The sequence below is a fragment of the Williamsia muralis genome, assembly GCF_002735905.1.
In the GTDB taxonomy this organism is placed as follows: Bacteria; Actinomycetota; Actinomycetes; order Mycobacteriales; family Mycobacteriaceae; genus Williamsia; species Williamsia muralis_A.
The window spans coordinates 512936-625626 of the sequence record NZ_PEBD01000008.1 but is presented as its reverse complement, the minus strand read 5'-3'; the positions used below and the strand labels follow the sequence as shown (position 1 = coordinate 625626).

Sequence of the window (112691 nt, the reverse complement as noted above, 5' to 3'; positions counted from 1 at the left end):
CGTCGTCACGTCGGAACGGCGGTAGTTCACTGCCCCACCGCAGGCACGTCCATCCGTCTTCGGCCCGCGTCAGTTCGATGGATCCGGTGTTCCCCAGGTGGTGGGCGAGCGCGAACTCGGTCGGCATGTTCACCAGGCGGGCTGCGACCAGCCGGATGGCCGCACCGTGACTCACCAGATGCACATCGGGACCGGAGCCGTCGGCCTGCAGGTACCGGTCGGCTATGTCCTCGATGACGGGCAGAAAACGCTCGTAGACATCGTTCAGCGATTCCCCACCGGGCAACCGGGCACCGAGCTCGCCGGCGAACCAGCTGCGGACCGTGGTGGAGAACACCTTGTGCGCGTCTTCCGACGTCTGGTCTTCGAGATCGCCGACCTGCACCTCGTGCAAGCCGTCGAGTACCTGGTTCTCCACTTCCCACACCGAACCGATCAGATCGGCCGTCTGACGAGCTCGTAGTGCCCGCGACGAGAACAGCACCGGGTCCGCGACGTCAGGTCGTTCGAGCGCATACCTGGCGGCCTGGCGTGCGCCGAAGTCGGTGAGACCCGCGCCTGGCAATGCGGTGTCGAGTCGTTGCAGCACATTCGAGGTGGTCTCGCCGTGCCGGACGAGATGCAATGAGCTCATCGGTCCAGACCCTGCCTGATCGATTCGAGCCACTGATCGCTCTGTTGATGGCTGGGTGGCGGAGTGCCGTTGGGCCGGGCCGACGGCCACGAGCCGAGAAAGTGCATCGCCGTGGCCCGTCGGTGGAGGGCACCGAGCGCTTCGGCGATGGGCGGATCGTCGAGATGCCCCACCACATCGAGATTGAAGAAGAAGCCGCCCGGCTCCCGCCTGGGTCGTGACTCGATACGCGTCAGGTCGATGCCGCGCGTCGCGAACTCATACATGGCAGCCATCAGCGAACCCGGGACGTTGGGCAGGTCCAGGGTCACCGACGTGCGGTCGCGGCCGGTGCGAGGGGGGACGGGACCGGGCCGGCCCACCAGCACGAAGCGGGTGTTGGCCTCGTCCGAATCGGCGACGCCCGTCGCCAGCGCGTGAAGCCCGTAGAGCCGGACCGACAGCGGCGTGGTGATCGCGGCATCCGCCCGGCCTTCCACCACGTCCTGCGCAGCCGCCGAATTGGACCCGCTGGTGACGAGTTGCGCCCCCGGGTAGTCGCGCTCGAGCGTCTCGCGAACCTGTGCCGAGGCCACCGGGTAGGCGGCGATCGTCGTGATGTCCGAGGAGGCCATCGGCCCACGGGTGGCCAACGTGAAGGCGATGTCCAGGACTGTTTCGGCAAAGATCTGCACCCTGGAACCCTTGATCAGCGCGTCCAGGGTCGCCGGCACCGACCCTTCCACCGAGCTCTCGATCGGGACGCATCCGTAGGCGACCTCACCTTGACGGACGAGCTCGATCACTCGGCCCGGGCTCGTGGCACTGACTCGCGCGACATCGCCGTCGTCCCCGAACGACGGATTCTCGGTGAGCAGTTGCTCCAGAGCCATCTCGGTGAACGTTCCGGAGGGTCCGAAGTAGGCGATCGCAGGCACGATTTGAAGATTACGGCAGTGAACGGGAGTCGCCGGAAAGCTTGCGGGACGAGACAACCCGTGATTAGGTTAGGGTTACCTACACCGAGCAGACAGGGTGACACCCTTCCGCCGACCATCGAGGACAGCAGATGTCGAAAATCGCCACCGCACGACCATCAGACGCCGAGCTGATCCGTACCGCGTGCATGCGCGTCACCGACGCCATGCTCGCGATCGAGGGCAGCGAACCCTCGCCGGTGACGATGGTGCACCTGTACGACTCGCAGGCCTTTGTCCTCGTACCCTCCGACTCCGCCGCGTGCGCTCTGGCCTGGCAGGCCGGTTCGGCCGGACTGCCTGCGATGGTCGAGGTGACCGACCTCGCCCCCATCGAGCTACGGGAACAGGTCCGTTCCCTGATCTGGCTCAACGGGGCGCTGCACTCGGTGCCCTCGGATCTCGAACGGGATCTGGCCTGCGAGATCGCCACCGACCACCCGTCGGCGGGCCTGCTCGACATCGGTCACGGCTACTCGCTGCTCCGCCTGAACCTGACCTCCGCGGTTCTTGCCAATTCATCCGGGGCCGCCTCGGTGTCCACGCCGGAGCTGGCTGTAGCCGCGCCGGACCCCTTCTGGGAGCTGGAGGCCGATTGGGTCGCCCACCTCGACGAGGATCACGCCGATCTGGTCGCCGCGCTGAGCGGCCGGCTGCCGGCAGAACTGCGCGAAGGCCAGGTGCGTCCGTTGGGCATCGACCGTTTCGGCGTCCGGCTTCGTATCGAGGGAACCGAGAGCGATTCCGATGTTCGTCTGTCGTTCCCGCGACCGGTTCACGATGTCTTCGAGTTGTCGCGTGCCCTACGCGCCTTGGCCGGCTGCCCTTACATCAACAGCCTGCCCGGCCAGAGCTGACGCCGCTGCGCAGAGAGCGCCAGTAACCTCGACCGGGTGAACCTGCGCCCGTGGCTGCAACCGACACGACCGGCGCAGCCGGAGGTGATCACCGATCCCCGTCAGCGACGCGCGATCGGTATCGAGATCACGATCGTGCTCGTCCTCACCTTCGGGTTGTCGGGAGCAAGATCTCTGCTCTCGATCATCGAGACCGCCATGTCCCAGCGCGGGGTGGGCGGCAGCGCCGTCGCCCTGAACAACAGCGCATCCGATCTCGGTCTCATCGACTTCTTCTACCAACTGCTCGATGCCTGCAGATTGTTCGGCATCGCCGCACTGGCGGTGTACCTGATCTGGCGTGCCGGGGTTCCCTTGGCACGCATCGGCTTTCCGCGCATCAAGGCGCGGTTCGATCTTCCTCTAGGGATCGGACTGGCTGCACTGATCGGGATACCCGGCCTCGGTCTCTACGTTGTCGCAAGGGCTTTGGATCTCAACGTCCAGGTTCTCCCGTCGAATCTCGACGAGACATTCTGGAGATTGCCGATGTTGGTGTTCGCGGCGATCGGCAACGCGGCAGCAGAAGAGTTCCTCGTGGTGGCCTACATCATCACCAGGCTTCGACAACTCGGATGGAGCGAGAACCGCAGCCTCCTGTTCTCTGCCGTGCTGCGCGGTAGCTATCACCTCTACCAAGGTGTCGGCGGCGGACTCGGGAACGTCGTCATGGGCCTCGTCTACGGCCGCGTTTTCCAGCGGACCAATCGAGTGTGGCCGCTGGTCATCGGGCATGCACTCATCGATACCGTCGCCTTTGTCGGCTACGCGCTGTTGAAGGACCACCTCGGGTGGCTGGAAGCGAGTTGAGTCCATTCCGGCCCTGAAATCTGTCGAATACGACTGCGCCGAGGGGATGGTTCCCTCGGCGTCAGCACAACCGACAGCCTTCAGGGACTACAAACAGGCGAGCTGACGACTGGACGTTCTTCAGTAGAGTCTGTGCAATGACTGACCAGGACGAGCCGTTCATCCGCCGCCCAGGCGGCGCGGGACGTCCCCGTCAGGGACAACCGCCCCAGCCCGGGGGGCCGACCCGGCGGATGGTCCCAGGCCCCGGTGGTGGCCAACCCGACGGAAGGCCGGGACCGGTCCCCGGGCGCGCACCACATCAGGACCCATTCCGCGGACGTGTGCCCGGGCAGGGTCCGCCGCGCCAGGCGCCACCTCCCGCCGGACCACCGCGTTCACCTCAGGGTCCGCCACCCCAACGCCCGCAGGACAACTATCAACCCGCCCGCGCATGGTCGGAGTCCGGCGCCCCCGAGACCCGAACGTCGAGACCTGCTCAGGGACCACCCCCGGTGGTCGCCTACAACCGGCCACGGCAACCTCCGCGCGATCCGGGGCATCGCCGTCCCGACCGTGCGGCCCCGCCACCACCGCCGCGCCGCCGCAGACGGCTGCCGATCGTGCGCACCGTCTTGATCCTGCTGCTGGTGATGGTGCTCGGCACCATCGGCCTGCTCGTCTACTTCGACACCAAACTCAATCGCGTCGACGCCCTGTCCAACTACGAGGGTCGGGTCGCGAGCAGCGCCGGCACCAACTGGCTGCTGGTCGGCTCTGATTCCCGCGCCGACCTCAGTGAGGTCGAGCGTCAGGCCCTCTCGACAGGTGACAGCGAAGGCTCTCGCACAGACACGATCATGCTGGTCCATTTCGGCTCCGGCGGTAAGCCGATGATCATCTCCATCCCGCGAGACCTCTACGTCGACATCCCCGGTCAGGGTTCGCACAAGGTGAACGCCGCCTTCAGCCTGGGCGGCCCGAAGTTGTTGGTACAGACCATCGAGACCAACACCGGTCTGCGGATCGACCACTATGCAGAGATCGGCTTCGGCGGATTCGACAAGATGGTCGACGCGGTCGGGGGTATCGAGATGTGTCTTGACGCCCCGATCAACGACCCTCTCGCCGGAATCGACCTCAAGGCCGGTTGCCAGACCCTGAACGGCCGCGAGGCCCTGGGGTTCGTCCGCACCCGCGCATTCGCGAACGCCGACCTCGAGCGTGTGGTGAACCAGCGAAAGTTCATGGCGGCGCTGATGAAGAAGGCAACCAGCGCCTCGACGATCCTGAACCCGTTCCGCTTCTGGCCCTTGGTGAACGGGACGGTGAGCTCCCTGACGGTCGACAACGGCGACCACATATGGCATCTCGCGCGCCTCGCGTGGGCGCTGCGCAGCGACCCGGTCACGGTGACCACTCCCAACGGTGGGTCGATCTTCACCGATGACGGTGACTCACTTGCCTGGGGCGACAACACCACGGCGTTCTTTGCGGCCATCGCAGACGGCAAAGAAGTTCCGCCAGAACTGATCCAAACAGGTTGATCGAGAAGTGGATCAACCCGATCATCGAAAGGGCCCTTCTGCCATGACATCGACATCGGGCGGGCCGGCCGCCCCCACGGGACGTCCGAGCCGTATGTCGCATGACCGGGTCAGGGAGTTGATCGGCGAGCCCGCCGGCCTGGCGGTGACAAAAGTGCAGCGCACCATCGACCCCAACTTCCGCCGGTTCATCGCGCGTTCGCCGTTCCTGTGCATGGCCACCTCCAACGACGACGGATCCGCCGACTGCTCTCCACGCGGCGACCAGCCAGGATTTGTGAAGGTTCTCGACGACACCACCATCGCCATCCCCGACCGCATCGGCAACAAGCGGATCGATTCGTTCGAGAACATCTTGTCGCGCCCCGGCATCGGTCTCATCTTCCTGGTGCCCGGCCATCGCGAGACCCTGCGTATCAACGGGAATGGCTACCTGACCGAGGATCCCGACCTCCTGCCCCAACTCACGGCCAGAGACAAAACTCCTGAACTCGCTCTCATCGTCGAGGTCGACGAGGCATATCTGCACTGTGGCAGGGCCATTCTACGATCCAAGTTGTGGGACCCCGCGAGTCTTGCGTCACCGGGAGAGGTACCGACCACCGGCGAGATCATGGCCGCTCAGTTGCAGCGCGATGAGGCCACCGCGCACCGCATCGACGAGGACATCGAGGTCGCCTACCAAACCCTGTACTGACCTCCAGCCTTGTCACCGATGAGTTCCGACCAGTTGCCGGGTCCACACTTCGACGACCAAACACTTCATCGGGAGTACACCATGGGCAAGATCTACCTGGAACTGTTCGCAACCCTCGATCTCGTCGGACAGGCGCCCGGAGCACCTGACGAGGACCCGATCGGGTTCCCGTTCGGTGGCTGGCAGGCGCCCCTGTTCGACGAGGTCGCCGGGGGTCAGGTCGGCGCCGCTTACGAAGGCACCGACGCCCTTCTGCTGGGCAGGCGAACCTACGACATCTTCGCCGCACATTGGCCTCATCAGGAGGAAGGCCCCGACAACGAGATCGCCGCGTTGTTCAACCACATTCCCAAGTACGTCGCCTCACGCGGCAAGCCGGACCTCTCATGGGCAGGCTCTTCCCAACTCGGGCCCAATCTGTCCGATGCGGTGAACGAGATCCGGGAGCGGCACGAGAACATCAAGGTCGTCGGAAGTCTGAACCTGGTACAGACGCTGTTGCGCGACAGGCTGTTCGACCGGATCGATCTGTGGGTTCATCCCATCATGCTCGGAGTCGGCAAGAAGATTTTCGACGGCGGAGCTGTTCCCACCAATCTCACCCTCGTCGAACCACCGGCAGCGGGTCCGCAGGGCACCGTCTACCTGCGCTATGCGCTCGCCGACGGAGTTCCCGGAACCGGCGACATGGCAGGCGGTGACCGGGGCGCCCAGCACCAGGGGTGACCCGTGTTGCGGCGTGATGCCGTGAACACAACCAGCGCCGACACATATCGTCGGCGTATCGATTTCCTCATACGCCCTGGCAACACCCGCCTGTCTTGACTGTGGGCATGCCCTACAGCACATCAGTACACCAGGCGGCCCAGCGGCCGATGCCTGTCGGTTCGTCCCCGACGCCGGCACCTTTCGTGGGAATCACCGTGTATGGCTGCGAGCCCGACGAGGCCCGCCTCTTCGAAGAGATGGCGCTCGAATTGGGCGTGGCGGTCACCGTCACGGCAGCAACGGTTTCCGCCACCAATGCGGCGTTAGCAGAGGGGAATCGCTGCATCAGCATCGGGCACAAGACACCGGTGTCGAACCCCACCTTGGTGGCACTCAGCCGGGCCGGTGTGGAGTACATCTCCACCAGGAGCATCGGTTACAACCATCTGGACATCGAATATGCTCGGCGGCTGGGCATCTCGGTCGGGAATGTCAGCTACTCCCCTGACAGCGTCGCGGACTACGCCGTGATGCTGATGTTGATGTGCGTGCGAGATGCGAAGTCAGTCATCAGACGCACTGCCGTCAGCGACTACCGGTTGAGTGAGGTGCGCGGGCGCGAGCTACGCGACATGACCGTCGGAGTGATCGGCACCGGCCGCATCGGCGCCGCCGTCATGGATCGACTGCGAGGCTTTGGTAGCCGCATCCTGGCCTACGACATCCGGCCCACGGTTTGCGTCGATTACGTGGACCTCGACGAACTGGTGCAGCACAGCGACATCATCACTCTGCACACACCGCTCGACGCGGGAACACACCACCTCCTCGATCGCGAACGACTCAGCCAGATGAAGCGCGGCGCGTACATCGTGAACACCGGCCGAGGTTCGCTCATCGACACCGAGGCGCTCGTTGGTGCGCTGGAGAGGGGCGACCTTGGCGGCGCGGCCCTCGATGTGGTGGAGGGTGAGGAGGGGATCTTCTACGCGGACTGCAGGACTCGACCGCTCGGGCGCACCATGCTGTCGCGTCTGCAGAGGATGCCGAACGTGATCGTCAGTCCGCACACCGCCTACTACACCGACCACGCACTGCGCGACACGGTCGAGAACTCCATCGTCAACTGCTTGAGATTCGAGAGGGAACATCGTGGCTAGGTTGCGCATCGGAATCATCTTCGGCGGATGTTCCGAGGAACACCCCGTCTCGGTCAAGTCCGCGCAGGAGGTGGCCAAGCACGTGGACCTCGCGAAGTACGAGCCCTTCTACATCGGAATCACCAGAAGTGGCACCTGGCGAGTGTGCGACAACCCTCAATACGGTTGGGAAACCAGAGATTGCCGACCGGCGTTGCTTTCTCCCGACCGGAGCGTCCACGGCTTGCTGGTTCTGGACCACGGACGCTACGAGATCGAGCGTCTGGATCTGGTGCTTCCCGTTCTGCACGGCACCCTCGGCGAGGACGGGGCAATCCAGGGACTGCTGGAACTATCCGGCATTCCCTATTCTGGCTGCGACATCCAGAGCTCAGCCCTCTGCATGGACAAGTCACTCGCGTACACCGTCGCCAGAAGCGCGGGGATCGCCACGCCGAACTTCTGGGTTGTCGGTGCGCAGGGAGACGTCGACGCCGATCAACTCCCCTACCCGGTCTTCGTCAAACCGGCACGCTCCGGGTCGTCGTTCGGCGTCAGCAAGGTGCGGGTTCCGTACGAGCTCGCCGATGCCATAGCCGCCGCACGCCAGTATGATTCGAAGACTCTCATCGAAGAGGCTGTTCTCGGCAGCGAAGTCGGCTGCGCCATGCTCGGCACCGGCAGCGACGTGATCGTCGGTGAGGTCGACCAGATCATGTTGTCCGACGGCTTCTTTCGAATTCACCAAGAGGCGAATCCGGAAACCGGTTCGGAGAACTCGACGGTCACCGTTCCCGCGGATATATCCGCCGAGTCGCGAGCACATGTGCAAGAGACAGCGAAGTCCATCTACCGAGCTTTGGGCTGCCGTGGGCTGTCCCGCGTCGACATGTTCCTCACCGAGAACGGGCAGGTGATCCTCAACGAGGTCAACACCCTGCCAGGACTCACCTCATACAGCCGCTACCCGAGGATGATGGTCGCTGCCGGGATGCCGTTGTCCCACGTGATCGACCACATGGTCTCCATGACGATGGAGGGTGCGTCCTCATGAACGCCGATTTCGTCCACGTCGACGAGTTCGTGCCCGGCATACGTTGGGACGCCAAATATGCAACGTGGGACAACTTCACCGGCAAACCCGTGGACGGGTACCTCGCCAATCGGATAGTCGGCACGCGAGCCCTGTGCTCAGCCCTCGAGCAGGTGAGGGACAAGGCCGCATCACTCGGGTTCGGCCTGCTGCTCTGGGACGGCTACCGCCCCCAGTGCGCCGTCGACTGCTTCGTCCGCTGGGCACAGCAGCCCGATGACGCGGGGACGAAGTCGCGGTACCACCCGAACATCAGTAGAACCGAGATGTTCGAAAGGGGCTATGTGGCCTACAAATCGGGCCACAGCCGCGGGAGCACGACCGACCTGACGCTGTACCACCTGGACACCGGCGAACTGGCCGTGATGGGTGGCGGGCATGACCTGATGGATCCCATCTCGCATCATGGCGCGTCCGGGACCACAGCGGCCGCGGCCAGGAATCGCGAATGTTTGCGCTCCCTCATGGAGGCATGCGACTTCGCCTCCTACGACAGTGAGTGGTGGCACTACACACTGAGGGACGAGCCCTACCCAGACACCTACTTCGACTTCCCGATCACGTGACGGCCGGCCCGGTACCGGCGCCGCGTCTGGCTGTGGCCGGGGGACATTCAGCCGGCCACATCGAGCCCATGTTGAACTTCGCCGATGCACTCCGTCGCCTGGAACCCACTGCGGTTGTCACGCCGCTCGGTACCACTCGCGGACTCGACACCACCCTGATCCCGGCGCGCGGATACCCGCTTGAACTGATCTCGCCGGTTCCGCTGCCCCGCCGAGTGAACCGTGCGCTGCTGACCCTGCCGGCCAGACTGCGCGCTTCGGTACGGTCTGCGGGTGCGGTCCTCGACAGGACCCATGCGGAGATTCTGGTGGGTTTCGGCGGATATGTCTCCGCCCCGGCGTATCTGGCCGCACGCATGCGTGGTCTCGGGATCGTCGTGCACGAGGCAAACGCCCAGCCCGGCATGGCGAACCGACTCGGTGCCCGACTCACGACACATGTGTTCACCGCCGCGCCCGGTGTTCGCCTGCCACACGCCACGGTCATCGGAATACCGCTGCGCCCGGCCATATCTCAGCTCGATCGTCTCAGTCTGCGCGACACGGCCCGACGTCGACTCGGCCTTCGAACCGACCTGCCGGTCCTGTTGGTGACCGGCGGGTCTCAAGGTGCCGGAGCCATCAACGCGGCGGTCTCCCGGGCGGCCCCGTCACTCCGGTCACACGGTGTGCAGGTACTGCACATCACGGGCCCTCAGCGCCGGGTCCATGTTCCCGGTGGCGACTTCGAGGGTGCACCCTACGTCGTGGTCCCGTATGTCGACGACATGCATTATGCCTACGCTGCAGCAGATTTCGTGATCTGCCGTGCAGGCGCCATGACGTGCGCAGAACTCGGGGCCGTCGGCCTACCGGCAGCGTATGTACCGCTGCCGTTGCGCGGGGGCGAGCAGCGGTTGAACGCCGCGCCGGGTGTGGCGGCCGGCGGCGCGATCGAGGTCGACGACGCGGCCCTCGACGCGACCTGGATCGAGACCACGCTGATACCGCTGCTCACGAATCACCGGCAACTCAAGGCGATGTCGGCACGGGCGTCGGCCTCCGGTGTGGCGGATGCCGACGTGATGCTCGCCCGTCATGTACTCAATGTTGTCGCCGACCGACGCACATCGAAGACGTAAGGGCCGACTTCACTTGACGATGCGCTCACCTGCCACGGGCAATCGGACGATGACGCGCAGGCCTCCGGTCGGCCGCGGCGTGAGGGTCAGCGTTCCGTCGTGTGCGTGGGCGATGCTCTTGACGATGGCCAGACCGAGGCCCACACCCGCGTGACCGTCCCGAACACGGGCGGTACCCCGCTGGAATGGCTCGGTGATCGTGGAAACCGTTTGAGCGGTAAGTGTGTCGCCGGTGTTGTCCACCGTGAGAACCACGGCGTCGGGCCCGACACTCGTGCTGATCCACACCATGCCCGATTCGGACAGGTTGTGAACGATCGCGTTGTGAACCAGGTTGGTCACCATCTGTAGCAGCAGTGCGTGTGAACCGGTGGTGGGAGCGATGTCGCCGACTGTCTCGATGGTCAAATTTCGTTCTTCCGCAAGTGGGAGAAGGGTTTCGACGGCTTCCTCGGCGATGAGGGACAAGTCGACGTGGTCCCGGCTGAACACGCGCTGGTCGGCGCGGCTGAGCAGAAGGAGCGCTTCGGTGAGATCGATCGCCCTCGAGTTGACGAAATAGAGGCGGTCGATCAGTTCTGCGGTGTCGCGGTTCGGGTCGCTGCGTGCCACATCGAGAAGGGTCTGTGTGATCGCCAGTGGAGTGCGCAACTCATGAGAAGCGTTGGCGGCGAACCGTTGTTGTTCCGCGACATGCGCTTCGAGCCGGGCGAGCATTGCGTCGAAGCTGTCGGCGAGTTCGCGGAACTCATCGTTGCGGCCCTCGAGCGCAACCCGGTGGGACAGTGACCCACCCGCAGCCAGCCGGGTGGCGGTGGTGATCCGCGTCAGCGGGGCCAACATGTGTCCGGCGAGGATCCAACCTCCCACGAGGCCGAACACAAGCAGGAACGCCATCGCGGCCGCCGCCTTGGGTATGAAAGCGTCCTCCAGGTCGGATCGGTCGGGGCCGGACCCAGGCATCCTCGGCATGCCGCCTGGATTCACATCGGTCACCTCCGGTACGTAGCGCAGCAGGAACACCCGCACTGCACCGAGCAGCAGAACTCCCGCGAGCATGAGGAACCCGGCGTAGCTGAGAGTGAGTTTGAGTCGGACACTCAACCCGGGCTTCCTATCCACGTCCTTCTCCTACGTCGTCCGTGCCGTCCGCCGTGTCTATCCGATACCCGACTCCCGGCACAGTGGCGACGAGCCAGGGCTCACCGAGCCGCTTCCGTAATCCCGAGACCGTGATCCGCACGGCATTGGTGAAGGGGTCGGCGTTCTCGTCCCATGCCCGCTCCAGGAGTTCTTCGGCACTGACCACACCTCCTTCGGCGGTTACGAGGACTTCGAGCACAGCAAACTGCTTGCGGGTCAACGCCACATACCGGCCGTCCCGGTAGACCTCGCGGCGAAATGCGTCCACGCGCAACCCCGCTATCTCCCGTACGGGCGGCCTGTTGCGTGTCCTCCTGCGGTCGAGCGCGCGGAGCCGGAGCACAAGCTCTTTCAGTTCGAACGGCTTGGTGAGGTAGTCGTCGGCGCCCAGCTCGAACCCGGTTGTCTTGTCATCGAGCCGGTCAGCCGCCGTCAGCATCAAGATCGGCATCCCGCTGCCGGAAGCGACGATGCTCTCGGCGATCTCATCGCCGGACGGCCCGGGGATGTCGCGGTCGAGCACAGCGATGTCATAGGCGTTGATGCTCAACAGTTCGAGAGCGGTGTCGCCATCACCGGCGGTATCGGCGGCAATCGCCTCCAGGCGCAGCCCATCCCGGATGGCATCGGCCATCAACGGTTCGTCCTCGACCACCAAAACACGCATTCATCGATGCTACGAGCCGCCGCATATCGTAGACATACCGAAAAGCACATACACGCTGGCAACGCGGCAGTTCCTTCACTGGGATCATGACCCGCACCGCACCCGTAGCCAGCAGCGCGACCGGCCACCGTGTCCTGTCCGAGGATGACGGAGTCCTTCCCTCAGGCACCTCCGTGTTCGACGACCACCTCCCGGGCGTGGCCAACGTCCACCGCGACCTCCTCCGTGCCGTTCGCCGAGCGGCCGTTGACGCCTCAGCCGAGGGCGTCGATTTCCAGGTCAACAGCGGATGGCGTTCTCCGGCCTATCAGGCGCAGCTCCTCCGGGACGCGGTCTCGAAGTTCGGCTCGCGCGCGAAGGCAGCACGGTGGGTCGCCACGCCGGAGAGGTCGGCACATGTCTTTGGAGACGCCATCGACATCGGACCCCCGCGGGCAGCCGCGTGGCTGTCCACACACGGTGCGCGGTACGGGCTGTGCAGGATTTACCAGAACGAGCCGTGGCACTTCGAATTGCGCCTCGACGCGATTGAGAACGGCTCCCCCGCAATGTATCCGGACCCCACTTACGACCCGCGGTTGAACGCTTGACATCCCTAATATGGACCCGTCGGTTTGATCTGAAATTACATGGGTACTAGAGGACTGACCGGTTGCTCCGAATGCGGTGGGCGAATACAAAGACGCCGTTGCCGCCCGCTTCGACTCGGTGAACAAATGCATTCCGTCTCTGATTTCCGGTCGTTTCACCGAAAAGATCTTGAGGAGAAATCGTGTACTTGCACACACAACAGTTGATCAATGAGATCGCCATCGACGAGCCTGATCCCGCAGCCGCGAATGCGCTGCAAGAGGGTCTGGGCGGTCAGTTCGGCGAGATGCGCACGATGATGCAGTACCTGTTCCAGTCCATGAACTTCCGCGGCGATGCGTCGTCCAAGGCATACAAGGACCTGCTCCAGGGCGTGGGGACCGAGGAGATCAGCCACGTGGAGCTGATCGGAACCACCATTTCTCGTCTTCTGGACGGGTCGCCTGAGTACAACGGCAAGAAGACCGACCCGGTCGACAAGCCCGGTGCCAAAGGCGCGACGCCATTGAAGATCGCACTCGACACCAGCAATATCCACCATTACCTGGTGGGCGCACAGGGAGCGCTGCCTGTGGACGCTGCCGGCAACCCGTGGTTGGGATCGTATGTCTACAACAGTGGAAATCTGGTCCTCGACCTGCTGTACAACCTGATGTTGGAGTCGACCGGTCGGCTGCAGAAATGCCGCATCTATGAGATGACCGACAACAAAGCGGCACGGTCGACGATTTCTTATCTGATCGTTCGCGATCAGGCTCACGAGAACGCTTTCGCAAAAGCGCTTGAAAGTCTCGGCGTGAACTGGGGCAAGGTGCTGCCGATCCCGAAGACGAACGCCGAATCGTTCCCGGAGGTCAAGAAGCTCATCGACAAGGGTTTGCAGAGCATCCAGTACACGTTCAGCGCTGACGACCAGAGTGAAGCTGCGAAGCTCTACCGCGGTGCGTCACCGTCCAACGACGGAACCGAACTGTCGACTGCCGTGATGCCCGAGGGCTTCCCCATGACCATCGCGCCGGAACGCAAGGAAGAGTTCGCACCCGGCCTCGACAAGGAACTGCTGGCGCTGATCCAGGCCACAGCCGAGGTCGAGATCGCTGCAGCGGATTCGCCCAAGATCAAGTAACCAGCACGACAAGACAGAAGGCGACGCGGTGTTCACCGCGTCGCCTTTTTGTCGTTGGGTGGGGAGTGCTCGCGGTACTGGTCGACGCTCGGTCTACAGACGCCGCGAGAGCGAGTTTCGCGAGCCGGCCTCGAGCTTCGCTCGCGGTACCGGCCGACGCTCGGCCTGCAGACCGAGCGCGGGCGAGTTTCGCGAGCGGGCCATAAGCTCCGCTCGCCAAACCGGCACAAGCTCGGTCTCCAGACGACGCAACGCCCAGTCCCTAAGCGGCGTTACCGGCCCCCGATTGGCCCCGTTTCCCGTGCATCGTTGAAGGCGCGCTCACGGCACTGACCCAGCCTCGCCTTCAAACAAACAGCGTGCAGTTTGCCAATCCAGCAAGATTACTTGCCGAAATCCCAATTCTGAGTCACCCTCGAGCCGTGCCCATCGATAGGCGATGAGCACCTCAAGGAGGATTCATGAACTCGACCGACAACTTCTACGACGTGGTCATCATCGGCGGCGGACCGGCTGGGCTCGGCGCAGCGACGACGCTGGCGCGGTCGCTCCGCACAGTTCTGGTCATCGACGGTGGCGAACCGCGTAACGCCAAGGCCGAGGGTGCGCACAATCTGCTCGGCAACGAGGGCATCTCACCACTCGAGTTGCTGGCCAAGGGGCGACGCGAAGCAGAGCACTACGGTGCGCAGATCACAACAGGCAGCGTCGCAGCGGTCCGACGCGACACCGACGGTTTCGAGGTCGACTTCACCGATGGCCACGCCGTCAAGTGCCGCCGGCTCCTGCTGGCGACGGGCCTCATCGACGAACTCCCCGACATTCCCGGCGTGGCCGAGCTGTGGGGATCGAGTGTGCTGCACTGCCCGTACTGCCACGGATGGGAGGTGCGCGGACGCAAGCTCGGAGTGCTCGGCACCGGCGCCATGAGCGTGCACCAGACGCTGTTGTTCCGCCAGCTCAGCGACAACGTCACCTTGTTCTTGCACGAGATGCCCGAGCCGAGCGAGAGTGAATGGTTGCAGCTCGCTGCACTGAATGTGTCTGTGGTGCAAGGGAGAGTCACGCAGCTTGTCATCGAAGGCGGCGCGCTGCGCGGAGTGGAGGTGGTCGGCGGCCGACGTTTTGATGTCGAGGCCGTCACGGTCATGCCGCGGATGGTTGCACGAGCCGACGTCTACGAGTTGCTCGGCGGCACGCTGTCCGACCACATGTCCGGCGGCTTGTACGTGGCCAGCGACGAAATGGGTCGCACCGACATCGAAGGTGTCTGGGCTGCAGGCAATGTTACCGACCTCTCGGCAACGGTCGGATCGTCGGCCGCCGGTGGGATGAGGGCCGCCGCCGCCATCAACTTCGACCTCATCTCCAGCGATGCGCAGGCAGCGGTCAAAGCCAGGGCGGCGTCGTTCTCACGGGAGATCGAGGCAGCGGTGACCACCAGGATTCTCGGCGATCGGCGTCATGGTGTGCGCTGAAGTCCCGGGTGGGAGTCGTGCATACTCGCGAGGTGGCAGGCATTGAGGAGAGCACCAGCTCCACACCGGTGAGCGACATCGGGCCGCTGGCGGACCCAGTCGGTGAATCACTGCGGCATCGTCACGCCCATCTCGCGCGCAGATTCGGCCGGGCCGGCGCATACCGTTCCGGCGTCGCCACTTTCGCGGCCGTCGACAGTGACCAAGACCCGCGTAGATGGGACGATCTCGCACGGCTTCTCGGCCCAGGTGAGCTCGCCGACATGTTCAGTTCCACCGCAGAGCCACCGACCGATTGGGAACCGGTGTTCGATCTCGACGGCTTTCAGATGATCTACGACAAAGACGAACCGAGGGGGCAGACAGACGTCGACGTGGTCGAGTTGGGTTCGGCCGAGGTGCCCGACATGCTCCACCTCGTCGCGCTGACCCGCCCCGGACCGTTCTTCTCGCAGACCCCAGACATGGGCACCTACATCGGAATACGAGAGAACGGAGCTTTGGTGGCAATGGCCGGCGAACGGCTGCGGCCACCGGGTTGGACTGAGATCAGTGCGGTCTGCACCGCCCCTGGGGCTCGAGGACGCGGCTACGCTTCTCAACTGGTCACCGCGCTTGTCACCAGAATCATGGCCCGCGGTGATCGGCCGTTCCTGCACGTGATCAAATCGAATACCGCTGCGGTCTCACTCTATGAACGACTCGGTTTCCGCATACGCGAACAGGTCACATTCCGGGGCTTCCGGATACCGCCCGAACCGCACACTGAAGAACAGTGACGCTCGGGAGTCCACCACCGCTGCGCAGCGGATCAGAACTTCTTCAGGCCGAGGCTCGCATACGAATGTGCCCGATCACGGTCACCAGGACCGACAACCCCGCGGCGACGGCCAGCGCGACACCCACGGCGCTCACCGCCAGTAGCACAGCACCGATCACAGCTCCGACGAAAATCGTTGCGATGGCGCCGAATCGACGGTTCCAAAGGGCAGTTCGTCCACCACGCGTCCATGTCTCGGCGGCCAGGGATGTCAGGGTGGAAGTCACCACCACCGTCGTCATGTCGGCGATGGCAACCTTGCGGGCCACGCACGCCTGGATGCCCATTGCGGCGGCCGTTGCCGCGGCAACGCAGATCTGAGCCGACACGGAGTGTTCGGTGTCGGTAAGGGCGGCAGCTGTCGCCGCGGCGGCGAGAATCACCGAACCTGCGGCGAGACAACCTGTCACGGCCGTCGTCCAGCCCTTCGGTCTGCGCCGCAACACCATTCCCGCGGCGAAAGCCCCGATCACGAATGTGCCGAGCGCGATCGCGGGTCCGAGGACGGGCAGGTCGTCGGCGCCGGCGACACCCATTCCGAGGATGACGATGTTGCCCGTCATGTTCCCCACGAAGACGCGGTCCAGACCCAGGTAGCCGACCGCATCGACCACCCCTGTGACAAACGTCAGTACCAACATCAGGACCAGGCCCCGCCTTTCGACGCGGTCGAGAAGTGCCGGCTCTTTTGGGGATGTCATCGGGTGCTCCAACTGGTCGGGGCGGGCTGAGTTCGGTCACGGGCGGTGTGGGCTCAGCCGGCAGTGAAACCCATTCGCTCGCTGTGGACGTCGAATGCCGGGTCGTACGACATCGTAGGTCGCCTGACAGCGGAGTCGGCGATGACACCTTGCCGTCGCCAATGCTCCTTCCGGATCGCAATGCTCGTGCCCGGTTGGGTCTCGTAGGAAATCAGCGACGCCACGGAGTCGATCATTCGCTGTGCACCCACGAGGTCGCCCAACTCGATGCGCCTGACTGCCTGCACCAGTACCTCGGGGCGCGAGACCCCAGCAGCAGCCCACCGGGCTCCGGCAAGGAAGTCATCGACCACGCCGATCCCACCGTTGCCGGAAACAACCACGGTGCCGACGTCTTCCCGAAGTCTGCGGATTCTCGAAAATGTCGGAGGTGCTTCGGCTTTGACCGCCATCAACGACGATCCCAGACCGGCGAGTGCACCGACCAGGTCGTCGATGTCGATGCGGACACCGGTGGCCGACGGTAGATCCTGCACCATCACCGGCAGATTACTGAGGCCGTGGGTATCAACAATCGAACGTCTGACGACATCGGCGTCGTTTGATCGAACAGGGATCATCACTCCTGCCAGCGACGTCCCGAACCGTGTGCCGAGCGCTGTCGCCTCGTCCGCCGCGACCGCCGGGTCCAGTGACATGACCGTGGCGATGACGGGAGCGCCTTCCGATGCGCTGATCACGACGTCGAGCACCCTCATCTTCTCGTCGAGCGAGAGCGAGGCCGGTTCGGCGATGACCCCGAGCGCGATCGATCCCGTACATCCTCGCCCGAGCATTTCGCGGGTCAGCGCGCGGAGGGACTGCTCGCAGATCCGTTCGCCGCCTGGCGTGAAGGGCGTGGGTAGCATTGCCCACACTGCACGGGCGGAGTCAGTAGCATTCATCTGGATCCAATCTTCGAGACGTCTGCGGAAGGACATCGATGGCACAGAACGGCGGCGGTGAGCCTGCCGGAGCCACCTCGCCGCTGGTCCAGCAGCTCGTGGACACGATCGCGGAGCGAATCAGCCGCGGTGAGTACAACTTCGGGACCTGGATTCGCCAGGAGTCGCTTGCCAGAGAACTCGGGGTGAGCCGAATGCCGATCCGCGAAGCGCTCGGCCAACTGCAGGCTCTGGGCGTCGTCGAGATCGTCCCCAACCGCGGAGCCCGGCCCCGTCAGCCGTCGCTGCGCGAGTTGACCGAGGTATTCGAGGTCAGGGCGTTGCTCGAGGGGCACGCTGCCCACGAGGCGGCCCGGTTGATCACCCACTCTCAACTGAAGGTTCTCTACGCGGCCGTCGACGATTTCCGTGCCGTCGTGCAGGCTGCCCTCGACGGGGAGTCCACGCCTGCAGAGCTTCGCAAGCGCTGGGTCAAGGCCAACTCCACCTTTCACGACACGATCCTGGACGCGGGCGGAAACACCCAGCTCACCGCGACGGTGTCGTCGCTGCATCACCGGATCCCCCGCAACCTCACATGGACGGCTCTGGATGCCGACCCACGCTTGCTGGCCGAGAACGCCGACGCGCACGCGCGCATCGTCGAGGCCATCGACCGCCGCGATGGCGACGCTGCCCGGGACCTGATGATCGAACACTCCCGCCGGGCACGCGAACTCATCACCAGCCGTTCACAAGAGACCTTCACACCCTGACCGTCACAGATCCCATCGTCCGCGCCGGTCATCGTCCGACTGCGTAACCCTGTGCCCCACGGGGATTGGCAGCCGACCCGAGTACGCCGGAAGACTGGTCGCGGGTGACCACACTCAGCCGGCCCAGTGACCAGTCACCGGCGCGGGTGATGTGGTGTCCACGAGCGACGAGTTCCCCGATCACCGCCTCCCCCAGTCGATCCTCGACCACTGCTCCTCCCGGCTCCCAGGTGCGTGGCCAGAACGAGCCCGGCATCGACGTGGTGTGCAGGGTCGGGGCATCGATCGCCTGCTGAGGTGTGTAACCGCCGATGAGTGTTCGCAAGAGGTAACTGAGTTGCCACTGGTCTTGCTGATCGCCACCGGGCGTGCCCAGCGCCGCAACCGCCCATCCATCGCGGATCACCATGGTGGGGGTCAGCGTGGTCCGCGGCCTCTTCCCAGGGCGAAGGGCAGACGGGCTGGCCGGGTCGAGCCACGTCATCTGAAGTCGTGTTCCCAGAGCAAAACCCAACGAGGGAATGGTCGGCGACGACTGCAGCCACCCGCCCGAGGGAGTGGCCGAGATCGCGTTGCCCCACCGGTCGATGACGTCGATGTGGCAGGTGTCGCCGCGCGTCTCGCCGGTGACGGTGACGGTCGGTTCGCCGGTCGCACCTCCCGACGCCTGGCCGGCCGCTTCCACCAGCGGGGGCACGTAGGGATCGATGCCGCACAGCCCGGGGCGGAACTCGGTGGACGCATGCCACGCAATCTCTTTGCGGCGAACGGCGGCGTACTCCCGTGACAGCAACACCTCGAGCTGCGACCGGTCGAGGCCGTCGCCGTAGTACGCCTCTCGATCGGCCATGGCCAGCTTGAGCGCCTCGAGGACATTGTGTGCGCCGACTGCGGTCGACGGATCGACATCCTCGTCGGGCAGTTCGTCGAGGATGGCCAGCGCCTGCAGCAACACCGGCCCCTGCCCCCAGGCATCGGACTTCAGGATGGTCGATCCACGGAAGTCGAAGGCCACCGGACGCTCCCAGCAGGCGCTGAACGCCGCCATGTCAGCGAGCGCCAGCACCCCTCGATGGTCCCGTCCAGAAGAATGCCGATGCGGTTGTCGCACAAACGCATCGATCTCAGCCGCAATCGACCCCGAGCCCCACTCCGTACGCGCGGCTTCTATCCGCTCCGGTCGTGAACGTCGGTCCCGGCCGGCGGCGATCAGCCGTCGAAGAGTCGCAGCGTACGCGGAATTCTTGAACAACTGGTCGGCGAGTGGAACGCGGCCGTCGGGCATCCACAGCGCCGCCGATGTCGGCCAGTGTTCGAAGAAGAGGTCGGCGACGGTGCCGATCACCGCGCACGCTCGTCCTGACAGGCAGTGGCCGTTGTCGGCGTAGCCGATCGCGTAGTCGAGGATGTCGCTCAGCTCCCAGGTGCCATGGTCACGCAGAAGCAGCAACCACGCATCCACCGCACCCGGCACCGCGGCGGCGAGGGCACCAGACGCCGGCACCATGTCCAGACCGAGTCGACGCATGTGAGCGATGGAGGCTGCGGCCGGCGCCGGGCCCTGGCCCATCAGCACCTGCGGCGGTTTGCCCACCGGGGAGACGATGCCGACCATGTCGCCACCCGGGCCGTTCAGATGCGGTTCGACGACGTGCAACACAAACGCGGCAGCCGTGGCTGCGTCGAAGGCGTTACCACCGCGTTCCAGCACCGACTGTGCCGCACCCGACGCCAGCCAGTGCGTCGAGGCCGACATCCCGAACGTTCCCTTGAGGTCTGGGCGGGTGAGGAACTCTCTCGGGGGCGTGAAGGGCATTGGTCAAACCTCGCTGGCGCTCGTTATTGGATCCTATTTGTACGAATAGTAACCATAGGGCGCCTGGCCATGCCCCACTGTGTGGGCAACCCGCGACAGTCATCGCCCCATCGCACACCGCGTATCAACCGCTGTAACGCCGATGAAACATCTTCTACCTGCGTGAACAATCCACGTTCCTATTGACGGACTGTTCGCGAAGTGGCAAGGTCGCGGTTGCATCCCGTTTCAATTTTTTGGATCCAGCTGCGAACTGCGCTCAGATCAGCAACACTTGATACAGCACTTCACCACCCGCTAGGAGCAACTCACATGGCCGACATCCCGACCAGTCCCGGCACCGCGATTCCGCCGACGCCCGGTGACACCCTCATCTTCGAAAACGATCGAGTGCGCGTGTGGTCGATGACGCTCGAACCCGGGGGATTGTTCGATTTTCATCAGCACCACCATGACCACGTCGTCATCTGGCCTGCAGCCGGCAACGCACAGGGGCAGGAACTCGGTGACGACGAGTGGGGCATCACGCAGCAAGCGGAGCCCGGCTTTGTCCTCTACAAGACCGTGGGATCGGCGAAGCCGCTCAATCCTCACCGCATCCGCAACCTTGGCGACGAGACCGTCACCCACTACGTCGTGGAACTGCTCGAAACCTCACCCAGCGAGACCGAATTGCCCTGGCAGCACAACGATCGCGGGTCATTCACCACACCCGCCGATCGCTGATCACATCGACATCTGAAACCTCGGCGCCCCCGCGGCGCGACCACAGAAACCCATCACGGGGCGGCGACGCCCGACTGCGATTCCGTGCGCCCTCATCCCCTCATACTGATCCCCCTCACCAGGAGAAGAAGACATGGCCGTCCCAAATGACGAGCTCATCAGCCCGGTAGATACACATCAACTCAAGAAGAACACCATCGGCGTCGCCGGCATGGTGTTCATGGTCGTCGCGGCGACCGCGCCACTGACCGCAATGGCGTCGAACCTCTCGATCGGCCTGGCCTTCGGCGTCGGTGAGGGACTTGTCGGACTGCTTGTCCTGGTCGGCATCCTGCTGGCCCTGTTCACGGCCGGCTACGTGGTGCTCAGCCGGCGGGTCATCAACGCCGGCGCCTACTACGCATTCATCGGCTACGGCCTCGGCAAGGCGTCCGGGGCCGGTTCGGCGTTCGTGGCAACGGTCGCCTACAACCTTGCTGCCGCTGGAATGATCGCTGCCACTGGCTATTTCGCCGATATCGCAGTGGGCACGATGACCGACATCGACCTGCCGTGGTACGTATACGGCGCAATAGCACTGGTGATCACCGCAGTTCTCGGACTGGTGGGTGTGGAGATCACGAAACAGGTGACCTCATTGGTCTCCATCGCCCAGTTCGGCATCATCATCTGGCTGGGCATTGCTATTCTCGTCCAGCGCCCGGAGGGCTTCTCCCTCAATGTGTTTGCCCCGGACCGGATGTTCGAAGGCAACCTCGCGCTGTCGCTGGTGTTCTGCGTGCTGTCATTTGCAGGCTTCGAGGCCACCGCGATCTACGGCGAGGAGGCTCGCGCACCGCGACGCAGCATCAAGGTTGCGACGTACTGCGCTCTGGCGCTTCTTGTTCTGGTCTTCATGGGTTCGACGTGGTCGATCGTGGCAGCGTTTCCTGACGTCCAGACCGTGGCCGCCGAAGATCCGGGCAGCCTGATCTTCGCCACCGCCAGCGAATACCTCGGCGGATGGTCCGATGAGATGCTCAGTCTGCTCGTCGCTTTCAGCTTCCTGGCCGCAGCGGTTGCCTTTCACAACATGGCCGCGCGCTACATGTTCGCGCTGGGCAGGTCTCGGTTGTTGCCGGAGCGATGCGCTGACGTCCATCCCCGTTTCGGCACGCCGCAGGTGTCGTGTGCCGTTCAGATCGCCATCTCCCTGATCGTTCTCGTACCGTTTGTCATCGCGAAGTCCGACCCCATCATCAATCTCTTCCCAGCGGTATCAGGCATCACCTCACTGTCGATCATCGGCTTGATGATCGGTTGTTGCCTCAGTGTTGTCGTCGCCTCGATGCGTGGTCGGCTCGATGGAGAGACCGCATGGTCGTCGAAGATCGCACCGGCCATCTCCGGCCTGCTGCTCACCGCCATCGGGGTCATCGTCGTGATCAACTACCAGGACGTCACCGGTAGCGATTCCTGGATCGTCGCCGCCATGCCGGCGATCCCCATCATCGGCGCGATCTACGGGGCCGTCATCTACCGGCGCCGTGGCCATGGCCACGACCTGGAGGAGCACCTCACCGATTGAGATCATCCACCGCAGAAGGGGGTGCCTCCGCTCGGAGGCACCCCCTTTGTGTGGCTCGACCAACCCGGGATCACGGCTCGATCATCGGCCTTCGACCAAGGTCGCCACCCTCCCGCACAACTCGTCGCCGTGCTCGAACGCGGTGGCGTGCCGCGCCTTCGGGATCTCCCAGAATGCGGACCCAGGAATGCGATCGGCCAGCTCCCGACCTGCGGTGATCGGGATCACCGGGTCGTCGGCGCCGTGCACGACCAGAGTGGGCACACCGATCCGGTGAAGCTGTTGCCTCGAGTCGTGGTGCTTCAGTGCGTTCATCCGCCGGGCGTGCTGCTCGGCTGTCCGGTCCACCAAGGCCGCCCGGATACGGTCCACAAGCGATGGATCGGCCGCTCGCGCGTCTGGGCTGACCGCGGCGTCGAGCATGGTCTGGGCCCTCTCGGCCGCCGACATCTTCTTCGACTTCTCCGCGAATCCGGCCAGCCATGAGTACGCACCGGTGGTCGACACCAACGACAGTGTTCTGACCCGCTCCGGATGCCGGATCGCCAGCAACTGGGCGACCACGCCTCCGTACGAGGTTCCGAGTACGTGCACCTTCGACCATTGCAGTGCCTCGATCACGTCGGCGGCGTCATCCGCCATGGCATCCATCGTGTAGTGCTCATCTGGGCTGACCTTGTCGCCTGTGTCGCGCTGATCGTAGGCGACTGCCTGCAGGCCGGATGGGAGCCGTGTCATGAGGTCGGCGAACTGCGTCCGATCACTCTCGGCCCCGTGGATCAGCAACAGCGGTGCGCCAGAACCTTTTACGATGCATGGCACCGATCTACCGTCTCGGAGCGTGACCACGATGTCTGACATGTCGATCTTCTTTCTCGATGGGCGGAAAACATCGTCGCTATCGAGTGCGCGAACACGCACACAATGCTAGATTGGATCCTATTGTAGCCGAATTGCATACGATCGGATGCGGGCTCAGATCTGAGGGAGGCCACCATGGCTGTATTGGTTTCGGGAGCGAGCGTCGCCGGTCTCTCGGTTGCATTCTGGCTCGAGAAGGCCGGACACGACGTCACAGTGGTCGAGCGCGCACCGGCACTGCGGGTGGCAGGGTCACCGATCGACATCCGTGGCGACGCACTCGCGGTCGCTGACGCGATGGGAATCCTCGGCGACATCCGCGACAGCAGGGTGCCGACGTCCGGCCGTGAGGCCTTCACCACTTGGGTCGACGATCAGGGTCACCCGATTGCCGTGCTCCCCAACGAGTTCGCCACCGACTCGGCCGACGACGTCGAGATCGCCAGGGACAGCTTGATCGGAATCCTGCACGGCGCCATCGGCCCGAATGTCGAGTTCGTCTACGACGACTCGATCGTCGACGTGACCGACACCGGCACTGCCGTCGATGTCGCGCTCGCGTCCGGCCGCACAGGCGCCTTCGACTTCGTCATCGGCGCGGACGGTATCCATTCGACGGTCCGAGAAGCCGTGTTCGGACCCGAGACCACCTTCCGCCGGCATCTCGACACCTATACCGCTTTCGTCGACCTTCCCCTGGGTTCGGGAACCCCAGGCGAGAGCGTCACCTACAACACCCCGGGCCGCATGTTCTGCATCACGGACTTCGGTTCGCGCACAATCGGATTCATGGCCGCCCGTACCCCCGAGGTCGGCTACGACAACCGTGATCTCGGCGACCAGAAGCGGGTGCTGATCGACCTGATGAAGGGCGAGCAGGGTTGGGAATCCCCGTTCCTGCTGCAGGCTGTCGCCCAGGCCGACAGGCTGTACTTCGATTCGGTCAGCCAGGTGCACATGCCCCGGTGGTCGAGCGGGCGGGTGGTCCTGATCGGCGACGCCGCACACGCCGCATCACTCTTTTCCGGACGAGGCACCTCACTGGCGATGATCGGTGCCCACACTCTGGTGTCGGAGATGACAAAGGCCGGCGCCGCCCACGACATCGCGTTCACCCGCTACGAACAGTTGCTACGTCCGCGGGTGGCAACCGCGCAAGAAGGTGTCCACGAAGCCCGCGACTTCATGGTTCCGGCCACCGAGTCCGAACTGCGGGCACGCAACCAGCGGTTCGCGATCAACGCCGCGCGCTGACCAGCACTCGGCTGCCCCGCCGGCGGTTCTGGACGCGGTCGCCGATGGACGTGCTCTGCGTCGTGAACTGGCGGCGATAGCTGCTCGGACTGGTCGCCAGGATCGCGACGAAGTTCTGCCGGAAGGTCACGGTGCTGCCGAACCCGCAGGCGTCGGCGATCTGATCCATCCCCCAATCCGTGCTCTCGAGCAGCGCCCGCGCAGCGCCGATGCGTTGACGCCCCATCTGGCAGGACTCGATCCGGTCTCCTGGGTGAACTTCCGGATGAAACTGCGCCGGCTCATCCGGGCGTGTGTCGCCAGGCGATCAACACCGAGCGGTTCATCGAGGTGCTCGAGTGCCCAATGCTGGACTTCCGCGATGGCACCGTTGATGCGGGGAAGCGCCTCGGGCCGATCGATGTACTGAGCCTGCCCACCCTCCCGATGCGGAGCCACGACCAGACTTCGCGCCACGCGGGCGGCGACTGCCGCGCCGATGTGGTTGCGGATGAGGTGCAGGCACGCGTCTATTGCGGCTGCGGTGCCCGCTGAGGTCAGCACATCACCGTGGTCGACATAGAGGACCGAATCGTCCAGCACGATGTCCGGATGCCGGAGCGAGAGTTGGGGCATCGCCTCCCAATGGGTCACCGCGCTGCGCCCGTGCAGGATCCCGGTATCGGCAACGGCGAATGCACCGAGGCACAGCCCGACGATGATGGCGCCCGCATCGTGGGCACGGATCAGGCTCTGTCTCAGGGAATCACCGATCACCGGCGCATCGACGGGCCAGGACGGCACAACGATGATGTCGGCCCCATCGGCCAGTTCCGGTCCGCCGACCGGATCGACCGTGTATCCCTCGAGCGTTCTGATACTCCCCGGCGCATCGGACCACAGAAACGTCTCCCATCCCGCGTCGATGCCCAGCCGAGCCACTTCGCCGAACACCATCTGGGGAGTGGCGAGGTGAAACGACGTGATGCCGTCGAAAGCGTAGATGCCGATCCGCATCACATTGGCACGATCTCATCGAAAGAGTGCATATGGGCCACTGTCGTAGTGTACGTCCGATCCGAAGAATGGCAGGCACACCAGCACGCACCTGACCCAAAAGGAGCCATTCATGCCGTCCCCTCGACGCGCACTCATCGTCATCGACGTCCAGCAGGAGTACTTCGACGGCCCGCTGGAGATCCAGTACCCACCTCGTGAGGACTCGCTGGCCAACGTCGTACGGGCGATCGAAGTCGCCACAACGCAGTCGATTCCCGTCGTGGTCGTTCAGCATCTCCTCCCGGCAGGTGCACCCGTGTTCGCTACGGGCTCGCCGGCCAGTGAACTGCACCCCGCGGTCGCCGAACTGGTCCAACCCGAGTGGAAGCGTGTCGAGAAGGTGTACGGGAGCGTCTTCGCCGGCACAGATGCAGCGGAGTGGTTGCGCGACAACAGTATCGACACCATCTCCATCGTCGGTTTCATGACCAACAACTGCGACATCGCAACCGCCGCCCACGCCGAGTCGCTCGGGTTCACAACCGAAGTGCTCTCCGACGCCACCGGAGCCATAGCGTTGTCGAACGAGGCCGGGAGGGTATCTGCCCAGCAGCTACACGAGACGATCATGGTTCTGCTGAATTCCAACTTCGCGGCCGTGGCGACAACCGAGCAGTGGGCTGCGGCAGTCGACAAGGGCGAACCGCTTGCGGTGAGCAACCTGGTGGCCTCCGCACTCGACGGGAGAGGTGCCACCGTCTAGCGAAGCGGCCGGGGCTCAGCCGTGGCTGTGCAACGGCAGCCCCGCCAACGCCATGTGCGCCTCACCCAGCGCTTCGGACTGAGTCGGGTGAGCATGGACAAGCGCGGCGACGTCATCCGGGTAGGCGCCCCACCCCACGGTCAGTTGTGCCTCGCCGATCAGTTCGCCGACGCGTTCACCCACCATGTGGATGCCGACGACCGGTCCCGAATCCTTCTGCGCACGAATCACTTTGATTCCGCCACCGGTTCCGAGTATCTGACTCTTCCCGTTTCCGGCCAGATCGTAGACCACCGTTGACACCTCACCGTACTTCTCACGCGCCTGCGCCTCGGTGAGCCCGACAGATGCGACTTCCGGATTGCAGTACGCGACTCGCGGAATGGAGGAGTCCTCGACGAGAACCCGATCGCGTCCGGCGATCACCTCGGCCACGTGGATGCCATGCGCGAAACCGCGATGGGCGAGTTGTGGCCCCGCGACGATGTCGCCCACTGCGTATACCCCGTCCTGAGATGTACGCAGCGCATCGTCCACGCGCACGAATCCACGCTCGTCGAGCTCGATGCCGCCTTGTGCAAAGCCATTTTCAGACGTCCGCGGACCACGACCCACCGACACGAGCACAACGTCCGCCTCGAGAAGGTCGCCTCCTGCCAGTGCCACGGCCACCCCGTCGGCCTGTTGCGTGACAGCCTCGCACCGCGCATCGGTCCTGACGGTCACGCCGCGCTTCTTGAGAGCCCTGGTGAGTTGTTTGGACGACCACTCGTCCTCGGTGGCGATCAATCGTGGCAGCGCTTCGACGATGGTGACCTGGGCACCCAAAGATGTCCAGACGCTTGCGAACTCGACGCCGATCACCCCACCGCCGAGAACCACCACCCGCTCGGGAAGCGTGGGCAGTTCGAGGGCGTCATCACTCGTCAGGACTCGACCACCGCTGTCGACACCCGGCAGCGTCCGGGCTGCCGAACCCGTCGCGAGCACCAGTGATCGTCCGGTGAACGTGGTCCCCCCGACTTCGACGCTGCGTCCCCCGATATAGCGGCCGGTGCCGTTCACGATCTCGACCCGGTGGGCTTTCACCAGTCCTTGCAGGCCTCGGTACAAGCGGTCGACCACCGAGTTCTTGTACGCGTGGATTCCCGCCACGTCGACCTTGGTGAGCTCGGCGCCGATCCCGACCTTGGATGCGTGGGCAACCGTGTCGGCGACCTCGGCTGCATGGAGCAACGCCTTGGTGGGGATACAGCCGCGATGCAGGCAGGTCCCTCCCACCTTGCCTTCTTCGATGAGGGTGACGGTCTTGCCGAGTTGGGCGGCGCGGAAGGCTGCAGCGTACCCACCCGACCCGCCTCCCAGGATCAGGACGTCGGGGATGTCGGTCATGGCTTTTCCTCCGGGTGTGCGCTCAGCTCAGCGCGATCAGCGTGACGGGATCGGAAAGGATGTCGGCAATGGTTGCGAGAAAACGAGATCCCTGCTCGCCGTCGACCAGCCGGTGGTCGAACGAGAGACTGAGCGTGGTCACCGATCGCAGGGCGATCTCACCCCGGTGTTCCCACGGCTGTCGACGGATTGCGCCGAAGCACAGGATGGCCGCCTCGCCGGGGTTGAGGATCGGCGTTCCCGAATCCACCCCGAACACACCGACATTGGTGATCGTGATGGTGCCCGCGGACAGGTCTTGTGGACCGGTGCGCCCTTCTTTCGCCGTAGTCGTCAAGGTGGTGAGCGCTTCGGCGAGGTCACGCAGGCTCAACGCGTGGGCGTTCTTGATGTTGGGCACCATGAGGCCGCGCGGGGTCGCCGCTGCGATTCCCAGGTTGACGTAGCGCTTGGTGACGATCTCCTGATTAGCCTCGTCCCACGCAGAGTTGAGCGACGGATTGGACCGCAGTGCCACGAGCAGCGCCTTGGCCACCAAGGCCAGCGGCGTGATGCGTACCGACCGGAAGTGCTTGGACTCCTTGAGTTGTGCGAGCAGATCGACGGCCGGGGTGACGTCCACGGTGACGAACTCGGTGACATGCGGTGCGGTGAAGGCACTGCGGACCATGGCGTCGGCGGTGTGTTTGCGGACCCCCTTGATCGGGGTGCGTTCTTCGTCCAGCACCGCCGCGCCAGGTTGGGCGGATTCGCCCGAAGCTGCGGCGGGTTCGGGTAAGAGCTCGGACACCGGGTCGGCAGCTGATCGGGCCAGGTACTGCTCGAGGTCGTCGCGGGTGACCTGCCCCCGACCGCCGGTGGCGGGCACCTCGACCAGATCGACACCGTTCTGCTTGGCTGCGAACCGGACCGGCGGCGCGGCCAGCGGGCGCTCCTGCTCTGTCACAACAGCATCCACTGCCGACACGGTGGCCGTGTTCGTCCGCCGTCGACGCCGTCCCGTGCTCTCCTCGGCGACGCCGTACCCGACAAGCACCGGCGTGCGTTCCTTGCCCGCGGGACGTGAGTCCGACGGGGCAGGGCCTGATGAGACGGGGTTCTGCGGGGCAGTCGGCGTGTGGTTCTGCGTGGCGGCGCCCCCGACGGCGATGTCGATGAACGGCCGACCCACCTCGATGGTGGCTCCCTCGTCTGCATAGAGCGCCACAACGGTTCCCGCATAGGGAGAGGGCAGTTCGACCGATGCTTTGGCCGTCTCGACCTCGGCGATGTTCTGGTTGAGTTCGACTGTGTCCCCGACCTTCACAAGCCAGGTGAGCAATTCGGCCTCGGTGAGTCCCTCGCCGAGGTCGGGGAGCAAGAAGGTCTGCGTTGTCGACATGAGCTGGCTCCTACGATGCGAACGTGCGGTCGACGGCGTCGAGGATGCGGTCGACGTCGGGAAGGAAGTGTTCTTCGAGCTTGGCCGGCGGATACGGCAGGGTGAATCCGCCCACGCGGGCGATCGGGGCCTCGAGATGAAAGAAGCAGCGCTCACCGATGCGCGCCGCGAGTTCCGCGCCGATACCCAGGAACACCGGGGCCTCATGGGTGATCACCAGACGCCCGGTGCGGCGCACCGAGTCGGCAACGGTGTCGACATCAAGCGGTGAGATCGACCGCAGATCGATCACCTCGATCGAACGGCCCTCGCCCGCAGCGATCTTCGCCGCCTGCACCGCAGTGGTGACCAGCGGTCCGTAGGCGACCAGGGTGACATCCGAGCCTGGCGTGACGACGCGGGCCTTGTGCAGCGGGTAGGCATCCCCGGGCTCGGCTAGCGGCCCCTTCTCCCAGTACCGGCGCTTGGGTTCGAAGAACAGCACCGGGTCGTCGGACTCGATAGCCTGCTGGATCATCTGGTGGGCGTCCGCGGAGGTACCGCAGGTGACCACACGCAGACCAGCGGTCGCGGCGAAGTAGCCCTCGGGCGACTCCGAGTGGTGCTCGATCGCACCGATTCCACCGCCGTAGGGAACCCGGATCGTGATGGGCATCTTCACGTTGCCGCCGGTGCGGTAGTGCAGCTTGGCGACCTGCGAGACGATCTGGTCGAACGCCGGGTAGATGAATCCGTCGAACTGGATCTCACACACGGGCCGGTAGCCGCGCATCGCCAGACCCACTGCCGTGCCGATGATCCCGGATTCGGCCAAGGGGGTGTCGATGACCCGCTGCGGTCCGAAGTCCTTCTGCAGACCGTCGGTCACCCGGAACACACCTCCGAGCTTGCCGATGTCCTCGCCGAGGAGCATCACCTTCGGATCCTTCTCCATCGCTTTGCGCAGGCCGGAGTTGATGGCCTTGCCGATCGGCATGACCGCAGGGGTGATCGCCGGGGCGCTCATCGGACGTCTCCTTCGAATCCTTGCAGGTACGAGGCGAACTCGCGTCGTTCCTCGTCGATCAAGGGGTGTTGTTCGGCATAGACCTCGTCGAACATCGACAGCGGCGTCGGTTCGACGGTCTCGAGGCAGCCGCGTCGTAGTTCGGCTGCGGTTGTGTCCGATTGATTCCGGATCCTTTCGAGGACATCGTCGGTCAGGACGCCTGCCGCGTCGAGCAGCGCCCGCACCCGGTCGAGAGGGTCCTTGGCCCGCCATTCGTCGTCCAGCGCCGCGGGCCGATATCGCGTCGGGTCGTCGGAGGTGGTGTGCGGTCCCATCCGGTAGGTGACGGCCTCGATCAGTGTCGGGCCACTGCCTTCTCGAGCCCGCGCCAACGCCGCGCGGGTGACCGCGATGACGGCAAGTACGTCGTTACCGTCGACCCGCACACTCGGCACCCCGAAACCCCGCCCGCGTTCGGCGATGGTCACACGCGACTGCAACGAGACCGGTTCGGAGATCGCCCACTGGTTGTTCTGGCAGAAGAAGACAACGGGGGCATGGAAACTCGCGGCGAATCCGAAGGCTTCGGAGATGTCGCCCTGGCTGGTGGCCCCGTCACCGAAGTACGTGATCGCGGCACCGTCCACGCCGTCGAACTGCATACCGAGCGCATAGCCGGTGGCGTGCAACGCCTGCGCGCCCACGATGATCGCCGGTGTGGTCATCCGGTACTCATAGGGGTTCCAGCCCGAATGAGTGGAGCCTCGCCAGAACCGGAGCATGTGGGCCGGGTCGACGTCACGGCAGTAGGCGACCGCGTGCTCGCGGTAACTGGCGAAAACGAAGTCCTGGGGATCGATCGCCCGCGCCGAGCCGACCTGCGCGGCCTCCTGACCAAGCAGCGGCGCCCAAAGGCCGAGCTCTCCCTGTCGCTGCAGAGCGGTGGCCTCGGCGTCTATGCGACGCACCACCACCAGGTCCTCGTAGAGACGCAGCAACGCGTCCACGTCGATGTCGGAGACGAGATCGGAGTACTCGGGGTGCTCGAGTCTCTCGCCCGTCGGGCTGATCAGTTGGACCAGATCGTCGTTGTCGATCACCGGGGCCTCCACTCGCCAGGGCTGACGTGGGCATTCGCCCACGGTTCATTCGGTGCACGTCAGGCAACCAGTGAGCGCCACACTGCACAAGAGCTGTGATCGAACTTGCGCATTTTGACCAACTTCGCGGCGATGAGACGTGCGACACTGTGCGACATGACGAAGTTCGACCGCTCCGACGCCCGCCTTCTGCTCGCCCTCTGCGAGACCCCACGCGCCACCGGGGTGCAGTTGGCGGCCGCCCTCCAGATGGCCAGGAACACCGTGCAATCCCGGTTGGCCAGATGGGAAGAGCGACGGGTCCTGGCGCCGATGGACCGACTGATCTCCACCAGAGACCTCGGATACACGCTCCGTGCCTACATCAGCGCGGTCGTCGACCAGCACCGACTCGAACCGATCATCGCCCTCTTCGGCGACATCCCCGAGGTGGTCGAGGTGACCGGGATCTCGGGCGACGCAGACCTTCTCATCGCGGTCGCTGCCCTCGACGCCGACGACTTGTATCGCGTGGCCGGGCTCATCCTGGCGGTGCCCGGCGTCGAACGGACCACCATGTCGGTGGCCATGCGCGATGCGATCCCATATCGGACCCGCCCCCTGCTCGAGCGTCTCGCGCGCGGTCGGTGAGGCCAGGCCGCGCAGTCACAGAGGCCGCAATCTGAGCAACGCAACAGCGAGCACGCGCAACAGAATGTGCACATTGCGCAAATATCCGGCTTGCTGTTGACCACTTCGCCGCTCCGGGACAACATTCGTGCAGCTGGATGCACACTTAACCCTCGACCACCTACCCGGAGGTTTCCATGTCCGTCACCGTCACCCCTCTGTCCGCAGAGTCGGCCACAAGCCACGTGTTCGGTCGATCAGACTTCCCCATCGACGAGCCCGCGCACGAGCAGGTGGTGTTCTGCCAGGACAGCACAAGCGGTCTGCAGGCCATCATCGCCTTGCACTCCACTTCGCTGGGACCCGCCCTCGGCGGCACCCGGTTTCATTCCTACGTTGATGAAAATGCCGCGCTCACAGATGTTTTGCGGCTGTCACGCGGGATGACGTACAAGGCTGCGGCAGCCGGACTCGACCTCGGCGGAGGCAAGGCCGTCATCCTCGGTGATCCGCGGGCCATCAAGACGCCGGAGTTGTTGCGCGCCTATGGCCGATTCGTGGAAAGACTCGACGGTCTGTATGTCACGGCCGGCGATGTGGGCACGAACAGCGACGATCTCGACATCATCGGCGAATCGACCGCACACGTAGTCGGCCGGAACACGGCTGCCGGCGGATCGGGTGACAGCGGGCCCAACACCGCCCTCGGGGTGTTCCAGGCCATGCGCGCAGCGGCAGTACAGGTTTGGGGCGAACGCGAACTCGCCGGACGCACGGTGGGCGTGGAGGGTGCGGGAAAGGTGGGCTTCGAGCTCGTGTCGCTCCTGACAGATGCCGGCGCCGAGGTACTGGTCTCCGACGTCTACCAGCCCTCACTCGACCGCGTGCTGCATACTTTCCCCCGCACGAAGGTGGCGGCGGACGTCCGCGCCGAGCGCCTCGACGTCTATGCCCCGTGTGCGCTCGGTGGCACGTTGGACGTAGCCACCAGTGAGACGCTGAACACATCCATCGTCTGCGGCGCCGCCAACAACCAGTTGCTCACCCCTGAGGCCGAGAGGACGCTCGTCAACCGCGGAATCGTGTGGGTACCGGATTATGTGGCCAATTCCGGTGGGCTCATCCAGGTCGAGGGCGAGCTCCGCGGGCGCACCCGCGAAGAGGTACGCAAGCGCGTCGAATCCGTCTTCGACACAATGACATTCGTACTCCAGACCGCGGCCCGCGAGAGCATAGCGGCCGGTGTCGCCGCCGACCGGATCGCGCGTCGCCGGCTCGATGATGCAGTGTGAAGCACCGGCAGCGCGTACCGCGCCGATCGCACGTATCGAGCTCTGAAGTTGTTGTCAGCCAAGGTAAACCTTCCCTGAGACAGGTTCGGCAATGCCACCCTTAGTAAGGATGAGCTTGGATGACAACGGCTTTCACCTGGCCCTAACCTGGTCGTCATGAGCACAATTCGAACCCGCTTCCATGAGCTCCTGCACGACCAGATTCGTCAAGAATTCTCTGCGTCACAGCAGTACATCGCCATTGCGGCTTACTACGACAACGAAGACCTGCCTCAGTTGGCCAAGCACTTCTACGCCCAGGCTGTCGAAGAACGCAACCACGCGATGATGATCGTGCAGTACTTCCTCGACCGCGACATGGTGGTGCACACCCCGGGCATCGATCAGCCGGAGAACTCGTTCGCCGACTACCGCGCCCCGATCAAGGTGGCACTCTCGCAAGAGCAGCGTGTCACCGACCAGATCGTCGAATTGGCCAAGACGGCCCGCGACGAAGGTGACTACCTGGGCGAGCAGTTCATGCAGTGGTTCCTCAAGGAGCAGATCGAAGAGGTCGCGGTGATGCGCACCCTGCAGACCGTCGCCGATCGGTGCGAAGGCAATCTCTTCGACCTCGAGAACTTCGTCGCCCGCGAGGTCGGCACCGCGGCCAAGACGGATGCCACCGCACCCGGTGTCGCCGGCGGCAGCCTGTAGGAACCCGCTCGACAGCACGTCAACACGCACAAAGGGCGCGGCCGGATCTTTCCGGCCGCGCCCTTTGTTGTCGTGTCTGTCTCGGGCGAACTGCCCGTCACCTCAGCGCAGGGTGACCTGCCGGGCTCGGATGCCGTCGCGTGAGCGCCGCTCGTCGCTGGTGAGCTCGGCGTCCGAGGCCAGCGCCTCGTTGAGCCGGTTGTTGAACGTCTCGACGCCCGCAGTCCACTCGGTGGGGTGCAGTTCGCGGTCCAGGTCGAACACCGGCACCAGTAGCCCGTGTGTACGGAAAGAACCCGCGAAGCGTGATCCTTCGCCGAGTGTCAGCCCACCCGATGCATGCACGCGCGCCAGCGCCGCCATCACGTCGTCTTCGGGCTCGGGGCGTATCCACCGCAGATGTGCACGCTCACCGGCGTCGACCCACCAAGGCGCCCCGACGAAGTCCCCGGCCAACCGGGCCGTCGGCATGATGGACGCGTTGGCCTGCTCGATCATCGCGGTGATCTGAGGGGCGGGGTTTTCCTGACCCTCGATCCACCAGTTGAAGTCGTTGTGGACGGTGATGTCGAGCGCAGCGGCGGGATCGAGCACGTCCTCGAGTGCACCGGCCTCGGCAATGTCCACCTCTGAAAACGTCTCTCCCGCAGCGCCTTCGGTTGCCCACCGGATCGCGGCGGCCAATGCGGCACCGGGCTCTTCGTGCTCGGGCTGGGTCTGCAGCGCAACCAAACCAACAGCTGCGCCGGACTCCTCACGCACCAGTGCCGGTCCGGCACCGGGCAGAACCGTCACCAGTCGCACGGGGTTGGTGCCCGGTGCGGTCAACGGCAACTCGGCGGTGGCCGAGGCGACGAAGGCCCTCAGGGCCACCAGGTCGCATTCGGCGGCGATCCCGGCGAACGGCCGGAAGAGCGGCGCGGTTGCCTGGGCCTGCCGTTCCTTGCGTGCCGCCACCCGTTCTGCGCGATTGCTTCCGGGTCGGGGTCCGCTGCCACGTTTACTCTTCTTAGCCACGTGAGAAGAACTTACGCAGCGAGCCAGCCCCGCACCCGGTCGGGGTAGTTGGTGGCGATCCAGCCGACCCCGAGATCGGCACAGAATGTCGCGTCGCGCCGCTCGTCGACCGTCCAGCAGTATGTGGCCCGACCAGCGGCGGCAGCACGATCCACCGCATCGGGGTGCTCCCGCAGAGTGAAGATCGACGGTCCGATGGCCGTGGCCCCCACGGCGGTGGCGGCGCTTCCCCCGAGGAACCGGGCGGTGTCGCCGAGTAGCACGGTGGGCAGCATCGGAGCGTTACGTCGGATGCGCCACACACCGGCGGTGGAGAACGAGATCACCACGGCGCGGCTGTGATCTGCCGACGCCGGTGTCGCGACACCGAACCGTTGCAATTCGGCGAGGAGGAGCTGCTCCACCAGTCCACCGAATCGAACGGGGTGCTTGGTCTCGATGAACAGGCGCACCGGGCGTTTCCAGTCCAGCGTCAGCTCCATCAGTTCGCGCAGTGTGAGGACCTTCGAGGTGAGACCGGAAGTATGCCAACTCGCGAAGTCGAACTCCCGGAGCTGAGCGAGGGTGAGCTCACTGACCACACCGCTGCCGTCGGAGGTGCGGTCGATCGTGCGGTCGTGGACACACACCAGCTCGTGATCCGCGGTGAGCCGGACGTCGCACTCGAGTCCGTCGGCGCCCTGCTCGAGGGCGAGCTCGTAAGCCATCAGCGTGTGTTCCGGTTTGTGGCCCGACGCCCCCCGGTGAGCCACCACCGCAGGCGTTTCCGTGCGCAGCACCCGATGGGTGTCGGTCATACCGCGACCAGCCATCGGGTGGGGGCCGCGGTCTCGGCCTCCCGGTCGAGCAGTCGCGTGATCGTCCACCACACCGCAACCGCGAACCCGGCGCTGGCCAGGTCGGACACGATGACAAGGAGCACCGCATTCGACTGCCACAGCAGGGACTCGGCGAAGATCCGCAGCACGATGCACCCGACCACCAGCAGATTCACCAGTACCCAGCCGGCCCACAACCACCACAGTCGCTTACGGATGTGGTCGCGCGGCAGGTCGTCGCGGAGTTCGAGTACCTCACGCATGAAGGCCACCGGCCGGAAGACGTTGATCACCGGGACCCAGCATCCGATGAAGATCTCCCGGCGGGTTCGCGGGTCGTATTGACCGTGCTCGCCGTATGACCTCCGCCGCTCCTCGATCAACCATCCGGCGGCGCCGGCCAGGCACGCGAGCATCATCGCCACCGACGCCAGGCCGGTGATCCACACCGCGGCCTCGGCAGCGACCTGCATACCGCGGCTGACCGGTTCTTCCAGGTTGACCACGAGCAATGCGTAGATCCACGCCTCGGCGGCGGCCGCCGCGACGAGTACGCCCGCTGCGATCAGCAGCAGCTGCGGAAGACGGGCTGTCGCCTGTTCGATCAGGTTTTGCTCACGCGTTTCGGGTCCGGTTGCCGGGCTGTCCTGCAGACCCCACTGCGGGACGCTTCGGTAGCGAGGCGTGGGTGTTTCGCGCCGCTCCACCCGGGCCCGCGGACCCGGCCGGGCCTCGGGCGGACGCAGCGCCACCCAGCGCACCATCCGCCGTGCTGTCGGCGACATCTGACGCGGGCCGCCGCCGGCCACCGATTGATGACGCTGGCTGCGCGGCGGGACGTACATGTTGTTCGGCCGCGGCTGCGGGCCAGGCGGAGGGGGTGCGGGTACATATCCCGCGGTCGGCACGGGCCGTTGCTGCGGCAGTGGCCGGAACACCACGGCGCGGCCGTAGGCGTCGAGCGGTGTCAGCGGACCCGAACATCGTGGGCAGCGTGGTCGACGGGGATCGTGCGGTCCAGCGATCCGGCAGTGCGGGCAGTAGTCCCGGACCGGTCCAGAAGGCGGAACTGTCACCGCCCGGTCTCCGAGGACGCCGCTCCCCCGGATCCACCTGCGCCTGTCTCCAGGGGCCTGCCGGCCTGCGCCCACGCCAGGATTCCGCCCCCGACGTTCGCGCCCTCGTACCCGCGCTGCGAGAGGTACCCGAGCACGCGGGCCGAGCGGCCACCTGAATGACAGATGACAAACAGCTCGGCGTCGGGGTCGATCTCGTCGACCCGAGCGGGCACTTCGCCGAGAGGGATGTGGAGGGCTCCGGGAACGTGCCCGTTCGCCCACTCGTCGTCTTCTCGAACGTCCAGCAGGATCCTGTTCGTCTCTGCCGTGAAATCGACCGGTAGGTCGGCGACGGGCACCGACGGAACATCCGACATAGTCACCCGTCCATGGTGGCACGCTGCCTCGGCATGCGCCGCCGCCCCACAGTTTTCAACAGGTTATCCACAGGGCCCCGCGTTCTACTCTGCGTCGCTCAAATATGAAGATAATTAACAATCCGAAAGATAATCCTTCCACCAGCAACTTGTTTTGTGACGAGGTTCACTAACAATTCACTCAAAACGCCGAGTTCTCCACAGTTTCCACAGCCTCATCCACAGGTTGAGTGTTTGCTGGCAGGCTCCGAACCAGCGCATTAGGCGCGGCCTGTGGATAACTTCGCGTCAACCGGAGATGACAACTCACAGGGTCCGATTTGCGGAGGCACCCTTCGGTGCATCCCCGCACGGTCAGTAGACCGACCACTCCGACTGCGAGTACTCGAGGATCCGCGGCTGCATCAGGGTGGACGAGGGCATCTCCAAGGGTGGGCGGTCGGGCGGGAACGTACGGGCGGCATCCAGCTCGTCCGCCGACAAGAAGCGACGGTCCACCGCAGGGTCCACCGTCACCGCCGGTGCGACGTCACCCACCGCCCCCAGAAAGAAGCCCCAGTCCCCGAACGAGGGCACGTCGACGTGATAGGCCGCGGTCGTCACGCCCGCCTCGGCGATGCTCTGGCCGATGCACCAGAACGAGCGGGGCGCAAAGTAAGGAGAGCCCGCCTGGACGACCATCCGCGCACCCGGCGCCAGATGCCCACGGATCAGCCCATAGAACTCCACCGAGTACAGCTTGGCGGTGGCCGTCTCGTCCGGGTCCGGCATGTCGACGATGACGGCGTCGAACAGCCCCGAGTCCTCACGCAGCCAGTTGAAGGCGTCGGCTGTCACCACCGAGACCCGCTCGTCGGCGAAGGCGTTGCGGTTGAGTTCGGTGAGTCTCGGATCTGTGCGCGCCAAATCGATCATCCGAGGGTCCAGTTCGACGAGGTGGACCGACTGCACATCGCGGTACTTCAGCACCTCACGAAGTGCCAGACCGTCGCCGCCGCCGAGGATCAGCACGTTGTCCCGCTTCTCCGCCAGCGCCGGATGCACCAGCGCCTCGTGGTACCGGTACTCGTCCACACTCGAGAACTGCAGATCACCGTTGAGGAAGAGCCGGGTGTCGTCGTCGCCGCCGGAAACCTTGCGATTGGTGATCACGATGTCCTGGATGGGGGTTCGGTCGGCCAGCACGATCGGGTCGCGATACAGCGCCTGCCGTGCATTGACCTCGAAGGTGTCGGCATAGAACATCGCCGCCACCAGCACCGCGACCACACCGACCGACCCGGCGCCCAAGGCCAACATGCGAACACGACCGAGGTCTCGGCGGAACACGATGAGTACAAGAGCGGCTCCGGCAACGGCGTTGATCATGCCGACCACGAGCGCGCCGCGGATCTGCCCGAGCAACGGCAGCAACAGGAACGGGAACGCCAGGCCACCGAGCAACGCGCCCACGTAGTCGGCAGCGAACAGATCGGCCACCGCAGACCCTGCCGACTGCTTCCTGATGTGTTGGAGCAACACCATCAGCAGGGGTATCTCGGCGCCGATCAGCATTCCGAGCACGAAGGCGACCACCACGAGCGACTGCGTGTACAGCGACAAATAGGCGAACGCTCCGTACAGCGCCAGCACCGAGAGACCACCGAGCAGAGCCAGCACCAGTTCGATGACTGCGAAGCTGACGGCGGCCCGGTTCTGCAGAGGTTTTGCAGCCAGCGATCCGATGCCCATCGCAAACACCATCACCGACAACACGATTGCGGCCTGCGTGGCCGTGTTACCGATCAGGTACGACCCCAGCGTGACGAGCGCGAGCTCGTAGACCAGCCCGCAGGCGGCGCAGATGAACACCACCGCCAGCAGCGCTGACCGTGCTGCCCGGCGTAGCGGCGGCGGTGCGGTGGTGTCGGAAGGGGCGGTGGAGGTGGCCAATGGAGCGGGCTACAGCAGTGACGCGGCGATGATCAGTCCGGCACCCACGTGCACCGTTGCCGAGACCCACACGGCGGGGTGCGGCCGATCATCCAACAACACCTCGCCCAGGTCGCCGGGAGAAAGGGCGTCCACGAGGATGAAGGTCAACGCCATCACGAAGATCCCGATCACCGTGTAGATGAGGGTGTACAGCAGTCCCTCACCGAGGTCGCCTTCGCTGGCGGCGATCGCCGCGACGATGATGATCGCCACCGCCAGGGTGTTGCTCGCCACCAGGATGCACGCGTTCCGGTTGCGATCCACCCAGACCTGTTGTCGCAGTCTGCCCGGCGTCACCAGGTCGACGGCGACGAACCCGAGGATCATCAGCAACACACCGACGCAGCTGTACGCCGCAGCCGATACGACGTTGTCGCGCAAGATCTCCCACTCCACTTTGTCTCCCACCTGTTGTTTTCTGCGCTACTTGCCGGAACCGCCGCCGCCGCCCCGATAGTCGGAGCCGCCACCGGAAAAATTGGGACGTGAGACCCAGAATCCACCGATGAACCCGCCGTAATGGCGGTACCCGGATTCGTAGTCATCACTGAGCATCACGCGGGTGTTGTTGTCTTCATAGGGAAAGAGGCCCACGAGGTAGTCGGGATACTGCATGAACAACCCACTAGTAGGCACCCCGGCGACGGTCTGGGTCGCCTGACGTTGATCGGTCGGCCTCTGGGCACCGCTTATCTGACCGGCGACTTGCTCAGGGGTGCCGTCGGCGATGTACGCATCCACCGATCCTTCGTCCAGGTTCGGCGCCCGGTCATAGTTCTGTTGGATGTAGCTGCGCGCGCTGGTGGATGCCATCCCGCCGGACACACATGAAAAGGCAAGCAGCGCAACAGCCACCAGGACGATGGCGGCGATGATGCCGTTACGGATGCGGTTGAGGGGCTTGCGGTTGTAGCCGCCCGCATCGTGGTCGTAGGTCATCAACGCACCTGCACGAGGCTCGAGGTGATCACCACGTCGCCTGTCTGGGGATAGGCGTGCCAGGTGTCCCAGCGGATCCGGTCGCCGACGTCGGCGGCGATGATCGCGGTGAAGGCATCGGGACTGCCGGGGTAGTGCCCGATCAGCGCATGCGGTCCTGTCGCCCGATCCGAGATCTGGGCGCCGAGCACGGAGAGGGACCGTGCGCTGTGTCGTTCGGTTCGCGCCCGGAACGAGACGGTGGGCGTTTGCAACGTCGACGGTAGCTCCCGGTGCTGTCCCGGGAGGCACGCCAGGGTTTCGACGGTCTCGCCGAGGGCGGTCACCGCGCTGACCTGGTGGCTTGCGCCCAACAACCGCAAAGAGAGGTCTGCGTTGTCGAATTGGCAGCGAACGGTGGACAGAGCGGGCAGCAACGGCTCATCGAAGGACAGGGTCAGCTGGTCGGCGCTGGTGTCCGAGTACGGCACCGCGAGAATCGCCTGCATGCTCAGCTCGGACCGGTGTCTGCGGGAAAGATGCGGTATTCGGCGCGAGCCAGGACCTGTCCCCGCGCGCATTCCCAGCCCGACCCGAAGTCCTCGAAGGACAACCGGGCGTCGCCGGCCGAGTAGTCGTGATACGACATGTTTCCGGTGGCCAGCCCGGTGGTTCCGGCGCTGGTGAACCTCGCCGACCCAGTCTCGTCCGACGAATATCGGCGGCCGTCGACCTCCACCGACTCGGGCCCGGGAGAAACGGCAACACCCTTGAGTTCCTCCCACAGCACCACCTCGAGGTCGGGGTCCTCCTCCACCGACACCCACGCCTTGCGGCCGGTTCCGGTGTCGAGGAAGTTCTCGGTCCACGAGAAGCCGCTCTGCGTGAGGGTCAGGGTGCCTCGGACCGCGAACATCTCCCCGCGGATCTCCACCATGTCGCCGGGCTTGAGCGCGCGAGGATCTCCACGGACGGCGTCGTCGTCGGCAGACGAGAACGGATCCCGCGGAGCGTACGCGCGGTCACGAACCGCCCTGGTCTCGGCTGCTTGGCGCTCGCGACGCTTCGCGATTGTGTTGAACAGCATGATCACCGCGATGATGGCCAGTATCGCGACGATGATGATCAGCAGCGACTCCATGCGATGAACCTATCCAATTCGGACAGGTCCCGTGCCGCCAGGACCACCCGGTCGGCGTCTAGAGGCCGATCCGCATCCAGTGCGCTCGGCGCTCGGCAGCCGCCAACACACCGGTGACCACGCCATCGAAGGTCTCAGCGGCCATCGCCGACACACGGCCTTCGCTGCGCGACACACCCCCGGTCAGCCGCGTCAGCAGCGGCTTCGGTGAGGCGATGATCTCGAGTTCGGCGTCAGGGAAGCGTTCTGCCAGTACCGACCGCAACACTCCGATTCCGTCGACGAGGCCCACATCCGCAGCGGCGCGGCCCACCCAGACGTCGCCACTGAACAGCTCGGCGTCGGACCCGACGAGTTTGGCGCCACGGCGCTGACGCACCCAGGTGATGAATGCGGCGTGCAGGTCGTGCTGGAGGCCGTGGAGCCAGGCGACGTCTTCGGGCTTCTCCGCCGAGAACGGATCGAGACGCGATTTGTTCTCGCCTGCGGTGTAGACCCGCCGTTCCACTCCCACCCTGCCCAGCAGCTCTGGAGCACCGAAACCCGACGACACCACACCGATCGAACCGACGATCGACGTGTGCGCTGCGTAGATCTCGTCGGCCGCACAAGCGATCCAGTAGCCGCCGGATGCTGCTGCGTCTTCACAGAACGCGATCACCCGAATGCCCTTCTCCGAGGAGAGCTGGCGGATGCGTTCAGCGATGTACTCCGACTGTGCGGGCGAACCACCTGGGGAATTGATGACCAGAACGACAGCTTTGAGCCGTTCGGTCTCGAATGCGCGCCGGAGTTTCGGCTCGAGGTTGTCGGCGGTCAAGCCGCCACGTGCCATCCCGACCGAGCCGATCGGCCCCTCTAGGCGCACCACCGCAACCTTGTCGGCATGTGCCTTGGCCATCTTCTTGGCGAGATGCTTGATCGGACCCATCCCTCAACAATATGCGCGTGCACGTCGGTGGCAGCCGAACATCGACTCAGCCGGAACGACAAAGGCGCGTGACCGGTGCCCGACTCACGGCGGTCGATGTCAGACTGTCGTCATGGGACACCGCTTCGAAGTGAGTGATCGATGACGATCCGCTGGCTCAGCGCCTTTCTCGACTTTCCTGCCGACAGCTTCAGCAACGAGGTGACGTTCTGGCGAGCGATCGCCGGCAGTACGGTGTCGCCCGCCCGAGGACCGGACCGCCAGTTCGCATCTCTCGAGCCATTCAACGGTGACCCGCACCTGCGTGTTCAACGGGTGAAGGACGGACCCGGGGGCGTCCATCTCGATCTGCACGTCGACGACATGAAGCCGGCCACCGCACACGCCAAATCACTGGGCGCCCACATCGTCTCTGCAGCAAGCGACTTGGTGGTGTTGACCTCGCCCGCCGGATTCGGGTTCTGCCTGGTCCCGTGGAACGGCGAACACGAACGTTCCCGGCCCATCCGGTGGCCCGGCGACACCATCAGCATCATCGATCAGCTCTGCATCGACATACCGGCGAAACTGTATGACGCGGAATGCGACTTCTGGGCCACGCTCACCGGCTGGCCATGGCGTCAGGGCGTGATGCCCGAATTCCGTAATCTGCGCCGGCCGAAGGAGATGCCGCTACGGGTGCTGCTCCAACGGATCGGCTCGTCCACGATCAGTGGTCATCTCGACCTCGCCAGCACCCACCCCGACGAGGAGGTGGCCCGACACGAGGGGTGGGGCGCCAAAGTGGAGCAGCACCACCGGTTCTGGACCGTGATGTCGGACCCGATCGGTCGCCGCTACTGCATCACCCATCGCAACCCGCGGTCGGGCGACCTGACACACTAGCCGCCCGTCGGTCCAGACGACGACGAAGGAGATGCGCATCGTGGAGCAACCTGGGTACGACGCGATGGCGGACCTATATGCCGCAACGTTTCCTCATCCGTTCCTCACTCCCCTCGAAGAACACGCCGTCGCGGCGTTCGCCGACACGGTCCGAGACCTTCGCGCCGATGGACTTGTTGTGGATGTGGGGTGCGGGCTGGGCCAGGTCACCGCATTTCTGGCCGAACGGGGGCTGGCGTCGATCGGCATCGACCCCAGCGAGCAGATGCTCGCACGGGCGACGCGCGAGTTTCCACATCTCGATTTCGTCCGAGGTGATGCCACGCTCGCTCAGCTCGGTGGCGACCTGCCGATCGCTGCCATCCTGGCGCGTTTCAGCCTGATTCACGTACCACCCGAGAATGTCCCGGATGTGCTGCGCTGCTGGGCCTCCCGGACCTCGGCGGGCGCACCCGTCCTGGTGGCGTGCCAAACCAGTTCGCACACCGAACAAGTCGAGCAGTTCGACCACAAAGTGGCGCCCGCCTGGCGATGGCACCCCGATCGATTGGCAGCGGTCCTGTCCGACAACGGATTCGATGAGGTGTGGCGGACGGTGAGCCAATCCGACGATCAGCACCGATTCGCCGAGGTTCACATGCTTGCCGCACGGCGATGAGGCGGCGCCTTGGCCAGAGCCACGTGGTTGCCGGTGGGCCGGCGCGTTTTAGTCTTGCCGGGTGCTACACATCTGTCGCAGTGGAAGCGATTGGGAACGTCGGCACCTCCTGTTCCGAGATTGGTTGCGCCACGACGCGCGCGACCACGAAGCATATGCCACACTCAAACAGTCCCTGGCTCAGCGTGATTGGCCGGACATGAACGCCTACGCCTCGGCCAAGGGGCCCCTCATCGAGGACATCACCGCGCGGGCCGAGAAGTGGGCCGCGCAGGGCGCATGGCTTTCACCCAGACTCTTCACCGAGTTCCGCGACGTGCCTTGATCATTGCGCAGGTCTACTATCTCGACGTCTCGGCACTTCTTCTCTGGGCGGCCTTCAATCGGGCCTTCTTCTGCCGGTTCCCACACGTGTTCATGTCACACCATCTGCGAGTTCGACTTTGACTGGTGTCGAAGAAGGCCGCCTGACAGGTTGGTGAGGCGCACAAGGCCAACCTGCCGTCGCGTTCGCCTGCGATGATGCTGATCGCGTCGGCGGCGATCACGCCCAGGGCATCTTCGACACGGGAGGACGAGCTGAGTCGCCAGAGGCGATTGCCGTCAGCCGTCAGAACCGCCGCGGCCCTGCCCTCGATGCTGCAGTCGTTGATGATCCGGACGGCGGATTTCGGCAGGTCCCTACCCACCGCGGCAGCCGTCGCTACGGCGTGAATGGCTTCCCGCAGTTCCCGAGCACGCTCGAGCTGCGCTGCGGTGCATTTCTCCACACTCAGACCGTTGATCTGTAACCAGTCGACCAGCCGGTGAGGCGTCGGTATGCGTTCGACGGCTTCACCATGTCGCTCCGACAACGTTCCGGTGAAGCTGGTTGCCAGCACACTCCCGAGGCGGAAGTCAGGAAAACCATCGGACATGGAACCACCTTAGCCGGTTGCGGGTGATGGGCTCGACTGTTAGAACTGTCTCAGGTGGTTCCAGAACCGTCTAAGACGGTTCCCGACAATTGGAGAATTGATGCACACCGACGAGGTACACGACTTTCGGGCCCATGCACCTGACTCGGAGCTGGATGATCTCCGCACCCGCATATCTGCCACGCGGCTGCCGGAAGCCGAGACGGTTCACTCCCCCGCGCCGGATCCCCGCCGATGGGATCAGGGTGTGCCCCTCGCCGATCTCACCGATGTCCTGAATTACTGGCGTGCCCAGTACAGCTGGCGGTCGTTCGAAACCCGGCTCAACCAGGTCGGCCAGTTCCGCACGACGATTGACGGTCTGGGAATCCACTTTCTGCACCGCAGGTCCGCGCGCGCCGACGCCACTCCTCTCATCGTGACCCACGGTTGGCCGGGCAGTATCGCTGAGTTCATCGGCGTGGTGGACGAGCTTGCGGATCCGAAAGATGCAGACGCTCCGGCATTCCACGTCGTGGTGCCTTCGCTACCGGGCTTCGGCTACAGCGACAGGCCCACCACCACCGGATGGGGAACCGAAAAGATTGCGGCCGCTTGGGTGGAACTGATGGGTCGGCTCGGTTACGACGAATTCCTGGCGCACGGGGGCGACTGGGGAGGTGTGATCACGACCATCCTCGGCGGTCGGTTTCCCGAGCACGTTCTCGGCATCCACACGACGCTCGCGCAAGCACCGCCCGGACTGACAACCGATGGGCTGACGACGGCCGAACGGTCATGGACCGAGGAGACCCGGAACTTCTGGGCCCACCGCACGGCCTACGCCAAACAGCAGGCCACCCGCCCGCAGTCCATCGGCTATTCGCTCGTCGACTCGCCGGCCGGCCTGCTCGCCTGGATTCTCGACAAGTTCGCCGAATGGACTGATACCGAAGACAGCCCGTTCGAAAGAGTGTCCATCGACAGCGTTCTCGACAACGTCACCCTGTACTGGCTGACTCGCACCGGCGCTTCTGCAGCCCGCATCTACTACGAAAGCCACAACTCTCTCGATCCCGAACTCCGAGTGGACGTTCCCGCAGCGATCACCACGTACCCGGGCGATATCGAAAAGTACCCGCGCGCTTGGGCTCAGGAGCGGTTCCGGCAGATCGTCCGATGGCGTACACCCGAAATCGGCGGACACTTCCCATCCCTGGAAGTTCCTGACTACTACATCGAAGACCTACAGCAAGGCCTCGCAGCAGTGTTGGCCGCGACCAGATGATCCGCAAATCGTTCAGCGAGCGCAGCATGAGACGTCACAGGGCTGACCAGCTCGAACTCATCACCCGATACAGCGTGGATCAGTCAAAGGGATCGAGATACCGGCCAGCACGTCACGGCCGAACGTCAGGCTGGATCTTGACGTAGCAGTTGCATGCGACTGGCCAGCCGAAACGCATCGGGCCGTCGAGTGGCGCTCTCGAGGAAGGTCGCGAGTTCGTGGGTGGATACGAAGTGGACGCACACATCGGCGTCGACAAGCACATCGACCAGATTGATGAAACGTTGCTGAGCCTCGAGGTCGGCGTCTCGAAGCAAGGGGACGTCGGTAATCGTCCAGGTGGTGAACGCCCGCGTCCATTCCAGGTACTCGATTGTCGACGTCGGGGAATCGCAGATCTGGCTGAAAGAAACCCACAGGTGAGCGGGGTGTATTGCAAGGACCGGGAAGTGGCGGCCTCGAACCTCCGCCGTTGTGACCTCGCTGCGTGGTGGTAGCGCCACTGGCATTCGCGTAGTCCAGGTGCCGGCCGCGAAGCCGACTGCGTGATCAACCCGCAGCGACCGATAGTCAGTAGGGCCCTCTAGATGGAAGAGCTCCATATTCGTCTCGATCAGTTCGATGCCGGGCTCAAAAGTGTGATGCCACACAGGGTTCGGCAACAAGTCCTTTGGTGCATAGTTGGAGGTTGCGAGCACAGTGATTCCACGGCGGAAAGCGTTCTCGAGCAACCGCGTCAGCAAACGTGCGTCGCCGGAATCATGGACGTGCAACTCGTCGAAGAACAGCAACCTGCCCGCGCCAGTCACTTCGTCTATTGCCTGGTCCACAGCTTCCCGCTCGGTGCGGTGATCGTGGATGTTGCGATGGAGCTCGTCGAAGAAGCGGTGGAAGTGAATACGGGTCTTCTGGGTGGTAGCCACTGCTGCATAGAGCGCGTCGGTCAGCCACGACTTACCCCTGCCGGCGTCGCCATAGATGTACAGACCACGAGGCATTGATTGACGTCTCTGCTTCTTGTCGGCTGCTGCCGCAACACAAGCGAGTCGGTCGAGGAGTCGCCGCTGGGCGGAGTCCAGAGTGAACCCGGCCCGCGTCGCCGATGCATCGACCGCCGCAACGAGCTGCTGCTGGGAACGCACCTGGGAAGTGTCCCATGTCGGCGCCGCATGCCACAGTGGTGGAGTGGACAAGAAGCTAGACCGTCGATGGAACCACAACATCCACTACTACGACATCGTATTGGCGGCGGCTCTGATGGCCAGAACGGCTCTCGATGTCGGTACCGGCGACGGACTCCTCGCCGCCCGCCTCGCCGAGAACATCGATGAGGTCACCGGTATCGATTCTGACAGTGAGACGCTGACCAACACGCAGAAGAACACCTCCGCCGATGTCACGTGGATCGCTGGAGACGTCCTGACGTATCCACTCCCCGAAGCGCACTACGACCTCGTCACCGCAGTAGCAACTGTCCATCATTTCCCGGACCTAGCGGCAGGACTCGAACGGCTCGCGCGCCTCACGGCCCCGGGCGGCACCCTGGTAGTCATTGGGTGCGCACGCAGTTCGACCGCGCAGGACTACGCCTTGGAACTCGTGGGCGCAGTACAACACCAAGTGCTGTCTCGCAGGCGCGGCTACTGGCAACACAATGCTCCGGTGCAGATGGACTTCCCGCACACCTATAGACAGGTCAAAGGCATTGCCACAGCCGTACTACCAGGCCTGAGCTGGCGCCGCCTACCCCTGTGGCGCTATGCATTCACTTGGGACAAGCCGGCGTTGGAGTTCTGAGCAGGGCGTCAACACACGCGAACGACAGTAGGAGGGGCAGGATGACGCTGTGATCGATCCCCACGAAGCGCAGCCGCGTGCGCAAGTCTTGACGGCTTCATGGACAACCCGCCGTGGCGTTCAGATAGTGACGTCAGATCTGCCGGATGCATGGACCAATACGCTGCTCCGATTGGGTCGCGATCTGCGAGTCCGCCACTACGGCGGCTCTATAGAGCAGATTGACTGGGCTGCCGAGTACGAGGCCGGCACCGGCGGAGTTCTACTGCGCACCGCAGTGACCGTGGCAGGCCGCGAGCGCCACGGACTGGGTATGAGCGGCGCGGTTCCTCAGATCGACGACGACGAGGAGTCCATCACTGCCGCCGTCGCCGACCTTGTACAAGACCAGGTGGCCCGGGCTCACGTCGCCTGGCCGTGGGGTGATTGGGGTGGGTTCATGTCGCCACGACTCGAGGACTCAGTCGCAGTGTGGTTGGACAATGGCCGTCGCATTGCAATTGGCGCCCTCTGACGTCAAGCTGGGCAAAATTGCGGGCCCGGGGCGGGACAGATGTCGTCTCACAAGCGGTTCTCGACAAACTGCGACAACGAGTTTGACGTGCTGTGCCGTTTCAGGTCCTCGCAGGCGGGTCGTCAGACACGCACGGTCGGCAAGGGTATGCGCACTCTTGTGCGCCGCTGCTCTTAAAATGGGGTGTCCGAGGCTGCGACGTGCCTCACCGTCCGAGGAAGTGGCACATGAGCTTTGATCGCCTGGAAGAGATCGTCAATGAAGCCCGTGGTCACGGGTGGTTCGTCGAGGGATCCGCGAACGCCGAGCAGCTTGCCTTCCTCAAGACCCTGGCCGCCACGGATGAGATACGCCTGGTTGGCGAAATCGGTTTCAATGCAGGGTTTTCGAGCTACGCGTTCCTCAGTGCCAGCCCCCTCGTTCATGTCACATCGTTCGATCTGGCCGAACACGAGTACGTATCAATGGCCAAGGAACACATCGACGCGGAGTTCCCGGAGCGCCACACGCTGGTCGCCGGCGATTCGCGCCAGACGATTCCGCTGTTCGCCGACTCGGAGACCAACGGCACCTTCGATCTGATCTTCATCGACGGTGGGCACACGTACGAGGTTGCCTCCGCCGACATCTCCAACATGAAGCGCCTGGCCCACGAGGGCACCGTGCTCATCTTTGACGATCTACTCCCGCACAAGCCGTGGGGCGAGGGGCCCATCCGTGCGTGGCGCGAGGCGATCGAAGCCGGAACCGTGCTGCAAACAGGCCTGTTCCAGGATGGTGTCGAGGTCGAGGCGATACGCCCTGACGCAGCTCGAGGCTGGGCAGTTGGGCGCTACGCCTAAAGGCCAAGCAGCGATATAGAGCGATGACGACGAAGAGCCCGACTCTGCGGGTAGCTGCGGCACAACCCGTCACCAAGACCGACGACCTCCGCGCGAACGCCCTAGCCCACGCCGACGCCGTCCGACGTTGCCGTGCACGACTTGTTGTGTTCCCGGAGATGTCCTTGACCGGGTACAGCATGGAAGCACAGGCCGTCGACGTGGACGACCCAGCGCTGCATCCACTGGTGGACGCATGCAAAGAGACGGGTTCGATCGCGCTGGCGGGCGCGGCTGTTCCCCACTTGTCCGGACGGGCCATTGGAGTCTTGGCGGTGGCGGGAACCGGCGTCGACATCGTCTACCGCAAAGTGCACCTCGGAGGCCCCGAGATCGGCATGTACGTACCGGGAACAGCGGTGGCTGTGGTGGAGGTTTCGGGATGGCGTGTCGGCATCGGGATCTGCAAAGACACCCGCATCGACGACCACACCAGCGCCACCATCGCCTCGGCGATCGACTTGTACGCCGCCGGTCTCGTGCACAGCCCACACGAAGTGGGTGAGTTCGATGTCCGCGCGCGCCGTATCTGCGTTCTGGGCTCGGTTCCAGTGGTGTTCGCGGGTTTCGCCGGTCCGACGGGCGGCGGATATACACAAACTTGCGGGGGGTCCGCCATCTGGGATGCCAAAGGCCACCGCGTGATCCAGGCAGGCAACCAACCCGGGGAACATGTGAGCGCCGAACTCCCTGCGTAAATCGGGGATGCACTCCGACATCGAGCCCCCACTCGATCAGGATGGCAGGTCCCCACATCTCATCCGCAAAGTCATCACTATGTCGGACGCGAGGAAGGCTGCACGCGGTCACACTATTGGCATGCTCACCGACAAGTTGACTATGAACCTCGTCGCCGATGCGGCACTCTTGATCGTGGGACTAGTGCTTTTGCTCTTCTTTCGCGACAGCGAGTTCTGGTGGTTTCGTGGCCAGCCGCTGGGTATCGTCCTGCTGATCTTGGGCGTCATCGGCATCGTCTCGGCAGTCTGGGAAGCCAAGAAGCCTGAGCGTCACTGACCTACAGACGATTGCTCACGTCTCCCACTGCTATCTCTTCCCCTTTCATCGTAACGCGGAGACGGGGGCTTGCGGCAAGACCCCGTCTGTCATGCACAATCGCCCGGCAACCGACACGCGGAGGGTTCTCGATGGCAGATATGGCGGATACGCCGGAACGTTTTGTGGTGCACGAGTCCGGGGCCTACTTTCACGGCACCAAAGCCGACCTACGGGTTGGGGATTACCTCGTGCCCGGTCATCGCTCCAACTACCGCGACGACCACATCTCGAACTACGTCTACATGACGAAAGTGTTGGACGGCGCGGTACTGGCAGCGGAAATGGCCGTGGGCGATGGGCCCTGCCGCGTCTACATCGTGGAACCAGAGGACGACGTCGAGGACGACCCCAACGTCACCGACAAGAAGTTCCCCGGAAATCCAACTCACTCTTATCGGAGCGCCCAGCCGGTGAAGGTCATCGGCGAGATGACCGAGTGGGTAGGACATTCCCCTGAGTACCTTCGTCAATTCCGCGCCGGACTCGACGCGCTGCAACGCCGCGGAGATGCAGTCCTCTACGACTAGCGACCGCAACCTCGGTTCAACCGGGGACGAGCACGTTCACAGTTCCCTGGAAGATCGCCATGAGTGTCAGCGGCTTTCCCGTCCCGTACGTCGCGGCGAGCAGGTAGCCCATCGCGCACTCCCCCGGTGATGATTTTGAGTCGGAGTCGCTTCCCCAGAGCGCCGTTACTCGTGATTGTTCTGCAACGAGTTTGCCGACCTCGGTGGATTCGGCACTCCGGTGCCCGCGTACCAGGCAATGACTCCTTCGCGTCGCCGGCGCAAATATCCATCGCCCGGTAGGGCCGGAGATTTCGATGCGATGCGCTCGACGCCAGGACCCTTTGGACACCAGCAGTTCATATCGAACCTCGTCAAGGGTCAGGTTGTTGCGGCTGGCGTCGTCGTCGACGGACAGGTTGATCGACGCGGTGGGAATCGACTCGCCACTGACCACAACCCGGCCGCCGTCACCACGATCCAACAAGACCAGACCGTGGTGAGAGTCCACCAATTCCTGAGTAGGCATAGCCCATGCTATGCCGAATGATGTTGCTTGAGCGCGGCTTAACTCCACCGTCGCGCCTTCAGGAGTTCAATCGTTCGAACGACGCGAGAGCCATCCGGACCTAGTAAAGACCCCCAATAGGAGCGGCGTCGACAGTCCTCTCAATGAGCGACTGTTGCCAAACCGATGCCGCGATACTTTGATGCCCGGAGGAGGAGATATCGACATGGGGCTCATCAGGTCATACACCCGGTTCAGCGACGCCGAGTTGAACGAGATCTACCTTCAGGATTCGACAGAGGACGTCGTCGGGTTCGTCAATGATCTCCGCGACGCTGATCCGACCATCACGGTGAACATCGACAAGGCTTTCGAGGCTCTCGGCCTCATGTTCGACCGCGCGGGGCTGCCGGTGAATCCTGTTGTTGGTCAGGGTTCCATGCCCGGCGACATCAACTTCAGTGAGGGCATCCCCAACTACATGAGCCCCTCGTATGTGGCGGCTACGCGAGACATTCTCGCTCACATGACATTCGACACCTTGCTCGAGTCCACCACGATCGCCGACCTCACCGATCAGCGCATACCGCCGTTCTTGAACTGGCGCAACGAGAACGTCGACTATCTGCGATCCAAGTTCGCGGTCATGGCCGAGTTCATCATCCGGGCGGCCGACCTCAACAACCACGTGGTCCTGGAACTCAGCTAGGCCCCCGATGGGTCACGATCGGCCCGTCTGCGTCTCCCTCTGTACCTACTAGTATGTTTCTGGTACAACTTCTCGGTATGGACTCTCGGGAACTTCTGATCGAGACAATGAGCGAACTCCTGTGGGAGCGGGGGTACGCCGACACCAGCCCGCGTGACGTTCGCGAACGGTCGGGCCTGGGTCAGGGCAGTCTGTATTACCACTTCTCGACCAAACGGGATCTGGCTCTCGCCGCCCTCGAACGCAATGTCACCGATTTGCTGCCCGCGACATCGGATCTCGAAGGCCCGGGTGATCCGATGTCGAGGATCGAGGCCTACCTGTCGCGTCCACGCGATGCACTCAAGGGTTGCAAGGTCGGCCGGATGACGCAGGATCCCCAAGTTCGTGAGGACCCCGTCTTGCTGGCCCCTGTCGCGCATGCTTTCGCGCAGACGAACTCCATGTGGGTGCAGGTGTTAAGGGAGGCGATTGCCGCCGGGCAGTTGCGCGACGATCTCGAGCCCGAGCATCTCGCGTCCACACTGATGGCCGTCCTGCAAGGCGGTTACGTACTCGCCATCGCACAACAGGATTCGGCGCCGTTCGAGGATGCATGCGCCGGTGCCGTCGGACTGCTCCGTGCAGCGGCCCCCCAAGCTACGAAGACCAACAACAGGAGGAAATGAACGCCATGACGGTACGCGTCGGTATCAATGGATTCGGCCGGATCGGCCGCAGCTATCTGCGGGCCGCCCTGGCGAACGCCGCGGACATCGAGGTGGTCGCGGTCAATGACCTGACCGACGCCCAGACGTTGGCCACGCTGCTCGAATGGGACTCGGTGTCCGGGCATCTCGAGGGCGTCGGAGTTGACGGCGATTTGATCACACTCGGAGACAAAACCATCAAGGTCTTCGCGCAGCCAGACCCAGCTCTCATCCCTTGGGGAGAAGCAGGGGCTGACGTCGTGATCGAATCCACCGGCCGATATGCGGACCGTGACGCAGCATCCGGCCACCTCGAGGGCGGGGCGCGAAAGGTGATCATCTCGGCGCCGGCGAAGGGTGATGTACCCACATTCGTGCTCGGCGTGAATGACGACAAACTCGACGTTGATGGCCACGACATCTTCTCCAACGGCTCGTGCACCACGAACTCCCTTGCCCCACTGGCCAAAGTCCTCAACGACTCGTTCGGTATCGAATCCGGTCTCATGACAACGATCCACGCCTATACCGGCGATCAGCGACTGCACGATGCCCCACATCAGGATCTGCGCCGAGCACGGGCTGCGGCGCTCTCGATCATTCCCACATCGTCGGGGGCGGCGAACACCATCGGAAAAATCATCCCCGAGCTCGACGGACTCCTCACCGGAGCGTCGCTGCGCGTCCCGGTGCCCACCGGCTCGATCACGGATTTCACTGTGGCCCTGCGGCAGAGCGTCAGCGTCGAAGACGTCAACGCCGCGTTTCGCGAGGCGGCCGGGTCGCAGCCTCTGGAGCACTATCTACAATATTCCGAGGCTCCCCTGGTGTCGGCAGACATCGTGGGCAATCCTCACTCCTCAATCTTCGACGCACCGCTGACCGAGGCCGTGGGCAAACAGGTCAAGGTGCTCGGCTGGTACGACAACGAATGGGGCTTCTCCAACCGCCTGGTCGAGTTCAGTGCCCGGGTGGGCGCCGGCACATCCGGCGCGAGCTGACGGAATCGACCGCGCCGCCGGCCCGCTGGAACTCCCCTTGATCGTTCGGGGTCGCCCGAATATCGTGCACAGTCGTGGATCTGATGCTCACCTCGATCGCCTACCGGCACGGTTCCGGGGTCAACTCGGACCCTCGCCTCCCCCGGTGCCATGCCTGAACTGGTACTCAGGCGCGCCGAGGAGCGGGATACAGGCCGGCTGGTCGAAGTATGGCGCGCCGCAGTAGAGGCGAGCCACCACTTCCTCTCGCCCTCGGATGTCGACGGGTACTCAAAGCGTCTCGCCGCAGAGTTCTTTCCGATGGTCGAACTGGTAGTCGCCGAATTGGGAGGCAGCGTCATCGGATTCAGCGGCACCACCGAGGGTCGTCTCGAGATGTTGTTCGTCGACCCCGCAGCACACGGTCGTGGCGTGGGTACTGCGCTGCTGGATCGAGCTGTTCACGCGCAGGACGCCATCGATGTCGATGTGAACGAACAGAACCCGGACGCCGTCGCGTTCTACAGGCGACGCGGCTTCGAACAAGTCGGACGGTCGGAGCTTGATTCGGACGGCCGACCGTTCCCACTGCTGCACATGCGTCGCATCAATGGGCCAGACACCGGATCACAGCGACGTACAACCTCGACAAGGAGAGCACCGTGACCACGTCGTCCGCCGAAGGAACGCCCGGTATTGATCTGCCCGACCACCGAGGACGGACGGGGCTTGACCAGGCGGGTCGAGACCTCGCCGGAAACCCGGACGTCAAGGTGCGCAACGTCGAGTTGTGTTCACAGGGTTGGCATGTGCTGCGACGCACGACTTTTGACTACCGAAGACAAGACGGCGAATGGGTCACCCAGCAACGAGAGACCTACGACCGCGGCAACGGCGCAACCATCTTGCTGTACGACGACGCACGGGGCGTGGTGCTGTTGACGAGGCAGTTCAGGTTCCCGGTATATGTCAACGGCCACCCGGACGGCATGCTCATCGAGACGGCAGCCGGACTGCTGGACGACGACGACCCGGCCACCGCCATCCGACGCGAGGCCCACGAGGAGCTCGGGGTCAGGGTCGGCCCGCTGCGCCACGTGTTCGATGTGTTCATGAGCCCGGGGTCGGTCACCGAGCGCATTCATTTCTACGCCGCGCCCTACACAACATCCGACATGGAAGGCCCCGGCGGAGGAGTCGCAGGGGAGGGCGAAGACATCGAACGGCTCGAAATCGCATTCCCCGATGCGATCGCCATGATCGCCGATGGCCGCATCGCAGACGCGAAGACGATCATGTTGCTCCAGTGGGCAGCACTCAACGGCGTGATGACGTCTCACACAGCCGATCAGTGAAGCCCACCAACGCAGGGTGCCGGCCACCGGGGCTCGTAGCCTGAGAACCGGGCGCCACCCTGCGGCGGGTCCCCGGCAGTCTCAACGTCCTCGTTTCGCGTCGTACAGCGCCGCGTCCGCCTGCTCGAGAAGGTCGGAAATGGTTGTGGCACCGGCATCCTCGGTGGCGAATCCGACACTCGCTTCAGGTACCGCGGATCGGAGCTGCTCGATCACATCGGTTGCAGATGTCTGTCCGGTACCAGCTATCAAGAGAGCGAACTCGTCGCCACCGAGGCGAGCCAGAACAGCCCCTTTCGGGATCACCGAACTCCACCGCTGGGCATACTCGATGAGTCGTTGATCCCCCACCTGGTGGCCCAGAGAGTCGTTCACATTCTTGAAGTCGTCAATGTCGAGAACCGCGACCGTGATGGTGGCGTGGGCTGACCGTGCGCGTGCGAGTTGTTCGGTGGTCGCGATCTCCCACCCGGCTCGGTTCAGCACGCCCGTCAGTGGATCGGTGCACGCGATGGTGACGAGTGACCGTGTCACCAGCCCAAAAGACTCTGCCGCTCCGACGATCGCGACGGCGAAGATGACGTAGGTGATCCCTAGTTTGGCCGCCGGCCCTATTGCGAGGGCCCCGACGGTCCCGATCGTGAGCGATGCCACCAACATCATCGCTTGGGTCGGCGCGTAAAACGCCCGCAGATACATCGCGAGGAACATCACGCCGATCAGGCAGGGGAAGTCGGCGATGATCTCCGTATGGAACGCGATCACCACCGGAGTCGCGATCATGGCCGCCGCGACTGCCGGGCCCAATCTCCCGCGACTGAAAGCCAGGTAGACAAGTCCAAGGAGGCCCAGAACGACGGCGATGATCCCGCCGGTCGGATTCGCCAGTTCTGACCGTCTCGGCGAGATAAATGTGAGGAACACCCCGACGAAGTACAAGAACGTCGTGGCGGCCAGGTAGATGCGCAGCACCCGAACCTTCTGTTCGCGCAACATCTGACCGGCTGATCCGGACACGAGAGCGAAACGGTTCACGAGGACCCCCAGCCTGTTCGGTTTCGTTCCCGCCAGGACGACGTTATCGCGTCAGCGAGTCCGGTGCCCGCGACAGGGGCGGCCGCGAGATCGCGACGGTCAGGGGTGCAGACCGGGAACTCGCGACAACTCTGGCCGCGAGTGAACGGTGCGACTCAGACGGTGATGGTGTGATGCCGACCCAGCGGCAACATCAACGGTTTCCCCGATGTGGGATCGGTGATGACCTGACTCTCCAGACCGAACACCGCACGTACGGTGTCCTCGGTGAGAACCTCCGCGGGCTTCCCAGCGGCGTGAAGTGTTCCGTCGGCCAGCGCGATCAGGTGGTCGGAGTAACGGGCCGCCATGTTCAGGTCGTGCAAGACCATGACGATGGTGGTACCGCGTTGCTGGTTGAGGTCGGTCAGGAGATCGAGGACTTCGACCTGGTGGCTGACGTCCAGAAACGTCGTCGGCTCATCGAGCAGCAGTAGATCAGTGTGCTGGGCCAGGGCCATTGCGATCCACACCCGTTGGCGTTGTCCACCGGAAAGTTCATCGACCGGCCGATCGGCGAGAGCGGCTGTCTCGGTGGCATCGAGTGCCTCCGCAACCGCCGTATCGTCCTCTTTGCTCCACCTGGCGAACATGCCCTGATGTGGGTGGCGACCACGTCCCACCAGGTCCGCGACCGTGATGCCTTCGGGCGCGATCGGCGATTGTGGCAACAGTCCGAGAGTGCGAGCCAGCTGCTTGGCGGGAGTCCGATGTACCTCTCTGCCATCGAGCACCACGCGGCCGGTGCGGGGCGCCAGCAACCGCGACATCGACCGCAACAGGGTCGACTTGCCGCACGCATTCGCCCCGACGATCGCCGTGACCTGCCCCGGAGGGATGGTCAGGTCGAGCTTTTCGATGACGTTCCTGTTGCCGTACCCGAGGGTCAGATTCTCGATGGTCAGCGAGTGTGTGGTGGTCACAGTGAGCCGCCTCCGCGGTTGGTGCGGATTATGAGGTAGATGAGATAGGGGGCGCCCATCACACCGGTGATGACGCCCACCGGGTATCGCGTATCGAGCGCGAACTGACCGACGAAATCCGCCACCAGAACAAGCAAGGAACCGACGAGCGCGGACGGGATGAGAAGTGAACCGTTCGGTCCGACCAGCCTGGCCGCGATCGGACCGGAGAGGAAGGCGACAAATGCGATCGGGCCCGCGGCTGCCGTGGCGAAGGCGATGAGCCCGACTGCGGAGACGATGACGATGAGTCGGGTGCGGTTGACCCGCACCCCGAGTGCCGACGCGGCGTCGTCGCCGAGCTGGGTCATCGCGAGGTTACGGGTCTGGCTCAGCAGGATCGGGGTGAGCACCACCAGGGCGACGAGGACCGGGATCGTCTCGGTCCACGACGTTCCGTTCAGACTCCCGGTCAGCCAACGCGTCGCCTCCTGCAGATCCCACTCGGCAGCCTGGTCCAGGAGATAGTCGGTGATGCTGAGCAGCATTGCGGCAAAACCGATTCCGATGAGAATCAGCCGGGTGCCCACCACGCCGCTCTTGAACGACAGGACATAGATGAGCACCGCGACCGCGAGGCTGGAGACGATCGCAAAGATCGACACCTGGGTGGCCCCGAGTGACAGGGTCACGATTGCAAAGGTGGCCGCGGCGCTTGCACCGGCGCTGATTCCGATGATGTCCGGACTCGCCAGCGGGTTGCGCAACATGGTCTGGAAGGCGATGCCGGAGAAGCCGAAACACAGACCCGCGGCAACCGCGAGCACAGCGCGTGGCAGACGCAGTCGCCCGACAGTGAATGTCGCGCCCTGCACCTGTTCGCCCAGAATGACTTTCAGGACGTCACCGGGTGGGTAGTACGTGTGCCCCACCATCAGGCTGACCGCGAATCCGATCACGATCAGCACGGCGAGCACAGCGATCACGGCTTGACGACGACGCCCACGACTTTGCCGGCTCTCGGCGATCGACTCTGCTGTCACGACAGGTACACTCACAACGTGCCCACCTTCTGGCGTCGCACGATGTAGATGAAGAACGGTGCACCGATCAGGGACGTCAGGATCGCCACGTCGATTTCGGCGGGACGGGCGATGATTCGGCCGAGCACATCGGCGCCGGTCAACAGCGCAGCGCCGGTGATCGCCGAGAACGGCAACAGCCAGCGGTGGTCCACACCGACGATCAGTCGGCACGCGTGGGGCACCAGCAGTCCGACGAAAGCGATCGGGCCGGTCACGGCAGTCGAAGCGCCACAAAGGATCACCGCACCCAGCGCCGCACCGCCGCGGACCAGGGCAACACGCTCACCGAGTCCGGCGGCCAGATCGTCTCCCAACGCCAATGAGTTGAGACCACGCGCGGACAACAAGCAGATCAAGAAGCCGACGGCGAGGAACGGCAGTACACGTTCGATGCTGTCGAATGTGCCGCCGCCGACACCGCCCACCCGCCATGACTGCACCACATCGGCAGTGTCGTTGCGGCCCAGCACAAGTGCGGTGACCAGGGAGAGCAGAGCCGCAGATGTCGCGGCGCCCGCCAACGCGAGCTTGAGCGGGGTGGTCCCGCCGCGCCCGAGTGATCCCACCGTGTAGACGAAGATCGCAGCGAGAGCAGCACCAACGATGGCCACCCAGATGAAGCTGGTCGACGACGAGAGCCCGAAGTAGGAAAGACCGATGACCACGGCAAGCGAGGCCCCCATGTTGACACCCAGAATGCCCGGATCTGCGATCGGGTTTCTGGTCACGCCCTGCATGACCGCGCCAGAGACGCCGAGGGCGCCACCGACGATCATCGCCAACAACGTTCTCGGAATGCGTTTTTCGACAGCAGCCTGCTCGATGCTCCCGTCGGTGCCATCGAGCGCGCCCATCACATCAGCCCAGCCGACAAACCGTGAGCCGACCTTGACCGACAGGATGGCCAGCACCACGAGCACTGCGACCGCGATCAGCAGCCACAGTGCTCGAACCCTTCTCGGGCGCCGCACTGCGGCGGCGCCCGAGAGAGCCGGGGAGGGTCCAGCCTTGCGGAGTCCGCTCGGTGTCGCCTGCTTGTCCGTCGTCACGACTTGTGAGTCACTGAACCTTGCCTGAAGCCTGCGCGAGCATCGACAGGTAGTCGTCGAGGACCCATGAGATCGACAGCGGCGTCGGGTTGGCCGCCGTGCCCAGAGGATCGCTGCTCGGCAGGGTGACGATCGCGTCGGAGGCGACAGCCGGCATCTTCGACAGCAGCGGGTCGGCCTTGAGCGCGTTGACGAGATCGGCGCCGCCGTAGGTGACGATGACGTCCACGTCGTTCAGGGCGTCCACCTGTTCGGCGCTCTGCGACAGCGAGAATTTCTCGGTGCCGGCCGACGCGGTCGCGATGCTCGGCGGGGTCGCCATTCCGAGGTCTTCGAAGAACGCGGCGCGGGTGTCATGCGTTGTGTAGAAGCTGACCTCGCTGAGGTCGGTGGTGTCGACGTGGGTGAGGAACATGACGTTCTTGCCGGCGATCTGGGGATGCTCGGCGGCTGCGTCGGCGATCTCCTTCTCAAGTTGGGAGACGAGTTCTATGCCCTCGTTCTCCTTGCCGATCGCCTTGCTGTTCAGCTCGATGGTCTCGCGCCACGGTGTGCCCCAGGCGGTGACCGGGTAAGCGACCACGGGAGCGATCTCGCTGAGGGTGTTGTAATCCTCCTGCGTCAGACCCGAGTAGCCGGCGAGGATGACGTCGGGCTGCGTGTTCGCGACAGCCTCGAAGTCGACGCCGTCGGTCTCGTCGAACAGCACCGGCGTGGGTGCCTTGAGTTCTTGGAGCTTCTCCTCCACCCACGGGAGCACGCCATCACCGTCGTCGTCACCGAAGTTGGCCGCCGCCATACCGACTGGCACCACCCCGAGCGCCAAGGGCACCTCGTGGTTGGCCCAGTTCACCGTCGCGACGCGTTCGGGCTTCTCGTCGATCGTCGTGGTCCCGAGGGCGTGTTGGATGGTGATCGGCGTCCAGTCGCTGTCCCCCGACCCGTTGTCGTCGGACGACGAGCACGCTGCGAGCCCGGTGGCCAGAAGCGCGGCCGCAGTCAATGCGACCAATCGTGATGCGCGAGGCATGGTTCCCTTTCGATCGTGATACCCATTCCACCGACCGCGGCGGCGCCGACGATCGGTCACCGAACGTCCGCGCGTGTTCATCTGTGGACAGCAGCGGGACCCTGATCGGAGAACGGATTAGGTTTGCCTAAGTAACGTTAGGGTCCGCTGTGCAGGTTTGCAATCGAGCAAATGCGACACCGATTGTCGCGAAACGGACATGTGGGTTCGGTCGAGCACGTTGGTGGGATCGGTAGCGGGCGGCGCTGACGTGGTGGCTTTTGTTTCGCGAGTGCGACGCCTTTACCCAGAGCTACGCGCTCGTTGGCAACTGCGGCCAGCTCGGCGGGCTTGCGTTCGAACCGCACTCGGCGGGGCGTGGAGACGTCTGACACTGTCCTGGTTCAACACGCGTCTCCGTAAGCGCGGGAGTGTGCCCTACCAGCACGGTGTGTCACGTTTACCTGACATAACGATGACTATCTGCGTACCCAGTATTAGAGGTTGTTTTCATTGCGGTGCAGTCGATTTCGGGTTCAGCAATAATCAGTCGGTAGCCACCGTCGTAGTCAGTGTGAGCGTTTAGGTGTCCGTAGCGCCGGTCCCATGTTCCGTCACCGATATCGATTCTCAGTCGCCGGATCCCGGCGTCGACCGCGTGCTGGTCGAGTTGGGCCAGGCCTGAGCAGCAGGCGCGGACAGCGGGCTCGAGGTAGGCCTGTGGCCGCTGCCAGTTCGCGATCAGGACACCGTCGCGCATATTCGCGGGGACACGCAACGTGCGGACGTCCTCGGACTCGAGCAGCGAGGCGAGACGTTCGACCGAGGGTGCACGACCGAGCTCGAATCGGGCGATCTCAGGAATGTAGTCGCAGAGCCAAAATCGGGCGTGCAGCCTGGGATCGTAGGTAAGAACTACTTGCCGGCGCGACACCCGACGCAGCTCGGCAATGCCAGCATCCACATCTGCCCAGTGATGCACCGTCAAGATGGCCATCGCGACATCAAACTCACCGTCCGCGAACGGCAGGTTCTGCGCTACCGCTTGGACCACCGGCGCGCTGCCCCGTGCCCGCTGCTCGATCATGGTCCGCGATGGCTCCACCGCCACCACCGTCCGGTCTGTCGGTTCGTAGGAGCCAGTGCCCGCCCCGACATCGAGTACACGCACTCCATCACCGATAGCCCGCTCAATCTGCCGCATCCATCGCGGATCGGGCTGACGGCCCGTGACATAGCCGATCCCAATCCGGTCGTAGACTGGCACAGGATCATTCGCCGTGCGCTGGCCCTCTTCAAGCATGTCCGTCACCCCTCCGCTCCTCACGAACTGTAGAGGTGGCGGCCATCTGCGGTCGATGTTTTAGGTGACTGCAGCCCGACTTCACCCCGCGACCGAAGGCGGACCGTTCGGTACGGTGCGCGGGGTGGACATGGTCACCGTGGCGCTACTCGTCGTTTGTGTTGTCTTTCTGCCCGTTTCAGCATGGGTCGCGGCGGCAATGGTGTCCACTGCCAGCATCCTCAACGGACCGCCGGCCGTCCCACGTTCGTGGCTTTGGCTATTGCTCGTCTGGATGATTCCGTTAGTTGGGGCCAGTACGTGGTGGCTATACCGGCGCCGCGTCGTGATTACTTGACACAGTATCTCTTGTCGGCGTAACCCACTGCAGCACAGTATGTTTCTTCACCAGTGACGAAACATGACTCGAATCAATACACCCTCGCAGCGGCTCTTGCGCCCCGCTGTGCCATTTGCGGTGTTACCGTCGATGCCATGACTCGGACGAAAGGCGTATGAGCGCCACTGATCCTGGGCGGCTGACCCTTCGCCCCTTCTATGTGTTCGCCAGTGCCGGTTTTGTGTGGGTGGTCGACAGACATCACCCTGTCGCAGCGTTAGTCGATCCTGACACGCAGGCATTTGTGCGACTGGTTTCGTGGACAACGATGACACCACCAGGCACGACGCGACCTCGACATGCGCCGCGATTTGCAGTCGATGAGGAGGGTGTGTGGATCCAGTACTCGCCCGACGAAGGGCTAGGACGCGTCACACCCGAAGGACTCATGTTCGCGACCTACTCTCGCGGCGCAGACCTCATCTGCGCAGCCGCCGACGGAGCCTGGCTATGTCCACCGGTCGAGGCGCAACGCGACATTTCCACCACACCTGACCGCCCACCGTGGCGAGAACCGCAGTCATCGATCATGCACGTCGATCGCATCGGCGCGGTGTCCACCGTCGCGGTCGATGGGATTGCCTGGTTGATGCGGGCTGAACACGACACGTTATACGTGTCGGTTCATCACAAGCCCTGGACGCGGGTGCCTGTCGACTACGGCGACAGCCCGCAACCACCTGGCGGCGATCGCTATCGGGTGGTGTGGTCGGACTCGCTGCTCTCGCTGCCATTGGATGAGCCCCGCCCCGACACGCTAGTGCGGCCAGACGGTCTCGCGACGAGCGCGCCTATCGACACCAGCTATCTGCAGGACTACGCCGATGAGTCCTACAACGAAGCGCACCTACGTAAGCGCGCCGACGGGGACGGCGTGCGTTGGCACTGGGGCCGCCGATCTGCCGACCGCGACCGGAGCGTGATTCGCGCGTACGACACCAACGGGGCCGATCCCCGCCTCCTCTGGACCAGCGAGATCGACGGTCGCTGGGTGATGCGCGGAACCGCTGAAAACCACCGTTCCTGGCTGCTGACACGAGGGTCCACGCGCTCGGGCGGGCACACACGCCTCGAGGTGTGGGACGCCCACAAGCGCACCATGGCCACGCTGTCAGAAATTGATGACCTCGACATCTCAGCGCACCGCTGGCCCACAGGACCGCGCCCACCCGACCACGACTCATATGCGCGCTGGTACGCCTCTCGCCTCGATGGACTCGAGTTCTCCGACCGGGTGTCCAACGTCAGGGCAACCTTCGTCGGGGACTGGCCCGATGGCCACATCGAGCTGACCTACCAACACCAGAAATACCCAGGTCTGCTCATCAGCTCACGCATCGACATCTACGACGAAGTCGGCCGCAAGAAACACGACTTCCTACGCTACGGCGCCGTCGAACTACTCGAACAAGCCGGCACCTGCGCCTACCCGTCGGTGTCATTGGCAGTCAATGGAGTACTGCACGCCTGACCTCCGAAGAGCGGCTATCGCACCTTTGTCGGGGTTGGCCATTCCGAAAGGATTGATATTATCGGCGTGATCAATTGTGCCCCAATGTAAATCGTCACCGGCGACGAAAGTAACGCAACTCGTGGGTGCAGCTGTGGTACCTATCGACCGCCGGTAGCAGTACTTGATGCGCGGTACCAGAACGCCGGCGTCTTCGGTCTCCGCACCTGACGTAGACCGATCCGGTGCAGGACGCGATCTGGCGGTGACTTACGCGTGCGGGCAATGTCTGCATCCATATGATCATAGTTGCGGGATACCTCACCGTGGACCCGACCGACCGGCCGCACTATCTCGACAGCTGCGCCGAGGTGGTCCGGTCGGCTCGCGCCGCCCCCGGGTGCATCGACTTCGCGCTCGGGGCGGACCTCGTCGAACCAGCTCGAATCAACGTGTATGAACGCTGGGCGACCGAGCAGCAGTTGCATGATTTTCGTGGATCCGGTCCGGACTCCGAGCAAACCGCCACGATCATCGACGTCGACGTTCGAGAGTTCACGGTGCTGGACGCATAGCTCCGCTCCAGCCGCCTTCGGGTCACCCAGCTACTGACTGATCGATACTGTCGGCGTCGAGCAGGCAAACGCCTGTTTCATCCCGGCTTGTTCTGCGCGCATCCCGGCGCCGGTGTCAGCGTTAGCGGCATGGCAGTACACCAAACATCGGACCTTGCTCTTTTCCGTCGTCGAGGAACTTCACGCCATTGCTGGAATTGCGTGGGACGATCGCGAGATGGGACGTCGGTGGTATGACAGTGACAGAATCGTCCAATTTCGACGATGGAGCGATCTGCTTGGCTTGGTCGTTCTTGTCGGGGTCAGTCCGTCAGTTCTCGAAGCGGTGACCTCGAATCCGTCGGCGTGGAACTGGTTCACTGCAGCCCTGTGGGTGGTCGCAGTCTTCTGGTATGCATATTCCGCAGTAACAGCCCTGCGAAACCGGCATGCGCCGCCCAGGGCCCGACTGTTGCCCGAAGACGTTCCCACCCACGATGTACGACGGATTGTGCATGACGTCCCCGACAGGATCCCCGCAGTGAAGGCTTTGCGCGAGTCCAATCCCGGCCTGACTCTGAAAGACGCGGTCGATCTCGTCGATGCCGCCCGCGACACCAAGCGCCCCGGCGCCGGGCCGAGCGTCGGAAACTCCCCAACGCTCTAGTCCTCGCTGACGCGAGCTATCTTCCCGGCTTTGTGGCGGTCGGGCCGCGGGGGTCGTTACCAATGCGAAATAGGCTGTGTCGCAACGAAACAGGTAGATTTGTAGCGAGTCAATATTGGACATCGGAGGGGACATCGATGATTACCGACGTACGTGACCGCGTCACCAAGTTTGTTCAACGACGCCTGGTGAACCCGCTGGCGACACGATTGCCGAGCCACACGCTCCTGGAGACGACCGGACGCAAGTCGGGTCAACCCCGCCGCACACCCTTGGACGGCAGCCGCGTCGGCGACCAATTCTGGTTCGTCTCCGAATTCGGCGAAAACTCACAGTACGTCAAGAACATCAAGGCGAACCCCACCGTCAGGGTGCGACTCCGAGGGCGATGGCACAACGGCACAGCTCGCCTCATGCCCGACGACGATCCCCGCACCCGGTTGCGCCAGCTGCCGCGAGCCAACAGCTTCGCGGTACAGACGTTCGGGACCAACCTGCTCACGATCTGCGTCGACCTGACCAACTGACGCGCCTCGCTGCACACCGCAAGCCGCGGACTATTCGCCACTCCCGACAACTCGCATCATGACGGCCGCTGTGTGTTGTTGGAGCTCTTATGTTTTGGCTGAATCCCGGTGGCTAGGGCGAACCCCAGCTCTGTGAGAACGCAAGTCCGGAACCCTTGACGGCTCACTTGCATTTTGCAAGTATGGTGCTCATGAGCCTCTTCATCACCTGCCCCGTCGAGAACGTCGAACGCACTACCGCCTTCTACACAGCCCTCGGATGGACCCTCAACGCCGAAATGTCTGACCACAACGTGTCGTGCTTCGCGATCGCTCCCGAGCAATACGTCATGCTCGGCAGCCGCGAGATGTACGCGAGCGTCGGCGGCGTCGAGGAGCTGGTCGGCGGACCCCAGACCCCCTCGAAAGTCACGGTTTCGTTCGACCTCGACAGCCGCCAGGCGGTCGACGACCTCGTCGAGCGCGCCGCCGCGGCCGGCGGGCGGATCGGTGACACCGACGACTACCCCTTCATGTACCAGCGCCAGTTCGACGATCTCGACGGCTACCACTACTCGCCGTTCTGGATGAAGCCGGACGCCGATCCGGCCACGTGAGCGACCTCGTCGCTGCCCTCGACGTCGTCGGAGCACGGTGGGCCCTGCTCATCGTGGAGCGGCTGCTCGACGGGCCACAGCGGTACGGCGATCTGCAGCGCGACCTCGGAGCGCCGACGAACATGCTCGCGACCCGCCTGCGCGAGCTCGAAGCGGCCGGCGTACTGACCCGTCTGCCGTTGCGGCACAACACCCGGGCCTACGCGCTGACCGATCGCGGGCTTGCTTTACGCGAAGCGATTGACGCGCTGGGGCGGTGGGGCAAGAGCAATCCTTAAGTGTTGCGCAGGAACGTGATTCACTCCGGTCAGCCCGGCCGCAACAAACGCGACCACAAGCAGCACACTTCCGATCGCTCACGCTTCGATCATTCGCCTGCGCGGCACGCCACGAAAATCTCTGACTGCAGAGCCGCCTCGCCCGGGGAGCCCGGTCCGGCACCGCGCATGGCCACGCCATCAGCCGCTGGGGACGTCGTCGACGGTGTATCCAATCCAACGTTCGTAGTGGTCGGCCGGCGCCAACTTGGGGAAAAATTCCCGTCGAACGTCGGCGATGAGTTGCACATAGTCAGAGCCCCCGGTGAGGGCCGCGGTTCGTAGTGCCCCGATGGCTGCAGCGAGCGGTTTCTCCCTGCTGGCTTCGATCAGCGCGTTGACTGCATGTTGTGCTGCGACAACGGGGATCCTGTCGCCGCTATCGGTAGTGGTCCACAGTTTGATTCTGCTGTCGGCGTTGAAGGCATCCCAGACGCGTTCGTATTCTGCGGGTCGTTCAAACGGGGGTGGTAGCGGTGTGCCGTTGTCCAACGCGGCGAGACCATCGCGAATCCATTCGATATCGGCGATGTCGGCGATTGTATAGGCGCGTCGAGCGGCCCATGCAGCGATCTTGCGTAGTTTCGGAGCTCGGGCACGGGCCATGGCATCGACAAGCATTCGGTCGTGACCGGCGAATTCCTTGGCGTAAGCCACCCCGCGGAGCTTGTCCGTAGGGGGTCGTCCGCCCCAATCGATGGCCTGCTGTTTGGCCCAGATCGCCATTTGCTCGTAGCCGTACTTGATGTGCATGCTGGCATCCATCGCCGGATCGGGGTCCCACCAGTTCCGTGTCTTGTGGGTGACGATCTCGTCACTCCATGCCGCATCGGTCTTGTGAAGTCGGCGCATCACAGCGGGCTGGGTGGCCTTCCAGATCTGCATTAGATACCACTCGGTGGGCTCGTCGACCGTCATATCCCACTTGGCATCACGCCCTCGGGCGGACACACGAAACGTGTTCAATCCTCTGATGATTGGAAGCTTCGGAAAGTCAGGGACATAATCGCCATCCAAGGTGATGACACGAATGGGTTTGCTGACTTTCACTGTTGCTTCCTCGACCATCTCCCACTCGCTGGAGTTGTCAAAGTCGTCGGGCTGTCCGTCAAGCACTTCAACGGTCAACGACACCGGCCCGTAGGCAACGCCGGTCATGATGGTGACGAAGTTCGGGCCTACCTCCATGACGCTGCCGGTTACGGCGGGTTCGTAGGTTTCAGCAGACGGCGATCCCACTACGAACTGATGGTGGTCAACCTCCACAGTCCCAGAGAACGTCACGAGACCCGTCCCCGCAACAATCCTCTCCGGACAAACCTGAGCGCCACACCGCCGTAATAACTCGACGAGCTCCCCACCGCTTCCAGCATGTAAAAATAATACGTACCGAACACGATTCACATCGACTTACCCAGGGATCCTCCGCGCCAATGGTCGCACCTCGCTCACCACGTGCAAACGTTGTGCGGGCGCTCAGATTTTCGAGCCAGCCGAAGTCACATCGCTCGGTGTTCACCACATTCGGCATTCCAGGTAACAGAGCATCGACCTCGGCGGACACTGCAGAGATACAGCCCCCCGAACAGCAATTCGTTCTCGGTCCACTCATCAATCCGCCAACCGGGCGAGATCGCAGCACAACCTGTTTGGCTGCGATTAGTTTCGTCGTCTCGTGCGGTCTATTTACCTGTACCAGTCGATTCGACCATCCAGGAGCCCCCTTTGTCCCGCACCCGAGTCCACAACATGAACGTATCGCTGGATGGCTATGCCGCGGGCGAGTACGTGACGTTTGACGCCCCGATCGGCGATGCCGGCCAGCTCTTCGATTGGTTCGACGGACGCGTCATCCACGGGATCGACCAGGTAGACGACCCAATCACCTTGGACCGCGCCGTGACCAGCCTGTGGGGCCAGGGCATCGGCGCGGAAATCATGGGCCGCCGCAAGTTTGGTCCCCAAACCGGAGACTGGCCTGACGACGGGTGGCGCGGTTGGTGGGGCGATGAACCGCCCTTTCACACCCCAGTGTTCGTCATGACCCACCACCCACGCCCGAGCATCGAGTTTTCCAACGGCACCAGCTTCCACTTCGTCGATGCGCCACCCCAAGAGGTGCTTCGAATGGCCCGTGAAGCGGCCAACGGCAGGGACATTCGTCTTGGTGGAGGGCCGTTGACCGTGCGGCAGTTCCTGCAAGCCGACCTTGTTGACTTCATGCACCTGACGATCGTGCCCGTCACGCTTGGACGGGGCGTATCTCTCTTGGATGGCCTACCCGATGTCGAAGACGGTTTCGTGGTCGAGACCGTCACTTCACCTAGCGGGCTCACCCATCAATTCTGGAACAAAGCTCGCCACACGTAAACCGAATCCCCTGCCTTCTGTCGCCCTGCGAACCTCGGTTCTCGGCAACAGATCGCCGCGCGGGACGAGAATCCGACACACTCCCTGAAGAAACAACCACGTGTCGACCTTTCGAACATTCTCAATACTCACGGTGGCATGCTGCCTTACAAAAGCCACTCACCGATTCACAATTCGCTACGATCTGCCTGGTGGCTGCAGTTGCCAATTGGCCCGGCAGATGGAGTGATGGTTGATGCCCAGGTTTTGGAATGCACTCGGCGATATTGCAAGACGAAAGCATTCGATCGGCATCCAGTCGAAACTCCTGATCATGTTGCTCAGCGTCAGCGTCATCTCGGTCCTCATCACCGGCGCAATCGGGTATCGGTCAGGTACTGATTCGCTACGCCAAGCCGAGTTCGACCGTCTGACTCAGCTTCGGGAATCACGGGCTCGTGAGATCACGGCCTTCTTCACGAACGTGGCTGACTCGGCAACGGTCATCACCCACGGAGCCACCACAATCAACGCTGCCCGTGAATTCACCGAAGGATTCGAGCAATTGGAGAACGCGCCCCTGCCGGAGGGCGCGGAACCCAGGCTGGATGCCTACTACCAAGACGTCTTCGCGCCAAGGCTCAGCAGCAGCACAGGCCGGACGGCAGACCCGGCCATGTTCGAACCCGCCGGCAACGCCGCTCGTTACCTGCAGTCTATGTACACGGTCCCCGCGGAAGGCGACACGGACGCCGCAATCGCCATGGTCGATGCAGGCGATCCGAGCCCGTGGACGCAGGCGAACAAGCGGTACCAGAGCTTTTTCGGTGACCTCACAACACGATTCGGGTTCGAGGACTCGCTCATTCTCGACACCTCGGGCAACGTGGTCTACAGCGCCTACAAGGGTGTCGATCTCGGCACAAACCTCGATGACGGCCCGTACAAAGGCACCGTGTTGACCGACGGCTATCAGCAGATGATGCAGGCAACGTCCGTGGACGACACACTCATCACCGACTTCGAAAGATACCCGGCGTCCTTCGACTTGCCCACTGCCTGGGTATTGGCACCGATCGGAGCCGGCAACGCCATCACCGGCGTCCTCGCGTTGCAGATCTCCATCGACGAGATCAACGAGGTGATGACCGGCGACGAGGGCTGGAACAGAGATGGTCTCGGCGATACCGGCGAAACCTACCTTGCCGGCGCAGACAAGGTGATGAGGTCGGTCGCCCGCAAACTGGTCACCGACCCCGCAGGTTATGAGTCCGACGTCATCAACTCAGGCACCGACCCCGCCATCGCAAAACGCCAAATCGCCGTGGGCGGGTCGATTCTGCTGCAGCCAGTGGACACACCGGCGGTCAATGCCGCGCTCGTCGGTGAGCACGGTGTGAGGATCGAGCGCGACTACAGCGGACCCACATCGCTGGTCGCTTATGGGCCGGTCGACATCCCCGGTCTGGACTGGGTTCTCGTGGCGAAGATCGACGAAGACGAAGCGTTCGAACCGGTCAACGACTTTGCGCGGGACATCGCGTTGTCAACTGCGGCCATCGTATTGGTGATCTGCCTGCTGTCGCTGGTACTCGCGCGAGTATTCACCCGGCCTCTGAAAGTCCTCTCCGACGCCGTTCGAGAGGTCAGTTCCGGCAACCTCGGCGCGACCGTGCCGGTGCGGTCGAAAGACGAATTTGGAGACCTCGCAGCGGCATTCAACGACATGAGTGCAAGCCTGCAGACCAAGCAGCAACTCCTCGAACAGCAGCAACAAGAAAACGAGGAGCTGCTACGAACGCTGATGCCAGAGCCTGTGGCACGCCGGTATCGCGACGGCGAGGAGATCATCACGACAGACCACCGAAACGTGTCGGTGATATTCGCCGAAGTCATCGGATACGAGGAGTTCGCCGGCACTCTGTCGTCGACCGAGTCGCTGGGCTTGCTCAACACGCTCATCGACGAGTTCGAGGCCGCCGCCGAGCTTCGTGGAATCGAACGGGTCCGTGGTCTGCGCAACGGGTTCCTGGCCACATGCGGCCTGGTGGTCCCGCGGGTCGATCATGCTGGGCGCACAGTGGCTTTCGCCATCGAACTCAGCAAAATAGTGCAGCGTTTCAATGCGCGGCACAATGCGCGACTGGCCCTGCGTGCAGGCATCGACAGCGGGCCGGTCTCCAGCGGATTGATCGGTCAGAAGACCATGATGTACGACCTGTGGGGTGAGGCCTTGGACCTCGCCCACCGGGTCCGTTCGGCCACCGGGGATCCGGGGATCTTCGTCAGCGACCGCGTCCGCTCAAACCTCTCGGGCATGTATTCGTTCATCGACGCCGGCACGGTGCAAGGCGTAGACGGTACGGAGTCCGTGTGGGTGTTGACCGTGAGGAGCGACGATGAATGAGCTCACCGACCAAGAATGGTTCTGGCCGGCACTCGCGGTGGTCGTCGGACTGCCTGTCTTACTGCTGGTCTTGACGGAAGTTCATGCATTCCTCGTCAGACGATCGAGTAGCTACGCCAAACCTGTTGTTCTGTTGCGTAATTACGTTCTGCCGCTGTTGGCACTTCTGCTCCTCATCGACCAGGTCGACGGCGCAGATGTGGACGCCACCTGGACGCGGATCATTGCAACGGTCTTCGGCTTCTTGATCATCCTGTTCGTGCTCTCCGGCGCCAATGCGGTCCTGTTCGGCGAAGCTCGCGCAGGGTCATGGCGCGAGCGCTTGCCATCGATTTTTGTCGACCTGGGCCGGTTGGTGCTGATCGTCATCAGCCTGGGCGTCCTCTTCTCGTGGGTCTGGGGCACCGATGTCGGCGGATTGTTCACTGCGCTGGGGGTGACGTCGATCGTCATCGGTCTGGCTCTGCAGAACGCAGTCGGACCGATCATCGCCGGACTGCTCCTGCTGTTCGAACAGCCCTTTCGGATCGGCGACTGGCTCGACACCGCTGCAGCCAGAGGCCGTGTGGTCGAGGTCAACTGGCGAGCAGTTCATATCGACACGGGCAATGGACTCCAGATCATTCCCAACGCCATGCTCGCAACCGGTTCCTTCACGAACTTGAGCCGCATCCAGGGTCCGACGTTCAATTCGATCGCCACCCTTCAGTACTCCGCCAATGACGCGCCCGGGATGATCGCCTCCACCCTTCTCGAAGTCGCCCGCGATCTGCCTCTCCGCAACCCGAGGCTTGACGCCACGGTTACCGACCTGGGCGAGGCGAAGTACAAGGTGACAGTGCCGGTGAGCGCCCCTGCGCACGAAGGGCCCACGAGATCCACCCTGCTTCACAGGGCGTGGTACGCCTCACGCCGAGCCGGCCTACATCTCGACGACGCTGAGTACAGCCTCGACGGAGAACGTGATCTCGTGGCCGCAGAAATGGCCACAATCGCACCGAGGCTCCACATCGGCACCGAGGACACGGAGATGATCATCCAGAACTCGAAAGTGCTGCAGTACTGCGGAGGCGAGGTGATCCTGCGCGCCAAGACGGTGGCCGACCACATGCTCTTCATCGTGACAGGCTCGGTGGCCCTGAACGTGCCGACGGAAGACGGGGGCGAACTGGGGGTCGGCGATCTGAGCGCGGGTGAATACCTGGGCATGACGGCCCTCACCCGGCAGAAGGTCATTGCCGGCGCGCACGCGGTCGTCGACACCACGGTCATCGCAGTCCCGCGGGCAACCCTCGATCCGATCGTTCGCAGGAATCCTGGACTGGCACAACGGCTGGACGAAGCAATAGAAGTTCGGCGGCGTCTCGCCGGTGAGGCGCTCTCACAGTCCTGATCGAAACCCGATTTGGGGCAGTGCGATAGCTATCGCGGCCGTTGCGTGCTCGATCTGTTCACACTGTCAGTGGGCGCGGAATCGTCCCGGGCTCATCCCGGTGACCCGCCGAAAGGCCGTGCCGAATGCACTCGCCGACCGGTAGCCGACGCTGTAGGCGACCTCGTCGATCGCCTCGCCCCGGGCAAGTAGCTCGATGGCGTGCTGGGCTCGCGCCGTCGCGATCCATCGGCTGAACCCGACACCGGTTTCGGCGTGGAAGACCCTGGTGATGGTGCGGGTGCTGACATCGAGTCGAACTGCCCACTGTGCCAACGTAGTCGAGTCGCTGGGGTCGGCCCGAATCGCCGCGACGATCGGCGAAAGGAGCGCCGCCGTCGGCACTCGCAGCGACACCTCGTGCCTCGCGGGGGCCAGCACGTCCAGCACCATCGCCTCTGTCGCCGTCCGCGAGGAGGGGTCCAGCCCGTCGACCGTCAGCCGATCGAGCAGCAACAACAGTAACGTGGACATCTCGACCGCCACCGGCTCGGCCGAGATCGACGGAGCTGCACGGAAACTGAACTGGGCGGCACGCAAGGTGATGCCCTCCGGTGTCCATCCCGAATGTCGTACGCCCGCCGGCACCCACAGACCCACAGACGGTGTGATCGCCCAGATCCGTGACCCGATGGTGGCCGTCGACGCTCCCCGCTCCGTCCAGAGCAGCTCATGCGTGGGATGGGAATGCTCCTCCCAGAACGTGTTACGCGCCATCACCTCGAAGTTGCCCGCGATCACGAACGGGACGTCGATGGCATCAGCCTCGTAAACCGGCAGCATTCGTTTGTCGACTGCTTCCGCAACCGGGGTGTCGTTGTGCCGACGCCCCTTCGTCGTACCGGGCGGCAGATCCTGGATGGTCATGGCAGCCGGGCCAGGTGCAGATCTGAGCGAAGGTGACCGCAGGTGGGGCGTGAGGCGTTCATGAGTTGCAGAACTCGATCAGCTGATCGCGCTCGCGGTCGACTGCGCGGCGATCCGCTGCGGACACCTTCAGCAGGTACTCGACCTCCACCGTGATTCGCTTGCCGTCCTTGCGGGGATTCCAGATACCCGCCACCCGACCGTCGACAAGGACGAATCCGGGGGAACGGCCGTTGGGCGTGGTTGTCTTCTTGAACACGTCGTCGTCGATCACCCGTCGACGATCGGCACCCTGGGCCAGCACGATGTTGTCGAAGGGCGCAACCAGACGGGCGGGCGCATCGACCCCCTCGTCGGCCGGCGCCAGGCCTTCGATGTCGAAGAGTTCCTCGCCGTCGGGCCCCTGCAGCTTCGCGAGCTCCCAGTCCGCTTCCATCGCCTCCACGATCGGGCGCAGACCGGTTATCCCCGACCACGTCTGAATGCCGTTGATCGATGCCGGGCCGAACCCACGCAGGTAGAGCCGGACCAGATCGGCGATGGCTTCGTCGCCGGTCACGGCAGGTTCGCCCGACCCGCACCAGTCGTCGAACAGCTGATAGGTCGTGGTCGCAGAACCTCGCCACGTGCCCCGCGGGGGCACCTGAACCAATGACTCCAGGCAGCGCACCACTGTCACCAGCGACGATGCATCTGCTGCCGGCCAGCGCTCCGACAACGCCGTCTTGAGGTCCTTGACAGTCATCTGATTGCCGCGCAACAACTCTCGTCCGTAGTCCACCACCTCAGTGGGATCGGCATCACCGATCAGCTTGTAGTGGTTCGACCGCAACACCTTGTCCATCAGAGGTTGAGTGAGCGGCCGGATCCATCGCGCATCCTCACTGTCGATGAGGAAGACAGTGCTGCGCAGCAGAGCAATTCGCACCACCTCGCGTTCATCGATCAGCTGATCGAGATCAGCGGGGTCGAAGTCGGCGATTCGCGACCAGAGGCCGTAGAACGCGGACTTCGGGTCTTGCGACTGGAGGCCGACGCAACGGTCGAGCACCTCGAGGACGTCTTCGTCCACTCTCTCGAGTAGATGCTGACGCTGCAGGAGGGTGCGGTTCCATTGCCGCATCGACAACGTCGTGCTCATGGTTCGCGTCGGCCCGACGACGCCCGCGCCTTCGCCAACTCTCCGAACGTGGCCGCGCGTGCATCCGACCGGGCGCCCGTATCGCCGATTTGCTTGTCCACCAGGATGACCTGGCCGATGAACGGTTCCACGATACCCACCATGCGAATCGGAGCGGCGATGATCAGCTGGAACCCGAACTGTTCGAATGCGCGGAGTGACTGCGAACTGAAGGTCTCGTCGGACTTGCTGAACGCCTCGTCGAGCATGAGTGGCGCAAACCCCGGACGATGGTCCTCGCCGTGGCTCAGCGAAAAGCTCAAGGCCGCAGCCAGACAGAACGCCACCAGCTTCTCCTGCTCGCCGCCGGAGTTGGATGCGGTGTTGCGGTAGGTGTGCACTGGCGGGTCGTCCGGTGCGGCATCAAAACTCAGCTCTTTGCCGTAGAAGGTGTAGCTGTTGCGTACGTCGAGCACGTTGTCGCACCAGCGGCGATTCTCCGCGTCGGTGCCGGTGAGCCGGGCCACGAGCCCTCGGATGCGATAGAACTGCCGCGCCAACACCGCGCCATCACCCGACTTGGCCGCAGGCGCGTCGCGGATCATCGCGTCGACGATCTTGCCGAACTCCCGCGACTCGTCGGTGGGATTGTGCAGCTGCGCGATCTGCAGGTAGGTGCCCTCGTTGAAGTCGACCCTGCGCAGGCCGATGTTGACCTCGGCGATGCCCTGTGTGATGCGCTTGTTGGTATCGCCGATCTCCTTGTACAAGTTGGAGACCGAGTGACTGATGTCAGTGGTGATGAGCTGTCGGAACCGTTGCTGTGTCGACGCCAGACCGTGCTCGACCAGGCTCTGATGAATCGACACGAGATCCGACGCGTACTCCACCGTGGCACTCAAGTTCGCCGCGGCCTCCGGCCACTCCCTCAGGAAGGCCTCGGCGGCGCGGACGATTCGGTTCTCGGCACCGTCACGTTCGGCATTCGCCTTGCCGACAACGGCTTCGAGCGAATTGCGCAGATCAGACCGCACCTCGCCGTAGTTGTCCAGCGTCAGCGTCTTGCCGCCGTCGGCGAGCGTCTCGGCGAGCACCTCCGCCAGATACTCCCGGTCGGAATCGTCGAGTTTGGTGCCCTCGTTCTTGACCTGCTCGAACTCGGCGAACCATCGATCCCAGTCCGAGCCGATGTGTCCTAGTTGATCACCCAGCGCACCCACCCGAGCGACGGCCTCTCGCCAGTCGGCCCGGGCGATCTCCACCTGCTCCTCGAGTTCGGCGAGATCCACCCGGTTCTCGCGAACGCGATCGATGCGGGCGTTGAGTTCGTCGGCATCGCGCCGCGACGACCACCAGTTCAACTCGGCCCATGACGCATAACCGGTCAGGGCATCGGCGTTCTTCGCGCGTTCGCGGTTCTGCTCCAACAGGTCCCGCTTGTCCTGCGCCGCCTGCCGCGCCTGCTGATACCGGAATTCGAGTTCAGCCTTGAGCTCCTCGAGAGCCGTGCGCTTGCCGTCGGTGTTGGAGCCGAGGATCCACTGTGTGCGGTCGGACACCGATCGCCGATCGTCCTTACGGAAACGGTCGCGGCCGGACTTCACCAATCCCTGCGGGGTGACCGCGAGTGTGTGGTCGTCCAGCTGGGACGGCAGATCGACGCAGATGTGTTCGGCGCTGTGGGCGACAACTGTGGCCAGCCACGCTCCCGCCGGGTGTTTCCGGTCGACAATCAGTTTCTCGGCGAGCGAACCGCGAACAGGGTCGGCAGCAACCGCTGAGTCTTCTTGATAGACGCGGTATTCGAGCACCCCGCCGATGTTGGTCCGGTTGACGAACTCGCCGATGGTGGTGCGGTGCCGAGCCGGCACGAGCATGGTCATACCCAGTCCGCGCAGCACTCTTTCGGCGGCGCCGGCCCATCGGTCCTTCGCCGCGGGGTCGACGTCGATCAGTTCGGCCGCGAACGGCAACTCGGCGGGCGGAACGCCAGTGGCCTGCGCAATGCCATCCCGCTGGGCGAGCACCTCACGCGGCAGGAGCGACCGCCGGGTGTTCAGGCTCGCCAGCTCCTCCACGACAGCCTCGAACTCGCGGCGCGCATCGGTCTCGGCGGCGAAGAAGCTGTGTGCCGTGGTGGCCAACCTGTCGGCGGCTTCTCTTGCCGCCCTAGCGATCTCCGGCGCACGCATCCGCAGGGCGGCGAACTCGTCCTGGGTTTCGGGGGTCTGCTCCCCCAGTCCGCCCACCAATGTCGCATACCGCTCGTAGGCACGGTTCCGGGCCGTCACCTGCGCCTCGAAGGATTTGAGCTCCGATTCCAGGGTGGTGAGCTCGCCCTTCTCGGCGGTCAATTGGTCGCGGAGCGAGCTGTGGCGCTCCTCGCGTTCGTCCGCAAGGTTCTCCCAGTTGGCCACCTCGTTGTCCAACCGCATCCGGTCGGCGTCGATCTGATCCAGACGCTGCTGCAGGAGGGTCAGCCGATGCTCGCGCATGAACGCCCTCATCGGCGGACCCAGCAGCGTGCCGGCTCGGGTGGTGGATTCTTCAGCACTGCAGTATGTTTCCCACGCCGCCGGGATCGGACGGAGGACCTGCTCCTGCGCGTTCGCGCGCGCGGCGGCCTGATACGCCTCGTCGAGTTGAGTGAAGTTCTCCACCAGCCGTTCGGCTTTGGCGTAGGTGTCGGGCCGATCGAGCATGTACGTCCGGATGAACAGGTTGAGGTCACCGACGTTCTTCATGGCCTTCGCCTTGCCCATCAAAGACAGGGCTGCCGACGACTGGCCGATTCCAACTCGTCGCCTCAGCGCCTCCTGGTAGGCGCTCTGCACATCGAAACACTCCACGGTCGGATTGGCCGACCGGTACCGGCGGATGTCGAATCCGTTCTGCGCCCAGGTGTTCAGGCCGAGCAGGTCGAAATGCCCGTCGTGCAGCTGGTACCACGACCGCAGCGAACTGCCGTCGGTACCCGAACCCGGGAACCACTTGATCGCCACCGCGGTGGTGGCAGACCCTGCGCCGTTGTCGTAGGTCGCCGCGATCGCCGACCAGGTGGCGCCGTCGGCACGAAGGTACTGCACCTGCGACTGGTTGTAACGGTCGTCGTTCTCCGCCCACGCGCCGCGCACGTAGTCGGCCATCGACCGGGCCGCCTTCTTCGCGCCCTTGGCCGACAGATCGGCCGACGCGTTGAACACCTGGTCGTAGGTGGGCAGCAACACCACCGAATGACCGTCCATCATCGACGACTTGCCCGACCCGGACGGCCCGGTGAGCATCACGCCCCGCTCGTCGATCGGATAGTCCTTGTACCCGTCGAACGTTCCCCAGTTGACCAGTTGCAATCTGGTCAAACGGAATTGGCCGATGTTGAGGGTGCGCTTGCCCGCGGGGGCGGCCAGTGGCGATGGCGTATCGCGGTCAACCGGTCGAGACCCGCCGGCTGCGTCCACTTCCAGGATCTCGGTCATGACGTGCGCTCCTGGTCATCGAGTTCGGTGAGGTCGGTGCCCACTTCGGTGTGCTCACCGGCAAGCCTGCGGTAGGCCTCGGTGTAGGCAGCCACCTGTTCGGGCCCGAGGAGCGAAGCGATCACCCCGTGCACCACAAACCGGTCCGTTCCCGGCAACGCTCGAATGATCTTTCGTGATTCGAGCTGATTGATGGCCGCATCGATCCGTTTGATGAAGCCCGCCTCGTCGGTGTCGGACACCGGCTTGTAGGTGAGCATGTGGTCGATGATCTCGCCCCGTTCGGTCACCACCGATTCATCGGCACTCGTCAAGTACTTCTGCCGCAAGAACAGCGCAAGGACCGACGCTGCCAGGGTGAGTGTCTGCGCGCGCAGGATGTTCCGCTGCCGCGGGTCGTTCTCAGACACCTGGCGGGTGAACGCGTACTTGTGCTCGCGGTTGATCTCCAGCTGGAGATTCAGCTCCGACAGGCGAGACCGAATGATTTCCTCGTGCACCTCGATGGTCTTCCAGTTACGAGACCGCGCCGACACGTGTGCGGCGGCGACCAACTCCTGCAGCGCGTAGCAGACCGGCGCAGGCAGAGCCGAGGTGTCACCGTCGAACCGGGCGTCGATCCGTGCCTCACTGATCGTTCCGACCGGCTCGGATCCGTCGAATGCGAAGTGTGACAGGTCGACCGATGGTTCACTGATCGCTTCGGGTGAGTCGACGAAAAGATCGTCGCCTTCCTGGACCACCACATCATCTTCTGGCGTGCTCACCGGGTAGCACCTCGGACAGGCTCGGCTGGTTCATCGAGCAAATGCATCACCTCGTGTGGCTGAGCGGTTATCGGATCGGGCAGCATATGTGTGAATCGTACTGCGGGCAAACGGATCTCGCGCATGCCGCGAGCCGTGTGGGCGAGCACGGTGACCTCGTCCCGTCCACCATCTGCCGCGCCATGGCGCTGGGCCAGCGACCAGATGCCGATCACGTCACCGGTACGGGCCGTGGGCAACAACGCCAGCACATCGTCGATCTCGGCGGGACCGTCGGCCACGGCCTCGTTCACCGCGTCGGTCAGTGCATGCCAATCGATCGATTCGGCGCCCACCAGGTCGGCAGGGTCGATGTTGATCTCACCCACGGTGTCGGCAACCGCGCCAGGCGAATCCACGATCCCGTCGTGAAAGATCAACGCGCCGACCGAATTGGACGCAGCGGCGCTCATCGGTACCGGGATGCCCAGGTCTTTACCCGGCCCCGCGTGCACGAACGCAGCGGCCGCGGCGCGCTGCGCATCGGCGATCTGGCTGCGCAACGCGCGATAGTGCAGGAAGTCGCCGTCTTTGACGAAGGTGTTGATGCGCCGGTAGACCTGACCACGTACCTCGTCCACCGACTGCACTTCATCCCACATCCGGTCGATGAAACCGGTGAGTGTGTCGAGGATGTCGTGCGGGAGATTCGGGATGCCCTCGGCGATCTGCCGGATGCTCGACTCGAGGTCGTCGCGCAACCGGTGATCCGCGATCAGTGTGTAGAAGGTGTCGAAAGCCTTGCCCTCGTCGGAGTCCGCCAGCGCGTCATGACCGTCGAACATCCGGTTGAGCACGTCGGCATGCGATCCGTGCTCGGCATCGAGGCCACTGGTGAGCAGGGCGCGGGAGTTCTCGCGCATCTTCTCGCCGTATCCGATGATGTCGGCGGGCATCCGCTCGGCCAGTGACGTGACCATCCGGATGTCGTCGAGCACCCGCCGCGAATCGACCGCAGGGATGGCGCCCGCTGCGAGTTCCTCGCGCCGTCTGGTGAGCTCGGCGATCTTCTGATCGATGTCGCGGATGTGCTCGCCGGGATCCGGGTTGATCGACACAGCGATGTTCGACAGCCGCGACATCACCAGTTCGAGCACGGTCTCGGTGGCCACGGTGCGGTTACGGCGTACGGCCTGAACCTGTGCGATGGCCTGGGTGGCGCCGCGGGTGAGCTGGTAGCGCTCCCGCTGGGAGTCGGCATGCAAGGTGCGGGCGAGGTAGCCGGCCCGCACCCAGCGGTCGAGCAGGTCGTCCGCCGTGGGCAGTTCCCAGCCTCGCTCGGTCCAGTGCACGGCCAAGTCCGCCAGGTCGCGGTCGATACCCGCCGCGAGATGGTCGCCGTCCACCTGACCGTCGGCCAGACGCGCAGCCATGATCGCCAGATAGGGCACCGCGTTCCGGGACCTCAGCAGTCGCAGGGTGACATCGCTGTCCGCGTTGTCCCCGTAGGCGGCGTAGAGCTGCGCCGCTGTCGGGCGTGCCATCGGACCACCTCACTTTTTCCTGCCATGGCGAGCTCACCCACCGACCTACTGCCCGCAACTCGGCGCTCATGACGGGCGGCAAGGCCCATCTGGTTGCCCGCAGCGATGATAGTTGGCCGGCGCCGCACTGTCGGTCCGCGGTCGTGCCGACGCGGTGTCGATCAGCGGTAGATCTCGGCGTAGATGGCTTCGATCTCTCCCGCATTCGGAACCCGCGGGTTGTTGGCGGGCGACCCCGACTCCAGTGCCTGCTCGGCCATCAGTGCGGACAGTCCGAACCAGCGGTCGCGGCCGATGCCACATTCTCTCGGCGTGGGGACGGCGAGGTCGCGGCACAGATCGACGATGGCATCGACCAGCCGTTCTGCGGCGATCTCGTCCGAGGTGTCCGGATCCGCGCACCCGAACGCGCGAGCGCAATCGGCGTATCGAGAGGCCGCGGCCAACAGGGAGAACCGGGTGACCGCGGGGAAGAGCATGGCATTCGACAATCCGTGTGCGAGATGAAAGTGCGCCCCGATAGGCCGGCTCATCCCGTGCACCAAGGCCACGCTGGAGTTCGAGAATGCGATCCCCGCCTGCGTGGAGGCCAGCATCATCGCTTCCCGGGCCTCACGATCGGAGCCGTCGGTGTAGGCCCTGCGCAGATTCCGGCCGATGGTAGTGATCGCCGACAGACTGAACCCGTCGGAAAACGGGTTGTTCTTCCGGCTGACGTAGGCCTCCACCGCGTGGGTCAACGCATCGATACCCGTGTCGGCGGTGAGACGCGGCGGCATCGTCATGGTGAGCTCGAAGTCGACGATCGCGGCCACCGGCAGAAACGCCCGACCGATGCACAGCATCTTCTCGTCGCTCTCGCTGTCGGTGATGATCGTGAACTGGGTGGCCTCCGAACCACTGCCTGCCGTGGTCGGTACGGCGACCACCGGGAGGCCGGCACGGTCATTGCGCAGAGGCGCCTTGTAGTCGCGCATCGAGCCGCCTTCGACGGCGAGCAGAGCGAGGGCTTTCGCGGTGTCCATCGGACTGCCCCCACCGAATCCGACGAGGAGGTCGGCACCGTGGTCACGCACCGCACGGAGCCCGGCGTCGAGCGAGGCCGTGGTGGGGTCGGGCACTGTTCCGTCGAAGTACACCGCATCGACGCCGGCCTCGGTCAGTGCGGTGATCAACTGATCAACCCGTCCGCCGCCTGCCAGGTAACTGTCCGTGATCACCATCGGTCGCCGCGATCCCAATCCGGTCACCACGTCGACCAGCTGATCGAGTGCGCCCGCCCCGATTCGCATCTCGCGCGGTAGACCGACTGTGCTGACCAATGGCTGATTCCTTTCGGCACGGGATGATTCGCCACCCACTGCGGAAAGCGGACGTCGACGACCGCTCTTGTACGACCACCCTATTGCGGCGACGTCCACCCCGACCGGAGTTCGCCGACAGCGGTCCGTCGAACCTGGTCAAACGACCCACATCGGCCTGCCGCGGCTTTGCGGGCGCTCGATCCGGTACCCGATTCGCCGCAGCTTGAGTACTGCGCCCATACGTGTTTAGCTGTGCATCACCGGGGTATGTGATCGTTATCACTGACGACCCGCAGGACCACGAGTTGACGAGGGGGGATCGGGTGGCGGCCTCGACCGACAGCGGCAGCGGCGTACCGGTTTTCGACCGCCGGCCCCGTTCATGGCCTGGCGCTGAGCCCATCAACGTCGGAGCACGATGCATCACCACCGGCATCAGCGTGCTCGCTCTGTTTCTTCTTTTGCTCGCCCTGATTTTTGTCGCGTAACCGGCAGCTGAGCCGACTGTGTTCGACCGTTAATGCGGCACCCCGGCCCTCGTAAAACACCCCAGCGCAACCCCCGCAAACCTCAACCGGGCTTGAGGCGCATTGCTCACGTCCTATTGCACAACCCAATTTCCTGAGCAAGGGTGGAAGTTGCACTCGAGGGATAGATCCCAGAGGACATCAATAAGGGGGCACGCGTGTCCCCACATAGTGAGAGGAACAATGTGTCTGAATACACCTTGCCGGATCTGGACTACGACTACGCAGCACTCGAGCCGCATATCTCCGGCAGGATCATGGAGCTGCACCACAGCAAGCACCACGCCACCTATGTGAAGGGCGTGAACACCGCACTGGAGAAGTTGGCGGCTGCGCGCGAAGACGGCACCATCGCCGACAAGGTCTTCCAGCTGTCGGCCAACCTGGCCTTCCACCTCGGCGGCCACACGAACCACTCGATCTTCTGGAAGAACCTGTCGCCCAACGGTGGCGACAAGCCCGAAGGCGAACTGGCAGCGGCAATCGATGACCAGTTCGGCGGGTTCGACAAGTTCCAGGCGCACTTCACCGCTGCGGCAACCACTTTGCAGGGCAGCGGCTGGGCGATCCTCGGATACGACACCATCGAGGGCAAGCTCGTCATCCAGCAGCTCACCGACCAGCACGGCAACACCTCGGTGGGCCTGATCCCCGTGGTCATGCTCGACATGTGGGAGCACGCCTTCTACCTCGACTACCAGAACGTCAAGCCTGACTACGTCAAGGCATGGTGGAACGTCGTCAACTGGGCAGACGCCGCGGAGCGTTTTGCCAAGGCACAGGCACAGGGCTCCGGCCTGATCGTGCCCGCATAAGCACTTTCGTACAGCCCTTTTCGCAGGCGGCGGTCACCCCACTCGGGTGGCCGCCGTCGGCGTCTTCGCCCCCAGAGGGAAACTTCCTGTTAACCGCCGCGATTAGCACTCGAGTCGGGTTGTGTGCCAATCGTTTACCGGGCATGCTGCGAATAGAGTTCGACACTTGGTCAAAGGCGACCTGAGCAGAGGAACTTCCGGCAACAGGAGGTAACCATGAGCGAGGACGCCACCGGCCATGAAATGTCGCGGTCCGGGTCGATACCCATCGGACTGACCCCGTTCCACCGCCACGGCGAGCTACGCGGAATCCTGATCTCGGGCCGCTGGCCCGACACCACCCTGGAGTGGACGCAGACACTCGTCGCATCGGTACGCATCGCCTGCAGGCCGGGATTCCTCCGCACCACCACCGTGTTCAGCGTCATCGAGGACAAACCAGAGGTGTGCGACCCTGACACCGTCGGGTTGATGCTCGCCGTCGGCAGCGTGATCGACAACAACTTCACCGAGGCCGGCCCGTTCCACACTCCGCCGCCCGCGTTGTTCATGCTCCATCCCCCGTCCGAGACGCGACCGTCCCTGCCCGAGTGTTCAGACGTTGCCTCGGGGTGCGTACTGCTGCCAGGACTTCCCGAACTCGGCCTCGAACACCGCGCAGGATGGGCCGAAGCCGAAGCCGACGGCACCGTGGTGACCCTGCGCAATCAGGTAGGTCTGGACCTGGGAACCGATCCCGATACCGCTGTCCTGGCGATGCTCCTCGCTGCTTGAGTAGTGGGTGACCGGTCGGGAAACCGGGCGACGCTCGGTCCGTAGACCGAGCAAACGCAAGTTGCGCGAGCGGTAGGTCCGGCCCGCTCGGGAAACCCGCCGACGCTCGGTCTGCGGGGTCCGCAAATCCCAGCCACACGAGCCGCCAAACCAGCCCCCGACCACCCATGTCCGCACGTCACAGCGTCGCGGCAACCCTCCCGTGAATTACCGGGTAAGGGAACCCTAATGTTCGGGTACCCAAACTTTTGAAAAAGGGCTCCCTACCTGCGTAAATGCGGGTATTCGATCAGTTGCAAACAGTCGTGAGCGGCGCTTACGTTGGTTTGGTGATATCCGCACTCCTGGTCAGCTTCGGCGTGATCTTCGTGGCCGAACTCGGCGACAAGTCCCAGCTGATGGCAATGACGTACGCCATCCGTTACCGCTGGTGGGTTGTTCTGCTCGGCATCACGGTGGCCACCACCGCCGTGCATGCGGTCTCTGTTCTCTTCGGACACGTACTCGGTCTTTCGATCCCCACCGACCTGATGACAATCGTCGGTGGACTTGCGATGTTGCTGTTCGGCTTCTGGACCCTTCGCGGCGACAGCCTCGACACCGACGAATCCGACAAGGCCGATCGGGTGAAGAAGTCGGTGCTGTTCGCGGTCATCGGATCTTTCTTCCTCGCCGAACTCGGCGACAAGACGATGCTCGCCACCATCACCCTGGCCACCGACCACAACTGGGTCGGTGTCTGGATCGGATCCACCGTTGGCATGGTCGCCGCCGATGCCCTGGCCATCGCCGTCGGCGCAGTCCTCGGCCGCAAGCTCCCCGAAAAGGCGATCGCATACGGCGCGGCTGCACTCTTCTTCGTCTTCGCCGCGTGGCTCACCACCGACGGCCTGGTGACCGCCAACAACTTCATCGTCACGATGGCCACCATCACCGCCGTCGCCATGATCGTCAGCGCCGGCACCTGGTACGTCCACAGCCACCGCGAGCAGAACCGGGCCGCCGAACGCGAACGACTCCTCGCCGAGTCGGAATCGGAAGCCGGCCTTTCCGGTGAGCACTCCGCCGGCCTCGTAGCCGAGCGGCCTGTCGCCACAGCCACTGACTAGGGTGATCCCAGCGGGCTGAACAATCCCCGCGGACACTTTGTAGAAGGGACGGCATCAGTGGAGATCTCAGGATCAGCGGTATTGGTCACCGGCGGAGCATCGGGACTGGGCGCGGCAACAGCGAAGCGCTTCGCCGATGCCGGGGCGGTTGTGTTCGGGCTCGACCTGCAGCCCTCGATCGACAAGGCAACCGCGGTGGACGGCGTCACTCTCCTGGCGGCTGACGTGACCAGCGAAGCCGATGTCGATGCAGCGCTGGACACCATCGCCGAATCCGGTGCCCCGCTCCGCGTCGCCGTGAACTGCGCCGGTGTCGGCTGGGCCAGCCGGATCCTGACGAAGAAGGGTCCCCACGAGCTCGACCTGTTCAAGAAGGTCATCGAGATCAACCTGGTCGGCACCTTCAACGTGATGCGTCTGGCCGCGAACCGGATGCAGAGCCAGGAAGCGGTGGACGAGAACGACCAGCGCGGCGTCATCATCAACACCGCGTCGGTCGCGGCTTTCGAAGGACAGATCGGGCAGATCGCCTACACCGCATCCAAGGGCGGCGTGCACGCCATGACCATCACAGCTGCCCGCGACCTCGCGCAGGTGGGCGTGCGGGTCAACACGATCGCACCGGGCACCATCAACACCCCGATGCTCGACGGGATCACCCCGGAGTTCAAGAAGACGCTCGAAGCCGGCATCCCGTTCCCCAAGCGTCTTGGCGATCCGAGTGACTACGCCAAGCTGGCCGCGTTCATCGTCGACCACGACTACCTCAACGGCGAGACGATCCGCATGGACGGCGCACTGCGGATGGCTCCGCGCTGACCACTGACGTCACCAGCAACTGAACACTCAGACCGGACCGGCCTTCAGCCGGTCCGGTTCTGTTTTTGCCGCGACGTCACCGAGCTCTGCCGCGACGGACCGGAACTGCGCGCCAGTTCACGAGATATCCGCAGTAGCGGTGCGGCGTCGCTGTCGAGGTCGTCGCCGACGCCGGCGAGGACCTGCCGGACTGCCCCGGCTGAGCCGCCGAGGTCGACATAGGTATTCACCGCCTCGCGGAGTGCGGTGGCCTGGGCCGCCGATTCGAGTTCGTCGAAGTCGTCGGGCAGATAAGGGCTCAGCTGCAGCAATGCGTCGCGGATCTCGACCACCCGCCGCTGGAAGAGCCAGATGATCGAACCGTCGAATGCACCCTGCGGCGGCGACGGCAACACCACCCCAGGAAGTGCCGAGGTGGTCAAAGTCCATAGTGGCTCGAGATCCCGGTACTGGCTGCGGTGCCGTCGGTCGTGGAGCAGCGACATCACACGCGCTCGCACCAGCGGGTAGCAGATACCGGCGAGGAACAGCACCGCCCCCAGGACGGCCAGGACGGCAGCGACGTTCAGCAACACATTCAGGTGCGCGACGTGCAGTCCGGCGGTGACGACGTACAACGTCTGTATCAGGGCCGCGACTCCCAGCAATCCCAGGCCGGTCGACAGGATGATCAGGGAATGTCGGAGATATCCCTCGGCGTGACGTACGTATCGCCCGATCGACACCACGCAGGCCGCCATCCCATACGCCACATAGCAATCGGCGATCACAAAGAAGAGCGCGTATCCGACATGGTGCACGGTCCAGTCGGACATGTGCTCGGTGCGGACCGGCGCGGGCGTGGCCAGCATCGCCACGTTGAGGCCGATGAGGGTGACCACAAGCGGGATTGCTTCCACGCCGGCGCGCCGCTGCCGCTGCTCCTCGGTTGTCCCGTACAGAAACACGACCACCAGTGCGGCGACACCGATCGCGAGCAGGCAATAGATCGACAACCGGTCCGCGCCCGGGAAGAAGTCGTCGTTGAGCCACTGCCGTACGCGCGGGTTACCGACCACGAAAGCGAGAGTTGTCGCCGAGATGGCGACGGTCATCGCGACCGGCTGCAGGCCGGCGGATTCCCTGCGGAGGCGGTCGATACGCCAGCACAGTGCGAGGGCGAACAACGCCAACGCGATGGCGTTGACTACCCCTACAACCATCCGTTGTGCCCCCCGAGGATGCTCTGGATTCCCCGTAATCCATCATGGCCGGCCGTCTTTCCGACGCCCTGGGTGGCTTTTGCCGCCCATTCTCCTATCAGTGTTGCCAAAAACTCCGCTTCCCATTCACGTTCATCGGAATAGCACGTCCGACTCAGTGCATCGTCGGTGTTCTCGCCACCTGCCGGGCTCCCGATCAGCCGGTTCTCGACCTGGTCGAGTAGCTGGTGACCTGCGATGAGGTGGCCGAACTCGTGGATGATGATCTGATCGCGATGGAGCTTGGTCGTGGCAGCCTGACAGAAGAAGTAGTCCGCGTCGGCCGCCACCAACCAGACACCGTTCGGCATACCGGCAGGCATCGGGTGCGCAACGATCTTGATCGGCCGGCCACGCCGGGCGCCGTACAGATCGCAGAGTTGTTCAGCGTCGAGAGGCAGATCCAGGTCGAGACCGCCGAGTTCGCGGCGGCACAGTGCCCGTAGTTCGCGCTCGGATCGCATGCTCCATCTTAAGACGGGGCCCCCGCGATCAGTCTGCGGCTTCGCGGCTTTCGACCACGCGAAGTCCCGAATGACCATGCCCCAATTCGGGTTCGGCCGACTTGAGGAGGTCGGGCGGGTCGGCGGGCAGACCCTGCTGAACCCGGAGGACCTTGATCAGTTCGTTCACCACGGTGACCGAGTCACTCGACAGACCGGCAAGCCGGAACGCTGCGAGTTGAACGTTGCTGTCGGCCTGTAGCCGCATCAGGTCGATCTGGTCGCGAGTGCGCTGGGCGGCCCGATCTTCCAGGAAATAGTGGACGTCGACGCCGAATGCCGCCGAGATTCCCTCGACCGTGCGGAACGAAGGCGACTTGGCCTTGCCCGACCGGAGCTGGCTCAAGTAGGACTCACCGAGACGAAAGCCCAGTTCAGTGGAGCGATTGGCGATGGCTTTGGCGCTGTAAGCACGACCATTGGGGCCAGGGACCGTTCGGAACAGCTCTTCCAGACGTCGCGCGAACAGACCGGGATCAAATGCGTTCTCGGTGTCTGCTTGGTCCATGTTGTCGGTCATGCCACGCTCCACGCGCATTCTCCGTGTGCCTCCCAGTGAGGGCCGATCACCGAACGGAGACCAGCCAGAAGTATGAAATTCACTACTCCGCACGCCGTGTTTGCCATATGGTAGCTTACAGCCCTGAGGCAGCCAAACAGCTTCACGCTGCGCGGAGTCGGTCTTCGGTACTTCACTTTCGGGCTCGTTCAACGCTGATCGAGCCCACCTGAATAAACCGTGAAGATGCCGAAAATTCAATAACCCGCCCCTGGTGATTTCCGGACTGGAGGACTCGATGCCGAAGCATCGTGTGATGCGCCCGACCACGGTGTGGTTCTCGGTGCTCGTCGCGTCGCTGGGGTTGGTGGTCGGTGGCATTCTCCTGGCCCTGACCTCGCCGTCCGCGGCTGCCGATCCCGAAGTCCCGTCAGAGGTCACGGTGACCTCCCGGCCCGGCTCCGACAGCACATCACCGACAAACTCCGGAAACGGCAACGCCGACCACACTCCGGGCATGAAGAGCACCGAGACGTCACGGGTACCGGCTCGATCGGCCACCGGCCCGACGCCGGACCTCGGTCAAGGTGACGGCAACAGCGGTAACGGCAACAACGGGAACGGTAACGGCAACACCGGCATCCCCGGGAACAACGGCAACACCGGTAGCGACGACGACGGTCTCCCCACGGTCCCGACCGCCGAAGTACCCGGAATCGAATTGCCGGCCATCACGATTCCGAATCTTCCGATCCCGGGCCTGCCGATCCCCGGTATGCCGACACCGGACGCATCAACTCCGCCGCCGCCAGGCTCCCCCACACCCGGCTACCCCACGCCCGGCTCCCCGGCACCGAGTACCGGGACGCCCGAACTGACCCCAGGTGACTCCGAACAGGCTGTCCCACAGGGCGACCCGCTGTCCGACCCGAGCACCCCGCCCGCTGCCACACCAACCGCGTCGTCCTGCCTGATGGGCGCCGGGACCGGTGGCGGCTGCGCGGGCGCCGAGGTGGCTCGCGATCTGTCGCCTGCCGGACTGCTCGTCCTGGGTTCGGTCGCCTTGTTCGGTAGCGGCGCATTCCTCGAGTCGCTGCGCAACGGCCGCGGCTGACTTCTCTCACTTCTTCAGCTGGCGGCGGGATCAATCCGGGCCGTAGGCACCTCATCGCGCCCGGGCACGACAGCAGGCACGGGTAGATCCGAACCCAGCGGTACCTGCTGAGCTGCGGTGGTTGTCATCCATTCGCGCAACGCCTTCGTGGCGCGCACATCGTCCTCGTTGTATTCGAGCAATCTCACCCGCTGGGTCTGATCCACCTCTTCGCCGTCGCGGCCCACTGCCCGCCGATACCACTGCATCGACGCCTCGCCGCCGGCTTCGTCGTCGCGCCAGTGGAAGCCCGCGTGGGGCGCCACCTTCTTGAGACCTTTGCCCTCAGGACTGAGGAAGTTCACGCTGACGGCCTCGTAGATGTCGACCCAGTGCGGTGAGTTGATGAACTCCTGCACGGTTTCACGGCTCGGCACACCGGGCGATCCTGCGAACCTGTCAGCCGACCCGAGGAGCCAACGATTCTCGGCCTGCTGCGAATAACAGTAAGCCGCAAAGGTTTTGCCCTCGCTCAGGGCCTTGTCGCGCTCGTCGATCAGCCATTGCCAGAACTCGGCGAAGGAGCGGGCCTCATCCTGGGTGGGCAAGGGTTGCCAGGTGACGAAGGGGCGGTATCTGACCGTCCGCGTGGAATCGGTGTTGTCGGTGAGCAGCGTGCCCCACAGGTAGGCGCCGTCGTCCTGGTAGCTCTCCATGTCGACGTCGACCTCCACGTCGGCCCGCGCCACCTGCACCTCGGGCATTCGCCGGATCAGCGTCACCTGAGCCAGCCAGGCACGCGCCAACAGGATCGAGTCAGCAAGGCTGCCACCCGGCCAACCGTCGGGCACAGGGCCGTCGTAGGCGGCCAGTTCGTCCACCGTGCGAACGCCCACCGTCGCGAGCAGCTGGGTCAGATTGCCGTTGACCACCAGGCTCACATCGCGTGCCTCGTGCAGTTCCGGACCGCACTTGGACCACCACGCGCAGTTGCGGCACTCGCCGATCCGCGACGGCGCCGTTGATATCCGGCCCGCGGCGATGCCGGCTCGGCGCTCCAGCAGCGCGTCGTATCGGACCAGCGTGTCGGTGAGGTCGAGGACCACCATGCAATCGGTGTCGAGGCCGATCACCGCGCCGACCGGTTTGCCGGTCCCCGGGTCGACCGCTGCGACGCCGAGAGCCTCGAGCATCCGGTACAGCTGCGCCAGCCGAACGGTGTCCCGCGAATTGCCGCGAACCTTCCGCGTCTCGTCGAGCATCGGCTGCCAACTCCACACCGGGCTGGTCACCGCGCCCGATCCGGGGTCGGAAGCCTTGTGATTCACCACGATGACCGGCACGTAGCCCGGCTTTCGTTGCGGATCGTCCATTCGGATCAGCAGTTCCGCCCATCCGCGACGGCCACCGGCCTCGTCGTCGGGCAGGGACGCGCCCCAGATCCATCTGGCCCCGGATGCGATGGCCGCCATGGTTCGCTCGGCCCGCTGTCGGCTACTGCCGCCGCTGCCCACGTCGGCCCAACCGCTGAGCTCGATCGAATGGACCGCATGGAGCATGTCGCGAACACGCTCACGGTGCTCGGCCGCCGCTTCTTTGCGCAGCGTCACCGCGGGGTCTTCGGCGACCTTCTCTGAGCCGTGGAATCGGGAATCGAGGGCAAGCCGATGTTCGCAGCCGCTCAGATCCCTGGGACTGAGCAGCGGCGGTCTTGTCGGGCCGGATGGCACCGATGAACGAGTTGCCATCCACACCATCCTCTCCTCACCGATCTGGGGCACCTGCCGTACCCCCGCTATGTAATGCTTGTACCGCAACTGCAGGACAATTTCGTCAACCGCCGACGGCGATGCTCGACCAAGCCAACGAGAGGTCCCCAACGCATGGGTTTGTTCAGTTCCGGACGCAAGAGCCGGGCACAGCGCAAAGCTGAGGCCAAGGCCCTCAAGGCGAAGGCCAAGCTCGAAGCCCGCCTCGAAGACAAGTCCGGGCGAAAGTTCGCCAAGGAAGAGCTCAAGCAGCAGCGCAAGCTCGCCAAGAAAGCGCGCAAGGCGCAGGCCAAGTCGGACAAGAGTGCTCTGAAGATCGCCGACAAGACGAACTCGGCGAGCGTCAAGATCGCGCAGGCCAACGCCAAGGCGGTCGCCGATGGCAAGGTTCTCTCGCCCGCTCGGGTGAAGCGCTATCTGCAGGTCGCCAAGGTGCTCTCGCCGATCCTGGTGCCGATCGCCTACCGCGCCAGCACTGCGGCCCGGGAGCAGATCAGCCGGATCCAGGCCGATCGCGCAGGTGTCCCTGTTGCCGAGCTGAACAAGTACAGCGGCCATGGCGCCGCTCTGTCGGCACGCATCGCCGGTGCGAACTCCTCCTTGCAGACCCTCACCGCCAAGCATCCGTCGGACGCCGAGACCAAGACCTTCGCGTCGACGATGAATCAGCGGCTGTCCGACCTGTCCACCGCTGTTGCGGCAGCCGAACACATGCCCGCCGCACGGCGCCGCAGTGCGCACGCCGCCATCAGCCGTGAGCTGGCCGCCATCGACGCCGATCTGCTCGCACGCCTCGGAGTGCGTCCCTGACCGCTCTGGCCATCCTCCTGACCGCCCCGGCGCTGGCAATTGCTGCCCACGGGGCGGCTTCAGGCGTTTTTCCTGACTCCGCAGGAATGCTGCTGCTCCTGCTGGTCGGGATCGTCGCGGCCACCCTGTGCCGTCGACTGAACTCCCCGCTCGCTCTGCTCGCGGTGCTGACCGGCGCCCAGATCGGCGGGCACATGCTCCTCTCGGCCACCGCAGACCCGATGGCCCATGCACACGGGTCGCAGACGTTGATGTTGGTGACCCACTTGATCGCGATCCCGGTGTGCGCGCTGCTCATCGCCGGCGGTACCTCGCTGTACGGGGTGATCACGTCGGTCCTGGCCGTCGTGCGCCGCCTCCTGGGCGGCCCCGTTGCCGAAGTCGCGAGTTCGAATCTTCCTCCCTCACCCCATCTACGACCTCTGGTCGAGGTGTTCGCTCCTGGCGGGACAGGGGTTCGGGGTCCACCGGCGAATTGATCTTCGCCCACACCCTTCATCCGCCCGAGCCCGTAGATCGACACGGTCACCCGGGCGGGTCTCACCCATCTCCGTTAGGAAACATCCATGTCTTTGTTCAAGCGACGCTTCCGTCTTCTCGGTGCGTCACTCGCCGCCGTCACGATGGTCGGTGGCCTGAGTTTGCTGGGCGCCGGTTCGGCCTCGGCTCACGTCACCGCGGCCGGTGACGGTCTCACCCAGGGTGGCTACGGCGTCATCACCTTCCGGGTCCCCAACGAGTCGGACACCGCCAGCACGGTCGCGCTGACCGTCGCCCTGCCCAACCTGACCTCCGCCCGTACCGAGCCGTTGCCCGGTTGGACCGCCGAGGTGAAGAAGGACCCGGCCACCGAAGCGGCGACGGAGGTGACCTGGAAGGTCGCCGACGGCAACCCCGGCATCCGTCCCGGCGAGTTCCTCCAGTTCCGGGTGTCCGGTGGGCCCCTGCCGGAGCAGGAGACGGTCACCATGGCCGCAACGCAGACGTACTCCGACGGCGAGGTGGTCCGCTGGGACCAGCCGACCGTCGAGGGTCAGCCCGAGCCCGACAAGCCCGCGCCCACAGTGACGCTCGGCGCACCGACTGCCGACGGTCACGCCGATTCGGCGACTCACGAGGAAGACACCCAGACCGCCTCCGAGAACTCAGCGTCCTCAGACACCGACAGCACCGACGACACCGCCCGCTGGTTGGCCGGTGCCGGAATCTTGCTGGGTGCATTGGGAATCGGCGTCGCGATCGGCGCCCTCGCGCGTAAACGCCAGTGAGGCGAGATTCAGTGAGGCGTCTGACCTTCTCGATCGTCGCGCTGACGATGACCGTTCTGGCGGCTCTGGTCTGGGCACCGACCGCGTCGGCCCATTCGGCGCTGATCGGATCTGATCCGGCCGATGGCGCGCCTCTGGCGGCCGGTCCGGCAGCGGTCACACTCACCTTCAACGAGCCGGTGCAGAAGAACTACGCCGTGCTGAAGGTGGTCGGGCCGGACGAGCATTACTGGCAGGACGGCGAACCGACGGTCACCGGCCGTACGGTCACCATCCCGGTGCGCGAGTTGGGGCCGACCGGCACGTACCTGATCAACTACCGGATCACGTCGGCCGACGGCCATCCGGTGGAAGGTCAGCTCGACTTCGAGCTCACCGTCGCGGGCTCTGGAACTCCGGGCCCTGCGGTGGACGCCGACGATTCGTCGTCATCGGGAATCCCGGTGTGGCCGTTCATCGTGGGCGGCGTCGTGTTGTTCGGTGCCGGGTTGGCGTTTGCACTGCGTCCACAGCGGAAGAAGTAGCGCACAGTGACGACCGCGGGCGCGGCGCGGCGCGAGTGGTTGCTCGTCGCCGTGCCCGCGGTCTGGCTGGGCTTGTTGCTGGCCTGGGCGCTCGCCCGTCCCGCCGGCCCCGAAGCCGAATCGATCGCGGGGGCCGTCGCCTTGCTCGCCGGGATGACCGTTCTCGGGCTGTCCACCGTCAAACTCTTAGGCGGCGACGAGCTCACCCCGCCGGTGCTGCGTCTGGCATCGGTGCTCGCTGCAGTGTGGGCGGTGTCTCTGCTGGTGGGTGCATGGCTGGGTGCCGCCGAACGAACGGGGCTCGCACCGCACGAGGTGGGCATCAACGACTTCTTTCGGGTCAACGGCACCACCGCGGGTCTGATCGCGGCGATGTGCGCGCTGGCGGTCACCTTGTTCTGCGCGGTCTGGATCCGGTATCCGAGTCTGATCGCGCCCGAAGCCGTCGGCGCCCTCGCCGCGTTGGGTCTGTTGATCGGACCCGTCACCGGGCATCTGGGACAGCTGACCGGTGGAGCATTGCTGATCGCCGTGCATGTACTCGCGGCGAGCTGGTGGTGCGGTTCTCTCGCGGCTCTCGCCCTCACCGTCCGCGGCCGAAAGGGCTGGGCAACCGTGCTGCCCGTGTTCTCGCGGTACGCGCAATGGCTGGTCCTGGTATTGATCGTCAGCGGTGTGGTCGCTGCCTTGCTGGAGTTGGATTCGATCAGCGAGGTCTGGTCCACGGGTTACGGCCGGATCCTGCTTGCGAAGTCGGTGGGCATGGTGGCGTTGCTTGCGGTGGCTGCCGACCAACGGCGGCGGTGGCTGCCTTCGGCCCACACCCATCGCAGTTCCGAAAAGGCATCGCTGCGACGCGCGATCGTCGAGGTGCTGTTGATGGCGGTTGTCATCGGACTGGCCGCCGGGCTCGGGACCACCGCACCCAGCTGAGCCGAACCAGCCGGAACCGGGCATGATTGACGACGGCGCAGCCACGTACGCGTGGCGTCGCCTCGTGGCTCGGTGCCAGCCTGGATCAGAACTTCGGGGCCTCGTCGAGACGCGGTGATCAGTCCGTCCGTCTTCGAAGGAGTGAGCCGTATGGCCGACCCGGACTCCCAGCCCGACTCCGATCAGTCGGGCGAGCGCCCCGCCCCGCCGGCCAAGAAGGCGGCTGCGAAAAAGGCTCCGGAGAAAAAGGCCGCCGCGAAGACTGCTGCCAAGAAGACGGCGAAAAAAGCCGCCCCCAAGAAGGACGTTGCGAAGAAGACTGCCGCCAAGAAGGCCCCGGCGAAAAAGGCTGGGCCCGGCAACACTCCACCCACGAAGGCGTCTGCGCCGAGTGGCTCCGACGCCGGCACACCCGATCACGCCAACGCCGAACACGTCGTATCGAAGAAGGCACCCGCCAAGAAGCCTCCGGTACGCAAGGGTCCCGGCAAGCCGGGCAACACGGCTCCACCGAAGTCGACCCCGGCACAGTCGGCAGCTCCCCCGTCTCCCAAGACCGCTCCCGCCCCGGCCGCGACACCGGAACCCACACACCCGAAACCCTCGGCGCCCGCTCCGGACGAGGATCAGCAGGCCCGGTTCACAGCTCTCAAGCGCACGGAACCTCTGCCTCTGCCTGAGCCGGCGACAACAGGCCCGGTTATAAAAATCGGCAGCGCTGTGGTTTTCTTGGCGCTCATCTTCCTGGCCGTCAGGCGACTACGTCGATAGCCCGAGAGACGAAAGCTGTTGTGGTGATGCCGGTTCGCGTTGCCCGACCACACTCGCCGCGATCTTGGCGCCGATGACCTCGGCCTGAGCGATCAGTTCACGTCGAACGGCCGGGTCGTCGGAATCTGCGTCGTAGAGGAATTCGAGCGATGACGCCTCGATGCGCGAGTAGTCCGCGATCCCATGGATCATCTGCAGCGTCATCGCCTTCTTGTATCCGTGGCGCTGATGAGTCCCTTCATCTATTCCGCCGATAGCCACCAGATGCAGGCCTTTGATGGCGCTCGGGGCGTCGGCGACTCGATCGTCATAGGCGAAGCCGCGTGTGAAGACGCGGTCGATCCAGCCCTTGGCGAGTGCAGGCAGCGACCACCAATAGACCGGGAAAACCAACACCACCGCTGCGGCAGAGCGCAACATCTGCTGTTGCTCCGCGACGTCCACGGGGACCCCGGCGAGCCCCCGGAAGTGTGCGAGATCGTCGTTGTTGAAGGCGGGGTCGAATCCCGACGCCGCCAGGTCGTACGTTGTGGCAGTGAGGTTTTCGGCCGCGATGCTCTCTTTCATCGCTCGGGCCACATTCCAGGTGACCGATTGGGTGTCGGGGTGGACAACCACCAGGATGACATCGGGGTGCTGATCTGCGTTGCTCATACCGGCGACGGTAAACTATGACATCAGTGTCAAAGTCAAGGTCCATCTCGAGAAGAGGCATCGATGCGCATCAGCGACTTGAGTGACATCACCGGCGCCAGTTCCCGCATGCTCCGGCACTACGAGAAGGCAGGCCTGCTGACGCCGACGCGTGATCCGAACGGCTATCGGCGGTACCAGAAAGAGGACGTGCAGACCGTCGAGGACATCCGCTGCCTGTTGGCGTCAGGACTGTCGTTGTCGGAGTCCGCTTTCATCCTTCGCGTCGCGTGCGCCGACCCCGACGAAGCGACAGACGAGGAACGCCGTGAAGCGCTACGGCAACTCGACGAGCGCGAAAATCAGCTGGCCGACGCGATGCGTCGTCTTCGGACACAAAGAGCCGGAATCTCCGAGCTACGAACGCATGTGCGCGATGCCATGAACGCTTCGACGGCGCCGGATCAGCTTTCCGGATTGTCCAGCGCACGAAGATAACGCTTCGTCACCAGGCGTTGACCGAGTCTCCCGAGCGGTCCGCCCGCCCTGGCGAGAACCGAGTGTGGGCGTGAGAAGGCCGCGACCACCAGCACCACACTGTCGTCGGCTCGGTGCTCGATGCAGAACAACTCCTCACCTGCTTCTGGGTGGCCAGGCAAGGTGCCGTAGGCGAAACCGCAGCGACCGGGCTCGTCGAGCACGTACACAACTCGCACCGGCGCCTTCAGCCTGGCCGCACCCACGCCGAGCCCGACCAGCCCGACGCTTCCTTCGCTGACTCTTGCATCCGGACTGGTCACCGTCAGGCCGGCGCCGAGCTGCACCTGCCAACTCAGAACAGCGTCACCGAGTTCACGGAACACCGTAGCGCCCGACCCCACGACCCTCTCTCGTCGTAGGTGGTGGTAACCGGACGGCATACCGGTCTCGGTCGCGCCGACCTCCGCGTAGGTGAACTCCGCCGCCCGCAAACGGCCCGCCGTGTCCGAATTCATCGGCCGGACAGATGGTTTGCTCATCTGCGGAGCCTACCCACCCGGATTTGCCCGCGGGCTGCTTCGCGACCTCGTCGGCGCTGTTCACACCCCGAGACGACCGCGTCACGCGGCAGCACGTCGACGCACCCAGACCGCAACGAAATGGAGCGCGATACCCACCGCAAGAAGGAGGCCGCCATACATCCAGACCTCACCGCTCTGCTGGGTCAGCAGCAGCACGCACGAGGCGACACCTAGAATCGGAATGACTGTCGGAACCCGAAAGTGTTTGTGTTGCACAGGATCCCGACGAAGCACCAACACAGCGATATTCGTGGAGATGAACACGAACAACAGCAGAAGCACCACCGTCTCGGCCAATGTCGACAGGTCGCCGGTGAGTGTGAGCAGCATGGCCACCAACGTCGTCGCCACGATCGCCGCCCACGGGGTGCGCCGCTTGGGCAGCACCTTCCCCAGTGCGCTCGGCAGAAGCCTGTGTTCGGCCATACCGAAGGTGAGACGACTGGCCATGATCATCGTGAGCAGAGCGCCGTTGGCCACGGCCACCAGTGCGATCAGGCTGAAGACCCAGTCGGGGATGCCGACACCGGACTCCCCGACAACGGCCAGCAGCGGTCCCGACGACTCGGACAAGGTGCTCGCGGGGAGGGCGATCGAGCTGGCGAGTCCCACCAGCACATAAACGAGCCCAGCAGTCGCCAACGACCCGAAGAGGGCCAAGGGATACACACGACTGGGATTGCGGATCTCTTCGGCAACATTGGCCGAGGTCTCGAATCCGACAAACGAGTAGTACGCGATGATGGCACCGCTGAGGATGGCCATCGCGGGGGTTGAGCCGTCCGGGAACTCGGTCACCCGGGACACGTCACCTCTACCTTCACCGAGCATCACCCCCACCACTGCGATGACGATGACCAGTCCACTGACCTCGATGATCGTCATGACCACGTTGCTCTTCACCGACTCACTGATGCCGCGTGCGTTCAAGCAGGCCACCAGTGCCAGGAACACCAGCGCGGCCGGTACGGTCGGCACATCGATGAAGGTCTTGAGGTATTCGCCGGAGAAGGCCAGCGCCAGTCCGGCTGCGCTCGTGACTCCTGCAGCCAGCATGCAGAAACCTACGAGGAACGAGACGATCGGTTGCTTGAAGGCCCGCTCGGCGAAGATCGCTGCGCCGCCGGCCTGCGGATATTTGGTGACCAATTCGGCATAGGAGCCGGCGGTGAGCAGGGCCAGTAGAAGGGCGACGATCAGCGGCGCCCAGAGTGCACCACCCACCTCTTCGGACAGCACTCCCATCAGGGCGTAGATACCGGCTCCGAGCACGTCACCCAAGATGAACAAGAACAGCAGCGGGCCGGTAATCTTCCGCTTCAGTTTGGATGCGGGCTCATCGCCTGTTGCCTGTGTTCCCGTTTCGGCATCAGCCGTCATTCGCATCTCCTGGTGTAGCCGAGAATGTGCCGGCCCACGTCGCTCGAAGGCCAGCTGTTTCCACAACGTTTGTTCCAGGTAGACATAGCCTGCGAGCGACGATCGAAAACCTCCGGCACACCACAGGGGTGCTGACGAGCGCTCCCGCCGGATCCTCAGCGTCCGTGGACGGTCACGCCGAGCCGACGACGAAGTCGCGCAATGTCATCGGCGGCCGGCCAGTGATGGTCTCCACACTGTCGGTCACCGTTGCCAGTTCACCCGCCGCAATCGCGGTGTAAGTGGACACCCAAGCATCCAATTGCCAGTCCGGCGCCCCATACGATTTGCGTGACTCGTAGGCTTCATCGATCGTCTCGTTGTGGAATGTGACTGTGCGACCACTGGTTTCGGAGAGAATCCGCGCCACCTCGTCGAAGGTGAGTGATTCGCGACCGGTGAGGTCGTACGTCTCACCCCGGTGTGATGCCGGATCGGAGAGAACCTCGATCGCCACTCGCGCGACGTCGGCACGCGCCACTGCACCCACCGCGCCGTCGCCGGCCGGGCCACGGATCACGCCGTCGGTGCCGGCGAGGCTCGGCAAGAAGTCGATGTAGAAGCTGTCGCGCAAGAACGTGAATTGCACACCTGATGCACGGATGTGCTCCTCCGTTGCCCAATGATCGCGCGCGAGAGTGAAAGTCGCGTCGGGTGCCGCATTCAGGAACGACGTGTAGACGATGTGTTGCACACCTGCCCGGACAGCCGCATCGACGAACGTGCGATGTTGGTCCAACCGGTCTGCGCTCTCCGAGGCCGACACCATGAACAATGTGTCGACGTCCGCGAGTGCGGCGACCGCGGCCTCGTGGTCGCCGTAGCTCGTCTCCGCGACCGCTGCCCCGGGCAACACCGGCGCGCGCCCGCGCGAACGCACCACCAACCGGAGAGGTGCCCCGGCCCCCGACAGGGCACGCGCAACGGAACCACCGACATTGCCGCTGGCTCCCGTGACCGCGATGGATGGGTGTTGGGTCACCGGGCTCTCCCGTCGTCGTGGACTCGCAGCGCGAGAGCGTGCTTTTGCTCGCGGCACGTTGTCCTCGATGATGGCACTGCGAACGCCTTCGAACGATGGGACCCCGCAGCATGACAACAGCACAAGCCTTCGCAACCGCCAGTGTCTTCATCTGGCTGGGGATGGTCCTGGCCATCTCCTTCCTGGAAGCTCCACTGAAGTTCCGCGCTCCCGGGGTGGATCTGAAGACGGGACTGGGCATCGGTCGGCTGGTGTTCCGGGCGCTGAACACAGTCGAGGCGGTCCTTGCGGTTGTATTGGCGATCGCGATGGTGCTCGGCGACGTCCCGTACCGAGTGCTGATTCCATGCCTGTGTGCGATCGCCATCCTCGCGTTCCAGGTCATCGTGGTCCGGCCGCCACTCACCCGTCGGTCGGATCGGGTGATCGCCGGCGAGCAAGCGCCGAGGTCGCACGCACATCACGTGTACATCGGCGCCGAAGTGCTCAAGGTGGCCGCGCTCGTCGCTGCCGGGATCCTGCTGCTGTCCCAGAGTTGGTATGTGACGGGATAGTTTTGACACCGACCGCCGGCAGGGAGGAATCGTGGACGAGAACGTGATCGAATCGCTGATCCGGTGGACGGATTCAGGTGCGGTATGGCGCGTGACGTCCCGGACCGCCTCTGCCGTGACGATCTCGATGTGCACCTGCGCCGGTGGGGAAGAAGTACAGCGCCTGCAATCGGACGATCCTGCGGTCCTCGACTGGCTGGGCGGCAGAACGAGCAACGAGGTGGACGATGCCTGAGCGTCGCGACCGCGACCCCGACGGCCGCGCACGGCAGGCAAGGCCTCGCGACGAGCTGGGCCGGCCGCTGCCGTACGGCGCCGAAGGTGTCGAACCGGTCTCCGAGGAGCCGTTACCACCCGCCGAAACCATCGCGCTGGCACGTCAACTCATTGACGCCGGACGTCCGTTCGCAGCCCACGAGGTGTTCGAGGTCCGCTGGAAGACATGCCCGCCCGACGAACGGGAACTCTGGCAGGGGTTGGCCCAGATCTGCGTCGGTCTGACGCATCATCTGCGCGGGAACCCCAGGGGCGCTGAACGTCTCGTCGAACGCGGCGCCGGTCGGCTCCTGCGTTACAGCCTGGTCGACGCGACGCCGTACGGCCTCGATCTGGACGCCATCATCGCGTGTGCAGAACTACAGGTCCAGGACACGCGGTAAGTGATGCCGGCCGCGCGGAAAACGCGGCCGGCACCGTCGGTCAGCGACCGGGCAAGAACTTCAGCGACTTCACGAACGCCGGGACGGTCCGCAGGAACAGGCCCTGCGGCACGCCCTTGATGCCACCCAGACCGATCACCCGCTGCTCGGCAATCGTCTGGGGCTCGGTGTATTTGAGAAGCCCTTCGGCGCCGTGACGGCGGCCTACGCCCGACTTGCCCATACCGCCCATCGGAGCCGCAGTGGAACCCCATGCCGCCGCGTAGCCCTCGTTCAAGTTGACCGTGCCGGCGCGCAATTCGGCGGCAATCTTGCGGCCTTCTTCCGATGACCCGGCGAAAACGCTTGCGTTGAGGCCGTATTCGGTGTTGTTGGCCTCTTCGATGGCCTCGTCCACGGACTCCACCGGATAGATGGCGACAACCGGTCCGAAAGTCTCGCCGGCAAACGACTCCATCCCGTCGGCAACCCCGGACAGAACGGTCGGCTCGAAGAAGAAGGGACCGAGTTCGGGGCGGCGGTGTCCGCCGGCGAGAACCACGGCGCCCTTGGACTTGGCGTCTTCGACGTGCCGTTCGGCGGTGTCGACCTGGTCCGCCGAGGCCAACGACCCCATCTCCGTGGAGAAGTCGTAGGACTTGCCCACCTTCATCGCCGACACCCGCTGAGCGAACTTGGCGGAGAACTCATCGGCGATCGGCTTCTCGACGTAGATCCGTTCGATCGAGATGCAGAGTTGTCCCGAGTTCGAGAAGCAGGCGCGCACTGCACCTTCGACAGCATTGTCGATGTCGGCGGTCTTGGTGATGATCATCGGGTTCTTGCCACCGAGTTCGGCCGAGAAACCGATGAGGCGACGGCCGGCCTGCTCGGCGAGTTGCGCGCCGGTTTCCGAAGACCCGGTGAACATGAGGTAGTCGGCCTGCGCCAAGATCTCTTGTCCCACAACAGAACCCGGTCCGGGCACCACGGCGAACAGATCCTTCGGCAGGCCTGCCTGGTAGAGCAACTCGACCACGGCGAGGGCGCAATACGGCGTCTGGCTGTCGGGCTTGAGCACCACCGCATTACCGGCCATCAGTGCAGCGACCCCGTCCGAGGCAGCCAGGGTCATCGGGTAGTTCCACGGCGAGATCACGCCGACGACACCCTTGGGCTGGTATCGAACGCGGGCGTCGGTGGCCAGCGGCAACATCCCCTTCACCTTGCTCGCCGCCAGCAGCCGGGGGCCGGTTTTGGCGTAGTGCCGGGCGGTCATCGCAACGTCCAGCACTTCCTCCTGGGCGTAGGCGCGCGCTTTGCCGGTCTCGGCCTGCGCCATGTCGGCCAGCGCATCCCTGTTCTTGAGCACCAGGGCCGCGAAATCGATCAGGATCTTGGCCCGGTCACGCGGCCAGAGTTTCGCCCACTCGACCTGTGCGGCGCGCGCCCGCTCGAACGCGGCCCGCACGTCGTCGGCGGTACCGACCGGGATGGTCGCCATTTCCTCGCCCGTGAACGCCTCGAGAACCGGCCGGGTGGAACGGGCGTCCGGGTCGTCGATGGCGATGAGCCCCCGCAAACGGTCGAATGTGGCTGTGTCTGGCTTGCCCATGATCAATGTCTCCTATTCGGCCGCGACGAGCACGATGCCGTCGTCGTCGCTGTATGCCAGGTCGCCGGGGTTGAAGGTGAGACCACCGAGTTCAACGGGGACGTCACGCTCCCCGGCTCCGGTCTTGGTGGACTTGCGCGGGTTTGTCCCGAGAGCCTTGATGCCGATGTCGATGCCTGCGAGCAGCTTCGAGTCTCGGACCGCACCGTGCACGATGATCCCGCTCCAGCCGTTGGACCGCCCGAGTTCGGCGATCACGTCGCCGACAAGGGCGGTGTGCACTGATCCGGCGCCGTCGACGACGAGCACCCCGCCGTTGCCGGGTTCGCCGAGCACCTGCTTGAGCAGGGCGTTGTCCTGGAGGCACCGAACCGTGGTGACCCGGCCGACGAACTCCCTGCGCTTTCCGAACTGCGTGAACTGGAGGTCGCAGCTGCGTACCTCCTCGCCGATCTCGTCCACGAGGTCGGCGGTGGCGACGAAGGTGATCTCACTCATGCACCTCAGCCTAACGACTCGTACCTACCGACCGGTAACCACCGCTGACCGGCCAGCATCCGAGTCGGTCGAACGTGGCCGTGGGTGTCAGTCCGGGACCACACCGTCGCCTGGTCCGCCGACCACGGCCTCGGTGCCGCCGATCTCCACGACGTCGCCGGTGATCAATTGCCGGCCGCGCCGCGTCTCGGTCTCCCCGTTGACGCTGACCATTCCGTCCGCGATGACCTCTTTAGCCTCGGCCCCGGATTCGATGAGATTTGCCAGCTTAAGGAATTGGCCCAGTCGGATGGAATTGTCTCGGATCGGAACTGTTTCTCGGCTCACCGTTCAATCCTCCCATCCGAGAGATAACGTTACTGCGGACCAGCTGCGGAAAGGCAACACCTGTGAGCGTCGATTCACCCGAAACCACGGACGACTCAATCGATGTGAGCAGGGAGGCAACTCCTGCGCCCCGACGGCCGACCCGGCTGGTCCCGCCTGCGGGATGGTTCAAGAACGCGCCTCGGTACGTCAGCTGGGTGGCCGGCGTGCTCGCCGCCATCTCGCTGCTCAGCAGCATCTCCCTGCAATTCCGGCGCCTCACCGAGGTGCCCCGCGACTACGTCGACAATTATCTGATCTCTGCACCCGACACCAGCTTCGCCTGGGCGTTCGTCTTGGCACTGCTCGCTTTTGCACTCGCATCCCGCAAGCGGATCGCGTGGTGGATCACGGTGGCGTACGTCGCCGTCTATGCGATCGGAAATGCGCTCTACCTATTCGAGCCGTTGTCGTCGGAAAACGGCGTGAACACCGTGGTGCGGATCAATATCTGCATCGGCGTCGTCCTGCACGTGTTTGCCCTGATCTATTTGATCGCGAGTTATCGACAGTTTTATACGCGTGTGCGGCGCGGCGCCCTCTGGCGCGCCGCCGGCGTGCTCGTGGCCGGCCTGGTCATCGGTTCGCTGATCGGCTGGGGCCTCGTCGAGATCTTCCCTCACACCCTCACCGCCTCCCAGCGGCTGCCGTACGCGATCAATCATGTGGTGACGTTCGGGTCCGTCGACCTGTCGACCGACTTCGACGAGCACCATTCCTATGCACCCGTCGAGACGTTCCTGGGTCTGCTCGGCGCCCTGGCGCTCATCGCCGCGGCGTTGATCCTGTTCCGTTCACAGCGGTCGAACAACTCGATGACCGCCACCGACGAGCGGTTGCTGCGCCTGCTCATCGATGGGTTCAGCGGCGACGACTCACTGGCGTATTTCTCCACCCGCCACGACAAGGCAGTTGTCTTCGCTCCCAACGGCATGGCCGCAATCACCTACCGGGTGGAGGTCGGCACGGCGATGGCCGGCGGAGACCCCGTGGGCGACAAGCGCTACTGGCCCGACGCGATCGCGGAGTTCCTCAAGATCTGCGACCGGTACGGCTGGCATCCGGGCGCGATCGGCGTGAGCGCCACGGGCGCGGAAGCGTGGGACGCTGCCGGGTTCACCACACTGAACATCGGCGACGAGGCGATCGTCCACACCCGCGGTTACAACCTCAACGGACCGGAGATGAAGGCCGTCCGGCAGTCGGTGGCCCGCACCAAGCGCGCGGGCATCACCGTGCGCATCGCCCGTCACGAGGATCTGTCGCCCGAACAGATGGCCGCGGTGATCGCGCGCGCCGACGAATGGCGTGACACCGACGAAGAACGCGGCTTCTCGATGGCTCTGGGGCGTCTGGGTGACCCTGCGGACGGTCGGTCCATCCTCGTGGAGGCAGTGCGGGACGCGGGCACCGCGAACGAGAAGGTCGTCGGCATGCTCTCGTTTGTCCCCTGGGGTCAGACCGGCGCATCGCTCGATGTGATGCGCCGCGACCGGGATTCGATCAACGGGCTGGTCGAGACGATGGTGACCGAGTTCGCCGAGAACGCCGAGGCCTTTGGCATCCTCGACATCTCGATGAACTTCGCAGCCTTCCGCGTGGTCTTCGAAGAAGGCGGCCAGATCGGTGCCGGCCCGATCATGCGCGCGATGTACGGCGCTCTCACTTTCGCGTCGAAGTTCGTGCAGATGGAATCGCTGTACAAGTCGAACGCCAAGTACCACCCCGAGTGGGTTCCCCGGTTCCTGTGTTTCGAGGACGGCCGTACGATCCCGCGAGTCGGCCTGGCCGCGGTGGTCAACGAAGGATTCGTGAAGCTGCCGAAGTTCGGGCAGGGCAACGACTTCACCGGCGATGCCTCGTCGGTGCCGCCCGGTGTCGACATCGACGCGATCGCCGCGGAGATCGCCAGCGAAGAAAAGGCCGAGCATCGCGGACCGCGGCGTCCCGAGCAGGTCCGCGTCCGTCTGGCCAAACTGGAGCAGCTGACCGCGGCCGGCGTCGACCCCTATCCGCCTGCCTATCCGCCCACCCACACCATCGCGCAGGCCGTAAGCGCGCCTGAAGGGACCACCGCCCGGGTGGCAGGCCGCGTCATCCGCATGCGTGACTTCGGCAAGGTCGTGTTCTGCGATGTGCGCGACTGGAGCGGGGACGTGCAGGTACTCGTGGATGCGAGCGCACTGAAGCCGGAAGCCCTCGACCTGGCAGGCACCGTCGACCTCGGCGACCTCATCGAGGTCAGCGGAGTGGTGGGGAGAAGCCGCAAGGGCGAGTTGTCGCTGCTGGCCAAGGACTGGCGGATGCTCGGAAAGTGTCTGCACCCGTTGCCTGACAAGTGGAGTGGGCTCACCGACCCCGAGGCACGAGTGCGTCAGCGATACGTGGACCTGACCATCAACCCCCGAGCGCGCGAACTGATGCGAGTGCACAGCGCCATCGTGAAGTCGATGCGCGACTACCTCTCCGGCCGCGACTACCTCGAGGTGGAGACGCCGATCCTTCAGCAGATCCACGGCGGCGCGAACGCGGCGCCGTTCCGCACACACATCAATGCCTACGACCTCGATCTGTATCTGCGGATCGCTCCCGAGCTGTACCTCAAACGGCTGTGCGTCGGTGGCATGGAGCGCGTGTTCGAGATGGGCCGCAACTTCCGCAACGAAGGTGTGGACTTCAAGCACAACCCGGAGTTCACCAGCCTGGAAGCGTATGAGGCGCACAGCGACTACGACCGCATGCTGCACCTCACCCGCGAGATGATCCAAAACGCCGCGGTCGCCGCACACGGCGAGCAAGTGGTCTACATCGAGGGCAAGGACGGGGAGATCGAAAAGGTCGACATCTCCGGTGAGTGGCCGGTGAAGACACTGCACGGCGCAGTGTCGGAGGCGGTCGGCGAAGAGGTCACCCCGTACTCGGAGGCGGAGTACCTCAAGGAACTGTGCGACAAGCACGAGATCCCCTACCGCAACGACTGGGATGCCGGTCAGGTCGCGTTGGAGATGTACGAGCACCTGGTGGAAGACCTGACCACGTTCCCGACGTTCTACAAGGACTTCCCGACGTCGGTGTCACCGCTGACGCGTCAGCACCGCACCATCCCCGGTGTCACCGAACGCTGGGACCTGGTCGCGTGGGGTGTCGAATTGGGTACGGCCTACACCGAATTGACCGACCCGGTGGAGCAGCGCCGTAGGCTCACCGAACAGTCCTTGCTCGCCGCGGGCGGCGACCCCGAGGCGATGGAACTCGACGAGGACTTCCTGCAGGCCCTCGAACACGGCATGTTCCCCACCGGCGGGCTCGGCATCGGGGTGGACCGCATCGTCATGTTGCTCACCGGACAGTCGATCCGGGAGACGCTCGCGTTCCCACTCGCCAAGCCGAAGTGACCGCTCTGAAGGTTGACGCTTGAACTGGTACATGACCCACGTGGTCGAGACAGGCCGGTCTGCGGCCGTGTTCGCCCTGGTCGGTTTCATCGTGACCTACGGCATCACGCGTTGGATCACCCGATCCATCCGAGCTCGGAGTGAGAACACGCCGGACGATGCAGAGGCAGCACCTGGCGGACCGGTCAACGACATCTACATCGGTGGAGTGCACATCCACCACCAGGTGTGGGGCATCTTGCTGATCCTCACCGCCGGGCTGCTCGAGTTCCGGTTCCAGCCCGACCCGCCGTGGCGCGAGGTGCTGGCCGCCGCGTTCGGGATCGGCGCCGCCCTCGCGCTCGACGAGTTCGCGCTGTGGCTGCATCTGGAAGACGTGTACTGGTCCGAAGAGGGGCGCAAGTCGATCGACGCGGTGATGATCGCGACGGTGTTCGGAGTGGCGATGCTGGTCGGCACCACTCCTCTCGGCGGAATCGACGAGGGCAATCCGTCCAGCACCAGCGTGGCCATCACGGCGTTGATCGTGCTGGTGCACGTCGCCTACTCGGTCGTCTGCCTGCTCAAGGGCAAGCTTGCAACAGGCCTGATCGGGCTACCGGTGCCCCTCCTCGGACTGGTGGGCGCGCTGCGGCTGGCTCATCCGACCTCGTACTGGGCGCGCAGGTTCTACTCTGAACGCAAGCTCGAGCGCGCCGAGCGCCGGTTCGAGCTCTACGTCGGTCGTCGTGACCGGATGCGGGATCTCGTCGGCGGTCGCGAACAGCGGACGCCCTGACCGCTGCAGCCGGCTCCGCGCGGTGCTCGGAGAACGAGGTGACCCATGTGTCGCTGGCTCGGCTACTTCGGGAACCCGATCAACCCCAAAGAGCTTCTCTACGATCCCGAACATTCCCTCATCGAACAGAGTCGCCTTGCTGCGCCCGATGTTCCCACCGCAAACGCCGACGGTCACGGACTGGGCTGGTACAGCGAGGCGGGCCGAGCGACGCTGTTCCGTAGCGCCGCCCCCGCGTGGGGTGACGAAAACCTTCGCGAGCTGTCGGCGACGGTGCGATCGTCGTTGTTCGTCGCACACGTGCGGGCGGCCACCGGTACCCCAGTGCAACAAACGAATTGCCATCCATTTCGGTATGGACGGTGGATGTTCGTGCACAACGGCTTCATCGCCGATTTCCAACGTCTCCGACGCGACCTCATCCTCGCCGTGCAACCGGACCTGTTCGAGAGCATCGGAGGATCGACGGATTCGGAGGTGATGTTCTACCTCGCGCTGACCTTCGGGCTGGAGGACGATCCACTCGGCGGTCTGGAGCGGATGGCCGGCCACATCGAAGCACTGGCGGCGTCGCAGGGCATATCCGAGCCTGTTCAGATGACCATCGGGCTCACCGACGGTGAACGGCTCTACGCGGTGCGCTACGCGAGCGGCCCGGTGGTCAACACGTTGTACGTCAGCGGCGACGTCGAGTCGGTCCGCAAGCTGTATCCGGAGAACGAACGTCTTGCGCACTTCTCCGACGAAGCCCGCGTGGTGGTGTCCGAGCCGCTGGTCGCGCTCCCCGGGCTGTGGCACGAGGTGCCACCATCCAGCGCTCTCATCGTGCAGAAGGGCCCGGACGAACAACGACCGTTTCGACCGCAACCACCCACCTGACCAGTTTTCGCCGGCCATGCCGAGTGGTGAGCACGGCATAGAATGGCTCGATGCAGCTGCAGCCGCCCGGCGCCTTCTTCACCATCTGCGGCCTGCGCACTCATGTGGTCGTCGAGGGCCAGGGTCCACCACTGCTTCTCCTGGCCGCACTTGGCGGCAACTGGTTCGACTTCGACCACCTGGCCGAACTGCTCCGCGACCGGTGGACGGTGATCCGATACGACCGGCCCGGCTATGGCTTGTCCGATCCACTCCCTCCCGGCCAGATCCCGTCGATCGACGACGAGAACCGACGGATAGACGAACTGCTGGACGCGGTCGGGGTCACCGAACCCGTTGTGGTCGCGGGGCATTCACTGGCATCGCTCTACGCGGAGGGATTCGCTCGCGGCAGGCCGGAGCGGGTGGCCGCAGTCATCATGCTCGACGGGTCGTATGTGATGCTGCCGCTGCAATTGGTGCCGCCCGGCCTCAGCAACCGGTTGGCGCACCTGGCCGCACACCTCATCAAGGCGCTGCAGCTTCCCCGTTCGGCCGGCATCCGCGGCCATGCGATCGCGACGTCGCCCGGGCCACCGGGTGGTTACACGGCAGAGCAGCGCCACTGGATCGGGGAGGTGCTGGGCGGAAACCGTTATCCGCGAGCACTTCTCGTCGAGCAGGCCGCGTTCGGCGTTCTCAACTCACAACTGGTGGCCATGCGACGGACGATGCCTCTCACGGCGCCGACTCTGGTTGTCTCCGCCCTGCCCGGGCGGCGCACACCGGTCCGATTGTTCTGGAACTGGAAGCAGGCCCGGTACGCCCGATTCCTCGGCGCCGGATACACGCCGGTCATTCCGGCGCGCCACTTCTTCATCGTCCAGCAGCCCGATGTCGCTGCCAGGTTGATCGAAGATTTTGCCGCGAGGGCGACTGCCGATCGATAGACCGCAGTCGGAAAAGTCAGAGGTTGAAGTTCCGCAGCTCGGCGACCGTCACCAGTCGTTCGCCCTCTTCAGGCAGCATCCGAGCGAGTCGTCGATGCGCGATCAGCCCATCCGAACCGAAGATGTGCGGGTGTCGTCCGAGTAGTGGGGTGCGGCGGCTGTTGTGCGACTTCGCCAGTTTCACGACTGATCACGTCCTGTTTAGTGCAGCGGATAACTTTCTGGGTACCGCGATCGTCCAGAGCCGAAACCCTTGGACATCCGTACCTTCGCGTTGTGCGTCGTGACGGCCCGCCGCGTCGTTACCTCTGCACAGGCCTCACCAGGGGTGTTGCTGCCACATTGTGGTGAACGTCACGCTACGCGCAGGGATGTCCGGATTCGGGTTGCCACGCGGGCGAGTCACACCTTCCCCAGGGGTAACACGGCGGGCGGGCAGGGTTCGCCAAACCCTCCGACTCCAGTGAGTTCCTCCGGTTGCAGCAACGGGAGGAAGTGGTCGAAACCGGAGTCAGTACGCCGGGCGCGCCAAACCCTCCGACTGCAACCGCAAGAAGTGCCCGAAACCGGAGGAAGTACGCCGGGCGCGCAAACCCCCCGACTCCAGTCAGACGCTCCGGTTGCAACGGGAAGGAACGCGCGCGCCGACGCAGACCCTCCGACTCCAGCGAGTTCCTCCGGTTGCAACGGGAGGAAGTGGTCGAACCGGAGGAAGTACGCCGGGCGCGGCCGCCCCCCCGACACCAGTCAGACGCTCCGGCTGCAACGGGAGGAAGTACGCCACCCCCGGCAAACCCTCCGACTCCAGTCAGTTCCTCCGACTGCAACGGGAGGACGTGCCCGAAACCGGAGGAAGTATGCCGCGCGCGCAAACCCTCCGACTCCGTCAGACGCTCCGGCTGCAACGGGAGGAAGTACGCCACCCCCGGCAAACCCTCCGACTCCAGTCAGTTCCTCCGACTGCAACGGGAGGAAGTGGTCGAAACCGGAGGAAGTATGCCGGGCGCCGACGCAAACCCTCCGACTCCAGCCAAACCCTCCGGTTGCAACCGCAGGAACTGGCCGAAACCGGAGGAAGTACGTCAGGCCAGGCCGGCCAGGTAGTTCTGGGCCCACTGCAGTGCGGTGACGCCTGGCTGCACCTGGAAGTTGCCGTAGTTGGTGTGCGAGCCCGATTCGATGAAGCGGTTGAACGCGATGATCTGCGAACGGGCCTTCTCGTTGCTGAGTTCGTTCAGTACGGCACCGGGTCCACCGCGGGTGACCAGCTCGCTGAAGATTGCAACGGCCTCGGCCTGGTACTGGGCGAACATGTCAGGGTTCGGGTTGCTGGTCTCGGCCAGATACCCGACCACGCGGGAGACGTAGTAGTCCCGGGGGATGTTGCAGTACTGGTCGCCCGGGTCGCAGATGGTGAAGGTGCGGTTCTTGACCCATCCGAACCCGCCCTGACGTGGTCCGCCGTTGCCCTCACCCGACAACTCCGGTCCGATGAGCGCATCCTGCTTCGAGCGACGCGGGTCGGAGATCAGCACAGCGCCGGCGAACTTGGCGGGGGCGATGGCTCCCCGGCCGGTCCCGATGTCGGCGGCGAGGTCGCCGGCTGCGTCAGCGCCCTGGCTGTAGCCGATCAAGGCGACCTTCGTACCGGGGCACCGTTTGGTCATCGTGATGGCCAGGCCTTCGGCGTTGGCCACGGCCTGCGCCTTCGACTCGCCGTAGATGGCCCCGCCGTTCTCCCAGGGAAAGGCGGTGGCGTTGTACCCGACCAGCTGGGTCTGGGTTTCGGCGCCGAGGCCGGTCGTGGGGTAGGCCAGCATTCCGCGGATCTGGGCGTCGGCCGACTTCTCCCAGGTTCCGGGAATGGCCAACACGTAGAGCTCCGGACAGCCCGCGGGAACAGCCGATGCGGTGGGTGCCGACACTGCACTCAATGCCCCGGCCGTCACCACAGCTGCTGCCAATACACTCGTCATCGAGCGCATGCGGCGCCCACGCTGTCGTCGCCGACCGAGAACAGTGCCCACCCGCATGAACTTTTCCTCCCGAGCAAGAACTGCTGATCACAGCCCGATACCAATCAGAACACAGGTGTGTTCCGATTCATCTTGACAGGTCGGGAGCGATCCCGCACCTTCAGCGCTGCGGTGCCAGGGTGGGAACGATGGGTGCGGGGAGCAGGGTGGCGCCGGTGAGGAACTTGTCCGCAGCGGCAGCCGCGGACCGTCCTTCGGCGATCGCCCACACGATCAACGACTGACCGCGACCGGCATCGCCGGCCACGAACACGCCGGGGACCGTCGACTGAAAGTTGTCGTCGCGCTTGACGTTTCCGCGTTCGTTGTACTCCACGCCGAGCTTGTCGAGAAAGTCCTCGCGCTCGGGTCCGACGAAGCCCATGGCCAGCAGAACGAGGTCGGCCTCGAGCTCGAAGTCACTGCCTTCGACTTTCTCGAAACGGCCGGCGTTCATCACGACTTCGTGCGCGCGCAAACCGGTGACCTTGCCGTTTTCACCGATGAACTGCTCAGTGTTCACGGAGAATACGCGTTCGCCGCCCTCTTCATGGGCCGAGGACACCCGGTACATCAGGGGATACGTGGGCCACGGGGTGGAGTCGGCGCGCTCGTCCGGCGGGCGCGGCATGATCTCGAACTGGTGGACGATCTCGGCGCCCTGCCGCAGCGACGTACCGAGGCAGTCCGCGCCGGTGTCACCACCACCAATGATGATCACCTTCTTGCCCTTGGCGTTGATCGGCGGCATGCCGTCGGAGTCGACGACATCGTCGCCCTCTTGAACCCGGTTGGCCCACGGAAGGAACTCCATCGCCTGATGGATGCCCTCGAGTTCACGGCCCGGGATCGGCAGGTCGCGGCCCTTGGTGGAGCCGTTGCACAGCACCACCGCATCGAAGTCGGCCTGAAGTTGTTCGACGGTCACGTCAACACCGACGTTGACACCCGCACGGAACTGGGTGCCCTCGGCGGCCATCTGGTCCAGACGGCGGTCGATGTGGTGCTTCTCCATCTTGAACTCGGGGATGCCGTAGCGGAGCAGACCACCGATCCGATCGGCCCGCTCGAATACGGTGACGTCGTGGCCGGCGCGCGTGAGCTGCTGCGCCGCAGCGAGACCCGCAGGCCCTGACCCGACGATCGCCACCGACTTGCCGGTCTTCTCGGTCGGCAGTACCGGCCTGACCCAGCCTTCATCGAAGGCGTTGTCGATGATCTCGACCTCGACCTGCTTGATGGTGACGGCAGGCTGGTTGATGCCCAGCACGCACGACGCCTCACAGGGGGCCGGGCACAACCGACCGGTGAACTCCGGGAAGTTGTTGGTGGCGTGCAGACGGTCGATGCCGTCTGCCCAACGGTCCTTGTACACGAGGTCGTTCCACTCGGGAATCAGGTTTCCGAGAGGACAACCGTTGTGACAGAACGGGATCCCGCAGTCCATGCATCGGCTGGCCTGGACGCGAAGCTTGTCGCGATCGAAGTCCTCGTAGACCTCTTTCCAGTCCATGAGTCGCAGCGGGACCGGCCGTCGTTGCGGCAGTTCACGTTCGGGGTGCTTGAGAAAGCCCTTCTGGTCAGCCACGAGCGGCCTCCATCACTGCTTCGTCCACGTTGCGCCCGTCCTTCTCGGCTGAGGCGATAGCGAGCAGGACTCGCTTGTAATCGCGCGGCATCACCTTCACGAATCGGCCGACGTTGCCCTCCCAGTCTTCGAGGATACGAGCGGCCACCGGCGAACCGGTTTCGTTGCGGTGCTTGTTCACGATGCCTTCCAGGAACTCGAGGTCTTCGTCCTCGAGCGGCTCCGGTTGCACCAGTTCGGTGTTGAGATTGCTCTCCAGTACGCCGTCGGGGTCGTAGACATACGCGATGCCACCGGACATACCGGCGGCGAAGTTGCGGCCGGTCGGTCCGAGCACGATCACGCGTCCACCTGTCATGTACTCGCAGCCGTGGTCGCCCACGCCTTCGACAACAGCGGTGACGCCCGAGTTGCGGACGCAGAAACGCTCGCCCACCACACCCCGGAGCAGGATCTCACCGGAGGTGGCACCGAAGCCGATGACGTTGCCGGCGATGATGTTCTCTTCGGCGACAAAGCCTTCCGGGGCGTTGTCCGCCGGGGCGATGACGATTCGGCCACCCGAGAGGCCCTTGCCCACGAAGTCGTTGGCATCGCCCTTGAGCCGCAGCGTCACACCCTTGGGCACAAACGCACCGAAGCTGTTTCCGGCGGAGCCGTGGAAATCGATGATGACCGTGCCGTCGGGCAAGCCGTTGGCGCCGTACGCCTTGGTGATCTCGTGCCCGAGCATGGTGCCCACGGTGCGGTTCACGTTGGCGATCTCAGAGGTGAACGACACGCGCTCACCCGAATCGATGGCCGCCCGAGCCTGGGTGATCAGCTGTTGGTCGAGCGCCTTGTCCAGCGAATGGTCCTGGCTGCCAGAGCAATACAGGTCCTGATTCATGAACGGCGAATCGGTCTGGGTGAGGATCGCCGACAGGTCGAGCTTTCCTGCCTTGGCCGACTTCCAGTGCTGCAGGGCCTTTGTGGT

Annotated in this window: 119 protein-coding genes (2 of these 119 running past the window's edge); 64 read left to right on the top strand and 55 right to left on the bottom strand. The window is 64.3% G+C overall.

Annotated features, from left to right (window positions below; all coding sequences use genetic code 11):
• Together CSW57_RS12015 and pheA are read right to left on the bottom strand one after the other, a co-directional pair.
• Nucleotides 1–634: the 5' portion of a histidine phosphatase family protein gene (locus CSW57_RS12015; RefSeq protein ID WP_099382955.1), read on the bottom strand. It extends 32 nt beyond the left edge of the window; only the first 634 of its 666 coding nucleotides appear in the window; it begins with the start codon at nucleotides 632–634; the stop codon falls past the left edge of the window.
• A complete protein-coding gene (gene pheA / locus CSW57_RS12010) occupies nucleotides 631–1551 on the bottom strand; it encodes a prephenate dehydratase (protein WP_189339226.1) in 921 nt (306 codons plus the stop codon). Before pheA ends, CSW57_RS12015 begins: the two co-directional genes overlap by 4 nt.
• A 131-nt stretch (nucleotides 1552–1682) precedes the next feature.
• Between pheA and CSW57_RS12005 the strand changes: the two genes are divergently transcribed.
• From CSW57_RS12005 to CSW57_RS11965, 9 genes are all read left to right on the top strand, one after another.
• Entirely contained in the window at nucleotides 1683–2447 is a 765-nt protein-coding gene (locus CSW57_RS12005; RefSeq protein WP_099382954.1) for a DUF2470 domain-containing protein, read from the top strand.
• 36 nt (nucleotides 2448–2483) lie between these two features.
• Nucleotides 2484–3296 (top strand): CPBP family intramembrane glutamic endopeptidase, encoded by an 813-nt coding sequence (locus tag CSW57_RS12000; protein WP_099382953.1) that lies wholly within the window; start codon nucleotides 2484–2486, stop codon nucleotides 3294–3296.
• Between the two features lie 137 nt (nucleotides 3297–3433).
• On the top strand, nucleotides 3434–4822 hold the full coding sequence (locus tag CSW57_RS24710; protein ID WP_223249207.1) for an LCP family protein: 1389 nt from the start codon (nucleotides 3434–3436) through the stop codon (nucleotides 4820–4822).
• A 43-nt stretch (nucleotides 4823–4865) separates the two neighbouring features.
• Nucleotides 4866–5519, top strand: coding sequence for an MSMEG_1061 family FMN-dependent PPOX-type flavoprotein (locus tag CSW57_RS11990; RefSeq protein ID WP_099382952.1), 654 nt, complete (start codon nucleotides 4866–4868; stop codon nucleotides 5517–5519).
• Nucleotides 5520–5600: 81 nt separating this feature from the next.
• A complete protein-coding gene (locus tag CSW57_RS11985) occupies nucleotides 5601–6245 on the top strand; it encodes a dihydrofolate reductase family protein (RefSeq protein WP_099383351.1) in 645 nt (214 codons plus the stop codon).
• A gap of 149 nt (nucleotides 6246–6394) precedes the next feature.
• Nucleotides 6395–7387: a D-isomer specific 2-hydroxyacid dehydrogenase family protein gene (locus CSW57_RS11980; RefSeq protein ID WP_370623954.1), complete on the top strand. Its 993-nt coding sequence runs from the start codon at nucleotides 6395–6397 to the stop codon at nucleotides 7385–7387.
• Nucleotides 7380–8420 carry a D-alanine--(R)-lactate ligase gene (gene vanA, locus CSW57_RS11975; protein WP_099382951.1) on the top strand — a complete coding sequence of 347 codons (1041 nt, stop codon included), beginning with the start codon at nucleotides 7380–7382 and terminating at the stop codon, nucleotides 8418–8420. Before CSW57_RS11980 ends, vanA begins: the two co-directional genes overlap by 8 nt.
• Entirely contained in the window at nucleotides 8417–9025 is a 609-nt protein-coding gene (gene vanX / locus CSW57_RS11970) for a D-Ala-D-Ala dipeptidase VanX (protein WP_099382950.1), read from the top strand. Before vanA ends, vanX begins: the two co-directional genes overlap by 4 nt.
• On the top strand, nucleotides 9022–10146 hold the full coding sequence (locus tag CSW57_RS11965) for a UDP-N-acetylglucosamine--N-acetylmuramyl-(pentapeptide) pyrophosphoryl-undecaprenol N-acetylglucosamine transferase (RefSeq protein WP_099382949.1): 1125 nt from the start codon (nucleotides 9022–9024) through the stop codon (nucleotides 10144–10146). The genes vanX and CSW57_RS11965 overlap by 4 nt, the downstream gene beginning before the upstream one ends.
• 9 nt (nucleotides 10147–10155) lie before the next feature.
• Here the strand turns inward: CSW57_RS11965 and CSW57_RS11960 are convergent, their stop codons facing one another.
• Nucleotides 10156–11268 (bottom strand): sensor histidine kinase, encoded by a 1113-nt coding sequence (locus CSW57_RS11960; protein ID WP_099382948.1) that lies wholly within the window; start codon nucleotides 11266–11268, stop codon nucleotides 10156–10158.
• Nucleotides 11261–11956 carry a response regulator transcription factor gene (locus tag CSW57_RS11955; RefSeq protein WP_099382947.1) on the bottom strand — a complete coding sequence of 232 codons (696 nt, stop codon included), beginning with the start codon at nucleotides 11954–11956 and terminating at the stop codon, nucleotides 11261–11263. The genes CSW57_RS11960 and CSW57_RS11955 overlap by 8 nt, the downstream gene beginning before the upstream one ends.
• Nucleotides 11957–12042: 86 nt before the next feature.
• On the opposite strand from CSW57_RS11955, the gene CSW57_RS11950 reads away from it, so the two are divergent.
• From CSW57_RS11950 to CSW57_RS11935, 4 genes are all read left to right on the top strand, one after another.
• Nucleotides 12043–12546 (top strand): M15 family metallopeptidase, encoded by a 504-nt coding sequence (locus CSW57_RS11950; protein ID WP_099382946.1) that lies wholly within the window; start codon nucleotides 12043–12045, stop codon nucleotides 12544–12546.
• A gap of 182 nt (nucleotides 12547–12728) precedes the next feature.
• A complete protein-coding gene (locus tag CSW57_RS11945) occupies nucleotides 12729–13673 on the top strand; it encodes a manganese catalase family protein (RefSeq protein ID WP_099382945.1) in 945 nt (314 codons plus the stop codon).
• Between the two features lie 461 nt (nucleotides 13674–14134).
• On the top strand, nucleotides 14135–15151 hold the full coding sequence (locus CSW57_RS11940) for an NAD(P)/FAD-dependent oxidoreductase (protein ID WP_099382944.1): 1017 nt from the start codon (nucleotides 14135–14137) through the stop codon (nucleotides 15149–15151).
• A gap of 32 nt (nucleotides 15152–15183) precedes the next feature.
• A complete protein-coding gene (locus tag CSW57_RS11935) occupies nucleotides 15184–15930 on the top strand; it encodes a GNAT family N-acetyltransferase (protein WP_223249205.1) in 747 nt (248 codons plus the stop codon).
• Nucleotides 15931–15973: 43 nt separating this feature from the next.
• On the opposite strand, the gene CSW57_RS11930 is transcribed toward CSW57_RS11935, so the two are convergent.
• Together CSW57_RS11930 and CSW57_RS11925 are read right to left on the bottom strand one after the other, a co-directional pair.
• Complete coding sequence (locus tag CSW57_RS11930) at nucleotides 15974–16672, bottom strand: YoaK family protein (RefSeq protein ID WP_099382943.1); 699 nt, start codon at nucleotides 16670–16672, stop codon at nucleotides 15974–15976.
• A 53-nt stretch (nucleotides 16673–16725) separates the two neighbouring features.
• Complete coding sequence (locus CSW57_RS11925) at nucleotides 16726–17580, bottom strand: dihydrodipicolinate synthase family protein (RefSeq protein ID WP_189339225.1); 855 nt, start codon at nucleotides 17578–17580, stop codon at nucleotides 16726–16728.
• Nucleotides 17581–17654: 74 nt separating this feature from the next.
• On the opposite strand from CSW57_RS11925, the gene CSW57_RS11920 reads away from it, so the two are divergent.
• Nucleotides 17655–18371, top strand: coding sequence for a GntR family transcriptional regulator (locus CSW57_RS11920; RefSeq protein ID WP_099382941.1), 717 nt, complete (start codon nucleotides 17655–17657; stop codon nucleotides 18369–18371).
• Nucleotides 18372–18399: 28 nt separating this feature from the next.
• Here CSW57_RS11920 and CSW57_RS11915 read toward each other — a convergent pair whose 3' ends face one another.
• Complete coding sequence (locus CSW57_RS11915) at nucleotides 18400–20187, bottom strand: gamma-glutamyltransferase family protein (protein ID WP_099382940.1); 1788 nt, start codon at nucleotides 20185–20187, stop codon at nucleotides 18400–18402.
• Nucleotides 20188–20499: 312 nt separating this feature from the next.
• Here CSW57_RS11915 and CSW57_RS11910 point away from each other — a divergent pair, with 312 nt between their 5' ends.
• Together CSW57_RS11910 and CSW57_RS11905 are read left to right on the top strand one after the other, a co-directional pair.
• On the top strand, nucleotides 20500–20913 hold the full coding sequence (locus CSW57_RS11910; RefSeq protein ID WP_099382939.1) for a hypothetical protein: 414 nt from the start codon (nucleotides 20500–20502) through the stop codon (nucleotides 20911–20913).
• 133 nt (nucleotides 20914–21046) lie between these two features.
• On the top strand, nucleotides 21047–22480 hold the full coding sequence (locus CSW57_RS11905; RefSeq protein ID WP_099382938.1) for an APC family permease: 1434 nt from the start codon (nucleotides 21047–21049) through the stop codon (nucleotides 22478–22480).
• A gap of 81 nt (nucleotides 22481–22561) precedes the next feature.
• On the opposite strand, the gene CSW57_RS11900 is transcribed toward CSW57_RS11905, so the two are convergent.
• Nucleotides 22562–23302, bottom strand: coding sequence for an alpha/beta fold hydrolase (locus CSW57_RS11900; RefSeq protein ID WP_189339224.1), 741 nt, complete (start codon nucleotides 23300–23302; stop codon nucleotides 22562–22564).
• 174 nt (nucleotides 23303–23476) lie between these two features.
• On the opposite strand from CSW57_RS11900, the gene CSW57_RS11895 reads away from it, so the two are divergent.
• Complete coding sequence (locus CSW57_RS11895) at nucleotides 23477–24595, top strand: FAD-dependent monooxygenase (protein WP_099382936.1); 1119 nt, start codon at nucleotides 23477–23479, stop codon at nucleotides 24593–24595.
• Here CSW57_RS11895 and CSW57_RS24810 read toward each other — a convergent pair.
• Together CSW57_RS24810 and CSW57_RS11890 are read right to left on the bottom strand one after the other, a co-directional pair.
• Nucleotides 24579–24764, bottom strand: coding sequence for a hypothetical protein (locus CSW57_RS24810; protein ID WP_317615577.1), 186 nt, complete (start codon nucleotides 24762–24764; stop codon nucleotides 24579–24581). The genes CSW57_RS11895 and CSW57_RS24810 overlap by 17 nt on opposite strands.
• A complete protein-coding gene (locus CSW57_RS11890; RefSeq protein WP_317615576.1) occupies nucleotides 24722–25591 on the bottom strand; it encodes a GlxA family transcriptional regulator in 870 nt (289 codons plus the stop codon). Before CSW57_RS11890 ends, CSW57_RS24810 begins: the two co-directional genes overlap by 43 nt.
• A 112-nt stretch (nucleotides 25592–25703) precedes the next feature.
• Here CSW57_RS11890 and CSW57_RS11885 point away from each other — a divergent pair, with 112 nt between their 5' ends.
• Complete coding sequence (locus CSW57_RS11885) at nucleotides 25704–26336, top strand: isochorismatase family protein (protein WP_099382935.1); 633 nt, start codon at nucleotides 25704–25706, stop codon at nucleotides 26334–26336.
• A 15-nt stretch (nucleotides 26337–26351) separates the two neighbouring features.
• Here the strand turns inward: CSW57_RS11885 and lpdA are convergent, their stop codons facing one another.
• The 4 genes from lpdA to pdhA are packed head-to-tail and all read right to left on the bottom strand — an operon-like array spanning nucleotide 26352 to nucleotide 31197.
• A complete protein-coding gene (gene lpdA / locus CSW57_RS11880) occupies nucleotides 26352–27728 on the bottom strand; it encodes a dihydrolipoyl dehydrogenase (protein ID WP_099382934.1) in 1377 nt (458 codons plus the stop codon).
• Between the two features lie 22 nt (nucleotides 27729–27750).
• A complete protein-coding gene (locus CSW57_RS11875) occupies nucleotides 27751–29109 on the bottom strand; it encodes a dihydrolipoamide acetyltransferase family protein (RefSeq protein ID WP_099382933.1) in 1359 nt (452 codons plus the stop codon).
• Nucleotides 29110–29119: 10 nt separating this feature from the next.
• Nucleotides 29120–30115, bottom strand: a complete 996-nt coding sequence (locus CSW57_RS11870; RefSeq protein WP_099382932.1) for an alpha-ketoacid dehydrogenase subunit beta — start codon at nucleotides 30113–30115, stop codon at nucleotides 29120–29122.
• Nucleotides 30112–31197: a pyruvate dehydrogenase (acetyl-transferring) E1 component subunit alpha gene (gene pdhA, locus CSW57_RS11865; RefSeq protein WP_099383348.1), complete on the bottom strand. Its 1086-nt coding sequence runs from the start codon at nucleotides 31195–31197 to the stop codon at nucleotides 30112–30114. Before pdhA ends, CSW57_RS11870 begins: the two co-directional genes overlap by 4 nt.
• A gap of 156 nt (nucleotides 31198–31353) precedes the next feature.
• Between pdhA and CSW57_RS11860 the strand changes: the two genes are divergently transcribed.
• The 3 genes from CSW57_RS11860 (at nucleotide 31354) to CSW57_RS11850 (ending at nucleotide 33794) form a co-directional block, all read left to right on the top strand.
• Entirely contained in the window at nucleotides 31354–31827 is a 474-nt protein-coding gene (locus tag CSW57_RS11860) for an Lrp/AsnC family transcriptional regulator (protein WP_099383347.1), read from the top strand.
• 176 nt (nucleotides 31828–32003) lie between these two features.
• Nucleotides 32004–33098 carry a Glu/Leu/Phe/Val family dehydrogenase gene (locus tag CSW57_RS11855; RefSeq protein ID WP_099382931.1) on the top strand — a complete coding sequence of 365 codons (1095 nt, stop codon included), beginning with the start codon at nucleotides 32004–32006 and terminating at the stop codon, nucleotides 33096–33098.
• Between the two features lie 156 nt (nucleotides 33099–33254).
• A complete protein-coding gene (locus CSW57_RS11850; protein ID WP_030167471.1) occupies nucleotides 33255–33794 on the top strand; it encodes a ferritin in 540 nt (179 codons plus the stop codon).
• A 102-nt stretch (nucleotides 33795–33896) separates the two neighbouring features.
• Here the strand turns inward: CSW57_RS11850 and CSW57_RS11845 are convergent, their stop codons facing one another.
• The 10 genes from CSW57_RS11845 to CSW57_RS11800 all read right to left on the bottom strand — a co-directional run bounded on the left by CSW57_RS11845 (nucleotide 33897) and on the right by CSW57_RS11800 (nucleotide 42028).
• Nucleotides 33897–34811: a DUF5926 family protein gene (locus CSW57_RS11845; protein ID WP_099382930.1), complete on the bottom strand. Its 915-nt coding sequence runs from the start codon at nucleotides 34809–34811 to the stop codon at nucleotides 33897–33899.
• An 11-nt stretch (nucleotides 34812–34822) separates the two neighbouring features.
• Nucleotides 34823–35608 (bottom strand): glycerophosphodiester phosphodiesterase, encoded by a 786-nt coding sequence (locus tag CSW57_RS11840; protein WP_099382929.1) that lies wholly within the window; start codon nucleotides 35606–35608, stop codon nucleotides 34823–34825.
• Nucleotides 35605–36705, bottom strand: coding sequence for a DUF4328 domain-containing protein (locus CSW57_RS11835; protein WP_143696526.1), 1101 nt, complete (start codon nucleotides 36703–36705; stop codon nucleotides 35605–35607). The genes CSW57_RS11840 and CSW57_RS11835 overlap by 4 nt, the downstream gene beginning before the upstream one ends.
• Entirely contained in the window at nucleotides 36702–37064 is a 363-nt protein-coding gene (locus CSW57_RS11830) for a rhodanese-like domain-containing protein (RefSeq protein ID WP_099382927.1), read from the bottom strand. The genes CSW57_RS11835 and CSW57_RS11830 overlap by 4 nt, the downstream gene beginning before the upstream one ends.
• A gap of 354 nt (nucleotides 37065–37418) precedes the next feature.
• Nucleotides 37419–38996: a polyamine aminopropyltransferase gene (locus tag CSW57_RS11825; RefSeq protein WP_099382926.1), complete on the bottom strand. Its 1578-nt coding sequence runs from the start codon at nucleotides 38994–38996 to the stop codon at nucleotides 37419–37421.
• Between the two features lie 9 nt (nucleotides 38997–39005).
• Entirely contained in the window at nucleotides 39006–39446 is a 441-nt protein-coding gene (locus CSW57_RS11820; RefSeq protein WP_223249204.1) for a DUF350 domain-containing protein, read from the bottom strand.
• Between the two features lie 15 nt (nucleotides 39447–39461).
• Nucleotides 39462–39977: a DUF4247 domain-containing protein gene (locus CSW57_RS11815; protein ID WP_099382925.1), complete on the bottom strand. Its 516-nt coding sequence runs from the start codon at nucleotides 39975–39977 to the stop codon at nucleotides 39462–39464.
• Nucleotides 39977–40465, bottom strand: a complete 489-nt coding sequence (locus CSW57_RS11810; protein ID WP_099382924.1) for a DUF2617 family protein — start codon at nucleotides 40463–40465, stop codon at nucleotides 39977–39979. Before CSW57_RS11810 ends, CSW57_RS11815 begins: the two co-directional genes overlap by 1 nt.
• A gap of 2 nt (nucleotides 40466–40467) precedes the next feature.
• Nucleotides 40468–41097 (bottom strand): DUF4178 domain-containing protein, encoded by a 630-nt coding sequence (locus tag CSW57_RS11805; RefSeq protein ID WP_099382923.1) that lies wholly within the window; start codon nucleotides 41095–41097, stop codon nucleotides 40468–40470.
• Between the two features lie 58 nt (nucleotides 41098–41155).
• Nucleotides 41156–42028: a S49 family peptidase gene (locus CSW57_RS11800; RefSeq protein ID WP_099382922.1), complete on the bottom strand. Its 873-nt coding sequence runs from the start codon at nucleotides 42026–42028 to the stop codon at nucleotides 41156–41158.
• 141 nt (nucleotides 42029–42169) lie between these two features.
• Here CSW57_RS11800 and CSW57_RS11795 point away from each other — a divergent pair, with 141 nt between their 5' ends.
• The 3 genes from CSW57_RS11795 (at nucleotide 42170) to CSW57_RS11785 (ending at nucleotide 43896) form a co-directional block, all read left to right on the top strand.
• Nucleotides 42170–42913, top strand: a complete 744-nt coding sequence (locus CSW57_RS11795) for a VOC family protein (RefSeq protein WP_099382921.1) — start codon at nucleotides 42170–42172, stop codon at nucleotides 42911–42913.
• 31 nt (nucleotides 42914–42944) lie between these two features.
• The gene (locus tag CSW57_RS11790; RefSeq protein ID WP_099382920.1) at nucleotides 42945–43571 is read left to right on the top strand and encodes a class I SAM-dependent methyltransferase; all 627 of its coding nucleotides are present in this window, start codon (nucleotides 42945–42947) and stop codon (nucleotides 43569–43571) included.
• A 61-nt stretch (nucleotides 43572–43632) separates the two neighbouring features.
• Nucleotides 43633–43896 (top strand): GrpB family protein, encoded by a 264-nt coding sequence (locus CSW57_RS11785; protein WP_099382919.1) that lies wholly within the window; start codon nucleotides 43633–43635, stop codon nucleotides 43894–43896.
• Between the two features lie 16 nt (nucleotides 43897–43912).
• Here CSW57_RS11785 and CSW57_RS11780 read toward each other — a convergent pair whose 3' ends face one another.
• Nucleotides 43913–44488: a CGNR zinc finger domain-containing protein gene (locus CSW57_RS11780; RefSeq protein WP_099382918.1), complete on the bottom strand. Its 576-nt coding sequence runs from the start codon at nucleotides 44486–44488 to the stop codon at nucleotides 43913–43915.
• A 100-nt stretch (nucleotides 44489–44588) separates the two neighbouring features.
• On the opposite strand from CSW57_RS11780, the gene CSW57_RS11775 reads away from it, so the two are divergent.
• On the top strand, nucleotides 44589–45755 hold the full coding sequence (locus tag CSW57_RS11775) for an epoxide hydrolase family protein (protein WP_099382917.1): 1167 nt from the start codon (nucleotides 44589–44591) through the stop codon (nucleotides 45753–45755).
• A 125-nt stretch (nucleotides 45756–45880) separates the two neighbouring features.
• On the opposite strand, the gene zapE is transcribed toward CSW57_RS11775, so the two are convergent.
• Nucleotides 45881–46897: a cell division protein ZapE gene (gene zapE / locus CSW57_RS11770; RefSeq protein ID WP_099382916.1), complete on the bottom strand. Its 1017-nt coding sequence runs from the start codon at nucleotides 46895–46897 to the stop codon at nucleotides 45881–45883.
• A gap of 43 nt (nucleotides 46898–46940) precedes the next feature.
• On the opposite strand from zapE, the gene CSW57_RS11765 reads away from it, so the two are divergent.
• From CSW57_RS11765 to arr, 6 genes are all read left to right on the top strand, one after another.
• Nucleotides 46941–47552, top strand: a complete 612-nt coding sequence (locus CSW57_RS11765) for a class I SAM-dependent methyltransferase (RefSeq protein ID WP_223249203.1) — start codon at nucleotides 46941–46943, stop codon at nucleotides 47550–47552.
• 127 nt (nucleotides 47553–47679) lie between these two features.
• Nucleotides 47680–48066: a hypothetical protein gene (locus CSW57_RS11760; RefSeq protein ID WP_223249202.1), complete on the top strand. Its 387-nt coding sequence runs from the start codon at nucleotides 47680–47682 to the stop codon at nucleotides 48064–48066.
• A gap of 227 nt (nucleotides 48067–48293) precedes the next feature.
• Nucleotides 48294–48908, top strand: coding sequence for a class I SAM-dependent methyltransferase (locus CSW57_RS11755; protein ID WP_099382915.1), 615 nt, complete (start codon nucleotides 48294–48296; stop codon nucleotides 48906–48908).
• A 23-nt stretch (nucleotides 48909–48931) separates the two neighbouring features.
• Nucleotides 48932–49645, top strand: coding sequence for a carbon-nitrogen hydrolase family protein (locus tag CSW57_RS11750; protein ID WP_099382914.1), 714 nt, complete (start codon nucleotides 48932–48934; stop codon nucleotides 49643–49645).
• A 121-nt stretch (nucleotides 49646–49766) separates the two neighbouring features.
• Nucleotides 49767–49964 (top strand): hypothetical protein, encoded by a 198-nt coding sequence (locus CSW57_RS24280; protein ID WP_143696524.1) that lies wholly within the window; start codon nucleotides 49767–49769, stop codon nucleotides 49962–49964.
• A gap of 140 nt (nucleotides 49965–50104) precedes the next feature.
• Nucleotides 50105–50533: an NAD(+)--rifampin ADP-ribosyltransferase gene (arr, locus tag CSW57_RS11740; RefSeq protein WP_099382912.1), complete on the top strand. Its 429-nt coding sequence runs from the start codon at nucleotides 50105–50107 to the stop codon at nucleotides 50531–50533.
• A gap of 16 nt (nucleotides 50534–50549) precedes the next feature.
• On the opposite strand, the gene CSW57_RS11735 is transcribed toward arr, so the two are convergent.
• On the bottom strand, nucleotides 50550–51041 hold the full coding sequence (locus CSW57_RS11735; protein WP_189339222.1) for a hypothetical protein: 492 nt from the start codon (nucleotides 51039–51041) through the stop codon (nucleotides 50550–50552).
• A gap of 205 nt (nucleotides 51042–51246) precedes the next feature.
• Here CSW57_RS11735 and CSW57_RS11730 point away from each other — a divergent pair, with 205 nt between their 5' ends.
• From CSW57_RS11730 to CSW57_RS11710, 5 genes are all read left to right on the top strand, one after another.
• On the top strand, nucleotides 51247–51729 hold the full coding sequence (locus CSW57_RS11730; protein ID WP_189339221.1) for a DUF1877 family protein: 483 nt from the start codon (nucleotides 51247–51249) through the stop codon (nucleotides 51727–51729).
• A gap of 107 nt (nucleotides 51730–51836) precedes the next feature.
• Nucleotides 51837–52397, top strand: coding sequence for a TetR/AcrR family transcriptional regulator (locus CSW57_RS11725; protein WP_262982250.1), 561 nt, complete (start codon nucleotides 51837–51839; stop codon nucleotides 52395–52397).
• Nucleotides 52398–52402: 5 nt separating this feature from the next.
• On the top strand, nucleotides 52403–53419 hold the full coding sequence (gap, locus tag CSW57_RS11720) for a type I glyceraldehyde-3-phosphate dehydrogenase (protein ID WP_099383342.1): 1017 nt from the start codon (nucleotides 52403–52405) through the stop codon (nucleotides 53417–53419).
• 150 nt (nucleotides 53420–53569) lie between these two features.
• Nucleotides 53570–54064: a GNAT family N-acetyltransferase gene (locus tag CSW57_RS11715; RefSeq protein ID WP_099382909.1), complete on the top strand. Its 495-nt coding sequence runs from the start codon at nucleotides 53570–53572 to the stop codon at nucleotides 54062–54064.
• Nucleotides 54061–54753, top strand: a complete 693-nt coding sequence (locus tag CSW57_RS11710) for an NUDIX domain-containing protein (protein WP_099382908.1) — start codon at nucleotides 54061–54063, stop codon at nucleotides 54751–54753. Before CSW57_RS11715 ends, CSW57_RS11710 begins: the two co-directional genes overlap by 4 nt.
• 81 nt (nucleotides 54754–54834) lie before the next feature.
• Here CSW57_RS11710 and CSW57_RS11705 read toward each other — a convergent pair whose 3' ends face one another.
• From CSW57_RS11705 to CSW57_RS11680, 6 genes are all read right to left on the bottom strand, one after another.
• Nucleotides 54835–55788 carry a GGDEF domain-containing protein gene (locus CSW57_RS11705; protein WP_223249201.1) on the bottom strand — a complete coding sequence of 318 codons (954 nt, stop codon included), beginning with the start codon at nucleotides 55786–55788 and terminating at the stop codon, nucleotides 54835–54837.
• A 155-nt stretch (nucleotides 55789–55943) separates the two neighbouring features.
• Nucleotides 55944–56750: an ABC transporter ATP-binding protein gene (locus CSW57_RS11700; protein WP_099382907.1), complete on the bottom strand. Its 807-nt coding sequence runs from the start codon at nucleotides 56748–56750 to the stop codon at nucleotides 55944–55946.
• The gene (locus CSW57_RS11695) at nucleotides 56747–57787 is read right to left on the bottom strand and encodes a FecCD family ABC transporter permease (protein ID WP_023955055.1); all 1041 of its coding nucleotides are present in this window, start codon (nucleotides 57785–57787) and stop codon (nucleotides 56747–56749) included. Before CSW57_RS11695 ends, CSW57_RS11700 begins: the two co-directional genes overlap by 4 nt.
• Nucleotides 57784–58785 (bottom strand): FecCD family ABC transporter permease, encoded by a 1002-nt coding sequence (locus tag CSW57_RS11690; protein WP_099383340.1) that lies wholly within the window; start codon nucleotides 58783–58785, stop codon nucleotides 57784–57786. The genes CSW57_RS11695 and CSW57_RS11690 overlap by 4 nt, the downstream gene beginning before the upstream one ends.
• A gap of 88 nt (nucleotides 58786–58873) precedes the next feature.
• Nucleotides 58874–59893 carry an iron-siderophore ABC transporter substrate-binding protein gene (locus CSW57_RS11685; RefSeq protein ID WP_099383339.1) on the bottom strand — a complete coding sequence of 340 codons (1020 nt, stop codon included), beginning with the start codon at nucleotides 59891–59893 and terminating at the stop codon, nucleotides 58874–58876.
• A gap of 439 nt (nucleotides 59894–60332) precedes the next feature.
• Nucleotides 60333–61175 (bottom strand): class I SAM-dependent methyltransferase, encoded by an 843-nt coding sequence (locus CSW57_RS11680; protein ID WP_099383338.1) that lies wholly within the window; start codon nucleotides 61173–61175, stop codon nucleotides 60333–60335.
• A gap of 767 nt (nucleotides 61176–61942) precedes the next feature.
• On the opposite strand from CSW57_RS11680, the gene CSW57_RS11675 reads away from it, so the two are divergent.
• From CSW57_RS11675 to CSW57_RS11650, 6 genes are all read left to right on the top strand, one after another.
• Nucleotides 61943–63025, top strand: a complete 1083-nt coding sequence (locus tag CSW57_RS11675) for a hypothetical protein (RefSeq protein WP_143696523.1) — start codon at nucleotides 61943–61945, stop codon at nucleotides 63023–63025.
• A gap of 278 nt (nucleotides 63026–63303) precedes the next feature.
• Nucleotides 63304–63579, top strand: coding sequence for a putative quinol monooxygenase (locus CSW57_RS11670; RefSeq protein WP_099382905.1), 276 nt, complete (start codon nucleotides 63304–63306; stop codon nucleotides 63577–63579).
• Nucleotides 63580–63862: 283 nt separating this feature from the next.
• Nucleotides 63863–64225, top strand: coding sequence for a ribosomal protein L7/L12 (locus tag CSW57_RS11665; protein ID WP_143696522.1), 363 nt, complete (start codon nucleotides 63863–63865; stop codon nucleotides 64223–64225).
• A gap of 137 nt (nucleotides 64226–64362) precedes the next feature.
• Nucleotides 64363–64752 (top strand): nitroreductase/quinone reductase family protein, encoded by a 390-nt coding sequence (locus tag CSW57_RS11660; RefSeq protein ID WP_099382903.1) that lies wholly within the window; start codon nucleotides 64363–64365, stop codon nucleotides 64750–64752.
• 191 nt (nucleotides 64753–64943) lie between these two features.
• The gene (locus CSW57_RS11655; RefSeq protein WP_062795621.1) at nucleotides 64944–65348 is read left to right on the top strand and encodes a VOC family protein; all 405 of its coding nucleotides are present in this window, start codon (nucleotides 64944–64946) and stop codon (nucleotides 65346–65348) included.
• A complete protein-coding gene (locus CSW57_RS11650) occupies nucleotides 65345–65626 on the top strand; it encodes a winged helix-turn-helix transcriptional regulator (protein ID WP_099382902.1) in 282 nt (93 codons plus the stop codon). Before CSW57_RS11655 ends, CSW57_RS11650 begins: the two co-directional genes overlap by 4 nt.
• Before the next feature lie 180 nt (nucleotides 65627–65806).
• Here CSW57_RS11650 and CSW57_RS11645 read toward each other — a convergent pair whose 3' ends face one another.
• Nucleotides 65807–66931, bottom strand: coding sequence for a transposase (locus tag CSW57_RS11645; RefSeq protein WP_223249200.1), 1125 nt, complete (start codon nucleotides 66929–66931; stop codon nucleotides 65807–65809).
• Between the two features lie 459 nt (nucleotides 66932–67390).
• Between CSW57_RS11645 and CSW57_RS11640 the strand changes: the two genes are divergently transcribed.
• From CSW57_RS11640 to CSW57_RS11630, 3 genes are all read left to right on the top strand, one after another.
• Nucleotides 67391–68035, top strand: coding sequence for a dihydrofolate reductase family protein (locus tag CSW57_RS11640; RefSeq protein ID WP_099382900.1), 645 nt, complete (start codon nucleotides 67391–67393; stop codon nucleotides 68033–68035).
• Nucleotides 68036–68348: 313 nt separating this feature from the next.
• Complete coding sequence (locus CSW57_RS11635; protein ID WP_189339219.1) at nucleotides 68349–70421, top strand: adenylate/guanylate cyclase domain-containing protein; 2073 nt, start codon at nucleotides 68349–68351, stop codon at nucleotides 70419–70421.
• Nucleotides 70414–71814 (top strand): mechanosensitive ion channel family protein, encoded by a 1401-nt coding sequence (locus CSW57_RS11630; RefSeq protein WP_099382898.1) that lies wholly within the window; start codon nucleotides 70414–70416, stop codon nucleotides 71812–71814. Before CSW57_RS11635 ends, CSW57_RS11630 begins: the two co-directional genes overlap by 8 nt.
• A 66-nt stretch (nucleotides 71815–71880) precedes the next feature.
• On the opposite strand, the gene CSW57_RS11625 is transcribed toward CSW57_RS11630, so the two are convergent.
• The 6 genes from CSW57_RS11625 to CSW57_RS11600 form a co-directional block, all read right to left on the bottom strand.
• Complete coding sequence (locus CSW57_RS11625) at nucleotides 71881–72720, bottom strand: helix-turn-helix domain-containing protein (RefSeq protein ID WP_099382897.1); 840 nt, start codon at nucleotides 72718–72720, stop codon at nucleotides 71881–71883.
• A gap of 58 nt (nucleotides 72721–72778) precedes the next feature.
• Nucleotides 72779–73861: a winged helix DNA-binding domain-containing protein gene (locus CSW57_RS11620; protein ID WP_099382896.1), complete on the bottom strand. Its 1083-nt coding sequence runs from the start codon at nucleotides 73859–73861 to the stop codon at nucleotides 72779–72781.
• Nucleotides 73858–77316 carry an ATP-binding protein gene (locus CSW57_RS11615; protein WP_099382895.1) on the bottom strand — a complete coding sequence of 1153 codons (3459 nt, stop codon included), beginning with the start codon at nucleotides 77314–77316 and terminating at the stop codon, nucleotides 73858–73860. The genes CSW57_RS11620 and CSW57_RS11615 overlap by 4 nt, the downstream gene beginning before the upstream one ends.
• The gene (locus tag CSW57_RS11610; protein ID WP_099382894.1) at nucleotides 77313–78083 is read right to left on the bottom strand and encodes a DUF4194 domain-containing protein; all 771 of its coding nucleotides are present in this window, start codon (nucleotides 78081–78083) and stop codon (nucleotides 77313–77315) included. Before CSW57_RS11610 ends, CSW57_RS11615 begins: the two co-directional genes overlap by 4 nt.
• Nucleotides 78080–79606: a DUF3375 domain-containing protein gene (locus CSW57_RS11605; RefSeq protein WP_099382893.1), complete on the bottom strand. Its 1527-nt coding sequence runs from the start codon at nucleotides 79604–79606 to the stop codon at nucleotides 78080–78082. The genes CSW57_RS11610 and CSW57_RS11605 overlap by 4 nt, the downstream gene beginning before the upstream one ends.
• A gap of 161 nt (nucleotides 79607–79767) precedes the next feature.
• The gene (locus tag CSW57_RS11600) at nucleotides 79768–80928 is read right to left on the bottom strand and encodes an iron-containing alcohol dehydrogenase (protein ID WP_099383337.1); all 1161 of its coding nucleotides are present in this window, start codon (nucleotides 80926–80928) and stop codon (nucleotides 79768–79770) included.
• Nucleotides 80929–81622: 694 nt separating this feature from the next.
• On the opposite strand from CSW57_RS11600, the gene CSW57_RS11595 reads away from it, so the two are divergent.
• The 4 genes from CSW57_RS11595 (at nucleotide 81623) to CSW57_RS11580 (ending at nucleotide 84954) form a co-directional block, all read left to right on the top strand.
• Nucleotides 81623–82252: a superoxide dismutase gene (locus tag CSW57_RS11595; protein WP_030167355.1), complete on the top strand. Its 630-nt coding sequence runs from the start codon at nucleotides 81623–81625 to the stop codon at nucleotides 82250–82252.
• 216 nt (nucleotides 82253–82468) lie between these two features.
• Entirely contained in the window at nucleotides 82469–83026 is a 558-nt protein-coding gene (locus CSW57_RS11590) for a hypothetical protein (RefSeq protein WP_023955086.1), read from the top strand.
• 329 nt (nucleotides 83027–83355) lie between these two features.
• A complete protein-coding gene (locus tag CSW57_RS11585; protein ID WP_099383336.1) occupies nucleotides 83356–84135 on the top strand; it encodes a TMEM165/GDT1 family protein in 780 nt (259 codons plus the stop codon).
• A gap of 57 nt (nucleotides 84136–84192) precedes the next feature.
• Complete coding sequence (locus CSW57_RS11580) at nucleotides 84193–84954, top strand: SDR family oxidoreductase (RefSeq protein ID WP_099382892.1); 762 nt, start codon at nucleotides 84193–84195, stop codon at nucleotides 84952–84954.
• Between the two features lie 44 nt (nucleotides 84955–84998).
• Here CSW57_RS11580 and CSW57_RS11575 read toward each other — a convergent pair whose 3' ends face one another.
• From CSW57_RS11575 to CSW57_RS11565, 3 genes are read right to left on the bottom strand one after another with little or no spacing between them, the layout of a single operon-like run.
• Nucleotides 84999–86156: an MAB_1171c family putative transporter gene (locus CSW57_RS11575; protein WP_099382891.1), complete on the bottom strand. Its 1158-nt coding sequence runs from the start codon at nucleotides 86154–86156 to the stop codon at nucleotides 84999–85001.
• On the bottom strand, nucleotides 86147–86659 hold the full coding sequence (locus CSW57_RS11570) for a hypothetical protein (protein WP_099382890.1): 513 nt from the start codon (nucleotides 86657–86659) through the stop codon (nucleotides 86147–86149). The genes CSW57_RS11575 and CSW57_RS11570 overlap by 10 nt, the downstream gene beginning before the upstream one ends.
• A gap of 28 nt (nucleotides 86660–86687) precedes the next feature.
• Entirely contained in the window at nucleotides 86688–87218 is a 531-nt protein-coding gene (locus CSW57_RS11565) for a helix-turn-helix domain-containing protein (RefSeq protein WP_099383335.1), read from the bottom strand.
• Between the two features lie 277 nt (nucleotides 87219–87495).
• Here CSW57_RS11565 and CSW57_RS11560 point away from each other — a divergent pair, with 277 nt between their 5' ends.
• Nucleotides 87496–88311 (top strand): hypothetical protein, encoded by an 816-nt coding sequence (locus tag CSW57_RS11560; RefSeq protein WP_143696521.1) that lies wholly within the window; start codon nucleotides 87496–87498, stop codon nucleotides 88309–88311.
• Between the two features lie 14 nt (nucleotides 88312–88325).
• On the opposite strand, the gene CSW57_RS11555 is transcribed toward CSW57_RS11560, so the two are convergent.
• Complete coding sequence (locus CSW57_RS11555) at nucleotides 88326–90038, bottom strand: TM0106 family RecB-like putative nuclease (RefSeq protein ID WP_099383334.1); 1713 nt, start codon at nucleotides 90036–90038, stop codon at nucleotides 88326–88328.
• A gap of 135 nt (nucleotides 90039–90173) precedes the next feature.
• Here CSW57_RS11555 and CSW57_RS11550 point away from each other — a divergent pair, with 135 nt between their 5' ends.
• The 6 genes from CSW57_RS11550 (at nucleotide 90174) to CSW57_RS24465 (ending at nucleotide 94365) form a co-directional block, all read left to right on the top strand.
• Nucleotides 90174–90869 (top strand): DUF6474 family protein, encoded by a 696-nt coding sequence (locus tag CSW57_RS11550; protein WP_023955102.1) that lies wholly within the window; start codon nucleotides 90174–90176, stop codon nucleotides 90867–90869.
• Between the two features lie 86 nt (nucleotides 90870–90955).
• Nucleotides 90956–91348 carry a hypothetical protein gene (locus tag CSW57_RS11545; RefSeq protein ID WP_099382888.1) on the top strand — a complete coding sequence of 131 codons (393 nt, stop codon included), beginning with the start codon at nucleotides 90956–90958 and terminating at the stop codon, nucleotides 91346–91348.
• An 87-nt stretch (nucleotides 91349–91435) separates the two neighbouring features.
• Entirely contained in the window at nucleotides 91436–92137 is a 702-nt protein-coding gene (locus CSW57_RS11540; RefSeq protein WP_099382887.1) for a YcnI family copper-binding membrane protein, read from the top strand.
• An 11-nt stretch (nucleotides 92138–92148) separates the two neighbouring features.
• Nucleotides 92149–92661, top strand: a complete 513-nt coding sequence (locus CSW57_RS11535) for a copper resistance CopC family protein (RefSeq protein WP_370623941.1) — start codon at nucleotides 92149–92151, stop codon at nucleotides 92659–92661.
• Between the two features lie 6 nt (nucleotides 92662–92667).
• Nucleotides 92668–93594, top strand: coding sequence for a copper resistance D family protein (locus CSW57_RS11530; protein WP_099382886.1), 927 nt, complete (start codon nucleotides 92668–92670; stop codon nucleotides 93592–93594).
• A 150-nt stretch (nucleotides 93595–93744) separates the two neighbouring features.
• Entirely contained in the window at nucleotides 93745–94365 is a 621-nt protein-coding gene (locus CSW57_RS24465) for a hypothetical protein (protein WP_189339218.1), read from the top strand.
• Here CSW57_RS24465 and CSW57_RS11520 read toward each other — a convergent pair.
• A complete protein-coding gene (locus CSW57_RS11520; protein WP_099382885.1) occupies nucleotides 94354–95019 on the bottom strand; it encodes an NAD(P)H-dependent oxidoreductase in 666 nt (221 codons plus the stop codon). The two genes, CSW57_RS24465 and CSW57_RS11520, sit on opposite strands and share 12 nt — an antisense overlap.
• A gap of 63 nt (nucleotides 95020–95082) precedes the next feature.
• On the opposite strand from CSW57_RS11520, the gene CSW57_RS11515 reads away from it, so the two are divergent.
• Nucleotides 95083–95496 (top strand): MerR family transcriptional regulator, encoded by a 414-nt coding sequence (locus CSW57_RS11515; protein ID WP_099382884.1) that lies wholly within the window; start codon nucleotides 95083–95085, stop codon nucleotides 95494–95496.
• Here the strand turns inward: CSW57_RS11515 and CSW57_RS11510 are convergent.
• From CSW57_RS11510 to CSW57_RS11500, 3 genes are all read right to left on the bottom strand, one after another.
• Complete coding sequence (locus CSW57_RS11510) at nucleotides 95463–96017, bottom strand: DUF1990 family protein (RefSeq protein WP_223249199.1); 555 nt, start codon at nucleotides 96015–96017, stop codon at nucleotides 95463–95465. The genes CSW57_RS11515 and CSW57_RS11510 overlap by 34 nt on opposite strands.
• An 81-nt stretch (nucleotides 96018–96098) precedes the next feature.
• Nucleotides 96099–97439 (bottom strand): APC family permease, encoded by a 1341-nt coding sequence (locus CSW57_RS11505; RefSeq protein WP_099382882.1) that lies wholly within the window; start codon nucleotides 97437–97439, stop codon nucleotides 96099–96101.
• Nucleotides 97440–97611: 172 nt separating this feature from the next.
• Nucleotides 97612–98460, bottom strand: a complete 849-nt coding sequence (locus CSW57_RS11500) for an SDR family oxidoreductase (protein ID WP_099382881.1) — start codon at nucleotides 98458–98460, stop codon at nucleotides 97612–97614.
• A gap of 110 nt (nucleotides 98461–98570) precedes the next feature.
• On the opposite strand from CSW57_RS11500, the gene CSW57_RS11495 reads away from it, so the two are divergent.
• Genes CSW57_RS11495 through CSW57_RS11485 form a run of 3 tightly spaced genes read left to right on the top strand, consistent with a single transcriptional unit; the run spans nucleotide 98571 to nucleotide 99673 of the window.
• Nucleotides 98571–99014, top strand: coding sequence for a hypothetical protein (locus CSW57_RS11495; RefSeq protein WP_099382880.1), 444 nt, complete (start codon nucleotides 98571–98573; stop codon nucleotides 99012–99014).
• A 31-nt stretch (nucleotides 99015–99045) separates the two neighbouring features.
• Nucleotides 99046–99249, top strand: coding sequence for a hypothetical protein (locus CSW57_RS11490; RefSeq protein ID WP_099382879.1), 204 nt, complete (start codon nucleotides 99046–99048; stop codon nucleotides 99247–99249).
• Entirely contained in the window at nucleotides 99242–99673 is a 432-nt protein-coding gene (locus tag CSW57_RS11485) for a DUF309 domain-containing protein (protein ID WP_099382878.1), read from the top strand. The genes CSW57_RS11490 and CSW57_RS11485 overlap by 8 nt, the downstream gene beginning before the upstream one ends.
• A 40-nt stretch (nucleotides 99674–99713) precedes the next feature.
• On the opposite strand, the gene CSW57_RS11480 is transcribed toward CSW57_RS11485, so the two are convergent.
• From CSW57_RS11480 to CSW57_RS11470, 3 genes are all read right to left on the bottom strand, one after another.
• Nucleotides 99714–101267, bottom strand: a complete 1554-nt coding sequence (locus CSW57_RS11480; protein ID WP_099382877.1) for a succinic semialdehyde dehydrogenase — start codon at nucleotides 101265–101267, stop codon at nucleotides 99714–99716.
• A 12-nt stretch (nucleotides 101268–101279) separates the two neighbouring features.
• Complete coding sequence (gene rraA / locus CSW57_RS11475) at nucleotides 101280–101765, bottom strand: ribonuclease E activity regulator RraA (protein WP_062794641.1); 486 nt, start codon at nucleotides 101763–101765, stop codon at nucleotides 101280–101282.
• 87 nt (nucleotides 101766–101852) lie between these two features.
• Entirely contained in the window at nucleotides 101853–102092 is a 240-nt protein-coding gene (locus CSW57_RS11470; protein WP_099382876.1) for an RNA-binding S4 domain-containing protein, read from the bottom strand.
• A gap of 62 nt (nucleotides 102093–102154) precedes the next feature.
• Between CSW57_RS11470 and lysX the strand changes: the two genes are divergently transcribed.
• Genes lysX through CSW57_RS11450 form a run of 4 tightly spaced genes read left to right on the top strand, consistent with a single transcriptional unit; the run spans nucleotide 102155 to nucleotide 108112 of the window.
• A complete protein-coding gene (lysX, locus tag CSW57_RS11465) occupies nucleotides 102155–105526 on the top strand; it encodes a bifunctional lysylphosphatidylglycerol synthetase/lysine--tRNA ligase LysX (RefSeq protein ID WP_370623940.1) in 3372 nt (1123 codons plus the stop codon).
• A gap of 19 nt (nucleotides 105527–105545) precedes the next feature.
• On the top strand, nucleotides 105546–106304 hold the full coding sequence (locus tag CSW57_RS11460) for a hypothetical protein (protein ID WP_223249198.1): 759 nt from the start codon (nucleotides 105546–105548) through the stop codon (nucleotides 106302–106304).
• A 45-nt stretch (nucleotides 106305–106349) separates the two neighbouring features.
• Nucleotides 106350–107183: a class II glutamine amidotransferase gene (locus tag CSW57_RS11455; protein ID WP_099382873.1), complete on the top strand. Its 834-nt coding sequence runs from the start codon at nucleotides 106350–106352 to the stop codon at nucleotides 107181–107183.
• 50 nt (nucleotides 107184–107233) lie between these two features.
• Nucleotides 107234–108112 carry an alpha/beta fold hydrolase gene (locus CSW57_RS11450; RefSeq protein WP_099382872.1) on the top strand — a complete coding sequence of 293 codons (879 nt, stop codon included), beginning with the start codon at nucleotides 107234–107236 and terminating at the stop codon, nucleotides 108110–108112.
• A gap of 16 nt (nucleotides 108113–108128) precedes the next feature.
• On the opposite strand, the gene CSW57_RS24460 is transcribed toward CSW57_RS11450, so the two are convergent.
• The 4 genes from CSW57_RS24460 to gltB all read right to left on the bottom strand — a co-directional run.
• A complete protein-coding gene (locus CSW57_RS24460; RefSeq protein ID WP_189339217.1) occupies nucleotides 108129–108296 on the bottom strand; it encodes a hypothetical protein in 168 nt (55 codons plus the stop codon).
• Between the two features lie 898 nt (nucleotides 108297–109194).
• Entirely contained in the window at nucleotides 109195–110097 is a 903-nt protein-coding gene (locus tag CSW57_RS11445; RefSeq protein WP_099382871.1) for a cutinase family protein, read from the bottom strand.
• Nucleotides 110098–110248: 151 nt separating this feature from the next.
• Complete coding sequence (locus CSW57_RS11440; RefSeq protein ID WP_099382870.1) at nucleotides 110249–111715, bottom strand: glutamate synthase subunit beta; 1467 nt, start codon at nucleotides 111713–111715, stop codon at nucleotides 110249–110251.
• Nucleotides 111708–112691, bottom strand: partial view of a glutamate synthase large subunit gene (gltB, locus tag CSW57_RS11435; RefSeq protein ID WP_099382869.1) — the 3' portion only. The gene runs 3603 nt beyond the window's last position; the window shows 984 of its 4587 coding nt (coding positions 3604–4587); its start codon lies beyond the right edge, outside the window — the gene reads right to left on this strand; it ends in the stop codon at nucleotides 111708–111710. Before gltB ends, CSW57_RS11440 begins: the two co-directional genes overlap by 8 nt.

What these genes read in the sequence shown, in the direction of transcription:
- CSW57_RS12005 (WP_099382954.1), top strand. Translation starts at nt 1,683, where the DNA reads ATGTCGAAAATCGCCACCGCACGACCATCAGACGCCGAGCTGATCCGT.
- CSW57_RS24710 (WP_223249207.1), top strand. Translation starts at nt 3,434, where the DNA reads ATGACTGACCAGGACGAGCCGTTCATCCGCCGCCCAGGCGGCGCGGGA.
- CSW57_RS11990 (WP_099382952.1), top strand. Translation starts at nt 4,866, where the DNA reads ATGACATCGACATCGGGCGGGCCGGCCGCCCCCACGGGACGTCCGAGC.
- CSW57_RS11985 (WP_099383351.1), top strand. Translation starts at nt 5,601, where the DNA reads ATGGGCAAGATCTACCTGGAACTGTTCGCAACCCTCGATCTCGTCGGA.
- CSW57_RS11980 (WP_370623954.1), top strand. Translation starts at nt 6,395, where the DNA reads ATGCCTGTCGGTTCGTCCCCGACGCCGGCACCTTTCGTGGGAATCACC.
- vanX (WP_099382950.1), top strand. Translation starts at nt 8,417, where the DNA reads ATGAACGCCGATTTCGTCCACGTCGACGAGTTCGTGCCCGGCATACGT.
- CSW57_RS11955 (WP_099382947.1), bottom strand. Translation starts at nt 11,956, where the DNA reads ATGCGTGTTTTGGTGGTCGAGGACGAACCGTTGATGGCCGATGCCATC.
- CSW57_RS11950 (WP_099382946.1), top strand. Translation starts at nt 12,043, where the DNA reads ATGACCCGCACCGCACCCGTAGCCAGCAGCGCGACCGGCCACCGTGTC.
- CSW57_RS11940 (WP_099382944.1), top strand. Translation starts at nt 14,135, where the DNA reads ATGAACTCGACCGACAACTTCTACGACGTGGTCATCATCGGCGGCGGA.
- CSW57_RS11930 (WP_099382943.1), bottom strand. Translation starts at nt 16,672, where the DNA reads ATGACATCCCCAAAAGAGCCGGCACTTCTCGACCGCGTCGAAAGGCGG.
- CSW57_RS11925 (WP_189339225.1), bottom strand. Translation starts at nt 17,580, where the DNA reads ATGCTACCCACGCCCTTCACGCCAGGCGGCGAACGGATCTGCGAGCAG.
- CSW57_RS11920 (WP_099382941.1), top strand. Translation starts at nt 17,655, where the DNA reads ATGGCACAGAACGGCGGCGGTGAGCCTGCCGGAGCCACCTCGCCGCTG.
- CSW57_RS11915 (WP_099382940.1), bottom strand. Translation starts at nt 20,187, where the DNA reads ATGCCCTTCACGCCCCCGAGAGAGTTCCTCACCCGCCCAGACCTCAAG.
- CSW57_RS11910 (WP_099382939.1), top strand. Translation starts at nt 20,500, where the DNA reads ATGGCCGACATCCCGACCAGTCCCGGCACCGCGATTCCGCCGACGCCC.
- CSW57_RS11905 (WP_099382938.1), top strand. Translation starts at nt 21,047, where the DNA reads ATGGCCGTCCCAAATGACGAGCTCATCAGCCCGGTAGATACACATCAA.
- CSW57_RS11895 (WP_099382936.1), top strand. Translation starts at nt 23,477, where the DNA reads ATGGCTGTATTGGTTTCGGGAGCGAGCGTCGCCGGTCTCTCGGTTGCA.
- CSW57_RS24810 (WP_317615577.1), bottom strand. Translation starts at nt 24,764, where the DNA reads ATGGATCAGATCGCCGACGCCTGCGGGTTCGGCAGCACCGTGACCTTC.
- CSW57_RS11890 (WP_317615576.1), bottom strand. Translation starts at nt 25,591, where the DNA reads ATGCGGATCGGCATCTACGCTTTCGACGGCATCACGTCGTTTCACCTC.
- CSW57_RS11885 (WP_099382935.1), top strand. Translation starts at nt 25,704, where the DNA reads ATGCCGTCCCCTCGACGCGCACTCATCGTCATCGACGTCCAGCAGGAG.
- lpdA (WP_099382934.1), bottom strand. Translation starts at nt 27,728, where the DNA reads ATGACCGACATCCCCGACGTCCTGATCCTGGGAGGCGGGTCGGGTGGG.
- CSW57_RS11875 (WP_099382933.1), bottom strand. Translation starts at nt 29,109, where the DNA reads ATGTCGACAACGCAGACCTTCTTGCTCCCCGACCTCGGCGAGGGACTC.
- CSW57_RS11870 (WP_099382932.1), bottom strand. Translation starts at nt 30,115, where the DNA reads ATGAGCGCCCCGGCGATCACCCCTGCGGTCATGCCGATCGGCAAGGCC.
- CSW57_RS11860 (WP_099383347.1), top strand. Translation starts at nt 31,354, where the DNA reads ATGACGAAGTTCGACCGCTCCGACGCCCGCCTTCTGCTCGCCCTCTGC.
- CSW57_RS11855 (WP_099382931.1), top strand. Translation starts at nt 32,004, where the DNA reads ATGTCCGTCACCGTCACCCCTCTGTCCGCAGAGTCGGCCACAAGCCAC.
- CSW57_RS11850 (WP_030167471.1), top strand. Translation starts at nt 33,255, where the DNA reads ATGAGCACAATTCGAACCCGCTTCCATGAGCTCCTGCACGACCAGATT.
- CSW57_RS11840 (WP_099382929.1), bottom strand. Translation starts at nt 35,608, where the DNA reads ATGACCGACACCCATCGGGTGCTGCGCACGGAAACGCCTGCGGTGGTG.
- CSW57_RS11830 (WP_099382927.1), bottom strand. Translation starts at nt 37,064, where the DNA reads ATGTCGGATGTTCCGTCGGTGCCCGTCGCCGACCTACCGGTCGATTTC.
- CSW57_RS11815 (WP_099382925.1), bottom strand. Translation starts at nt 39,977, where the DNA reads ATGACCTACGACCACGATGCGGGCGGCTACAACCGCAAGCCCCTCAAC.
- CSW57_RS11810 (WP_099382924.1), bottom strand. Translation starts at nt 40,465, where the DNA reads ATGCAGGCGATTCTCGCGGTGCCGTACTCGGACACCAGCGCCGACCAG.
- CSW57_RS11805 (WP_099382923.1), bottom strand. Translation starts at nt 41,097, where the DNA reads ATGGAGTCGCTGCTGATCATCATCGTCGCGATACTGGCCATCATCGCG.
- CSW57_RS11800 (WP_099382922.1), bottom strand. Translation starts at nt 42,028, where the DNA reads ATGGGTCCGATCAAGCATCTCGCCAAGAAGATGGCCAAGGCACATGCC.
- CSW57_RS11795 (WP_099382921.1), top strand. Translation starts at nt 42,170, where the DNA reads ATGACGATCCGCTGGCTCAGCGCCTTTCTCGACTTTCCTGCCGACAGC.
- CSW57_RS11790 (WP_099382920.1), top strand. Translation starts at nt 42,945, where the DNA reads ATGCGCATCGTGGAGCAACCTGGGTACGACGCGATGGCGGACCTATAT.
- CSW57_RS11780 (WP_099382918.1), bottom strand. Translation starts at nt 44,488, where the DNA reads ATGTCCGATGGTTTTCCTGACTTCCGCCTCGGGAGTGTGCTGGCAACC.
- CSW57_RS11775 (WP_099382917.1), top strand. Translation starts at nt 44,589, where the DNA reads ATGCACACCGACGAGGTACACGACTTTCGGGCCCATGCACCTGACTCG.
- CSW57_RS11755 (WP_099382915.1), top strand. Translation starts at nt 48,294, where the DNA reads ATGAGCTTTGATCGCCTGGAAGAGATCGTCAATGAAGCCCGTGGTCAC.
- CSW57_RS11750 (WP_099382914.1), top strand. Translation starts at nt 48,932, where the DNA reads ATGACGACGAAGAGCCCGACTCTGCGGGTAGCTGCGGCACAACCCGTC.
- CSW57_RS24280 (WP_143696524.1), top strand. Translation starts at nt 49,767, where the DNA reads ATGCTCACCGACAAGTTGACTATGAACCTCGTCGCCGATGCGGCACTC.
- arr (WP_099382912.1), top strand. Translation starts at nt 50,105, where the DNA reads ATGGCGGATACGCCGGAACGTTTTGTGGTGCACGAGTCCGGGGCCTAC.
- CSW57_RS11735 (WP_189339222.1), bottom strand. Translation starts at nt 51,041, where the DNA reads ATGCCTACTCAGGAATTGGTGGACTCTCACCACGGTCTGGTCTTGTTG.
- CSW57_RS11730 (WP_189339221.1), top strand. Translation starts at nt 51,247, where the DNA reads ATGGGGCTCATCAGGTCATACACCCGGTTCAGCGACGCCGAGTTGAAC.
- CSW57_RS11725 (WP_262982250.1), top strand. Translation starts at nt 51,837, where the DNA reads ATGAGCGAACTCCTGTGGGAGCGGGGGTACGCCGACACCAGCCCGCGT.
- gap (WP_099383342.1), top strand. Translation starts at nt 52,403, where the DNA reads ATGACGGTACGCGTCGGTATCAATGGATTCGGCCGGATCGGCCGCAGC.
- CSW57_RS11715 (WP_099382909.1), top strand. Translation starts at nt 53,570, where the DNA reads ATGCCTGAACTGGTACTCAGGCGCGCCGAGGAGCGGGATACAGGCCGG.
- CSW57_RS11685 (WP_099383339.1), bottom strand. Translation starts at nt 59,893, where the DNA reads ATGCCTCGCGCATCACGATTGGTCGCATTGACTGCGGCCGCGCTTCTG.
- CSW57_RS11680 (WP_099383338.1), bottom strand. Translation starts at nt 61,175, where the DNA reads ATGCTTGAAGAGGGCCAGCGCACGGCGAATGATCCTGTGCCAGTCTAC.
- CSW57_RS11675 (WP_143696523.1), top strand. Translation starts at nt 61,943, where the DNA reads ATGTTCGCGACCTACTCTCGCGGCGCAGACCTCATCTGCGCAGCCGCC.
- CSW57_RS11670 (WP_099382905.1), top strand. Translation starts at nt 63,304, where the DNA reads ATGATCATAGTTGCGGGATACCTCACCGTGGACCCGACCGACCGGCCG.
- CSW57_RS11660 (WP_099382903.1), top strand. Translation starts at nt 64,363, where the DNA reads ATGATTACCGACGTACGTGACCGCGTCACCAAGTTTGTTCAACGACGC.
- CSW57_RS11655 (WP_062795621.1), top strand. Translation starts at nt 64,944, where the DNA reads ATGAGCCTCTTCATCACCTGCCCCGTCGAGAACGTCGAACGCACTACC.
- CSW57_RS11635 (WP_189339219.1), top strand. Translation starts at nt 68,349, where the DNA reads ATGTTGCTCAGCGTCAGCGTCATCTCGGTCCTCATCACCGGCGCAATC.
- CSW57_RS11630 (WP_099382898.1), top strand. Translation starts at nt 70,414, where the DNA reads ATGAATGAGCTCACCGACCAAGAATGGTTCTGGCCGGCACTCGCGGTG.
- CSW57_RS11625 (WP_099382897.1), bottom strand. Translation starts at nt 72,720, where the DNA reads ATGACCATCCAGGATCTGCCGCCCGGTACGACGAAGGGGCGTCGGCAC.
- CSW57_RS11620 (WP_099382896.1), bottom strand. Translation starts at nt 73,861, where the DNA reads ATGAGCACGACGTTGTCGATGCGGCAATGGAACCGCACCCTCCTGCAG.
- CSW57_RS11615 (WP_099382895.1), bottom strand. Translation starts at nt 77,316, where the DNA reads ATGACCGAGATCCTGGAAGTGGACGCAGCCGGCGGGTCTCGACCGGTT.
- CSW57_RS11605 (WP_099382893.1), bottom strand. Translation starts at nt 79,606, where the DNA reads ATGGCACGCCCGACAGCGGCGCAGCTCTACGCCGCCTACGGGGACAAC.
- CSW57_RS11590 (WP_023955086.1), top strand. Translation starts at nt 82,469, where the DNA reads ATGAGCGAGGACGCCACCGGCCATGAAATGTCGCGGTCCGGGTCGATA.
- CSW57_RS11575 (WP_099382891.1), bottom strand. Translation starts at nt 86,156, where the DNA reads ATGGTTGTAGGGGTAGTCAACGCCATCGCGTTGGCGTTGTTCGCCCTC.
- CSW57_RS11570 (WP_099382890.1), bottom strand. Translation starts at nt 86,659, where the DNA reads ATGCGATCCGAGCGCGAACTACGGGCACTGTGCCGCCGCGAACTCGGC.
- CSW57_RS11565 (WP_099383335.1), bottom strand. Translation starts at nt 87,218, where the DNA reads ATGACCGACAACATGGACCAAGCAGACACCGAGAACGCATTTGATCCC.
- CSW57_RS11560 (WP_143696521.1), top strand. Translation starts at nt 87,496, where the DNA reads ATGCCGAAGCATCGTGTGATGCGCCCGACCACGGTGTGGTTCTCGGTG.
- CSW57_RS11555 (WP_099383334.1), bottom strand. Translation starts at nt 90,038, where the DNA reads ATGGCAACTCGTTCATCGGTGCCATCCGGCCCGACAAGACCGCCGCTG.
- CSW57_RS11550 (WP_023955102.1), top strand. Translation starts at nt 90,174, where the DNA reads ATGGGTTTGTTCAGTTCCGGACGCAAGAGCCGGGCACAGCGCAAAGCT.
- CSW57_RS11545 (WP_099382888.1), top strand. Translation starts at nt 90,956, where the DNA reads ATGCTGCTGCTCCTGCTGGTCGGGATCGTCGCGGCCACCCTGTGCCGT.
- CSW57_RS11540 (WP_099382887.1), top strand. Translation starts at nt 91,436, where the DNA reads ATGTCTTTGTTCAAGCGACGCTTCCGTCTTCTCGGTGCGTCACTCGCC.
- CSW57_RS24465 (WP_189339218.1), top strand. Translation starts at nt 93,745, where the DNA reads ATGGCCGACCCGGACTCCCAGCCCGACTCCGATCAGTCGGGCGAGCGC.
- CSW57_RS11520 (WP_099382885.1), bottom strand. Translation starts at nt 95,019, where the DNA reads ATGAGCAACGCAGATCAGCACCCCGATGTCATCCTGGTGGTTGTCCAC.
- CSW57_RS11515 (WP_099382884.1), top strand. Translation starts at nt 95,083, where the DNA reads ATGCGCATCAGCGACTTGAGTGACATCACCGGCGCCAGTTCCCGCATG.
- CSW57_RS11510 (WP_223249199.1), bottom strand. Translation starts at nt 96,017, where the DNA reads ATGAGCAAACCATCTGTCCGGCCGATGAATTCGGACACGGCGGGCCGT.
- CSW57_RS11505 (WP_099382882.1), bottom strand. Translation starts at nt 97,439, where the DNA reads ATGACGGCTGATGCCGAAACGGGAACACAGGCAACAGGCGATGAGCCC.
- CSW57_RS11495 (WP_099382880.1), top strand. Translation starts at nt 98,571, where the DNA reads ATGACAACAGCACAAGCCTTCGCAACCGCCAGTGTCTTCATCTGGCTG.
- CSW57_RS11485 (WP_099382878.1), top strand. Translation starts at nt 99,242, where the DNA reads ATGCCTGAGCGTCGCGACCGCGACCCCGACGGCCGCGCACGGCAGGCA.
- CSW57_RS11480 (WP_099382877.1), bottom strand. Translation starts at nt 101,267, where the DNA reads ATGGGCAAGCCAGACACAGCCACATTCGACCGTTTGCGGGGGCTCATC.
- rraA (WP_062794641.1), bottom strand. Translation starts at nt 101,765, where the DNA reads ATGAGTGAGATCACCTTCGTCGCCACCGCCGACCTCGTGGACGAGATC.
- CSW57_RS11455 (WP_099382873.1), top strand. Translation starts at nt 106,350, where the DNA reads ATGTGTCGCTGGCTCGGCTACTTCGGGAACCCGATCAACCCCAAAGAG.
- CSW57_RS11450 (WP_099382872.1), top strand. Translation starts at nt 107,234, where the DNA reads ATGCAGCTGCAGCCGCCCGGCGCCTTCTTCACCATCTGCGGCCTGCGC.
- CSW57_RS11445 (WP_099382871.1), bottom strand. Translation starts at nt 110,097, where the DNA reads ATGCGCTCGATGACGAGTGTATTGGCAGCAGCTGTGGTGACGGCCGGG.